Source organism: Pseudomonas sp. JL23, assembly GCF_056933585.1.
This window is the reverse complement of sequence record NZ_CM167795.1, coordinates 3,654,420-3,764,869: the sequence shown is the minus strand read 5'-3', so window position 1 is coordinate 3,764,869 and position 110,450 is coordinate 3,654,420. Positions and strand designations below refer to the sequence as shown.

The following is a 110,450-nucleotide window of genomic DNA, read 5'->3' as shown; positions in this document are numbered from 1 at the left end:
CAGTGCGAAAACTGCGCCCAGGCCCCGGACGCTGAACTGATGGGCGACTTGCGCTGCAAGCTGTGTCGTCAGCCGTCGCAATGGCGCAGTACGAATCGCGCGTTCCTCAAGCTGGAGCTGTTCAAGCCCCACCTGCGCGACACCTTGCTCAATCGCAAATGGCGCAAGCCCCTGGACAACTGGCTGCACGAGACCCTCGAACACCTGCATGACTGGGGCGTGACCCGACCGGGCGATGCCGGGCTGGACCTGGCCGCAGACGGTTCCTGCCGGGTGCATACCTGGTTCATGGGCCTGGCCGGTTATATGGCGGCGTTCCGCGAGCATGCCGACCGTATCGGCCAGCCGGAACTGTTTCGCCAGTACTGGCAGTCGGGGCAGGGCACTCTGGTGCACTTCCTCGGTTTTGACTGCGTGTTCAGTCATGCCGTGGTCTACCCGGCGCAGTTGGCGGTGCTGGATCACTTGAAAGTCGATCAGCGTTTTGTGCCCAACCAGTTCCTCAAGCTCGATGGCCTGAACCTGTCCACCAGCCGCAACCATGCGATCTGGGTCGGTGACCTTGCGCGCCAGGCCTGTGCCGACAGTGCGCGCCTGTACCTGGCCAGCATCGCTCCCGAGGACTGCGAAGGCGATTTTCGCCTGGCACATTTCCTTGAGTGGCGCGAGGAGGTGTTCGGCACCTTCTTTCCGGCGCTGCTGAACAGTGCCGGGCAGCAGGGTGGCGACTGGTGGAGCGGCCTGTGCGGCGCCGATGCCGGGCTGCTGGAAGCGCTGCGCCTGCAATGGATAGCGGCCAGCGACGCGGCGCAGTTCTCCATGAAGGCCATGGCGGCGGTATTGCTTGATGTGATCGCCATTACTCGCATGCGTCTCGCTGAGGGTCGGCCGGTCAGCCATTTCGCGGCGTTCATGGCTATTGCCGGGCAGTCGCTGATTCCGGATATGGCCGCACGGTTGATCGAGGCGTTCGAGCTGCCCGAAGCCCGGGTCACGGCCACCATCATGAGCGGCTCGGCGGCCGAATACTCCATCTGAACGGACTCGGTACATGTATATCGACTATGACGTTGCGGTGATCGGCGCCGGGATTATCGGTGCCAGTATCGCTGCCAGGCTGTGCAGCGCCGGGCTTGCCGTGGCGCTGATCGACAAGGGTGCAGCCGGAGCAAGCGGGGCCAGCGGCTACTCCGGCGGGCTGCTGCGTCTGTATGACGCCGACCCGGCACTGATGGCGCTCACGGCGCTGTCCCTGGGCCAACTGGCCGAGGGGGTGTTGGCCGAGACTTATGGCAAAGCCTTGCGCCGTACCGGAGTGATTTATCGGGCGGCGATGGATCAGGCCGAGGCGATTGACGGGGCAGTCCGCAGTTTCGCCCGGCCTTATTATCCGATGCGTCTGCTATCGGCGCAGGAAGTCGTCGATATGGGCGTGGGTAACAGCTCGGATAGCCAGAGGATCAATCTGTACGAACCCCACGCCAGCATCGGCAATGTGCGTCAGGCCAGCGGCGCCATGGCTAACGTGGTGCGTCAGCAGGGTTTGCTGTTGGAACACTGCGAGATTCAGTCCATCGACTGCGTATCGCGGCACGAGGTGCGGCTGGCATTGGGCCAGGCCACCTTACGCTGCCGCGCCATAGTGGTGGCTACCGGTGCCTGGACGCGACAGCTGTTGCCGGACCTGCCCTTGTATAGCCGCTCGATACCCCTGGCCCGGGTTGGCACGACGGCCCATTGCACGGTGCCGCTGATCGATGCGGTGAGCCAGTCTTATGCCATTCCCTTGACCTCAGCCATTGTCCAGAGCGGCTGCGGCCTGCGCGATGAGGCCCGCTTTCCTGAGCAACTGGCGGCGCCGGATCAGCGTCATGAAGAGGATGCCCGCTGCAGGGTGCAAGGCTTGCTGGGCGCTGCGGCCAAGCCAGCGGTACTGGATGTGCTGCCGGGTTTCGACAGCTACAGCCCGGATGGTCGGCCGCTGATCGGCTTCTGCAGCCAAGACAGCCCGGTATTCCTCGCCAGTGGCATGTGCGGCCTGGGTTTCAAGTTCGCGCCCGGCGTGGCGCAGATTGCCCTGGAGCAGGTGCAACAGCATCTGGCCGGTGCCTGGCCCCGGAGCGGCAGCTGGTCAATGTTTTCGCCGCAGCGTGTCGGCGTCACGGCCCCTGCATTCGCGGCGGTGCAGCCATGAGCGGCGTACGTCTCAAGGTCGGCATATCGGCGCTGTTCGATCCGGCCGACACGCCCCATGCCCGCACATTCATGCGCGCCCTGGCTACGGCCCGCAACAGCATCCCGGCGCTGGCTCAGGTGCAGTGGCACTTTCTCGACGATGGCGCTCACCGCGAGCGCGGCGTCGAGGTGGCTCGGAAACTGGTGCAGTGGGGCGCGGATATCATCGTCGGGCATTTTTCCTCTGATGCGGCCTTGGGTGCAGTGCCGATTTATCGGGCGGCGGGTATTGCCTTGCTGACTCCGGCGGCGACTCTGGATCGCCTGACCCTGGATCATCACAACGTCTTCCGTTTCTGCCCGTCAGATCGGCAATTGGCCAAGGATCTGCTGCGTTTTATCGGTCAGCGCGGCTGGCAGTCGCTGCATATCGATGCTGACGAAAGCGCCCATGGTCAGGCGTTGGCCCAGGCAATTGCCGCTGCCGCCAGTCAGGCGGGTTTAGCGCAGCTTGCCACGCGCGATCAGGCCGAGATCGAGATCTTTGCCGGACGCCTGCGCAGCAGCCGCGAGCATTGGCAGGCGCGCCGGGTCGCAGGCAGTCGGCGGCCGCTGATCCTTACCGATGACGCTGCTTCTCCCTATCTCGGCGTTGCCGCTGCTGACGATCAGTCCACTTGGGTGATTGGCTTTGGCGTGGCCGGGCAGGGCGCCGCTGCCTGCCCGGCAACGCTCTGCCATCAGGCCCTATTCGATGGCCTGCCGCAGACCTATTACCGCGAAAGCCTGTTGCTGTTTCACGTACTCGGACAGTTGGCCGGGCGCGGGCTGCGCCGTACTCGCCTGCTTGACGCCCTGAATCACTCGACCTGGCGCACACCCCTGGGCGATGTCGGTTTCGACCAGGGCGAATGCCGGGGCGCCTGCAATCGGGTCTGGCACCTGACCCCTGACGGGCTGCTGCCTGTGGCCGATTGAACCTGTTGTTTTGCCAATTACTTCACGATGGATGACCTTTGTATGGAACACTTATCAGCGCAACACTCTGATGCAATCTGTATTGGCTTCGGCCCGGCCGGCATTGCCCTTTCGTGCGCGTTCGAGGACGCCCAGGACGACAACACGCCGTTGGCACGCCTGTCCCTGCGCTACCTGGAGCGCGCGGCCGAGACCCAATGGCACCCCGAGCTGCTGTTGGCAGGCACGGATATCAATCACCACGTCTTTCGCGACCTGGTCACGCCACGCAACCCGCGCAGCCGCTTTTCCTTCGCCATGTACCTGAAGAGCCAGGGTCGCCTGTTCGACTTTGGCCTGCTGGGGCGTCCGGCCAGCCGTCATGAGTGGTCGGATTACGTCGCCTGGGTCTCCCGCCAGGTTGACGCCCACACCCATTTCGCGGCGCCGGTCAGTGAAGTATTGCCGATCATTCGTAACGGCCGCCTGAGCCAGGTGCGCGTCGATACCGCCCAGGGCAGCTTCACCACGCGCAATCTGGTGCTGTCCACTGGCAGCGCGCCTCGGGTGCCGGAGGCTTTTAAGGGCCTGCTCGGACCGCGTTTGTTTCATACCTCGCAGTTCCTGAGCCGGGTACAGGCATTTGGCGAACAACTGCCCAAGCGCTGGCTGGTAGTGGGTTCGGGGCAGAGTGCCAGCGAGTCGGTACTGGAATTGCTCAGTCGTCGCAGCGATATCGAAGTGCATTCGGTGCACCGTTCTGCGGGCTTCAAACTCACCCAGCTGGGCCAGTTTCCCAATCGCGTGTTCGCGCCGGATCATGTCGATTACTTCCATAGCCTCAGCCACGCCGAACGCCACACCTTCCTCGATTGGAGCCGTTCGACCAACTACGCGGGCATCGATCCGGACGAAAGCAGCAAGCTGTTTTCCCTGATTTACGAGGACCGCATCGCCGGGCGCGAGCGTCTGCGCACCTATGCCTATCGGGCGATCAGCGCCATCGAGCAAATTGCCGAGGGTTACCGCGTGACCCTCACCGACAGCTTCAGCCAGCGCAGTGAAGTGGTGGAAGTGGATGGGGTGGTGCTGGGCACCGGCTTTGAGCAGCACCTGATTCCGCCGCTGTTGAGCAACCTGCAACCCTGGCTAAAGGTCGATATCGACGGCGGTCTGGTCATCGACCGCGACTACCACGTAGCGACCCAGGGCGAGTGCGATGTGCAGGTGTGGGTCAATGGTTTGTCCGAACGCAGCCATGGCATCAGCGATAGCCAGTCGTTCTCCCTGATGGCCCTGCGCGCCGAGCGTATCGCCAATGCCCTTGGCCGTGCGGTGCAGGTCGCCCAGCCACAGCCGGCCCTGGCCGAGTGAGGCGCTGATCATGTACGACAAGCTTTCCGATATCGTTCACGATCAGGCGTTCCTGAAAGTCGCCGGGTTGGGCCATGAGTTTTATCTCAAGCTGGAATCCCTCAACCCGGCCGGTTCCATCAAGCTGAAGACTGCCGTGGGCCTGGTCGACGATCTGCAAGGCCGTGGCCTGATCAAGCCCGATACCGTGCTGATCGAGTCGTCGTCCGGCAACCTCGGTGTGGCCCTGGCGATGATCTGCGCCGAGCGCGGCATTCGCTTTACCTGTGTGGTCGACCCCAATAGCTCGGCCCATAACATCCGCATGATGCACAGCTATGGCGCCGACGTAATCAAGGTTGAAACCGCCGATGCCAACGGCGGATTCCTCGGCACACGAATCGCGTTGATTCGCGACAAGATCATGGCCGATCCGCGCTATGTCTGGCTCAATCAGTACGAAAACGCCGCGAATCCCCGCGCCCATGCCCGCACCACGGCGCGCTCCATCGGCCAGCGTTTCGGTCATGTCGATTACCTGTTCGTTGGCGCCGGTACCACCGGCACGCTGATGGGCTGCGTACAGTATTTCCAGCGTCATCATCCCCAGACCAGGATCATTGCCGTGGACAGCATCGGCTCGGTCACCTTCGGCACCCCGGCGGGCAAGCGCTTCATTCCCGGCCTGGGCACCAGCCAGCGGCCGCCGATCTTCAATGTCGAAGGCATTCATGCTCTGGAAATGGTCCCGGAAGCCCATACCGTGGCCATGTCCCGACTGCTGGCGAGGAACAAGGGCCTGTTGGTCGGAGGCTCCACGGCCACGGTGATTTCGGCGGTGCATGCCTGGCGCGAGCGCATCGCGCCGGGTTCGGTGGTGGTGGCGTTGTCGCCGGACTGGGGCGATCGCTACCTCGATACGCTGTACGACGATGACTGGGTCGAGCAGCGTTTTGGGCGAGGCGTACTGGGCATGACCCTGGACGATATGCCCATCGACGAAACCCGCACCACCTGGCTGCACGCCGAACAACAGCAGGCGCCTTTTCATGTGGTCGATGGCCAGACCGTGGCAAGGCTGCTGGTGGCCGACCCCAATGCCTGTATCGAGGACGTGCGCCACGCCTATCTGGAGCACCATGCCGGACGCTCGATCAACCCCGACAGTTACTTCCTGCGCTTTCCCGAAGCCCCGGCCAACCGGATTATCGCGCTGCCTGCCAGCCTGTCCGGCACGCCTGCGGTGAGCGGGATCAAATGGATTTCCAGCTTCCCCGGCAATATCCAGTCGGGGCTGCAGCGAGCATCGGCGGTGCTGATCCTCAACGATGCTGACACCGGTTATGCCTATGCCTGTCTGGAAGCGTCACGGATCAGCGCCTTGCGTACGGCGGCCTCGGCGGTGCTGGCGGCGCGCTGGATTCTCAATCAGCGCAGGCAGGTTCGGCGCCTGGCAGTGATTGGCGCCGGGTTTATCGCCCGCAGCATTGTCGATCTGTTTGTCAGTGATGGCTGGGAACTGGGCGAGGTGATGATCCATGACCAGCACTTGGAGTCCGCCCAGGCGCTTATGGCCCACGGCGCGCGGCAGGGGCGCCTGCAAACCCGCCTGGTCGAGCTGGACGAGGCGCTGGACGCCGATGTCGTGTTGTTCGCCACCACCGCGCCCAGCCCCTATGTGCTGGACCGGCGTTTCCGTGCCGATCAGTTGCTGCTGAATATTTCCCTGCGCGACCTGGGCCCGGAAATCATCGCCAGCGCCAATAACCTGCTGGATGACGTCGAGCACTGCCTCAAGGCCAATACCTCGCCGGACCTGGCGGTGCAGCGCTATCAGAGCCGCGCCTTTATCACCGGCACTCTGGCGCAACTGATGCTCGGTGAGGTGACCCTCGACCCGGACCTGCCAACGATCTTCTCGCCCTTCGGCCTCGGCGTGCTCGACCTCGCCGTGGGGCAGCGCCTGTATCGCCAGGCTCTGGCCGAAGGCAGCGCATTGCCGGTGCCGCAGTTCTTTTTTGAATCGAACCGATGGTGAGGACGCCCATGGACAAGGAACACGTCATGCACACAATCGCCATCGTCGGCATGGGCTCCAGAGGCCTTAGCGTGCTGGAACAACTGCTGGGCCTGGCTCGGGAATGGCCCGGCCAGCGTCTGCTGATCGAGGTGTTCGACCCGCAGGAGCCGGGCGGCGGCCTGCACTGGGCCGAGCAGCCGGACTACCTGATGCTCAATACCATGGCCGGGCAGTTGACTGCATTTTCCACGGCTTTTCCCGCCAGTACCACGCCGATGCCGGGGTTTCTCCAGTGGTGTCATGCCCAGGGCATTGTGCTGGATGAGCGTGGCCATCTGGGCAGTGCGGGGCGGCCTGTGGCCTACGGCGATTTTGTCCCGCGCAAGCTGTTGGGGCGTTATCTGCAGGACAGCTATCGGCTGCTATTGGAGCTGTGCCCGGCGCACATAGAGATTCGCCATCACGCTGAACGTATCGTCGCCTGTCGTCCCCGTGGCGAGGGGTATGTGCTGCGTGATGAGCATGGCGATTCCTACGAAGCGGACGGGATGTTTCTTACGACAGGCCATGACACTGCCGGACAGGACGCGCTGATGGCCGCAGGGGGGCCGGTCACCGGTCAACGCGTGGCCATTGAGGGTTTGGGCCTGACTGCCATGGATACTCTGGCCGCCCTGACTCAGGGGCGGGGCGGGCGTTATGTGCGTGATGGCCATCGTTGGCGTTATCAGGCGTCGGGGAGTGAGCCGCAGCTGTTTCTGTTTTCTCGCAGTGGCCTGCCGTTTCATGCCCGGCCGCAGTGGCAGGAAGGCAAGAGCCCGGGCCTCCCGCGCCTGTATTTCACTGCGGCAGCCATCGACACCTTGCGCAAGGCTTGCGGCGATCGGCGTCTGGACTTCCGTCACGACCTGCTGCCCCTGATCGCCGATGAAATGCGCGCGCAGTTTTATCAGGTCAAGGCCCGACAATTCGGCACACCGCACATGGCGCAGTTGCAGGTTCGTTTATGCGGCGCCATGGAGAAACCGGTACGCGATGCGCTATTCGCACAATTGGCCGAGACCTATGGCGACTTTGACCCGTACCAATGGATGAGCAGCGAAGGCTGGCAGGGTGATGCCCGGGATTACGCCGACTGGTTTCGTCAGTGGATCGACAGCGATCTGGCCCTCAGTCGCCTGGGCACCCGGCAAAGCCCGCTCAAGCAGGCTCTGGAAGTCTGGCGCGATTACCGCGATCTGCTGCGCCTGGCGGTGGATCACGACGGCCTCGATGAAGCCTCGACTCTGGACTTCTACGGCTGCTGGGCCGGGGTGTCCAACCGCCTGGTGGGTGGACCGCAAAAGGAACGCTACGAGGACCTGCTGGCCTTGATCGACGCCGGGGTAGTGCAGGTGCTGCCACCGATGCGGGTGAGCGAGCAGGCCACGGGCTATCGGTTGCAGCCCATGTCCGGCCCTGCGGTCATGAGCGTGGACGTGGACGCCCTGATCCAGGCGCGCAATGCCCATAGCGGTCTGTTCCGCCAGCGCCACCCGCTGCTCGATGACCTGCTGCGTCAGGGCCAGTTGCGTGCTGCCCATGACTATCCCGCCGATGGTATCGACATCGACCGACATCACCGCGCCCGGCGCAGCGACGGCTCCCGGCATGAGCGCCTGTGGGTGCTGGGGCCGGCGGTGGAAGGCTGCCTTTTCTACAACCACTACGTGCCCACCCTCGACCCGACATGCCGCGCGCCCCTGCAGGCGCGCGAAGCCGCGCAGTCGTGCCTTGAGGCGCTGGGCGTTGCCAGGGTGCTGCCCGCCCTGGCCGGTTAATTCGTTTCACCAACACTCAATTTCATACCTGAAAGGAAACTACTTATGTCCGAGATCACTTTGCTCACGGCCCTGGCCGGCGCCTTTATCGTGCTGATCATCAGCCCTGGTCCGAACTTTCTGGTCATCACCCAACTGTCGTACAGTCAGTCCCGGCAACAGGGAATCTGCGCGGGTCTGGGAGTCGCATCGGGCAGCATCATCTGGGCCTTGCTGGCCGCCACCGGTCTGGGCCTGGTGTTCCAGCAACTGCCATGGGTGCAACCGGGCCTGCAATTGCTTGGCGGCGCCTACCTGACCTGGCTGGGCACTAAAAGCCTGCGCAATGCCGGCAGCCAGCCCAAGCCTCGGGATATCGCTGCCCTGGGGATTCAAAACCTCGGTCGCGCCTACCGCTTTGGCCTGCTGACCAACATGACCAATCCCAAGGCCCTGGCGTTCTACACCAGCGTGTTCACCACCGTGACCACGCCAGGCATGCCGATGTGGGTGCGCACCGCCGGGGTCTCGATCATTGCCGTGTTGGCGATTTCCTGGTTCGTCCTGCTGGCCACGCTGTTCTCCATTCCTTCGGTGCAGCAGCGCTATGCGCGGATGAAAAAGACCATCGACATCGTCACCGGGCTGTTCATGGTCGCCTTCGGTATTCGCCTGTTGATCGGTCTGCTGCCGGTCGGCCTGATCACCTGGAGCTGAGCCCATGAAAAACGCTAACTGGAACTACCCGACCGCCATTCGCGTGGGCGCTGGCCGCGTTCGCGAACTGGCTGACGCCTGCCGTGTGGCGGGTATTACGCGGCCCTTGCTGATTACCGATCAGTTTCTTGGCGGCACGGCGATGATTCGTTCAGCCGTTGCCGATTGTACTGACGCGCTTGGCAGCTGCGGGCTGTTCGACCAGGTCAAGGGCAACCCCACCGGCCATAACGTCGCCCAGGGGCTGCAGGTCTATCAGCACGGCGAGCATGACGGTGTAATCGCCTTTGGCGGCGGCTCGGCTCTGGATGCTGCCAAGGCTGTGGCGCTGATGTCGGGGCAAAGCCGTCCGCTGTGGGATTTCGAGGATATCGGCGATAACCACCTGCGCGTCGACCCTTTGGGCATCGCGCCGGTCGTGGCCTTGCCGACCACCGCCGGGACCGGCTCGGAAGTCGGGCGCGCTTCGGTCATCACTGACGAAGAAGCGCGGGTCAAACGCACCATCCTGCATGCGCGGATGATGCCGCGAGTGGCGATTCTCGACCCGACCCTGACCCTGGAATTGCCCGCACATTTGACCGCTGCCACCGGTGTGGATGCCTTGACCCACTGCATGGAGGCCTATTGCTCGCCGATGTACCACCCCATGGCCGAGGCCGTGGCGGTCAAGGGCATGCAGTTGATCAAACACTACTTGCCCCTGGCCGTAGCCGATGGCAGCGATCTCGACGCGCGACAGCAGATGCTGGTGGCTTCGAGCCTCGGCGCGGCGGCGTTCCAGCGCGGTCTGGGCGGCGTCCATGCCATCGCCCAGACCCTCGGTGCCCTGTACGACCACCATCACGGCTTGCTTAACGCCATCCTGCTGCCTTATGTGCTGGAGGCCAACGCCGCCGTGCTGGGGCCGCAGATGAACGATCTGGCACGCTTGCTCGACCTTCCTCGCGCTGGTTTCAGCGGGGTGATGGACTGGCTGCTGGGCCTGCGCGAACAGATCGGCATTCCCCATCGCTTGAGCGCCCTGGGCATCGACGATCGGGATGCCGAGCTGGTGGGTCGCATGGCGTTTGCCGATGGTTGCTCCCATACCAATCCGATTCGGCATTCGGCGCAGGTGTATAGCGAGATATTTTTGCGTGCCTTATAAGCGCACCCATCCCGTGGGAGCGAGGCTTGCCCGCGAAGAGGCCGGTACATCCGCTGTATCTCTTGCGTCTGAAACATTGCTTTCGCGGGCAAGCCTCGCTCCCACGGGGCTGGGGTCTGTCACGATTGCGCGTGTTGCTGACTATTGGCGCGATGTGACTGCTCGCGGGCAGATCGTCGGTGGCGTGTTATTGCTGGCCCAGCAGGGCGAGCTGCGCTATGCCGGGGCCCTGGGCTGGGCCGATCGCGAGGCCGGATTGCGGGTTACCCGGCAGACGCGCTTTCGCCTGGCTTCCCTGAGCAAACTGCTGACTTCTGTCTGCGTGCTGCGCCTGTGCGAGCTGGGGTTATTGCAGCTCGATGGGGCGGTGAGTGACTGGCTTCCGGGGTTTCGGCCCCGGCTTGCCGATGGGCGTGAGCCAGTCATTCGCCTGCGCCATCTGCTGTCCCATACAGCAGGCCTGGGCTACGGCTTCGAGATGCCGCCGGGCAATGCCTATGAGCGGACAGGGGTGTCGGATGGGCTGGATCAGGTGGCGTTCGGAATGGACGAGAATCTACGACGTCTGGCCGATGCGCCCCTGCTGTTCGAACCCGGTAGCGCCTGGTGTTACTCACTGGCCACTGATGTGCTTGGCGCGGTGATCGAAGTCGCCAGTGGCCTGGCATTGCCGGACGCCATTGCGCGCTGGGTCACCGGGCCGCTGGGTATGAGCGCGACCTCGTTCGAACGGGAAACCGGTCAAATCCTGCCACAGGCCTACAAGGACGGCGGGCTGCCCATGGTGGTCGATGAGGTGCTGGAAATCGACGGGTGTCAGGCCCGGCTGGCGCCTGACCGTCAGGGCTATCCCTCGGCTGGTGCGGGTTTGCTGGGTACGGCGGATGAGTACCTGCGAGTGCTCGAATGCCTGCGTCTGGGTGGTGCGCCCTTGCTGCAACCGGCCAGTACCGCGCTTTTGTTGGGTAACGGCATTGGCGACATCGAAATCAGTCATCGCGGGCCGGGCTGGAAATTCGGCCTGGGGCCGCTGTTATTGACCGATCCGGTAGTGGCCGGGCAACGGCAGGGCGCCGGGACCTGGTCCTGGTGCGGCTTGTATGGCTGTCATTACTGGGTCGATCCAGAGGCGCGGATCAGCCTGGTATGCCTGACCAACACCGCGGTCGCCGGGGCCTGGGGGGAGGTGGCGGAGGGGTTGGTAGCCGCGATTTATGGGTAACCTGATTATCTGAATTGGAATGACATCTGTGGGACCGGCTTTAGCCGGGAAGGCCTATTCCCGGCTAAAGCCGGTCCCACAGTCAAAACTCACGCCCGCGCAAACTGCTTGCGATAGCTGCTCGGGCTGATCCCCACCAAATTGCGGAAGTGGCGGCGGAAGGACTCTTCCGAGCCGAAACCCGCCGCTTCGACAATCTCCGTCAGACGCCGATGCGAGGACTCCAGCAGCTCCTTGGCATAGGCGATTCGCTCGCCCAGCAGCCAGTCATAAGGCGTCAGCCCCGTGCTGTCCATGAAGCTGCGGTGCAGGGTGCGGGTGCTGACGGCGGCACGGTCGGCCATTTCCTTGATGGTGTGGGGGTGTTGCAGGTCGCTGCGGATCCAGTCCATCAGCTTGGATACCTGACCATCACCGCTCGACACCAGTTGGCGTGACGCGTACTGCGACTGGCCGCCGTCGCGATGGGGCGGGATAACCATGCGCTGAGCGACCATGTTCGCCACCTTGGCGCCGTGATCGTTGCGCACCAGATGCAGCATCATGTCCAGGCCCGCCGCCGAGCCGGCTGCGGTGACGATATTGCCTTCATCGACATACAACTCGTTGGGTTGCACGGTCAGGCCTGGGTACATGCTGGCCAGCAGATCGGTGTAGCGCCAGTGGGTGGTCACGCGCTGACCTTCGAGCAGCCCGGCGGCCGCGAGGACAAAGGCGCCGGTGCAGATCGAACAGATCCGCGCGCCTCGGGCATGGGCCGCCTGCAGCTGTTCGATCAGCTTCTGCGGCACCTCTGATTCAACCCCGCGCCAGCCCGGCACGATGATGGTGTCGGCGTTTTCCAGCAGTACTTCGCCCGTCGGCACAATGGTAATGCCCCCGGCGGCGGTGATCGGACCCTCATCCACCGGGTAGGTGGCGAACTCGTACCAGGGCACGCCGAGTTCCTTCCTTTTCAGGGCAAAGACTTCAACCGTGCAGCCAAATTCGAAGGTGCAAAGCTGGTTGTAGATCAACGCAACGACGAGATGATTTTTCATGGCGCGATGTTACCGGATATTGGCATTTGGGACAGTGGTTGGCCGTAGTTGTACTCGTTAACCTGAGGTCTGTCAGCAACAGATCCAGTTATTTCAAATTATCTATGAATGGCGGCCGCGCAAGCAGGCCGAGGAGTGCACTCGTGTCGATCAACATTGGTATCTACGTTTTTGATGACGTTGAAGTTCTCGACTTTGCCGGGCCTTATGAAGTCTTCACGACGGCGACGCGTATGCATGCCCGTAACAGCCGCGATGACCGCGCGTTGTTCAATGTCTTTACCGTAGGGCGCAGCACCGCGCCGGTACGTGCCCGCGCCGGGCTGAAAGTGGACCCGGATTTCTCCATCTCCGATCACCCGCACATCGATTGCCTGATCGTGCCCGGTGGCGTAGTCAATGCCGAGCTGGAAAAGCCGGATGTGATTCGCTGGATCAGTGATCAATCGGTGCCCGAGCGTGTCGTGGCGGCGGTCTGCACCGGGGCCTTCCTGGTAGCCAAGACCGGCAAGCTGGCGGGTAAGCAGGTCACCACTCACTGGGAAGATATCAACGACCTCAAGGAGATGTTTCCGTCAGTGGACGTGCTCAGCACCCTGCGCTGGGTCGATGAGGGCGCCTTCGTGACGTCGGCGGGTATTTCCGCCGGTATCGATATGAGCCTGCATATGGTCGAGCGTCTGCACAGCCGCGAGTTGGCCGAGCGTACCGCGCTGCAAATGGATTTTGACTGGACCGAGAACGACTGAGCCATGCAGGCTGCACGGTTTCGGGGTTGCGGAACCAGAACACTGTAATGGTTGGCACGGATTGCCATCCGTGACCCTATGCCTGCGGGCATGCCCGGACGCCGGGTGTGCCACCGCTGTTCTGAACAATATCCGGCAACCCGGACAGGTTCGCCTCGCTCCTGTGTATCCGTCGCCATGCGGTTCGGAGTAGGGTGGCCGCTGCGGTTGCCTTCGTGCTCCCGTGAGAGTCGCCCCATGAAAACCCACTTCTTTAAAGTCGTGCAGACCGTCGCGCTGCAAGGTTCGTTTTCCGAAGCCGCCGCCATCCTCGGCGTCAGCCAGTCCAACATCAGCTACGCCATCAAGGAAGTCGAAGACTTCTTCAACAAGCGCCTGTTCGTGCGCAGCCGCAGTGGTTGCACCCTGACCCCCGAAGGCCAGGTGATCAACCAGACCCTGGGGCAGATCATGGCGACCCTGGAACAACTAAAAAAAATGCCGTAGGCGGCAGTGTCAGCATCCACTATTTCACCCATATCCAGGAAACCACACTGGAGGCGGCGATCGAGTCGTTGTCGCAACGCTATCCGGAAGTGCATCTGAGCGTTGTGCACAGCAGCGAGCAGAACCCTTCGCTTGAGGTCCTGCGCAAGGACTCGGCCGATATCCTGATCATGCCCAGCACTGCGCTGGACGATCATCACCTCGAACACCATCACTGGCGCGATGACTACGTACTGGTCACGGCGCGCAGCAAATGGCCGCAAACCCGCAACTTCCATGAATTGGTCCAGGCGATCCGCTATGTGTCCTGGCGTCACCCCGGCGTCGAGCGCCTGCACAGCCAGTTGGCCTCGGTGCCGTTGCGCCTGATTCATCGCGGTGAGCTGAGCAATGTCGATACCTTGCTCGATCTGGTCGCCAAGGGCCATTGCCTGAGCATTTTGCCCAGGGCGCTGTTGCCCGAGGCTGGTGGCGCTTTTGACTATGTGCAACTGCCGATCCCGGTCGAGCGACGCATCAGTGTCATCGCCCGACCGACTTCGTTGCTGTCCAACGCCGCCAATGCGGTACTGGAAATCCTCAAGAACAAGACCGGTCAGTTATAGCTATGGAAGCCGCGCCCGGTCTTGCGCCCCAGATAACCCGCCGCGACCATTTCCTTGAGCAGTGGCGCGGGGCGGTATTTGCTGTCGTTGAAGCCCTCATGGAAGGCCTGCATGATCGCCAGCAGGGTGTCCAGGCCGATCAGGTCGGCCAGGGCCAGGGGGCCGATAGGCTGGTTGCAGCCCAGGCGCATGCCGTCGTCGATATCCTGGGCGCTGGCCAGGCCTTCCTGGAAAACCAGGATGGCTTCGTTGATCATCGGCACCAGAATGCGATTGACCACAAAGCCTGGGCGGTTGCCGGCGGTGATCGCGGTCTTGTTCAGGCGTGCGGCCATTTCCAGGGCCTGGAAGTGCGTCAGGTCGCTGGTTTGCAGGCCACGAATGACCTCGATCAGGCCCATCATCGGCACCGGATTGAAGAAGTGCAGACCGATGAAGCGCTCCGGATTGGCCACGCTTGCGGCCAATTGAGTGATCGACAGCGACGAAGTGTTGGAGGCAATCACACAGTCGGCGCTGACGTGCTCGGCGATCTGCTTGAGCAGGCGCAGTTTGAGTTCGAGGTTTTCCGTGGCGGCCTCGATCACCCAGTCGGCGTCGTTCAGTGAGGCGTAGTCGGTGGTGCAGTGGATGCGATGCAGCGCACTGGCCGCTTCATCTTCAGTGATCACCTGCTTATTGACCTGACGCTCCAGGTTCTTGCGAATCGTCGCCATGCCACGCTCGAGGGCAGCATCGGAGATATCCAGCAGGGTGACCGGCAGGCCGGACGTGGCGCAGACCTGGGCAATGCCGTTGCCCATGGTACCGGCGCCGATCACGGCAATATTGTGCAGACTCATGATGATTTCTCCGTTCAGACCCGTTCAAACAGCACGGCAATACCTTGGCCACCGCCAATGCACATGGTCGCCAGAGCATAGCGGCCCTGGATCCGGTGCAGTTCGTGGATGGCCTTGGTGGCGATGATTGCGCCGGTTGCGCCGACCGGGTGACCGAGGGAAATACCCGAGCCGTTGGGGTTGACCTTGTCCGGGTCGAAGCCCAGTTCGCGGGCGACGCTGCAGGCCTGGGCGGCAAAGGCCTCGTTGGATTCGATGACATCCAGATCGGCGACAGTCAGCCCGGCTTTTTCCAGGACCTTGCGCGTCGCCGGGATCGGCCCCAGGCCCATCATCGACGGCTCGACGCCGGCATGGGCGTAGGCGACCAGGCGGGCCAGGGGCTTGAGGCCCTGTTCACGAACCAGCGCGCCAGTGGCCATGACCAATGCCGCTGCACCGTCGTTCAACCCCGAGGCGTTGCCTGCGGTGACCGTGCCGTCCTTCTTGAACGCCGGTTTCATTTTCGCCAATTGTTCTTCGCTGACATCGCTGCGCACATGCTCGTCCACCGAGAACTGCACGGTGCCTTTACGGGTAGCGATTTCCACTGGCACGATCTGACCGGTGAAACGGCCTTCGGCAATGGCGCGGGCGGCACGTTGTTGGCTGACCAGTGCCAGGGCGTCCTGATCCTGCCGGGTGATGCCGTAGTGTTCGGCGATATTTTCCGCAGTGATACCCATATGGATATTGGCAAACGGGTCATGCAGGGCGCCGAGCATGTAGTCCAGCGCCTGGATATTGCCCATGCGCGCACCCCAGCGGGCTTGCGGCATGATGTAGGCACCACGGCTCATGGATTCGCTGCCGCCGGCCAGCACCGCCTGGGCATCGCCGAGCATCAGCGCCTGGGCTCCGGAAACGATGGCCTGCAGGCCCGAGCCGCACAGGCGATTGACGTTGAACGCTGGAGTGTCCTTGCTCAGCCCGGCCTCAATGGCCACCACCCGCGACAGGTAGGCGTCACGCACTTCGGTGGGGATGACATGGCCCATGACCACATGGCCGATGTGCCCGGCTTCAAGCCCGGACTGTTGCAGGGCGGCGCGGCTGACCTGGGTACCCAGTTCGATGGGCGAGACGTCCTTGAGCGAGCCGCCGAAACCGCCGATGGCGGTGCGCAGCGCACTGACGATATAAACCTCGTTATTGCTCATGTCGACTCCCTGGAACTGTTGTTGAAAATAAAAAGTAAAGACGCTTTCACGGCAGGCGGCGCAGTCTAGGGCGCGCATCCTGTCGGGGCCTATGTCGAAACTGTCCAGATGCGTTGGCGTTCTTTACCATTGGCACCCTCAGAGGTCGGCTCTGATCAAATAAGAAGGAAAAACCGGGCATGCAGGAAAAGGATTCAGTCGCGGTCTATTACGTGCAGACCGTGACCTACGCCTTGCGCGAACAGCCGTTGCGCCGCCAGGCCGTGCTGGCCGAGGCCGGCATTGACGAAGCCGTGCTGCAGCAGCCGGACGGTCGGGTGTCGGTCAGCGCCTTTGCGCAGCTGTGGCTGATTCTGCTGCGCGAGCTGGACGACGAGTTTTTCTGCCTTGATTCCCACGGCATGCCCAGGGGCGGCTTTGCCCTGATCTGTCGCGGGCTGATTCAGGAACCCAATCTGGAAAAGGCCTTGCGCCAATGCCTGGGCAACTTCTCTCTGTTCCTGCGCGACTTTCGCGGCAGCCTGGTGATTCGCGGCCAGCGCGCAATCATTTGTGTCGAAAGCCGGGGCGAGGGCGATGAACGCCTGCGTTTTGGCGTGGAAACCTTCCTGCAACTGATCGTCAGCCTGCTGTGCTGGCTCAGCGGTCGGCGCATCGCCCTGGACCGGGTGCAATTGCAGCACGGCCGCCCGCGCATGGCCGATGACTCTCTGCTTTGGGGGTTTAACCTGACTTTTGGCGGCAACCGCACCGAAGTGGAGTTCTCCAGCCAGTACCTGCGCCTGCCGGTGGTGCAGAGCCTGGCCAACCTGAAAACCTTCCTGCGCACCGCGCCGCACTGGTTGATTATCCGCTTCCGCAACCAGCAGGGCCTGGCCGCCCAGGTCTATCAGCGTCTGCGCAACAGCCATTACGGGCAATGGCCGACCCTGGTGGAAATGGCCCGGGAGCTGCACCTTAGCCAGACCACCTTCCGCCGTCGACTGGAGCGCGAAGGCTGTGCCTTCCAGGAGATCAAGGACGAAGTACGCCGCGGCATCGCCCAGCAGAAATTGCGCCAGACGCGGCTGAGCATTGGCGATATCGCTGTGATGGTGGGCTTTCAGGAACCCAGTGCATTTCACCGGGCGTTCAAGAAGTGGACCGGAGAGAACCCGGGGAGTTACCGGGCGAGCCGGCCGGTGGAGGATGATGCGGGGTTGTGAATGGCCAATGTGGGACCGGCTTCAGCCGGGAAAGCATTTTGATGGCCAGAAAATGCGGTGGATATACCGGCCTCTTCCCGGCTAAAGCCGGTCCCACAGATATCTCACCGCAGCGCTGTTAAAGACCCTGCAGACTCCGCTCCATCCGCGCCAGACCTTCTTCCAGCAATGGCCGTGGGCAGCCGAAGTTCAGGCGCACGTACTGTTTGCAGTCCTCACCGAACTCAGGCCCGGCGCTCAGGGCGACTTTGGCTTTTTCCAGAAAGAACTTCTGCGGATTGACCAGACCCAGACCCGAGCAATCCAGCCAGGCCAAATAGGTGCTTTGCGGCAAATGCATCTGGATCCCCGGAAAGCGGGTTTTCAGGGCGTCCGCCAGATAATCACGGTTGGCTTGCAGATAGGCCTGCACCTGGGCCAGCCATTCGCGGCCCTGAGCGTAGGCTACTTGAGTGGCTTCCAGACCCATGGCGTTGACGCTGTCGACCATGTCCAGACGACCGCTGTTGAAGCGATGACGCAACTCCGGGTCCTGGACGATGGCGAAGGCGGTCTTCAGGCCTGCAATGTTATAGGCCTTGCTGGCCGACATCAGGGTGATGGTGCGTCGCGCCAGTTCCGGGCTCAGTGAGGCGATCGGCGTGTGTTTGCGCCCGTCGAACAGTACGTCGGCGTGGATTTCATCGCTGATGATCAGCGTGTCGTTGGCTAGGCAGGCGTCGCCGATCTGTTGCAGCTCCTCGCGGCTGAACACCTTGCCCAGAGGGTTGTGCGGGTTGCTCATGACGAAGGCACCGGCGCCGGGCAGAGCTTTCTTCAGGGCGGCGATATCGGTGTGGTACTCGCCATTGGCATCGGCGCTGAACGGCAGGTCAACCCGAGGCAGACTCCAGTTGGCGGCACACAGCAGCAGGGGCGAGTAGTTGGGGGTCTGCACGATCACCGGCTTGCCGGGACGTACCAGGGCGTTGAGGGCCATATTGACGCCGGGCATGACGCCGGGCAGGAAGATCAACTCCTGAGGCTCGACCCGCCAGCCATAAGCGCTCCACAGATGCTCGACCAAGGTCTGACGCAGGCTGTCCTGGGCCACGCAATAGCCGAGCATGGGGTGCTCAAGGCGTTTTTGCAGGGCGTCGATGATGACCGGGGCAACCGGAAAATCCATGTCTGCGACCCACATCGGCAATACGTCGGCGGGGTACTGGCTCCACTTCTTGCTGCCGGTGGCGTGGCGGTCGATGACGGTGTCCAGATTCAGGGGCATAGCGGTCTCGATGGGCAGGGGCAGATGATTAAATGAAAAGCAGCAGGTTAACGCCGTGTTCTACCATGGTCCACCTGCAAATGGACTTGTCGCAGGTGTATAAACGCAGCCGCTGTATCCAAGGGATAGGGGCTGCACGGGACTGTCAACAGATGACCTGTAGGACCGGCTTTAGCCGGGAGAGCGCCCTCGCGGCTGAAGCCGCTCCTGCGAAAGGCGCGCTAATCGATTCAGGAGGCAACCATGACCGGCGTCCACCAATCCGCGCAAAAAGGCTTTTCCACCCAGGCCACGACCTACACCCAGGGCCGTCCTGACTATCCGGAGGGTCTCAAGACCTGGCTGGCTGAAGAGCTTGGCATCCAGGCCGAGTCAACTGTGATCGATCTTGGCGCCGGCACCGGCAAGTTCACCCGCCTGCTCAGCTCGGTCAGCCACGACATCCTCGCCGTCGAGCCGGTGGCCGCCATGCGCGACGAGTTCGTCAAGAGCCTGCCGCAGCTGAGCATCCTCGAAGGCACCGCCGAAAGCATCCCCAGCGACCCACAAACCGCCGACGCGGTGACCTGCGCCCAGGCCTTTCACTGGTTTGCCAGCGAGGCGGCCCTGGCCGAGATCCATCGGGTGCTCAAGCCCGGCGGGCAGTTGGGGCTGATCTGGAACGTGCGTGATGAGTCGGTGGACTGGGTGGCGGCGATCACCGAGATCATCACCCCTTATGAAGGCGACACGCCGCGCTTCCACAATGGCAAATGGCGCGAAGCCTTTACCGGGCGTTACTTCGCCGAGCCGCAGCTGAGCTGTTTCGCTTATAGCCATAGCGGCACGGCCGAAGAAGTGATCATCAAGCGCTTCATGTCGGTGAGCTTTATCGCTGCGTTGCCCGCTGAGCAGAACGAGGATGTGGCCCGACAACTGCGCCAGCTGATCCACAGTCATCCGGCCCTGCGCGAGCAGCAGACCATCGCCTTTCCTTACCAGACCCAGGCCTACCGCTACCGCCGCCTGCCTTGAGACTGATCAGGCCATCCGGGCCAGCGCTTCGGGGGGCTGCTGTTTGATCATGTCGATAAAGGCCGTCAGGTTCGCTGAGCGTGCACCATGGCGCCAGATCAGCCAGATGGTGCGGTAGCGAAAGGCTTCGTTGAGCGGATAGGCATTGACGTTACGGCTGCCCGGCATGCTCTCCAGCATGCTGCGTGGCACGATGGCCACTCCGGCACCGGCAGTCACGCAGGCAAGGATGCCGTGGTAGGACTCCATTTCGAAGATCTTGCCCGGCATGGCTTCGTCGGCCTTGAACCATTCCTCGAAATGCCGGCGATAGGAGCAGTTTGAGCGAAAGCCGTAGACAGTCTTGCCGTTGACGTCCTGCGCGCGACTGACGGGCACATGGCTGGCGGCGGTGATCAGCAGCATTTCTTCGTTGAAGACTTCGATACCGTCCAGGTCCGGATGATGCAACGGACCGTCGACCAGGGCCGTGCTCAAGCGCCCGGAGAGCACGCCGTCGATCATATCCCCGGACGGCCCGGTGGACAGGTCCAGCTCGACTTTCGGGTAACGTTGATGGAAGTCGGCGAGCAGGGCGGGCAGGCGTACCGCCGCCGTGCTTTCCAGCGAACCGAGGGCGAAAATCCCCTGGGGTTCGGTGCCTGAGGTGGCCTGGCGGGCTTCTTCCACCAGATCGAGAATGCGCCGGGTATAGGTGAGGAAGGTCCAGCCGGTAGCGGACAGGCGCAGGCGTAGCTTCTCGCGGATAAACAGATCCACGCCCAGCTCTTGCTCAAGCTGCTTTATGCGGGTGGTGAGGTTGGAGGGCACGCGATGCAGGCGCTGGGCCGCAGCGCTGATGCTGCCTTCTTCGGCAACGGCCTTGAACAGCTCCAGTTGGGTCAGGTCCATGCTTTCTCCGGGGAAGAAAGAATTGAAGGTTATCGTTCATGAAGCGATGGGGTGCCGGAGCCTAGCAAATAATCCGTTGCATCTGAATTGAAATACCATCCTGTGGGACCGGCTTCAGCCGGGAATACGTCTTCCCGGCTGAAGCCGGTCCCACAGGATGGAGACAAAGGCAGCTCTGCAGAACGCACAAAAACCCAGGCACAAAAAAACCTCTGGCCGCCTGCCATGACTGGCAAACGGCTAGAGGCCGGGGTTCACGCGTGCAGCAGGGTCTCAGCCATTCTTAGAACTTGGCTTCAACGTCCAGCTGCAGGGTGTTGGCGTCAGCATCGCGGCGAGCGGTGTTGGCGAAGTCAGCCTTGGTCAGGAAGTAGGTCGCGCCGACAGCGAAGTTCTTGTCGATGTCGTAGCCCACTTTCAGCTTGTGACCGCGCGAACCTGTGGTGCCGTTGGCGAAGTCGGAGTCGGTGAAGGCGCCAACCACTGCGTTACGCTGAGTATCGCGGTAGTTGTAGTCCAGGTTGAAACCGAACACCTTGGTTTTCACGCCGGTCAGCCAGCCAGTGTCTTCGTCGCTGTCGGTGGCGTTGTTGACCACGTACTGGCCATACAGGGCCAGGGGAACGGCCAGGCCATTGATGTCCATTTGCGCGAAGCCTTCCAGAAGGCGGAAGCGGTTGGTGTTGTTGCCGTTGACCGACAAGGCGGCTGCGTCCTTGTCGTTCTGGTACTGATAAACACTGCCGCCGGCGGTGAATTTCAGCATGTCGATCGGTGCGAACTTGACGCCCAACTGACCGGCGTTCAGGCGCAGGTCGTTCTTGAACTGGGTGCCGTCGCCGTCGATGTTGTCCTTGAGGGTGTAGTTACCGGCGCTGCCGAACAACTCGAAGCCTTTGCTGATTGGCAGGCTATAGGTAACGGCCAGACCTTCCGGGTTGATGTCGCTATCCCAGATGATATCGCCCATGCTCACCCACGGCTGGTTCATCTTGCCGCCGATGATGTGCAGGTTCTTGATCGCGTCCGGGTGGTAGTCGATGTAACCCTGGTCCAGCCACAGGTCTTTCTTGACGAAGTAGCCGTCCAGGTCCTGGTTGGTGGAGCGGGCATCGTTGCTGCCGCCGGTGGCGATACGGATACCGGTGCTCACCTGCGGGTTGATTTCGGTGTAGGCACCCAGACGGGCACGGATACGCTGGCGATCCTTGTCCTGGGAGTTGTTCTGGCCATCAATCTTGATGGTTTCCTGACGAACGCGTACGTCACCCTTGAACTGAGTCTTGGCGGCCCAGGCCACTTTTTGCTCGAAAGCGCTCAGGTCCGAAGCCTTGCTGCTGGCAGCGGCGATGGCTTGCTGTTGCTGCGCTTGAGCGGCCTGGTCTTTGCTCAGTTCAGCTTGCAGTTCCGCATATTGAGCTTGCGAGATCGAGCCGTTGGCCTTGAGCATTTCAAGAAGTTTTGCATCAACTGCAGCGTTGGCCGGAACACTCGCGGCCATTAACAAACCACCGCACAGGGCAGCCACAGTCATTTGGGTAACACGTTGCATATTAATCTCCATAGCCGAGAAAGCTCGATAATCGTCCCGATAACTACTGCGGCAAAAGAGCGCGGTAGATAGCAACTCTTGGGATGTTGAAAGCAGCGGCAGTATTGCGAGTCATTGTGATAGGTTGATTGCTCTGACATGACAAACTGATGACGATTTCTCGTCTGAAAGCCTTGTTCTAGAGCTGTTTTGAAAATGTTAAAACTGATTTTCATGCAAGTTATTCTTGTTTTTTGCGCTGGGGTTATATAGGTGATGCCTGTAACTGTCCCCAGTTCGGGTGAAGCGGGTTATTGCTTGCATAACGGAAAATAAATAGGGAAGGGCACAAAATAAAAAACCCGCCGGAGCGGGAATAACTCTGCAAGGGAGCGCAATAAGCATGAAGGCTTAATTATTAAAATTTGATGATGGTGCCGTTAACGTGTTTTTCATTTGACCAGATAATTCACCGTGCGTTATGTGCGCGCAAAGCAGATTTATGCATTAAAGCGACGGCTGTCATGGAAGCTTCATATTTCAGGGATAGCCTTTTGCCTTCATCCCAGCCCGGCTGATCCAGCATGCACGCCGAACATTTCCCCTTCATGCGTCCAAAACTGCCACGCGATCACCGCTGCGCCGGTGACCTTTGCAAGGAAGTGCCGTCGATCGATTCCGACAGCACCAACAGCCTGGTCATGGAGTTCTTCACTTCCCAGAAAGACATGGTGTGTCTGGCGGTGGTCGAGAAGGGTCGGCCCATCGGCCTGATCAACCGCAATATCTTTCTGTCGCAGATGAGCAAACCCTTTCATCGCGAACTGTACGACCGCAAGAGCTGCATTGCCTTCATGGACAAGGAACCCCTGGTCGTCGATGCCCAGATGAGCATCGAAGAACTGACCTTCAAGACCGTTGAATACGGTGAGAAGGCCCTGGCGGACGGCTTTATCGTGACCCGCGACGGCGTCTTCGTCGGTCTGGGCAATGGTCTGCAGCTGATGGCGGTAGTAGCCGCCATGCAGGCCGAGAAAAATCGCCAGATGATGCAGAGCATCGAATACGCCAGTGTGATTCAGCGCGCCATGCTGCGCGCTTCCCGGGATGCGCTGAAGTCGACCCTGGATGATGCGGCCCTGGTCTGGGAGCCGCGGGACGTGGTCGGCGGCGACTTCTATCATTTCTGCGCCTATCCCGATGGCTGGTTCGGTGCCATTGCCGACTGTACCGGCCACGGTGTGCCGGGTGCCTTTATGACCCTGATCGCTTCGTCCTCCCTGACTCAGGCTCTGGTCCAGTTGGGGCCACGGGACCCTGCGCAGTTGCTGTCGGCGGTAAACCGCAGCGTCAAGGAGCTGCTGGGGCAGGTCAAGGGCGTGGACGAAACTCCTGAGTCCGACGACGGCCTGGACGCCGCGTTCTTTTGGGTCGATAACCGCGATCACGTCCTCAACTTCGCCGGCGCGCGAATGTCGCTGTATGTGCTGCAACCCGATGCCGACGAAATGGACACCATTGCCGGGCAGCGCATGGGCGTGGGCTATGTCGACAGCGATCATGACTATCGCTGGGCCGTCAGTACCGTACAGATGCGTACCGGCAGCCTGGTGTTCATCGCCACCGATGGCATGACCGACCAGATCGGCGGGCCGAAGAAAATCGCTTTCGGGCGGCGCAAGGCTTTTGAAACCATCGTGCAGCACCGCAACAAACCGGCGATCGACATTGGCAAGGAGCTTCAGCGCACGCTGGCTGAATGGCAGGGAGACCAGGCTCGACGCGACGACCTCACCCTATTTTGTGCCCGTCTTAGGAACAAGAATGATTAAGATCAATCCGGCCAGTCAGGAAAACAGTTTTTTCGATCTGGCCCAACAACGAAACGTGATTTTCTATCACATGGGGTATTTCTCTCATCACATCGTCACGGCCATGGCCGAAGTGGTGAAGTTGCAGCTGGAAATCTCCGGGGTCAATGGGCCTACCCGGCGCAAACTGTTCTCGTCCTTCGTCGAGCTGTCGCAGAACATTATTCATTACTCGTCGGATTTGCTGCAGCAGGCCCCGGACCTGCGCCAGGGCGCGGTGTGCATCAGCGCCGAAGGCGAGCGTCACGCGATGCTTTGCGCCAACCCGATCGCCACCCGTGATGTCGAACGCCTGCGCGAGAAACTGGAACCGCTGTGTCACATGTCTCTGGATGAAATAAAACAGGCTTACAAAGTGTCTTTGCGTGCCGAAACACCGGCGGACAGCAAAGGAGCAGGCCTGGGTTTCCTGACCATGGCCCGGGACGCCAGTGCGCCGCTGGAATTCAGCTTCCACCCGCGCGCGGATGATCCGGATACGACGCTGTTCTGCCTCAAAGCCACCATCTAAGACGCCACGCCTGATAAGAGTGACCTGTGAGCCATGGAAAATTTTTACATTGAAGCAACCACTACATCGCCGGAAGTTGACTTTCGCTTCGACCAGAACCTACTGGCCATGAAAGGTGAGTCCTACCCGGAAAACGCCGCAGCGTTCTACGCACCCATCGTCCAGCAATTGCGCGAGTACCTGGGCAGCCGCGAAGACGCACGGATCACTGCCAATATCGCTCTGGCTTACTTCAACAGCTCCAGCACCAAGATGCTCTTCAGTATTTTCGATGCCCTGGATCAGGCCGCCCAGATGGGTAACCGGGTTGAAGTGAACTGGTATCACGATGAAGAAGACGAGACGATTTTTGAGTTCGGCGAAGAGCTGAAAGCCGACTTCACCGCCATTATCTTCAACGATCACGCTATCGCCAGCTAAGAAGGAAAACGGTCATGCCTGTTCCGGCAACTTCTGTCAGCATCCTGGGTGAGCCCGTTCCGGACTTGTTCAAGAGCGAAACCGACGCCATCGCGCACGCCCGCTCGATCCTGGCCTTGCCCCAGGCTGATGCGTCGCTGTACAGGCAGTCCCTGGCCGACATGACTGCGCATTTCGAGCGCTTGATGCGTGAAACCCGGCGTCTGATCGGCCGCAGCGACCGTGCCGAGCGCGAGATGAACATGCTGAACGCCCAGTTGCAGACCCTGGCCCGGCAACTGGAATACCGCGCCACCCACGATGCCCTCACCGGCGTACTGAATCGCGGCGCGATCATCGAGCTGGCGGTGGGCGCCCTGAAGAAAAGTGGCGCGGCGCTGATCGTTCTGGATATCGACCACTTCAAGCAGGTCAACGATGAGTTCGGCCACCCGGCGGGTGATGCGGTGATCCAGGGCATCGTCGGCTGCCTGCATCGGACCATGGGCGAAGGCAGCCTGATCGGTCGGGTCGGCGGCGAAGAGTTCACTGTCCTGATGCCGGGCGGCACGCTGGAGGAGGGCTATCGCCTGGCCGAAGAGCTGCGCGCGGCGATAGCCGGGCACGTCTACGAGCACCCGGTAAACCGTGCGATCACCGCGAGCTTCGGCGTCAGCGCCAGCCCGGCCGGGACCAGCTTCGATCATGCCTATGGCGCGGCGGATACGGCGCTGTACCAGGCCAAACGTTCCGGACGCAATCGCGTCGATGTGGCTGTTGATGCGGCGGGCTGAAATCGGCTGGTTATTCATATACTTAAAATGAATATATAAATCGTTATAAATTCCTTTCAGTCATATTCGTTTTTCCGGATCATTCGCTTTCTGACGAGAGTTGAGCCTCTCCATCGATTGCCGGATACCTGGATATGAATGAACGACCTGGGAACGCCGCGACGTTACTGACCCTGCCACAAGGCGAGAAAAACCCCCTGTCCGTAAGGGCCAAGGCGCTGGTCTTTGCCGATCCGCGCTCACAAGCCCTGCTGGACTACCTAAAGCGCATCGCGCCGAGTGAAGCTCCCGTGCTGATCAACGGTGAAACCGGCACCGGCAAGGAACTGGTGGCGCGCTTCATCCATACCGCCAGCGGACGCAAGGGTGCCTTTGTCGCCGTCAATTGTGGCGCCATCAGCGAAAGCCTGGCCGAAAGCGAACTGTTCGGGCATGAAGCCGGGTCCTTCTCCGGTGCGACAGGTCGGCGTGTCGGCTGGTTCGAGGAAGCGGATGGCGGCACCCTGTTTCTCGATGAAATCGGCGACTTGCCGCTGCCCTTGCAAGTCAAGATGCTCCGCGCCCTGCAAGAGCAGGAGATCGTTCGGGTCGGTTCGCGCAAGCCGATCAAGATCGATATTCGTCTGGTCACGGCGACCAATATCGACCTGCAACAGGCGGTGGAAGCCGCGACCTTCCGGCTTGATCTGTTCTACCGTATCAACGTCGCGCAAGTGCAGTTGCTGCCGCTGCGGGAGCGCCCGCTGGACGTCATTCCTCTGGTTGAACACTTTCGCAGCGTCTACAGCCAACGCTTGAAGATCGCCGAGCCGATGCTCAGCGAAGCGGCGGTCAGCGCGCTATTGGCCTACCCATGGCCGGGGAATATCCGCGAGTTGGAGAACGTTGTGCATCTGGCACTGCTGGTGGCAGGGGACAAGATCCTGCGCCCCGAACACCTGAAATTTTCTGGCGGGCTATCGTCGACGGCCACCAGCGCCGAGCGGATGTCTCGTGTGCCTCAGGAGGTTATCCGCGAGCAGTTGCAGCGGCTGTTCGAGGTGCCGGGGGATACGCTGCTATTCGATCTGGAAGACCTGATCGTGCGCGAATCCTTTGCCCATTGCAGTTTCAATCAACTGCGTACCGCCGAGCTGCTGGGCATCACCCGCAATGCCATGCGCACCTTGCTGGTCAATCACGGGATGCTCAAGGGCCGGGCTAAAACGGCAGAGGGTGAGCCGTAAGGCATTCATGTGGGACCGGCTTTAGCCGGGAAGGGGCCGGTACAATCGCCAGATTCTCTTTGGTCATGGGCGACGCCTTCCCGGCTAAAGCCGGTCCCACAGAATATCGCTGACTCTATACTGGTTAGCGCCGCAACAACGGCAATAACTCCGCCCCCAGATGAATCGCCTCTTCCAGATGCGGATAGCCCGACAGGATAAAACTGTCGACCCCCAGTCCGCGGTATTGCTCTATGCGTTCGGCCACCTGCTGATAACTGCCTACCAATGCCGTGCCTGCGCCACCCCTGACCAGGCCGACCCCGGCCCACAGGTTGGGTGAAACCTCCAGTTCCCGCACCCCGTGGCCGCGCCCGCTGAGCAGCTCGCTTTGCCGGGTCTGTCCTACGGACTGGTAGTTGGCCAATTGTTGCTGGGCGCGGTCGATGGCGTCCCGTGGCAGTTCCTGCAACAGCCCGGCCACGTGGGCCCAGGCGGCTTCGTCAGTGGCTTGGGCGAAGACATGCAGGCGCAGGCCGAAGCGCAGGGTCCGGCCCTGGGCGGCGGCTTTGTCTTTCATCAGGCGGATACGCTCAGCGACCATCGCTGGTGGCTCGCCCCACATCAGATAGGTTTCCGCGTGACTGGCAGCGACATTTTCCGCGGCTGCCGAGGCGCCGCCGAAATAGATCGGTGGCAGTTGCGCGTGTTGCTGGGCCGGGACTGGCTGGCCGCCGCGATAAAATCGCCCGTGATGCAAATGACCCTCGCCGCGCCAAGTGGCCCGCAGTACGTCAAGGAACTCACCGCTGCGCTGATAACGGTCATCGTGTTCGAGAAAATCCCCCAGGGAGCGTTGCTCGAAGCGACTGGAACCGCTGACCACATGCAGGGCCAGACGATTGTCACTGAGCAGTTGCAGGGTCGCCGCGCGCTGGGCGGTGTAGGCGGGCAGCTCCAGGCCGGGGCGTACGGTGAGGAGGAATTTCAGGCGGCGCACTTCCTGAGCCAGCACCGCCGTGATCAGCCAGGGATCTTCGAAACCGCTGGCCGTGGGCAACATGATCGCATCGAAGCGCGCCTGTTCGGCCGCGCGCACCACCTGGCGCAGGTAATCCAGGGTCGGTGAACGTTCGCCTTCCTGGAACAGGCCGATTTTCGGCAGGCCGCTGCTGGTCAGGTGGCGGCCGTCGCCATTGGTGGGCAGGAACCAGTTCAGTTCCAGAGCAGATTGATCAGGCACGGTTTCGCGACTCCTTGCGCAGGCCACGGGTTTCCAGCAGCGGTATGACGTGTTCGGCAAAGCGCAGCACTTCCCTCACCGGATGTTCGGCAGTCATCACGACATGGCGGATACCCAGTTCATGCAAGGTTTGCAGGCGCGCCGCGCATTGTTGTGCCGTGCCCACGAGAAACACCGCGCCACCTGCTTCAGGCTGCCAGAGGTTGGGGTGGATCTCCAGGCGCCGGGTCTCGGCAAAGGGGCGGGCCAGATCGCTGACTCGAGGATCGGCCTCGGGAGCCATCACGCCCAGGCTTGCCAGATGCCGCTCGGCTTGTTGCCAGGCCTGATCCTCGCTGTCGCCAAGGATCAAGCCAAGCTGACAGGCCAGGCTCAGCTCACGCTCATGGGCCTTGGCCGAATCTCGCAGGCGCTGGATGTGCTGAGCCAGCGCAGGCAGGGGGGCCAGGCTCAGCAGGCACTGATCGGCATGCCGTCCCGTCAGCTCAGGGTCCTGGCTGGCGTCGAGCAGCATCGGCGGGGCGGCCAGGTTGCGACGGGCAATACCAGCGCTTTCCAGCTGGAAATAGCGCCCGGCATGATCGAACGGCGCGTCGAGGGGCGCCAGCAGACGAGTGAGCAGGTCGAGGTATTCACCGATACGTTCATTGCGCTGGTCGCGATTGAGAAACTCGCCAAAGGCGCGATAAGCGCTGTTACGGCCGCTGTCCGGTAGATGCAGGCGTATGCGCTGCTCACTGATGGATTGCAGGCTTTGCAGGGTGCTGGCCAAGGCCGCCGGGAGCATCACCTCCGGGGCGACGCTGACGGTCAGGGCCAGCTTGCGGGTGTGGGCGCACAAGGCCGCAGCGACGCCAAGGCTGTCCGGCTGGCCGAGGCCGTTGCCGATCCACAGGCCGTCAAGGCCGGCGTATTCCACGGCCAGGGCGAGCTGAATCCAGTCGCCTGGCCGGGCCTGCCACTGGCTGAGGGTGTCGTCCTGCATGGGCGGTAATTGCCAGCTGAATTCAAGGGGCATCGTGGATTCGTCTATAGAGATTATGAAAACTGTCTGATGGCCTGTGGGACCGGCTTTAGCCGGGAAATCGTCTTCCCGGCTAAAGCCGGTCCCACAGGTATCGATGAGCCCGCGTCATGGATGAAAGGGTAACGCCAACAAGTGTTTCAGCGCAGTACTCACCTCGGGCGCAGGCACGGTGGCATCGAACGGGCTGATGGTCACAAACCCCTGACCCAGCCACACCGCTTCATCGTCCTGCTGCGCCGAAGTCGCCGCCGGGGTGTACTGAAAGGTGATTCCCGGCTTGCCCGCTGCGGCGGGAAACAGCTTGCCGATATCGTCAGCGTAGGTGGCTTCGAAGGGCACATAGCTGCCGATCCGGGTCAGGCGTGCGCCTTTGATTGCTGCCAGGGGCGGAAAATTGATATTCAGGCCCACGCCCTTGGGCAACAGAGCGCCATCGGCCTGGCGATGGCTGTCGAGGCTGTGGACGATCTGCCCGACCAGCCGGGCCACCTGCTGCGGATTGTTTTCTTTCAGGTCGGTGCTGACCGCCAGGCTTGGTACGCCGTTGAGCAGTGCCACGCTGGCGGCATTGAAGGTGCCGGAGGCGCTGTTGATTGCGCCCAGGTTATTGCCGGGGTTGGGACCGATGATCACCAGGTCCGGATGGGGCATGACCTTCTTCAGGCCCATCAGGATCGCCATGACCGGCGTGCCGCTGATGCGGATATCCACATTCTTGCCATTGCACTCGGCGCTGGTGCAGACGCCTCGCTCGGTGGTGGTCAGGTAGTAGCTGTCCGGGAAAACCGGGTCGCTGTCCTGGCCGACTTCCACGGCGCGGCCAAAAAAGAACGCGCCGCCCCGTGCGCTTTGATCGGTAAAGGGCGCGGCGATCTTGACCGTATGCCCCTGGGCCTTGAGCGCCTGGTACAGCGCGCGGATGTTCGCATGTTCGTAGCCATCGTCATTACCCAACAGGATATTCAGGGCAAAGGCCGGGGTGCTGCCCAGGCCCCCGGCGACGATCAGGGCCAGTGGCAATGCCTTCATGAAGCCACCGCATCGGCGACTTTCCTTCGCTTCGACAGGGTGTTGGCCGGGCGTGGCAGGCCGAGGTTTTCCCGCAGGGTGGTGCCTTCGTATTCAGTGCGGAACAGTCCACGGCGTTGCAGCTCGGGGATGACCTGATCGACGAACAGCTCAATGGCGCCGGGGAAATACGGGAAGAACACGTTGAAGCCATCACAGGCGCGGGCTTCGAACCAGGCTTCAAGGGTATCGGCTACATCGGTGGCGGTGCCGATCACCGGGTTGCCTGCTGCCAGGTGCAGGTAGAGTTGGCGAATGCTCAGGTTCTTGCTGCGCGCCAGTTCCAGCACCTTGTCCCGGCGGCTGCCGCGTTGTCCCGGCTCGGTGGGCGGCAGCGGGCCGTCGAGGTCATGGCCGGACAAGTCGATATCGTCACCCAGGGTGTCGGCCAGCAGGCGCAGGCCCAATACCGGATCGATCAGCGCCTGGAATTCCTCGAACAAGGCCTGGGACTGCTCGCGGGTTTCGCCAATGAACGGGGTGATGCCGGGCAGGATCTTGATGCCATCCGGATCACGGCCCAGGGCGGCGGCGCGGGCCTTGATATCGTTGTAGAAGGCCTGGGCAGCGGGGATTTCATGGCTGACGGCAAAGATCACTTCGGCGACCCTGGCCGCCAGTTGCTTGCCCGGCTCCGAGGCTCCGGCCTGCACCAGCACCGGATGACCCTGGGGCGGGCGCGCCACATTCAGTGGGCCGCGTACGGAAAAGTGCGTGCCCTTGTGGTTGAGCACATGGAGCTTCTGTTCATCGAAATACAGGCCGCTTTCCTTGTCGCGAATGAAGGCGTCGTCTTCCCAGCTGTCCCACAGGCCTTGCACGACGTCGTGGAACTCCTCGGCACGCTGATAGCGGTCGCCGTGGTCGATATGCTCCTCGCGACCGAAATTCCACGCTTCGTCGCTGACCACCGAGGTCACCAGGTTCCACGCCGCGCGGCCCTTGGACAGGTGATCCAGGGAGGCGAACTTGCGGGCGATATGGTACGGCTCGTTATAACTGGTGGTGGCCGTGGCGATCAGGCCGATATGGCTGGTGACCGAGGTCAGGGCCGACATCAGCGTCAGCGGCTCGAAATGCTCGGCCCGGGCGGTGCGGCTCAGGGCATCGAGGTGATGGCCCCAGACCGCGACAACGTCAGCGATGAACAGCGCATCGAACTTGCCGCGCTCGGCGGTCTGGGCGATGTGCTTGAAGTGCTCGAAATCCTGACTGGCATCGGCCTGGGCCAGGGGATGGCGCCAGGCGGCGACGTGATGGCCGCTATTGGCCAGGAATGCGCCCAGTTTGATCTGGTCGGTACGACGACTCATGACAGGTCTCCCTCGAAAAAAAGGCCCTTGCCACCGCGCGGTGGCAAGGGTGGGCAGGGTTAGAAGTTGTAGGTCACGCCGGTGTACCAGTAGCCGCCAGTGGTGCCGTACGGCGAGAAGGTGCCGTAGGGGAAGCCGCCGGAGGCGCTGGCCAGGTTGGTGCGCTCGGGGTACTTGTTGAACAGGTTGTTGGCCCCGGCATTGAGGGTGATGTTGCTGGTCAGGTGGTAGTCGACGTTAAGGTCGGTGATCCAGGCGGCGCCATGGGTGATGTCGTACTGCTCGGCGGTGCCGTATTCGGTGTACTCGCCGTAGCGGGTCAGGTTCAGGCCCACGGTGTACTTGTCGATATCCCAGGTAGCGCCCAACAAGGTGCGGGACTCCGGCGTGCCGTGCTTGAGGTTGCCCTGGCGCTGGCGGTCGTAGCCACCGGTCGGGCCGAGGGCCGCCTGGGCCACGCTGGAGGCATGGATGCTGTCGATCTCGGTGGTGTTCCAGTTAAAGCCCAGGGTGTAGCGCAGGCGGCCGTAGGCGCCGAGGTCCTGGCGGTAGTCGCCGACGATATCGACGCCGCGGGTGGTGGTGTCCAGGGCGTTGGTGAAGTAGGTCACCGCCTGGTTCGGGTTCAGCCCGGCATTGGCGAGGATCTGCTGGATCGCCGGGGTGCCGCCCAGGTAGCCGGTCTGAGCGATGCGGTCGCGAACCTTGATTTGGTAGGCATCGAGCGTAAGGCTGGTGACATCACTGGGTTGCAGGGTGAGGCCGAGGCTGTAGTTGGTGGATTTCTCCGGTTTCAGGGTCGAGGCGCCCAGGGCCTTGGCGACGTCGGAGTCGACGGCGACGTTACGATAGTCGAACAGGTTGCCGTTGACCGAGGTCTGCGAGGTCGAGCTGTAGATCTGCTGGGCCAGGGACGGCGCGCGGAAGCCGGTGCTGGCGGTGCCGCGAATCGCCAGGATCGGCGTCAGCTGGTAGCGGGTCGACAGCTTGCCATTGGTGGTAACGCCGGAACCGTCGTTGTAGTGCTCGTAGCGCCCGGCCAGGTCCACATGCCATTTGTCGGTCAGGTCCTGGCCGATCTCGCCATAACCGGCGTAGCTGGTGCGCCCGCGTTCGGCGGCGTCGGCCGGGGTGGTACCGGCGCCGGAGATGGTCCCCGGTGCGATCAGCGCGCCATTGGTGCCCGTGGTGAACGGGCCGCTGGCGTAGGACTCGTAGTCACCCTTGCCGATCTTGTAGCTTTCGTAGCGTTGTTCCAGGCCCCATGAAATCTGCGTCGGCTTGGCCAGGCCGAGGTCGAAGGCGCGGGTCAGGTCGATGTTGTTGGTCCACTGGCTGAAGGTTTTCACCCCGGTGTCCACCGAGGTTGGCGAGTTGATGCCGTAGCTCAGGTTATAGGTATCGCGCAGGGTGGCTTCGGCGTGGTCCTGGCCGTAGGTGGTCGACAGGTCGTAGTCCCAGCCCGCCGCCTGGCCCTTGTCCCCGAAGGTGAACTGGAAGTCGTTTTCGATGAAGCGCAGGGTGTCTTCCTTGCCTTGCGGGTAGGGCGTGGCAATGCCGTTAAAGCTCGATGGCTGGTGGAAGGCCAGGGGTTTTTCCGAGTTGCGCCGGGTATAGGTGGCGTTGGAGTACAGGGTCTGGTCGCCAACGGGCAGCTCGGCGTTGTAGCCCAGGCTGAAGTTGCGCGCCTCCGGCAGGCCGGTGCCGTAGTAAGTGTGCTGGCTGCTGGTGTTGCCGGCGGCGTCGGTATAGGGCGCCGCGTCGGAGCGGTCGGAGACGCGCTGCTTCTTCACGTCCAGGCCCAGGTTGATGAAACCGTCGTTGGGCAGGGCGAGGCCGACGTTGCCGGTCTGGCGCACGGTTTCGCCGTCGCCGTTCTCGTAGTTCTGGCCGTAGGTGGTGGACAGGCTGCCGCCATGATCCTGTTGCTTGAGCACCACGTTGATCACGCCGCCGATGGCATCGGAGCCGTACTGCGCCGACGCGCCATCACGCAGGACTTCGACATGGTCCACCAGGGCGGTGGGGATCATGTCCAGGTCCACCGGTTGCGAGCCGGAGTTCAGCGAAGTGGCGTTGTTGAGCAGCGCGCTGTTGTGACGGCGCTTGCCGTTGACCAGAACCAGCACCTGATCGCCATTGAGTCCGCGCAAGGTGATCGGTCGTACCACCGAGGTCGAGCCGAAACCGGAGGAGGCGGGCAGGTTCAGCGATGGCAACACCCGGCTGAGGGCGCGGGTCAGGTCGCCTTGCCCGGTGGCCTGCAGCTGGCTGCCGGAAATCACATCCACCGGCGACGGGCTTTCAGCCAGGGTGCGGGCCTGGCCGCGGTTACCGACCACGACCACGGTGTCCAGGGGGTTGTCGCTCTTGTCGGCGGCCAGGGCCAGGGCGCTGTAGCCGGACGCTTCGCAGACGGCCAGGAACAGCAGTGAATGGGTGAACAGTTTGCGGGAAGACCGGGCGGAACCGGCAGCGATGTTGCTCATGTAGATGAAACTCCAATGGGTCTGCGGTCGGTACCCTGTTGGGTTGCCGAGCCACCTCGATGGCTGACTCACGTTGCTCTGGAGCAAGGCGTAAGAGTCGTGCGTTAAGTGGGGTAACGGCTTGTTGCCGGGCTGTCGCGTCGATCGGACAGCCTTGCGGTCTCAAGCTCTGGTACTGCACTAGAGCAAGCGCTGTGCCATTCGAGAAAATCCTTATTTATTAGTCGGTTGCGTTATATGGCTGGCGTGCATTGGTGTTTTTTTAACAGTCGCGGATCAGGCTGTTGGTTTTTGGCCAGTGCATTGCTGGATAAACACAAGCGCCAACCCATGGATACGCCGCATCGGCGCATGGCACAGCGCTTGCTCTGGCCCAGGCATCGCATTCAGTTGATGGAGATGTCCATGCCGCTTCCCGGCCCCCGTAATTCCCTTACCGATATTCCCGGCCTGTTGGTCGGCCATGCCGAGGATCCTGCCGCCCAGACCGGGGTGACGGTGATCCGCACCGCTGGCGCCTGGACCGCCGGGGTTGATATTCGCGGCGGTGGTCCCGGCGGCCGCGAGACGGCGGCCCTGGAACCGCAGAATATGGTCGGCCAGTTGCACGCCCTGGTGTTTTCCGGCGGCTCGGTCTTTGGCCTGGGCGCGGCGGATGCGGTGGCGGCGGCGTTATCGGCCGAAGGCGTCGGCCTGCGATTGCACGCCGGGGCTCCGGCGATCCCCATCGTGCCGGCGGCGGTGCTGCATGACCTGGCCAATGCCGGTAACAAGCACTGGGGATTGGAGCCACCTTATCGGCGCTTGGGTTTTAGCGCCTTGAATGCTGCTGGCGAGGAATTTGCCGAAGGTCGGGTGGGTGCCGGGGTAGGGGCCATGGCGGGGATCCTGCCGGGCGGCCTGGGGTCGGCATCCCTGGATCTGGGCGACGGCCTGATCGTCGCCGCTTTGGCCGTGGCCAACCCCATCGGCTCGGTCTATATGCCTGACGGCGAAACCTTCTGGGCCTGGCCTTGGGAGGTGGACGGTGAATTCGGCGGCCATCGCCCGGACTTTCAGCAGCAGGTCGCCGAGCCGATTCCCGAACTGTCGCGCCTGGACGCCATGGGCCGTTTGCAGACCGGGGCCAATACCACGCTGGTGGTGGTGGCCTGCAATGCCCGGCTGACCACTGCCGAATGCACCCGCCTGGCGATCATGGCCCAGGACGGCATCGCCCGCGCCGTACGCCCGGCCCATCTGCCGTTTGACGGCGACACGGTGTTTGCCCTGGCCTGCGGCGCGCAAGAGATTGCCAGCGGGCCAACGCGCCAGGTGGATGTGGGGCGGTTGGGCTCGGCAGCGGCGGATTGCGTGGCCAGGGCGATTGCGCGTGGGGTTTATCGCGGGAGGCTTTGAAATGCGGTGCGTTCCTGCATAATCAACTCAGTTTATGTGATTTTTTGTGGGACCGGCTTTAGCCGGGAAGAGGCCGGGATAGCAAACCCATTTGCTTGATCAGGCATGTGTAGCCTTGCCGGCTAAAGCCGGTCCCACATTGGTTATATGTTTGCTGAGCGATAGTGCGATGCCAGGGATATCGCAGCGGCCCTCTACAGAATCTCATTTCAGTTCATAAAATTTGTCGTCAAGCCGGAATCACCCCCGACAACGCCTGTACCACCCGCCCCGCAGCCCGTCGCGCTTCCCCCGGCAACTGCAACGCCGTATAGACCCGCTCAAGGCTCTGATTGGTCGGCACATCCCACGGGTCATAGCGACGGCGCAGTTCCAGGGTCTGCTGCGCTGCCTGCCAATCCCCGGCATTGAGCCGGGCGTCCAGTTCGATCAGGGCAAACAGGTCGCGCTGGGCGTGGCTGCCACCAATGGCGTTCAAGGCAGGCAGGGTGTCGCCCAGCAAGCGGGCCGCGGTCGAGTCGTCTTGATAGGCATGGGCCAGCAGGCCGTGGGCGACGGGCAGGGTGATATCGCGCCAGACATCACGGCTGTAGGCGGGCGCCGCTTCAGCCTGGGCGTCGAGGGCCTGGAGCAGCTGCGCCGCGGCATCCTTGTGTCCGGCCCGGGCCAGGCCATAGAGGTATTGCAGGCTGAGAAACGGCTGCACGGTATCCGCGACCCGGGCCAACAGGTAGTGGCCGACGGCCTGCCAGCGTTCGCCAACGTCGATGCCCGACAGCTCCATGCGGGTCAGCAGCGATACGGCGCCGATCTGGTCCTGGGAATACTCGGGGAAGATGCCCCAGACATGCCGGTCGTAAATCTCCAGCACCCGGGCGTGGCGACCACGAGCCAGATGAAACAGCGCCAGATGCCACCAGTTATGGGTGTACATAAAGGAATTCAGGCCGTCCCAGCCTGCGCTGACCTCTTCGAAAAACGCCGTGCCTTCTTCGATGCGCCCCTGGGTCAGCATCACATGAGCCAGGGCATGTTGGGCCCAGGGTTCGCTGGGCAGCAAATGCAGGGCCTGGCGGGCGGCGGTTTCGGCCTGGTCGAGCAGATGGCATTGTTCGTAGGCGAAGGCCAGCATGCCATGGGTATGGGCGATATCGGCCGCGTGCTGCACCGCCTGCACGGCCACTCGCAACATCGCCGGCCAGTTACCGCTATTGAAGTGGAAATACTGGGCGAGCTTCACCGCCAGCAGGTCGCGGGTAAAGGTGGTTACCAGGTTTTCGCTGATGGCGATTGCCCGAGGCAGATCATCCAGGCGCCAGGCGCGCAGCAATTGCAGATACCGCCCGGCGCGGCTGGCTTCAGAGGGCTCGGCCGCTTCGGCGCGTTGTTGATAGACCGCCGCCAGTTGCGGTCCTTCGGGAGACTCGCTGAACATCATCAGCAGACCGGCGAAGGCATTGGCCAGTGCTGAACCGGCATCGGCGTCAGCGGCCGCGATGATATTCAGGGCGCGGGGCTCATAGGCAAGGAAGCCGCCGACGAAGTCATCGATGGCGGCGACAGTGGCGGGGTGTTCGCTGTCGAGGGGGTTGCCCAGGTAATCGTAGGTCATGTGCGTGCTCTCAATCTTGATGAGGGCGTTGTCGCAAGGGTTGTGCCAGTGTTCAAAGGTTGGCAGGAATCCCTGTGGGACCGGCTTTAGCCGGGAATGCGCCTTCCCGGCTAAAGCCGGTCCCACAGAAATCACCCCATGCCACTGCTGCTTTTCCCACAACATGGAAAAACAGCTGTGCAAATTCCTACACTTGCCCGTCCGCAAACAGCCATAAAACCAGGCGCAGCAAGGGCTGCAGCCCGTGGCACAGGCCTTGCTATCTCCAGGTATTGCCTAATGCCCTGGAGTTCCCATGCCGACTTTGTTTCCCCGCACCGCGCCATCCGGTTCATCAGGCTGGCGCAAGACCGTGCGCGCCCTGAGTGCCGCATTGTTGACCGGCGTTTGCCTGACCACCAGCCCCGCCTGGGCTGACCCGCAGGCCGGTGGCGTGTTGAACCTGGTGTCGCAACCCGAGCCGCCGTCGCTGATGCACGGCCTGGTCACCCACGTGGCGACCCAGTACGTCAGCGGCAAGGTCCTGCAAGGGCTGTTGACCTTCGACACTGATCTCAAACCGCAGCCGGTGCTGGCGCGCAGTTGGACTATTGCCCCGGACGGTCTGACCTACACCTTCGATCTGCAAGACGGCGTGCACTGGCATGACGGTCAGCCGTTCAGCGCCGATGACGTGCTGTTCAGCTTCAAGGAGTTCTACCCGCAGTCCGACAAGCGCCTGGCCGATATCTTCAATGACTATGTGGCGTCCATCGACAAGACCGGACCGCTGCAAGTGGTGTTTCATCTGAAGAAACCCTTCGCGCCATTGCTCTCGGCACTGGGCAGCGGCTTGCGGCCCATAGCGCCCAAGCACCTCTACGAGGGCACGGACTACCGCAGTAACCCCTACAACCTCAAGCCGGTGGGCACCGGGCCGTTCGTGTTCAAGGAGTGGAAGCGCGGTTCCTATATCAAGCTGGCGAAGAACCCGGATTACTGGAAGAAAGGCCTGCCGTACCTGGACGAAATCGTCTTCCATGTGCTGCCCGATGCCTCGTCACGGGCGGCAGCCTTCGAGCGTAACGACGTGCAGGTGCTGCGCAGCGGTGACGCCGACTACGCCGACCTGGCCCGGCTGAGCGCCTTGCCCGGCGTGGCCAGCAGCGACAAAGGCTATGAGCTGTACGCTGGCCTGGCCTTTTTGCAGATCAACCTGCGCAAGCCACCTCTGGATAACGCCAAGGTGCGCCAGGCGATCCTCTATGCGCTGAATCGCCCCTTTATCGTCGACAACATTTTCTTCGGCGCCGGCAAAGTCGCCCAAGGGCCTTTCGCTTCCGGCACGCCGTACCATGATGCCCAGCTGCCGCAATACACCTACGACCTGGCCAAGGCCAAGGCGCTGATCGCCGAATCCGGGGTGGATGTCGGCAAGACCCATATTCGCCTGCTCAATGGCGAGAAGGGCGGCGCCTGGGAGCGTCTGGCCGAGTACACCAAGCAGTCCCTGCAACCCCTGGGTTTCAAGGTCGATGTAGTGACCTCCGACGCGGCGACCTGGTACCAGCGCGTCAGCAGCTGGGATTTCGACCTGAGCTACAACTTCGTCTTCCAGATTGGCGACCCGTACCTGACCACGTCCTACCTCTATCGCTCGGACAATATCGTCAAGGGTACACCCTTCAATAACGTCGGCGGCTACAGCAACCCGCAGGTCGATGCCCTGTGGAATAAAGTCGCCGATATCGCCCCGGGGCCGGAGCGCAACGCGCTGTATAGCGAGCTGGAACACCACTTGAACGATGACCTGCCGCTGGCGCCGATCTTCGAGATGCGCTTCCCGACGCTCTATCACACCCAGGTCAAGAACCTGCTGCAAACCGCCACCAGCCTTAACGAAAGCTACGACACCGTGTACCTGGAGCGCAGTGCGCCATGAGCGGATTCTTCGCCTACCTGGGCGGTCGCCTGGGGCGCGGGCTGGGGGTGATTGTCGGGGTGCTGGTGCTGAGTTTTCTGTTGGTGCGCCTGGCCCCCGGCGATCCGGCCATGCTCATGGCCGGGGAGGCGGGCGTCGATGATGCGGGCTACGTTGCCCAGTTGCGCCATGACATGGGCCTGGACCAGCCTCTGGCTCATCAGCTGTTGACCTATCTGGGCCATGCGGCTCGCCTGGATCTGGGCTATTCCTATCGCAATCAGGCCAGCGTCTGGTCGCTGATCGCCGAACGCCTGCCCGCGACCTTGTTGCTGATGGGCACCGGGTTTGTTCTGTCGTCACTGATCGGCGTCGGCCTGGGCGTGCTCGCAGCCCGCAGCCAGCGTCGTCGTGGCTATCTGGACCGGCTGATCTCGCATACCGCCATGGTGCTGTATGCGACGCCGTCGTTCTGGCTGGCGTTGCTGCTGATTCTGCTGTTTTCGGTGCTGCTGGACTGGTTGCCGGCCTTCGGCATGGCGTCGGTGGACGGCGATCTGCACGGTTGGGCGCTGTTTAGCGACTATGCCGGCCACTTGTTGCTGCCGGCGCTGTCCTTGAGTTTCATGTTCCTGGCGCTGTACGTGCAGCTGACCCGGGCGGCGGTGCTGGAATCCATGAGCCAGGAATACGTGCGCACCGCCCATGCCAAGGGCCTCAAACCTGCGCGCATCCTCTGCGACCATGTGTTGCGCAACGCTCTGCTGCCGGTGGTGACCTATGCCGGTCTGCAACTGGGCCAACTGGCCAGCGGCTCGCTGCTGATCGAGGTGGTCTACGCCTGGCCCGGCATCGGCCGCCTGCTCTATGACGCCCTCAGCCAGCGTGATTATCCCTTGCTGCTCGGGGTGTTTCTGGTCATTTCCGTGCTGGTGGTGGCGTTCAACATACTGACTGACCTGATTTGCCGCTGGCTCGACCCGCGCACCGGCAGTGGGAGCTGAACTGATGAGCCAAGCTGAATTCTTTGCGCAGCCATCGGTACTGCGCCGCTTCGTGGGTCAGCGCAGCGCCGTGCTCGGCGGCCTGTTTTTATTGTTGCTGACTGTACTGGCGGTGGCGGCGCCCTGGCTGGGTATCGACTCGCCGTGGTCCATGACCGCCAAGCCATTGCTGCCGCCGTTTGCCGACAGCAGCCACTGGCTGGGCAGCGACATGCTCGGCCGCGATATCGTCAGCGGGCTGGTCTACGGCGCGCGCATGTCCCTGGCCGTGGGTGCGCTGTCGACGCTGGCGACCCTGCTGGTGGGCCTGATCATCGGCGGTCTGGCCGGTTATGCCGGTGGCTGGGTCGACGAAGCGCTTATGCGCCTGGCCGAGTTTTTCCAGATCATTCCACAACTGGTGCTGGCGGTGATTCTGGTGGCGGTGCTGGAACCGTCCCTGACTTCCGTGGTAATCGGCATCGCCCTGGTGGCCTGGCCGCCGGTGGCGCGACTGGTGCGCAGCGAGTTCCTGACCCTGCGTCAGCGCGAGTTCGTCCAGGCCGCCCAGGTATTGGGGCAGAAACCCCTGGCGATCATTTTCAGGCAGATCCTGCCCAACGCCTTGTCGCCCTTGTTGGTGACCATGTCGTTCATCATGGGTACGGCGATCCTGACCGAAGCGGCCCTGGCCTTTCTCGGCCTGGGCGACCCTGATGCCATGAGCTGGGGCTACATGATCAATGCCTCACGCAATATGCTGCGCCAGGCCTGGTGGATGAGCCTGCTGCCGGGGCTGGCGATCATGTTCTGCGTGCTGGCGGTCAATCGAATCGGCGAGGGGCTGCGTATCGCTTTCGAGCCATTGGGCAGACAAGGAGGGCGCCCATGACTATCGCCAATGCGCCGTTGTTGCAGGTCAGCGACCTGCGTATCCCGTTGCCCCAAGGGGCTGATCGCAGCCATGCGCTGCACGGCCTGTCGCTGCATATCGATGCCGGGGAGTGCCTGTGCGTGGTGGGGGAGTCCGGTTCGGGCAAGTCCATGCTCGCCAGTGCGATCCTGCGCCTGTTGCCCGCAGGCATGGCGCCGCAGGCAGGGCAGATCCACTTCCAGCAGCAGGACCTGGCCAGCCTCAGCGAAGATCAGATGCGCCAGCATCGCGGGCGGCAGATCAGCATGGTCTTCCAGGAACCCATGAGCGCGCTTAATCCTTTGTTGAGCATCGGTCGGCAGATCGAGGAAGTGTTGTTGGACCACGGCGTGACCAGCAAACAGCAGCGGCGCCTGCGGGTGGTCGAGCTGCTGGACTATGTGGGCCTGCCGGATCCTGCGCGTTTGCAGCAGGTCTACCCGTTCCAATTGTCCGGCGGCCAGCGCCAGCGGGTGGTGATCGCCATGGCCCTGGCCTTCGACCCCCTTTTGCTGATTGCCGATGAGCCGACTTCGGCCCTGGACGTTACCACCCAGGTGCAGATCATTGCCTTGCTCAAACGCATCCAGCGCGAGAAGGGCATGGCCATGCTGTTTATCACCCATGACTTCGCGGTGGTGCGGGCTGTGGCCGACCGGGTGATGGTCCTGGAAAAGGGCCATCTGGTGGAGCAGGGCAGTTCTGAAGAGGTGCTGCGCCGCCCGCGTGAGGCTTATACGCGCAGGCTGGTCGAGGCGTCGGCACCGGTCCAGGGCCACTCGCGTACGCTGCCCACCGATGCGCCGGTATTGCTGCATGCCGAGGCCTTGAACAAGTCTTTCCGCGCATCATTGGGCTGGGGGCGCAAGCGCACGACCCAGGCATTGGCCGACGTCAGTCTGAGCCTGCGCGAAGGCGAGACCCTGGGTATTGTCGGCGAATCCGGCTCCGGCAAATCGACCCTGGGGCGGCATCTGATTCGCCTGCTGCGACCCGATAGCGGCCGGGTCGAGTGGTTCGGTGACGACGTCGCACGCCTGCCTGAAGCCCGCCTGCGCGAACGGCGCAGCGACGTGCAGATGATCTTCCAGGACCCATTCGCCTCGCTCAATCCGCGCCAGCGGGTCGGCCAGATCATCATGACCGGGCCGCTGGTCCACGGCGCTTCGCCTGAGCAGGCACGCACCATTGCCCTGGACATGCTGCAACTGACCGGCCTGCCTGCCACCGCCTTCGACCGCTATCCCCAGGCGTTTTCCGGCGGCCAGCGCCAGCGTATCGGCATTGCCCGGGCCCTGGCCCTGCAACCGCGCGTGCTGATCGCCGACGAATGCGTTTCCGCCCTGGATGCGCTGATTCAGGTGCAGATCCTCGAGCTGCTGGAGGACCTGCAACAGCGCCTGAAACTCAGCCTGGTGTTCATTACCCATGACCTGCATGTGGCGGCACGCCTGAGCGACCGCATTGCCGTGATGCAACACGGCCGTATTGTCGAAACCGGGCCTACCGCCCAGGTCTTTGGCCAGCCACAACATGCCTATACCCGGGCACTGCTCGCTGCGCTGCCGGTCAACCCGGTGGTCAGCGACGCCGAGACCTTATTGCGAGTACCCGTATGACGCGTCAGATGAGCCTCAACGCCTTTCTCATGGCGACCGGACATCACATAGCCGGTTGGCGCCACCCCCAGGCCCATGCGGCGGGCGGCCTCGACCTGGCCCACTACCAACAGCTTGCCGCTACCGCCGAACGCGGCTGTTTCGATGCGATTTTCCTGTCAGACACGCTGGCCATGCTGCCGGGCCAGACCCAGGCCTTGCAGCGCATGGCTCGCACCGAACATTTCGAGCCCTTGACCCTGCTCGCCGCCCTGGCCGCAGTAACCCGGCGCATTGGCCTGATCGCCACGGCCACCTCGTCCTATAACAGCGTGCGCACCCTGGTCGACAGCTTTGCCTCTTTGGAACGCTTGAGCGGCGGGCGCAGTGGCTGGAATCTGGTGACCTCGAGCAATGCCCGGGAATCCCTGAATTTCGGCCGTGAGCAGCATTACGGCCATGGCGATCGCTATGAGTCGGCCCGCCGCTTTCTGCGCGACGTGCGCCAGCAATGGCAGACCGCAGGTCTGGCGCCGGTGCAGGTATTGGCCGGGGCTTCCGCTGAAGGCCGCGAGCTGGCGGCAGCCCACGCCGAGGTGCTGTTTACCGCCCAGCCCGAACTGGTCGGTGCCCAGGCCTTCTATGCCGACGTGAAAAGCCGTATGGCAGGGTTTGGCCGCCATCCCGATAGCCTGAAGATCATGCCCGGTGTCATGCCCATTGTCGGTCGCACCGAACAACAGGCCGAGGACCTGTATCAGCAGCTGCAAGAGCTGGTCGAGCCGGTGGTGGGGGTGTCGCTGCTCTCCGATATCGCCGGCGGCCTGGACCTGGGCGCCTGCCCGGTGGATGGCCCTTTGCCCGAATTGCCACCGACCAACTCCGGGGTCAGCCGCCAGCACCTGTTGCTGGAAGTCGCGCGCAAGGAAGGCTTGAGCATTCGTCAGCTGTACCTGCGCATGTCCGCCGCCAGAGGGCATCATGTGGTGGTGGGCACGGCAAAGACCATCGCCGACCGCCTGGAACAATGGTTTACCCAGGGCGCTGCCGATGGCTTCAATATCATGCCGCCGTACCTTGCCGGGGGACTGGAGGATTTTGTCGAACAGGTGGTGCCGCAGTTGCAGACGCGCGGGTTGTTTCGACGGCAGTACGCCGGGCGTACGCTGCGTGAGCATCTGAATATAACCGTTGGAGCGAGCGAGTCGCATCATTGAAGTCTTTATTGGAAGGAACTACCACATGGCTGACCCACTAATCCCCGATTCCGGCCCCGTCGTGGTCGGCCAGGCGATTGAAATACGCCCCGGCCGCATCCTCGATATCGCCTACCACCCGGGCAACCGCCCCGATGCGCCGGTGCTGTTCTTCTGCCATGGCGCCGGTGGCAACAAGGACCAGTGGCGCGCGCAGTGGCAGGCCCTGGCTGCCGCCGGTTACTCGCTGGTCGCCTTGGACCTGCTGGGCCATGGCGCCAGTGAAAAGCCCGATATCGAGTCGGCCTATGCCTGGCAGGAACTGGTGGAGGACTATCTGCAAGTGCTGCGACGTTATCGCGGTGAACATAACCTGCTGATCGCCCATTCCTTTGGCACCGGCCTGACCCTCAGCGCCCTGGTGCAATTGACCCGGCAAGGGCAGGCAGACGGTATTGACGGGCTGGTGCTGCTCGGCACGGTACTGAACCGGCCTCAATTCAAGCCCGGCGTGCTGTCCTTGCCGGTGTGGATCCTGCGCCTGCTGCGGCCCTGGCTGGCCAAGGGTTTCCGTGAGCGGGCCTGGCACCCGGCGGCTGATGCGGCATTGATCGACTACGAAGAAAAACTCACCGAGAACAACCCGCTCTACGTGTTCAAGGCCCTGAGCCGCCAGGCGCTCTGGCCGACCCGCGGGCAACTGGACAGCCTGCAACTGCCGGTCTCGGTGCTGTCCGGCGATCAGGACGGCCTGACCCCGGCCCATGGCGGCGAGGCGTTGGCCCGGCATCTGGCCAACGCCGAGTTCCAGGTTCTGGCGCAATGTGGCCATCAATTGATGCTGGAACGTCCGGAGCAGGTACTCAACGCCATCACCCAATTGCTGGAAACCACCGCTCCAGCGCATCGGGCGATAGAAAATGCCTAGCCGGTTAGACCGTTTATGCATGAATCAAAGGTCAATAGATCGCAAAGAGATATCCATCGCAGGCATATCGATGTGTCTGTCTCTGATAGGGATGTGATTACACCCATTCAGATGCAATGACAGCTTTTTAGGTCGTGAACCTGAGCTTTACTGCGTCACGGGTGGCTTTTTACGGCGCAATGCCAGCGTCTTGTAGCCCCTGCGCAAACTCCTAGAATCGGCGCCAAGCAACACCACAGCCTATTCGATAACGGAGTTTCGAACATGATGAATGCAATGCAGATGCCAATGAATCAGACCATGCCGATGATGCCAATGATGGGCATGCCGATGATGATGGCGACCATGGAATGCGAAATGATGGCCGACGCCATGATGTGCACCATGAAGCCTGCGGCCGGTATGGACATGGCCATGTTCAAGAACAACGCCGAGATGATGGCGATGATGATGAACTGCGGCATGCCGATGATGATGCATTGCGCCAACATGTCGATGATGTGCATGACCGCCGACGGCATGGCCATGATGAACATGATGGGCGCCACGAACATGCCGATGATGATGGGTATGCCGATGCCGATGATGAAATGCGTCATGGAATGCATGGTTGAAGCCGACTGCATGAAGTGCAAAATGATGCCAATGCCCGGCATGACCATGGACATGATGAACAACTGCTGCATGCTGATGATGAAAATGATGAACGACTGCAGCATGCCGATGATGATGAGCTGCAATGGCATGCCGATGATGTGCTGCACCTGCTGATAGCTGACTGTTCCGGGCCTTGGCCAGGCCTGCGGGTTTCAACGAAAAAGCCCCTGATCGCGAGATCAGGGGCTTTTTTGCATTACATTGTGGGACCGGCTTTAGCCGGGAAAGCATTATTTATGAGTAAGGAAATGTAGAGGGTGTACTGGCCCTTTCCCGGCTAAAGCCGGTCCCACAGTGCAAAATCACTCATCAATCCAACTGCTCCGGATGGGTAATCACCAGGTAGGCAATCGCTTCACTGTCCGCCGGGTTGCGGTAGCGGTGGGGCTGGTCGGCGTAGAACAGGATCGAGTCGCCGGGTGACAGCAGGTAGCGTTCGTCGTTGACGCTGATTTCCAGTACCCCTTGGGCCACCACCAGGTTTTCCTGCACGCCGGCGGCGTGGCCTTCGGAGATTTCCTCGCCCAGGGCGCCGAGGCGGATTTCGTAGAATTCGGTCTGCCGTGAGCGATCGAAGGGGAACAGCGCGCGGCTGACAAAGGCGCCGTTGGCGCTGACCAGGCGTTTGCTCTGCTGCGCGGGCAGCAGCTCGACGCCTTCAAAGGTGCGGGTATCGAGAAACGCCGCCACCGACACTTTCAAGCCTTTGGCGATCTTGCACAGCACCTTGATCGACGGCACGCTGCGCCCGGACTCGATTTGCGCCAGCATCGCCCGGCTCACGCCGCACAGGCGGGCCAGGGCGTCCAGGGACAGGTAGCGCTTGCTGCGCAGGCGTTGCAGGTTCTGTGAGACGCGATCACCAATCAGGTCGTCATCGGTGAGGCTCTGTTCGTTGGAGGGAGGCGCGGTTTCATCGAGCACGATAGCGCTACGCAGCAGGGTCATGGCTTGACCTGGCGTAGCTCAAGCGCCTTGTTGACCTGGGCCACGGTCCACTCGGCCAGCCCGGCGCGAGCGACGTACATTTCCCACATCAGCTCGGCATTGCGGCGCGCCTGACGGCGTTGGCGATAGCGGGTGAGGTCGATGATATGGGCGGTCGCTTGCATGATGCGCTCTCGATGGCGTTGTGAGTGGAGCCAAGGTAGCGCGTTCGTGTTAGACCCAGAAATACTGAGTTGGCATTTGGTAATTCCATTTCGAGCTTAAAAGTCGTTTTCTGCTTATGACTTTGCTTATTCCATATAGATATTTAAATAATTTTACATATCTCGTTATCGTATATGGCATCGGGCCACCGACTTATTCATGAAACAAGGATGACCGCCACCGTTCGCCATACGGATCGTTCGTTGACTGCCGCACCAGTCGACCTGGGTCCGTATAGAGAGAAAGGAACGCGGGAATGAGGAGCTTCACACGACATCGCCTGGCGACGGCGATTATCTCGGCACAGCTATTGAGCAGTAGCCTGGCCATCGCAGCAACGGCTAGCGACGACAGCGCTGAGGCGCCGACGACCGCAAGCCTTGATACGGTGATCGTCACCGGTACCCGGGTGCAGGAACGCACCGCCAGTGGCTCGCTGTCGCCCGTCGACGTGATCAGTGGCGACAGCCTGCGCAGTTCCGGCTCCAATGAGCTGGGCACGGTATTGGCGCGGCTGATTCCATCAATCAACTTTCCCCGGCCCAGCCTGGTCGACGGCGCCGAACTGACCCGGCCCGCGCAGCTGCGTGGCCTGTCGCCCGATCAGGTGCTGGTGCTGGTCAACGGCAAGCGCCGCCACACCTCGGCCTTCGTCAACCTCGGTGGCGCCGTGGGGCGCGGTTCGGCGCCGGCGGACCTGAATGCCATCCCGTTGTCGTCCATCGACCATATCGAAGTGCTGCGCGACGGCGCCTCGGCCCGCTACGGCTCCGATGCTATTGCCGGGGTGATCAATATCATCCTAAAACACGCCGACCATGGCGGCTCGATCTCGACCCAGTTCGGTGAGTACAAGAAAGGCGACGGCATCCAGCGCCAGGTCGCTGGCAATAGCGGCTTTGCCATTGGCTCCAACGGTTTCTTCGATATTGCCGGGGAGGGCGCCAACAACGACTACACCGACCGTGCCGGCGATGATTACCGCACGGCCAGCATCGGCTCCACCACCTATGGCCAGCACGTATTCCGCCAGGGCGAGCCAGAAACCCATGAAGGCAAGGTGCAGTTCAACTCGGCCTACAGCTTCAACGACGGAGCCGAGCTGTACGGCTTTGGCGGTTACAGCAAGCGCCGGGGCGAGACAGCGGCCTTCTACCGGGCCAGCAATGCCTCGAACAATAATCCGACGATCTTCCCCAATGGCTACCTGCCGCTGATCGATGGCGTGCTGGAAGACACTTCCCTGGTGGTCGGCCTGCGCGGCGAGCTGGCGGACAGTTGGCATTACGATCTATCGGCCAACTACGGGCGCAACTCCTACGAGCTGGGCACCAAGACCATCAATACCTCCCTGGGCCTGGCCACGCCGCACTCCTTTGATAACGGCACCCTGGTCAACGATCAGAAGCAACTGAGCCTGGACCTGTCCCGGGAGTTCGACACTGGCGTATTGCCGTATCCGGTCTCGGTGGCCTTTGGTGCCGAGTATCTGCGCCAGGGCTATCAGATCCAGGCCGGACAGCCGGAGTCCTACTATCAGAGCGGCAGCTCGGGCCTTGGCGGTTTCCGCGCTGAGGATGCCGGCAGCAGTTCGCGACACAACTTCGCCCAGTACCTGGACGTCGAGACCAATCTGACCGAGAAGCTCGGGGTATCCGCCGCGGTACGCCACGAGGACTACAGCGACTTCGGCTCCAATGTCAGCGGCTCATTCTCGGCGCGCTATGACTTCACCCCACAGGTGGCCTTGCGTGGCAGCGTCTCTACGGGCTTCCGTGCGCCGTCCCTGGCCCAGCAGAATTTCACCTATACCTCGTCGCAGTTGATCGGCAACACCATTCAGGAGGCGGGGACTTTCCCGGCCGATAGCAAGGTGGCCCAGTTGCTGGGCGCCGATGACCTGAAAGCGGAAAAGTCGCACAACTACAGCGTCGGCCTGGTATTGGAGCCGCTGGATAATCTGACGGTGACCGCCGATGTCTACCGCATCGATATCAAGGACCGCATCTCGCTGTCGTCGAACCTGGCGTTGAACCCCGCCGCAGTGAGCTACCTGCAAGCCAATGGCGTGGGCAATATCAACTACACCACGGCGCGCTACTTCACCAACGCCACCGACACGAGCACCGACGGCATCGACCTGGTGGCCAACTACCGCTACCAACTGGATAACGGTATTCGCTGGAGCAGCACGGTTGGCTACAACTACAACCACACCAAAGTCACCGACGTGAAGGCCAACCCGGCCATCCTCGATCAGTTGGGCGTCAACCTGCTGCGGGTCGACCGTCGCGAGCGCATCGGCTTGCTGGGCGACACCACGCCGCAGCACAAGCTGAGCCTGGCCAACGACTTGGAATACGGCCGCTGGGCCCTGCATTCGAATCTGGTGCGCTATGGCGAATTCACCAGTTACCAGGCCGACAAGATCAACGACCAGACCTTCAGCGCCGCCTGGCTGCTGGACCTGGCCCTGGATTACAAGCTGAAGAACTGGGTATTCACCGTAGGCGGCGACAACGTCACCGACAAGTATCCGGAGAAACTCAATGCCTATGCGTCGAGCGGCGGCAACCTGGCCTACAGCACCTTTTCGCCGTACGGGTATAGCGGGGCGTTTTATTACGGGCGGGTGACGTACAACTGGTAGTTCTCGGCAGGCCCGGACCGTTGGAGCGAGGCTTGCCCGCGAAGCAATTGTTCATGCCCGGAAGGGGTGTCGGATATGACGACCTCTTCGCGGGCAAGCCTCGCTCCAACGGCGCTCATCACTGAAAAGAAACCGTATCCAATGACCCTTGATTACCCCTTTATTATCAGCACCTTGCCAGCCTTTGTTAAAGCAGTAGGTGTCACCCTGCAGGTCGGCCTGATCGCTATCTGCACCTCGCTGCTGGTGGCGCTGATCAACACCGCCATCGTCATGTTCCGCACGCCGGTGCTGCATCGCCTGGTCGGTCTGTATGTGGAACTGGCGCGCAATACACCGCTCTTGATCCAGCTGTTTTTCATCTACTTCGCCTTGCCGACTTTGGGGGTGAAAGTCTCGGGTTTTGCTGCGGCGATCATCACCATGACCTTCCTCGGCGGCGCTTACCTCACAGAAGTGCTGCGCGCCGGAGTCGAGGCGGTGCCTGTGGCGCAGCTGGAGTCCGGGCGCTCCATCGGCCTGTCGGACTGGCAACTGCTGCGCCATGTGATCCTGCCCCAGGCCGGGATCCTCAGCCTGCCGGCGCTGTTCGCCAATTTCATTTTCCTACTCAAGGAGACCACCGTGGTGTCTGCCGTGGCGGTGCCGGAGATTCTCTACACCACCAAGAGTTATATCGCCCTGTACTACAAGACCTACGAAATGCTCACGGTGCTGACGCTGATCTGTGTGCTGCTGTTCCTGCCGCTGTCGCTGCTGCTCAGCCGCCTGGAAAGGAGGCTGCAACATGGCCAGTTCGGGTCTTGATCTGCTGTGGGTGTCGTTGCCGATGCTGGCTGACGGCGCTGCACAGACCCTGTCGATTTCTCTGCTGAGCATCGTTTTCAGCACCCTGGGCGGCGTGTTGTATGGTTCGCTGCGTACCCTGGGCATTGGCTGGCTGAACCTGTTGCTGCGGGTCTATCTGGAATTGTTCAGAGCCATTCCGGTGCTGGTGTGGCTGTACCTGATGTTCTTCGGCCTGCCGATCTTCTTCGCCCTGAGCATTCCCAGCTTCTGGTGCGCGGTACTGGTGCTGTCACTGTGGGGCGCCAGTGAAGTGGGGGAAGTGGTGCGCGGCGCCTTGCTGTCCTTGCCCCGTGGGCAGCGTGAGGCCGGGCTGTCCATCGGCCTGTCCGGACCGCAGCTGTTCGGCTATGTCCTGCTGCCCCAGGCCCTCAAACGCATGACCCCGCCGACCATCAATATCTACACGCGGATCATCAAGACCAGCTCCCTGGCGGTGCTGATCGGCGTAGTGGATGTGATCAAGGTCGGCCAGCAGATCATCGAGCGCACCTACGAGTCGGTATTGATCTACGGCGCGCTGTTTCTGTTCTTCTTTTTTATCTGCTATCCGCTGTCGGCCGCCTCCCGCGTGCTTGAGCGGCGCTGGAGCCAGGCACGAGCGCGTTGATCGAATTCCAGGGGCTGGACAAGTTTTTCGGCAGCAACCAGGTGCTCAAGGCGGTTGATCTCAGTGTCGCGCCCGGGGAAGTGATTGTGGTGCTGGGCCCCAGCGGCTGCGGCAAGAGTACTTTGCTGCGCTGCCTCAATGGCCTGGAGCAGGCCCATGGCGGCCATCTGCGCTTTGCCGGGCGCGAGCTGCTGGACAGCAAGACCGACTGGCGCCAGGTGCGCCAGGACATCGGCATGGTGTTCCAGAGCTACCACCTGTTTCCCCATATGAACGTGCTCGACAATATCCTCCTCGGCCCGCTGAAAGTGCAGCGCCGGGCGCGGGCCGAAGCCCTGGCCCAGGCCGAGCAGCTGCTGGCCCGGGTCGGCCTGGCGGACAAGCGCGATGCCTTCCCGCGCCAGCTCTCTGGCGGCCAGCAGCAACGCATCGCCATCGTCCGCTCGCTGTGCATGAACCCCAAGGTCATGTTGTTCGACGAAGTCACCGCCGCCCTTGATCCAGAAATGGTCAAGGAGGTGCTGGAGGTGATCCTCGACCTGGCCCAGGGCGGCATGACCATGTTGATCGTCACCCACGAAATGGCCTTCGCCAAGGCGGTGGCCGACCGCATCGTGTTCATGGACGCTGGCAGCATCCTCGAACAAAGCCATCCCGAGTCTTTCTTCAACCATCCGGCGAGCGCACGGGCGCAGCAGTTTCTGGAGAAGTTCTCTTATGTAGAAACCATGCCTAAAAAGACCGTAAACAAGGAAACCTTATGAACACTGCCTCGTTGAAATCCGCGAAATCGCTATTACTGATACCGCTGCTGGGAATCGGCCTGCTGGCCGGTTGCGGCAAGGGCGATCAACCCGCCAAACCGGCGGCAACGGCCAGCGCCGCTGCGCCTGCTGCCAGTTACCTGGACAAGATCAAGGCCCGTGGCAAGCTGGTGGTCGGCGTGTTTACCGACAAGCCGCCATTCGGCTTTGTCGACGAGAAGGGCAAGTACGTCGGCTTCGATACCGATATCGGTCGGCAATTCGCCAAGGATCTGCTGGGCGATGAAAGCAAAGTCGAGTTCGTCGCCGTGGAACCGGCCAGCCGTATCCCGTTCCTGCAGAGCGACAAGGTCGACATCATCCTCGCCAACATGACCGTGACCCCGGAGCGCAAGGAAGCGGTGGAATTCACCAATCCGAACCTGAAAGTGGCGGTCCAGGCCCTGGTGCCGGACGCCAGTGCGGTGAAGAAGCTCGATGACCTGGCCGACAAGACCATCATCGTCACCACCGGCACCACGGCGGACGTGTGGCTGACCAAGACACACCCGGACTGGAAACTGCTCAAGTTCGAGAAAAACTCCGAGTCCCTGCAGGCACTGGCCAACGGCCGTGGCGATGCCTATGCCCAGGACAACCTGGTGCTGTTCAGTTGGTCCAAGCAAAACCCCGGCTATCGCGTCCTGCCGGAAAAGCTCGGCGGCGAAGCACCGATTGCCCCGGCGGTGAAGAAGGGCAATATCGAACTGCGTGACTGGGTCAACGCTGAACTGGCCAGGCTGGGTCAGGACAAATACCTGCTCAAGCTGTATGACCAGTATGTGCGCAAGTCCCTGAGCGATGACACCAAGCCTGAAGATGTGATCGTTGAAGGTGGCAACTGGAAGGGCTGATTGAAGGCACTGCGGTCTTATAACCCGAGTGGGACCGGCTTTAGCCGGGAAGACTTAGGGAGGATTGATACATCTCTATAGTCTGCTCTTCCCGGCTGAAGCCGGTCCCACAAACGGCAATTGAACTCAGCTCGCCTTGGCCAACATCGCCAACAACAGCACATTCGCCCCGGCCTCGGCCCAGTGCGGGTGAATATGCTCGGCCTCGTTATGGCTCAACCCCTCGACACAGGGCACGAAGATCATCGAGGTCGGCGCCACTTTGCTCAGGTAACAGGCATCGTGACCGGCGCCGGAGATCATCGGCTTGTGGCTGTAACCAAGGGTGATGGCGGCCTGTTCTACCTGGGCAATGCAGTCCGGGTCGAAACCGATGGGCGCGTACTGGAAGATCTGCTTGAGGCTGTGTTGCAGGCCGATGGTCTCGGCAATTTCGCTGACGGCGTTGCGCAGTTGGCCATCAAGGGTTTCCAGCACGGCTTCATCGGGGTGGCGGAATTCGACGCTGAACAGCACCCGGCCCGGCACCACATTGCGCGAGTTGGGAAAGACGTTGACCCAACCCACTGTGGCGCGGCCTTCCTCACCCTGGGCCAGGCCCAGTTCATTGACGGCTTCGACCACCCGGGACAAACCGAGCAGGGCGTCGAGGCGATGTTTCATCGGCGTAGTGCCGGCGTGGGCGCTGCGGCCGAACAGTTCGATCTCGTACCAGCGCTGGCCTTGGGCGCCGGTCACCACACCAATGGTGATGTCTTCGGCTTCAAGGATCGGCCCCTGCTCGATATGCAATTCGAAGGCAGCATGGATTGGCTGGCCGCCCATGGGCTGGTCCCCGGCGTAGCCAATGTCTTGCAATGCCTAGCCCAACGTAATGCCTTCGGCATCGGTGCGCGACAGGCCGTATTCCAGGTCAAACACCCCGGTGTAGACCCCCGAAGCGATCATCGCTGGAGCAAAGCGCGAGCCTTCTTCGTTGGTCCAGTTGATCACTTCGATGGGGCGTTCGGTCTGGATATCCAGGTCATTGAGGGTACGCAGCACCTCGATACCGGCCAGCACCCCATAGATGCCGTCGAACTTGCCGCCCATGGGTTGCGAGTCGCCATGGGAGCCGGTCACCACCGGCGCCAGGCTGTTATCGCGACCGGGGCGGCGGGCAAAGATATTGCCCATGGCGTCGATGCGGATGCTGCAACCGGCTTCGCGCGCCCAGCGTACGAACAGGTCACGTCCCTGGCGGTCCTCTTCGGTCAGGGCCAGGCGCGACACACCGCCCTTGGCCGTGGCGCCGATCCGGGCCATGTCCATCAGCGAGTCCCACAGGCGGGCCGAATTGATGCGGGCAGGGTGGGTCATGGCTTCGGCGCCTCATCCTTGACCTGATAGCGGAAGTTGCAGTGGCTGGCGCCTTCCATCAGGGTGTGAGTGCGGGTCAGTTGCACGCGCGGGTCGTAACCGACAATAAACAGCTCATCGCGGTTGCATGACAGCAGATGACCGATCTCACCCAGGCCCATCTCACGGTACATTTCCGCGTAGCGGCAGCGGTGTACGTCGTAGTCGAAGTGGGTGGCGTCACTGGCGATGACCTCGACTTTCAGGGCGTCGTCCTTTTCCCATAGCTCCTGCAGGGCAACAAAGCCCGCCAGGTCCGGGCCATTGGGCTCGCGGGCGGCGAAATACTCACCGGCCTTGACCGCTGCTCCGGCGACCGCTTCGCCGATCACCGCCTGGGCCTTGTCCTTGCCGTAGTCGCGCACCAGTATTTCGTAGATCGGCTTGATAATCTCGGCTTCGATCCGCCGCCGGGCCAGGATGCCCAGTTCGCCTTCGACTGCGCTCATCTCGATATTCCTCTCATTCACGGTTATGTGCAGGGCTTGCCGCCGATGAGTCCGGGGTCTGCCGCTTGTTTGTTCTGTATTTATCAATAATCGCCAGTGGATATCAACAAGTCGATGGCGCTCTCTGCGATAAATGAGCTAAATGCCTACTTTTCAAGTTTTTGGCCAGCGGTTAAGCTCAATACATGAATAAAACAGAACAGTTTGACAGCGATCCGCCACTGCGCGCGGTTCGCACCTTTGAGTCTTTCGCTCGCCATGGTGGTGTTAACGCGGCTGCCCGGGAACTGGATATTTCAGCCTCGGCCATCAGCCATCAATTGCGCTTGCTGGAAGAGTTTCTCGGCCAGGCCCTGACCGCGCGCCAGGGGCGCAATCTGATCCTTACCGAGGACGGTCGCGAGTATTACCGGGCCATTCGCTCAGCCTTTGCCGTCCTGCGCAGCGCCACCGAGCATGTGCGGGAAAAGACTGCAACGCGCCAGGTCACCATCAGCCTGATCCCCATGTTCGGCATTAACCTGTTTATTCCGCGCCTGGGCGAGTTCCTCGGCGAGAATCCGGGAGTGGACGTCAACGTTACCTACGCCAACCACCGCAGTTATCCCAGCGATGCGGCGGATATTTCCATCCGCTTCGGCACCGGACATTGGCCGGGCTATCACAGCGAGCTGTTGATTTCAGGGGCGGTCACTGCGTGGTGCAGCCATGAGTTTCTTCAGCGCCACGGCCCCATCGATTCGCCGCACAGTCTGATGGGCCTGCCCTTGCTCCACGATGAGGAACGCGGCACCTGGAGCCAGTGGCTGCAAAGCCTAGGGGTCAACCATCCGGGGGCACTTCAGGGGTTGCTGTTCGAGGATGGCCAGCTTGCGTTGACGGCCGCCCTGAACGGTCTGGGTTGCGTGCTGATGCGCGAACCCTTGATCACTGGCCTGCAAAAACGCGGGGAACTGGTTCGGTTGTTCGAGCATGAACTGGATGACGGCCGCGCCTATTACCTGTGTCGGCGCGCGGATGGCGAGTTATCGCGGGAGGGGGCGAGTCTGTTCGGCTGGCTCAAGCGAGCGTTATTGGCTGGGTAATGAAATGCCTGCGTACCCACATACTGTAGGAGCATCTTTAGCCGGGAGAGCGCTCTCGCGGCTGAAGCTCCTACGGGGCGGTCGTGTGAATCTTTGCGCGGGATGGCTTCAAGCGCGTGTAAGTAGTTCCTGCAACACCGTCTCCAACGACGTCGTGCCCTTCACTGGCTCACCTTCAAAGCAGATCCAGCCCTCATTGAAGCCAACGAGCATCTGCATCCGTGGCAGCGGGTTGTTCATGCCTTGAGCCAGGAAGGCGCCTTCCCAGGTTTCCCGTGGTACCACCTGGGCGTGAACCGTACGGCCAAGCAAGCGGCTGAAGGCGAACGCGGCATGGTTGGGGCTGCAATGTTCGGGGCCTTCCAGTTCGACGACGCGATTGGCCGTTACCGTCTGTTGCAGCAAGTCGGCGGCGAGCGCGCCGATATCCGCCGTGGCAACCATGGGCACAGGGCGATCCAGCGGTTGCAGGTGGCTATAGAGCACCCCGGCATCCCGGGCGTTGGCCACGTCCCAGAGGAAGTTCTCCATGAACCATGCAGCGCGCAGGAAGGTCACCGGCATCGGCAGTTCGGCCAGGCGCTGTTCCATCAGACCCAGGGCACTGAGCAGGTTGGGCTGGCTGGCCTGGGCGCCTATGGTCGACAGGCACACCACCCGTTGCGGTCGGCTGGCGTGCAGGGCTTGATACAGGGCTTCGATAGTGGCGCGGGCTTCGGCCATGTCCGGCGACGGATCGAAATCCGGTGGCAGCAGGACGAAGACCGCTTCGGCGTCAGCAAAGGCGCGGGTCAGGGCGGCGGCATCGTTCATATCGGCCAACGCAACTTCACAACCCAGGGCAGCCCATGTCCGGCCTTTCTGCACGTCCCGCACCACGGCCCGAACATTCAGCTGCTGCGCCAGCAGATTACGGGCGACGATACCGCCCACCTGACCTGTGATACCGGTAATGACATACATGGAGACTCTCCTCGAGTAACGCTGGGATATCGCGTGGAGGCCAGTATGTTGTGATGGTATTGATCCATCGATAGCATGGGTGTCACTTCATAAGTTACAAAAGAGCACTAATCATGGCGTTCGACGAGCGAGTCCTCAATGGCATGGGCGTTTTCACTGCTATCGTCGATACCGGTACCTTTGCCGCCGCCGCCCAGGTTCTGGACATGTCACCACCGGGCGTCAGCCGCTCAGTCGCTCGACTTGAAACGCGATTGGGAATTCGTCTGTTTGATCGCACCACGCGATCGGTCACCCTGACGGATGAAGGACGACGCTTTCACCAACAGATCGTACCGTTGCTGTCGGCACTGGAAGAGGTGTCCAGCTCGGCATCCCAAGGGGCGAAGGCGGTGCGCGGGCGCTTGCGGGTGAACGTCGATCCGCTGTTTTCCAACCTGATGCTGGGGCCGCAATTGGGTGCGTTCATGGCCGAACACCCGGAACTTGAGCTTGAGCTGATCAGCCGCGATCGCCTTGGCGATATGGTTGCCGACGGCTTCGACCTGGCCGTGCGTTTCGGTGAGCCGCGCAGTTCCAGCCTGATTGCCCGGCCACTGTTCGACACGCGGATTCTGACGGTGGCGTCACCGGCTTATCTGCACAAACACGGCCGACCGCAAACCCCGCAGGACTTGCTGCAACACGCCTGCATTCAGTTTCGTGATCCGCAGACGGGTAAACCCTTCGACTGGGAGTTTCATCGCGGCGACAGCGTAGTGCGAGTGCCGATTGCAGGTCAGATAACCCTTAACGATGTGCGCACCATGCACGAGCTGTGCGTCAGTGGCTACGGTATCGCCCAGATCATGGCCTTTGGCTCTGAGGCGCTGTTAACGCAACGGCAAGTAGTGGATCTGTTTCCAGACTGGCCGGATGAGCGCTTCACGTTATATGCGTTGTATCCATCGCGTATTCATCCACCGGCCAAGACCCGCCGCTTCCTGGAGTTTATCCAGGGCCTGGCCAGGTAATTCCGGGCCTTACTCTACTGCGCATACCCAGCGATGGTTATGGCGGTACGGTGCGCGGGTGAAGTGCACGTCTGCCATCAGATAAAGACCACGCTTCTGGAGCGCTTCGGTCAGTTGTGCAAGTGTATCTGCGTGGATAGTCATGACTTTTACCTCATCAGATTTATTGCCCACATAGTTGTCGACTGGATACCCAATCGGGAAATTCATTTTTTCTACGGTAGATATCGATCAAAAGAATGATTGAAACCCGGATCATGATTTAGTATCCGCCACCCCCAATAAGGAGTCGGGCTGTGAAACGCACCTATGCAGTGGTGATGAGTTGTTTTCTGGCGCTGATGAGCGCGCAGCAGGCGGGCGCCGCAGAGGCTGATGCCAACGCAGATGAGTCGCAGAACAATGCTGTGTTATTGACGCAGATACTGGAAAGTGAGGGCGACCTGGCCCATCCGCCTGAGTATTCAGTCAAAGAACGCATGGTGTATGCAGTGGTTGACGGCACGCCGGATGAAGCCAGGGAACGCTGTCTGCTCATTGAGTCTCTGGTCGAGCGTTACGGCCTGGTCTTTGCCAAAGGCTGGACGGCGCAGGTGTTGACTGAGGACAGCGACGGTCAGGTAATGGCGTCCTGCCCGTTGTAAGTTTTCGCCCTAAGCGTTCTGCCGTACGGCAAGGGCATCCTTGACCGGCGGCAGGCCGAACATGCGGCTGTATTCGCGGGTGAACTGGGAGACGCTCTCGTAACCCACGGCATAGGCCGCAGCGCTGGCCGAGGTGCTTTGCGACAGCAGCAGGCGTCGTGCTTCGATCAGGCGCAGCTGCTTTTGAAATTGCAGCGGTGACAGCGACGTCACGGCGCGAAAGTGCTGATGAAACGACGACGGGCTCATCCCGGCCAGTGAGGCCAGGCGATTGACCGGCAATGGCTGGTTGCAGCTCGCGCACCAGTTGCGCATGCAACAGCGGCACGGATTTCGGCCGTTCGACCAGGCGCATCAGGCGTAGCGCCGCGTCGGCCACTTCGCTGTCGGTGGGCTCCGAGCGCACGGCGACGCCGCCGACATCGGACAGCGCATTCATTTCCACGGTCAGATCGGCGATCACATGAGGGTCCAGGTCCAGCACCAGGGACAGATAAGGCCGCTCGACACTGGCCTCGGTGATCTGGCTGACCGTCGGCACATCCGCCGTAATGATCAGCGAGTCCCCGGCGGCAAAATGAAACGACTGATCGCCCATGGCAACCCGCTTGCCGCCCTGCAGGACCAGGCACACCAGCGGCCGGGAAATGGCATGCACCAGGCCGCTCGGCGTCGTCGAGCAGATGGTGGTCAGGCCAGGGATAGGCGTGCGGGCCAGGCCGGTGGAGTCGACGAAGGCTTCGACGTAGCGACGTACGCTATTGAGCAGGGAGTCAGTCATGGGGCCATCCTAATGGATCCCCGGCGGACCCGCCTACGGGGTTTGGAGGATCAGGCAAACAACGTCGCGGTTTCGGCAAAGGCTCAGGGGCGGCGCTCCGGTAACTTGGATTGCACCCAAACAGGAGATCCCCCATGAGCACTATTTCCCTCGTAACTGGCGCCAGCCGTGGCCTTGGCCGCAACACCGCAGTGAGCATCGCCCGCCATGGCGGCGACGTAATCGTTACCTGGCAGAGCCGCAGCGATGAAGCCGAAGCGGTAGTCGCCGAGATCAAGGCCCTTGGCCGTAACGCTGCGGCCTTGCAGCTTGATATCGGCAAGGTCAGCGATTTTGGCCAGTTCGCCGAGCGCCTGGGCAAGGCATTGCGCGACACCTGGCAGCGTGACAGTTTCGACCACCTGATCAATAACGCCGGTCACGGTGACTACGCCTTGATCGCTGACAACCCTGACGTCAACAAAATCTTCGCCGACATGACTGCCCTCGGCCGCGCCGGTGTACCGGACGATATCGGGCCGATGATTGCCAGCCTGCTGTCCGCAGACAATCGATGGGTCAATGCCCAACGGATCGAAGTGTCGGGTGGGCAGAGGATTTGATCTATCCCGATTGAAATGAGGCTGTAGGCTTTGGTGGGTGCATAGTTTGTGGCGCAACAGCGCGGCGCCAGGCGCGCCGCTGTCATTCAAACTGAAGATAACGGTGAATCTGCAACCTGGTAAGTGGCAAACCGCAGGCCGGTCGCCAGCCGGTCCGCCGTCAGTTCGAACAACTCGCCCAGGCACGGCATCGTCAAATGTTCGGCCAGGCTTTCGGCCGAATACCAGTAGCCGGTGATGATCCAGGCATTGTCGTCCGTATGGCTGCGGGTCAGACCGTAGGTGGCGCAGCCGGAGTGGCGTTGCAGTGTGTTCAGCAACCGTTGCAGGCGGGCGAGCAGAGGGGCGGATTGTCCCTGAGTGCCGTGGATGGCGACGGTATTGATGGCAGTGATTGGCATGGCATAACCTGCTGCGAGTGATTTCGATTAGCAATACCAAGATAATCGCCACCCGACTAGACGTCATTGCATAATCTGGCCACACTATTTCGCAATTCAGCCAAATATTGAGTGCGCGATCTTGTCAATGCCAACTTCCCTGGAGCTGTCGGACTCCCGCGATGTCGACAGCATTCCCCGCGCCGTTTCAGCCCTCAGCGCGTCCATGGTGTCCCGAGACTGGGAATACGCTCAGCATCGGCACCGCAAGGCGCAACTGCTCTATTCGGTGCGTGGCGTGCTCAATTGCGAGACCGAAGAAGGCGTCTGGATTGTGCCGCCGCAGTGTGCGGTCTGGATTCCCGGCGGCTTGGCGCATTCATCCCGGGGTTCCGGGCGGACCGAGTGCTATTGCTTGTTCGTCGAGCCCGGCGCTACGCCGGGCCTGCCGCAAAGCTGCTGCACCCTGGCCGTATCGCCGTTGCTGCGGGAGTTGCTGCTCAAGGCGGCGGAATTTCCCGAGCTCTACCCATCGGGCGGCCGGGAAGAGCGGTTGATCGCGACGCTGCTCGATGAACTGGTAGTGGCCCCCGTGCAAGACTTGCATCTGCCCATGCCTCGGGACCCGCGCCTGCGGCGCTTGGCCGAGCAACTGCTGGCTGAACCCAGTGACAAGACCAGCATGGCCGACTGGGCCAGTCGTATCGGCATGAGCGAGCGCAATATGAGCCGCCTGTTGTTGCAGGAAATCGGCCTGAGCTTTGGCCGCTGGCGCCGCCAGTTGCATGTGATCCTCTCCCTGCAACGCCTGACCAGAGGCGACAGCGTGCAGACCGTGGCTCTGGACCTGGGCTACGAGAACGCCAGCGGTTTTGTCACCATGTTCCGCAAGGCAGTGGGTAAGCCACCGGCACGTTACCTGGCAGAACGCTCTGTGCATGCCGAGCCCAAGGCCATGGTGCCGACCATTACGCTGGCCGAGTGTCTTGGCTGAATTGAATAAGTCCTATGATCGGGCTTACAACTTACGCCACTTCGATCCGCGAACCGGTGCTCTGGCGCTCGACTTTGTACCGCATCTGGGTGGCGGCGGAATCGGCCCAGGTAATTGCCATTCGCAGGCTATTGCGCGAGCGCGGTATTGATAAAGGTCGTGTGCATGCCAGTGGCTACTGGAAGCGCGGGGAGGCGGATCAAAATGATGAGAGTTTGAATTAAAGTATTTATATAACTATTTGTATTTAAACATTTTTATATTTTGTGATGGTCCTGTAGGAGCTGCCGAAGGCTGCGAAAGCGGCGTGTCAGATAAACCCAATCGCATCCTTCGGAAGACCCTGCATAAGTTATTTAAATTCAAAGGCTTGTGTAATTTTATTCAAGCCAGTTGTTGCTCAATCGCCGCCTTGTCAATCACCGACCACACCGCACAAATCCTGCCTTCGCTGAACTCATAGAACACATTCTCGCCAAACTGCACCCGCCGCCCATTCACGGGCAAACCAAACAGCTCGCCTGCCGGCGTGCAGTCAAAACTGAGCCGCGCAGCGATATGGGGTGGGTCGGTAATCAGTTGGGTGATGACGAAGCGCAGATCGGGAATGGCTTGGAAATCGCCTTCGAGCATGTGCCGGTAACCGTCCAGGCCGATCAGTTTGCCGTTGTAGTGCACCTGCTCGCCGACGAACCGGCCGAGGGCCGGCCAGTCCTGACGGTTAAGGCAATCGATATAACCCTGATAGGCGTCGCGCAGTGCTTGTTTGTCCATGGCGGTGTCTCCTGTGCAAGGGCAAACAGCTTGGGCCGCCGCGACGCCGGTTTGGTTCAGCTCAAGGCCGGGTCAGGTACGCCAATACGTCGCGCATCAAGGGTTCGACCGTGATATAGCGCTCGTCGGCGGTGGCGCGCAGATTTTCTTCGGTCTGCACATAGGGACCGGCCACCAGTTCATCGGCACAGTGCTGCAGAATCGCCTCGACGCTGGCACGGGTCATTTCCATATGAAATTGCAGACCGATCGCCCGCGGGCCGAGCTGAAACGCCTGATTTGGGCACGCCGCGCTGCTGGCCAGGCGTACGGCGCCTTCAGGCAGGTCAAAGGTTTCGCCGTGCCAATGCAGCACCTCGACACTGGTCGGGAAACTGAAGCGTTCCGGCGCAGGGGCGGGCGCAGTGATGGGGAACCAGCCGATTTCTTTCTCTGGCCCCGGATAGACCTGCGCCCCGTGTGCCGAGGCGATCAACTGCGCTCCGAGGCAAATGCCCAGTACCGGGATGCCTTGCGCAATGGCCCGTGCGATAAAACGTTTTTCTGCGACCAGCCAGGGCAACTCGACTTCATCGTTGACGCTCATCGGCCCTCCCAGGGCGATCAACAGGTCAATGGACTCCAGCTCAGGCAGCTCGGCGGCCTGATGGAAGCGGCTGTAACTGATGCGGGCATTGCGTTCGTCGAGCCAGGGCTGGATATTGCCCAGGCCTTCAAAAGGTACGTGTTGCAGGACGTGGACGCGCATGGTGACTCCAAAAAGTGGGTTAGCGGCTGCTCGCCATCAACAAGTGTTCAAAATCCTTCAGGGCCGCGGCAGCGGTGGCAAGGGGGCTGGTGACGCCAATGGCCATGATTTCGCCCATGATGTCGGTGCGGACCCGAATGGCCTTCATTTTGGCGCTGACCTGGGCAAATGGATGGTCAAGAGCGTAGGTGCGCAATTCCACCGAGGCCCGCAGGCTATCGCCAAGGTTGTCGATGCGCCCCACCAGCTTGGGTACCACGCGCTCTGACTTCCAGCGGGCGATATCGGCTGTTGAAATCTGCTCGATGCCCGCGCGCGGGATATCGTGCAGCTTGAGGTTCGCTCCGAAACCGGCGTTGGCCAGAATATTGATCTTGCAGGCAGTGTCCCAGCCTTCGACGTCGAAGCGCGGGTTGGGCTCGGCCATGCCCAGGCGTTGAGCTTCGGCCACGGCGTCGTCGAAGCTGTGGCCGTCCATCATCGAGCTGAGAACGAAGTTGCTGGTAGCGGTGACGATGCCTTCGACCTCGAGAATCCGGCATCCGGCCAGGTTGTATTGCAGCAGGTCGATGGTCGGTAATGCGGCCGAAGTGGCACCGCTGATCTTCAATTGCACGCCGTTATTGCGCGCCAGCTCTGCAAGGCCGGGGTAATCGAAGACCAGGGCACCCTTGGAGATGCTGATGGCGTGCATGCCCCGGCCCAGCGCCTCGCGGATGTAACGGTAACCGGCGCCGCCGGTTTCGTAGTCGGTGAGGCCGGCTTCGATCAACACATGGGCGCCTGCGTTTTGCAGAAAGCCGTCACCGGTCACGCCTGTCTGCAACGTCACAGGCGCCTCGTCATCCAGGGCCAGCCCCTGCGGGTCGATCAGCCCGGCGCGGGAGCCGCATACTGCCACTACCCGTACGTCTGCGCCGTAGCGCGTCTGATAGTGCGACTGACGCTGTGCAACGATCTGCGCCACGGCTTTACCAATCGAGCCAAAGCCGGTTATCGCGATATTCCAACGTTTCATTTCAATCTCGCTCTATTTTGCGAACAGCATGCTCAGGTCGGCAAAGGCTTTGAATTCCAGGGCTTGCCATTGGTCCAGATGCAGCAGGGTACCGAAGTGTCATACGTGAATGCCATGGCCATCAACCCTGGCTTTGCGGCGGGTGATTCTTGAGCGTTGAGCGGCCCCACGAATCAAGTGGGTTCAGATGACGATGCGGCTGAAGCCGACATGCTAGATTGCGGACTCAAGTATTTTTTTCCAAGGAATCAGCATGCACACCCCCCTGGTCAGTGCCGTGGCCGTGCCCGAGCACAGCCTGGTTCATTCTGCCTTCAAGACGACTCATCTGGCCGATGCCTTTGCCACGCCGCTGCCCGCGCATTTCAACGGCAATGCCGAGGATCTGGCGCGGCTGATCCTCAGCAGCCCGGCGCCGTGGTTCCATGGGCTGATGCGCGCCAGGGACCGGATCATGAGTGTTTTCGGGGTCAAGACCTCCGTGCAGTTGCGCGATGCTTCGGTGGCCCAGGGCTTGGAACATATCGATTTCTTCCGCATCCTTCAGCGCACGCCGGACGAGATCGTTCTGGGCGAGCGGGACACGCATCTGGATTTCCAGCTGTCGGTGCTGATCCGGCAGCAGTCGTCAGGGCAGGGGCGGGAAGTGGTGGTTTCCACGGTGGTGCATTGCCATAACGCCTTGGGCCGGGCCTATATCGCAGTAATCAGCCCGATTCACAAGCGGGTGGTACGCTCGTTTCTGCTGGGGGCGGCCAAGGTTCTGTAGATCGACCGCCGCCATAGCCTTAGTGAAAAAGCTGACCGATTCCATTCGAAGATGACAAACAAGAAAGATTGTCATTAGCGAATGTTATGGCATACCATTCGCGTCCGTTTTTTGGCACGAATGCCATTCGCCCTGCTTCTTTCAACAAGGCAACTCCACGATGCGTCGTACTCTGCTTTCCCTCTGCGTGCTGCAAGCGTTTTCTCCGTTTTCCCTGGCTGAAGAAGTCGCTGCGGGCAAATCCCGCCTTGAGCTGCAAGCCATTGATATTGTCGGCACGCAGGACTATGAAACCGCCCAGGGCCCGGTGAAGGGCTACCGCGCCACTCGTTCGGTCAGTGCGACGCGCACCGATACTTCAATTCATGAAACCCCGCAGTCCATCAGCGTGGTGACCAAGGATGTGGTGCAAGACCTTGGCGCGACCCGCTTGCAGGATGCCCTGGATTACGCCGGTGGTGTCGGCCGTGCCAATAATTTCGGCGGTCAGGGTCTGACCACCTTTACCGTGCGCGGCTTCACCACTGGTGAGTTCTATCGCAACGGCTTCCCGATCAACCGTGGCTACCCGAACATGCCCGATGCCAACACCATCGAGCGCCTGGAGGTGCTGCGCGGCCCGGCCACCATGCTCTACGGCCGTGGCGATCCTGGCGGCACCTTCAACGTGGTGTCCAAGCAACCCCTGGCAGAACGTACCGTCACCCTGGGCAGTCAACTGGATGATCAGGGCATGCGCCGTGGCACCCTGGATGCTTCCGGGCCTCTGGATGAGCAAGGCAGCCTGGGTTATCGCCTCAATGTGGTGGGTGAGGGCGGCGACACCTTCCGCGATCATGTGGAGACCGAACGCTACGGTGTGACCCCGGTGCTCAGTTGGCAGGTCGACGACGCCACCAAGGTGGTTTTCGAAGGCGACTTCATGCGCAACAATCACCCGTTGGACCGGGGCCTGACTCGCTATCCGGCCCAGACCGGCACCGCCTCGCGCTCGACGTTCTTCGGCGACAAGAATGCAGGCAAGCTGCATAACGACAACAACATGGCGCAATTGCGCTTCGAGCACATGCTCAATGAAAACTGGACCCTGGGCGGCGGTTTCCAGTGGCTGGACGGCACCTTGCAGGGCAATGCCATCGAAGCCAACGGCCTGGCTGCTGACGGTCGGACCCTGGGGCGCAACTTCAACTACCGCAAGCTTGAATGGACCGACAAGGACACCCAGTTCAATCTCACCGGGCACTTCACTACGGGCGGTCTGGAGCACACCCTGCTGACCGGCGTGGAATACGAGAATTATGACTACACCTCGATCATTCAGCGCTCCAGCGGTGCGGTCACGGCCTATACCACCGATATCTATAACCCGAGCTATGGCCTGGCTCGCCCTGCCTTGACTCGAACACCGACCGATGACCGGGAAAACCTCAAGACCTATGCCGCGTTCGTGCAGGATCAGGTCGCCCTGACCGAGCGCCTGAAAGTATTGGCCGGTGCACGTTTCGAGCGCTTCGAGCACGACTATCAGACCTACGTGGCGGGCGGTCGCAACTGGAGCGCCAGCGATAACGCCGTGACCCCGCGGGTCGGTATCACCTATGACCTGACCGATACCGTCGCCATCTATGCCGATGCTGCCCGTTCGTTCAAGCCCAATACCGGTGCCAGCCGCCTGGGTGGCGGGTTCGAGCCGGAGAAGGGCAAGTCCGTGGAAATGGGCGTCAAGTGGGAGGCACTGGACCGCCAGTTGAGCGTTGATGCGGCGATCTACCAGATCGAGAAGCGTAATGTGCTGACCACCGACCCCGTGGACAACACCTTCAGCATCGCCGCCGGGCAGGTGCGCAGCCGTGGCCTGGATCTCAACATCACCGGCAACCTCTCCCCGCAGTGGCGCCTGATCGGGGGTTACGCCTATGTAGACGCCGAAGTCACCAAGGACAACGTGATCCAGTCCGGCACTCGCCTGCTGAACATCCCGCGCAACAGCTTTAGCCTGCTCAACGTCTACGAGTTCCAGGACGGCGCCCTGCGAGGTCTCGGCCTGGGCGCTGGCGGCCGTTATGTCGACGAGCGTGCCGGACAGACTGCCAATACCGCTTTCTCCATGGGCAGCTACACCGTGGTCGACCTGCTCAGCTTCTATAAGGTCAACGACAAGGTTCGGCTCAATCTTGATGTGAAGAATCTGTTCAATCGTGACTATGAGGAAGGCGCGTTCGGCAATATCTACGCTTACCCAGGTGCGCCACGTACGGTGCAGGTGGGGATTTCCTACACCCTCTAACAAGTGCATAGCTACAGGGGTATGAGCGAACTTGTTGGCGAGACGGTGCTTCAGGCTCTGCATATGTGCCTGGATGTGCCGGTCTTTCGCGAACGAGTTCGCTGCTACCAGACAGCGTCAGGTGTTAGTTGTCACATGGCGCCATTGGCCCACAGGCGCTTCTCGATCAGCCGGTTTACATCGCAGGCTTGCAGCATCAGGGCATGGGCCGTGTCGGCGATGGCGGTCAGGTCGTGTTCGTCCGCGTCGAGGTCTTTGAGTTTGACCAGGGTGTCGAGGCAGCGGGTCGCCTGGGTGACGCGAAGATCGGCGAGGGCGTGCAGGTCTTGCAGGGAGGCCTGGCTGTCGAGCAACAGGATCGGGTTTTCCAGGCCAGGGTGGGTGAGAGGGATGTAGCGATCATCTGTATTACCAAAGCTCATGAGAACTCCTATATCGAATGAAAGCCGCCCTCGTATCGTCAAGTGAAGGGCGGCAGTTGTGTGCGGGTTGACGAACCGGGATATAGGAACCGGCAGATCCGAAGATCTCCCGCACACAACTGCCATGACTGCATGGCTCCTAATCCTGGATCGTCAAATCCGGTCGTTGAACCCTCAACGACGGCGCGCAGATTAGAGGTTTGGCAGGGCGTGCAGGCGGTATATATAGCTAGATTTTCAAGAAGTTGAAGCATCCATGTGTTGCCGCAGGTTCCGTCAGGAAATAGTTGAAGGCTTGATCGTGTATCTGCCGGGAAACCGCCTATACCTATTAGTGAACATGCTGGCGCATCGTAAGTGGCTGTGGAGGATTGTCGGGCGTGCGCGAGCCTGTCACATCAACCAGGAGGTTCACATAATGACTGTCAAATCCCTACCGAAACGGCCCCACGGTATTACGGCCTACCTTGCCTGTGACAACGCCAGTGAAGCCATCGATTTCTATGTGAGGGCGTTTTGTGCCGAACAGACCTTTAGCGTGTTTACCGCTCAAGGCAAGGTCGGCCACGCTGAACTGCGCATTGGCGATTCGTCACTGATGGTTGCCGATCGCCTGCCGGGCTCGCCGATGAGCGCAGGGGCGGGTGCCATAGCGCTGCATTTGTATGTCGATAATGTCGACGCACGATTCGCCAGGGTGATCCAGGCAGGGGCCGTGCAGATCAGTGCACCAACCGATCATTTCTACGGGGATCGCAGCGGAGTCTTGCGTGATCCCTACGGTATCGTCTGGTTCATGGCCACTCACAAGGAAGATCTGACGGCCGAGCAAATCAGTCAGCGCGTGGATCTGGAGTTTGGCGGTATCGGCGCTCATAGCTGAGCCAAACCGGCAGGCGCTGCGACGGCAACAATGTGAATAAGACGTCAGGCCATCGCAGCGCCTGCCCGGTCAACCCTTGGCTGTGCTGACTGCCGCGCCCTTGGGCTGGCGCATCCAAACGCGAGTTTTACCCATGCGCTAACCGTCGCAAAATAGGCACCATCGAAAATCGAGCAAGAGAGCGACTTTTCATGGTCAGCCATCAGATAGTTGTGCAGATGCGGCCAGATCAGGGCATCGCCCTGGCCGAGGCACTACAAGAAACCCTCAAGGTCCTCGCCGCAATTCCTGACTGTATGGGCTATGGCCTGTGCCCTGATCCGCAGCGGGCCAATACCTGGCTGATCCAGGGTGATTGGGCCTGTGCCCGGTCAATGACCGAGCACTTCGACTCGGCCGCCTTGCAGCAATTGCTCGGCGACCTGTCGGTATTACGGCCTTACTGCCTGACGTTCGGCTGTCAGATCGCTAGCAGTCACTAACGGGCAAAACTGTATTCGCCGCCGCGCTCAATGGCCTGTTTGTAGGCCGGGCGTGCCTGGAAGCGTTCTACCCAGGCGGCCACATTGGGATAACTGCCCAGCTTGCCAAACGCCTTGGCGATTTCGCCGATAAAGCTCATCTGGATATCCGCAGCGGTGAATGCTTCACCGACCAGATAGGGGCTGCGGCCAAGTGTGCTGTCCAGATAGCCCAGGTAATTGGCGACTTCCGCATCGATGCGTGGCCGTAGCGGCGCACCGGCCTCGCCCAGGCGACTGACATAGAGGTTGAGCATCAGCGGCAGCATGGCCGAGCCTTCGGCAAAGTGCAGCCATTGCACGTACTCGTCATAGGTGGCGGTGGCCGGATCAGGCTGCAGGCGGCCGTCGCCGTGGCGGCGGATCAGATAATCGAGGATGGCTCCCGATTCCAGCAGGGTATGTGGGCCGTCCTGAATCACCGGGGATTTGCCCAACGGCGTGATGGCCTTGAGCTCCGGTGGCGCCAGATTGGTCTTCGGATCACGCTCGTAGCGCTTGATCTCGTAGGGCAGGCCAAGTTCTTCCAACAGCCAGAGCACGCGCTGGGAACGGGAGTTATTGAGGTGGTGGACGATAATCATGGCAGTCTCCATAGGGCGTGTGGGCAGTGTAGAGACAGACTACGAAGGCGTCGCGGAGTGCCGATGGATATTCGGATTGAGTCAGCCTGGCACACCTTCTTCTCTGAAATATATTTTTTAATCAGATAGTTACGTGTTTTTCCTCAGCCAATTCCTTCAAATAATCACCAAACCCACCCCGTGCCCGGCTGTCACTGCGGCTGTCGGTAGCCACGCTATGCCCGGCTGTCCAGGCGATGTGGGCGCCACTGGCTTGCAGGTCGCTGATCAGTTGCACGTCTTCATGAACGGCCAATGGCTGAAAGCCGCCGACACGCTGGTAAGCGATGGCGCAGACGCCGAGGTTGGCGCCGTGGATATGCCGATGCTCATCCCGAGCCTGGTAACGGCTGCGGTACAGGCGCCTTAGTCGGGAGTTTTGCCAAGGCTGCCAGCGCTGCACATGGACGATACCGCACACCGCATCGGCGCCGAAGGCGATCTGCCAGAGCAGCCAGTGCGCTGGTACGCGACTGTCGGCGTCGGTGCAGGCCAGCCAGTTGGCGCCGCGTTCAAGCATCCGCGCGGCTCCGGCCCGACGCGCCTGGCCAACATTTTGCGCGTCGATTTCCAAGGTCTGCACGCCGTGGCGCCTGGCAATGGCAGCGCTGCTGTCGCGGCAGCGATCAAGGACCACGAGGATTTCCACCTGATGCCCGGCTGCTTCGGCCTCACGGGCGGCGATCTTGACGGCGGCCAGGCAGCGCCCCAGGCGCCGTGCTTCGTTATGGGCGGGAATGATGACAGCGATCATGGGCAGGTCTCGTCCAGGTCGATGGAGTCGGGCTTGCGGCACCAGTATTCCAGCAGGAAGTCGGTTTCTTCGTGGCGCAGGATGGGGAACAGCGGCAAATGCTCGTCCAGCAAGGCATGCACCTGATCGCCGCTCTGCGGGCAACCTTCGATGGGATGGCGCCAATGACAGGCGACAATGGCGCCGTCGTTGGTGAGGCTGGCCGTAGCCCGTTCGATGACCTTGCGCCATTGCACCGGCTCAAGGTAATAGCCGAACTCGCTCAGCACGATCAGATCGAACAGCCCCGATGGCCAGTCATCCGGCACGCTGCCGGCCACCACATGAGCGTGGGGTGCATCAGACAGACGGCCACGGGCCAGCGCCAGAGCGGTTGGGTCGAGGTCCTGGGAGAGCAGGTTGGCACAGCGTCGGGCCAGGGCGGCGCTGAGTTCGCCGTTGGCACAGCCGGGCTCGAATACCCGTTGGTAGTGTTGGCGCGGCAGGCAGGCCAGGGTCAGTTCGCGCTTGCGTCGCTCATACCAGCGGCTGCGAAAGGCCCAGGGGTCGTCACTGGTGGCATAGAGTTGGGCGAAGTATTGCGGGTCGACACTCATACGAATACCAATTCAAAGGGTTGCAGCAGACATTCCAGGGTGGCGGCGGACAGGACCGGGGCCCGCCCGCCATCCTCGTTGACCTGACTGGCATGGGCGGCGATGGCCTGGCGTTTACGCGCCTGGGCGTCTTCGTCCAGAGCCAGACGGCGTGCCCGATGCCAGGGCAGTCGTTCATCTTCGGGCGTCGCCCAGTGCCAAGCCCAGACCGGCACTTCCAGCAACTGGATATTGCTGGCCAGGGCGGCCTGAGCGCAGGCACGGCCCACCGCTTCGTGATCGCCGTGGCCATCGACTTGCCAGGTGGTCATCAGCACGTCGTTGCTGTGCAGCAACTGGCAGAGGTTATTGACCAGATGGTGTTCGTCCTTGGCCACATCCGTGTCACGCAGGCCCAGGCGCAGCCATTCAATGGCTTCGACGTTAAGCCCCAGGCGTTGCAGGGCGACGCGGCTTTCCTGTGGGCGATGTTCGCGCAGGCGCTGTTCGCTCCAGTCGCTGGAATGGGGGTGGCTGCACTCGCCATCGGTGACCGAGACGATCAGCAGTTCGTGCTCGCGGCCATGAAAGCCGTTTAACAGGCCGCCCGCCATAAGGATTTCATCGTCCGGGTGAGGCGCTACCAGCACCAGGCGCTGGCCCGGTGGACAGAGTTCATCGACGCTGATACCTGGAGCACTGGCCAGACGGCTGGAGCGCTGCCACTCGCTCAAGGTGGTACCGCGGCTGTCCTGAATCAGATCGGCTTTCATAGCGACCAGTCTCCCAGTGGCGCCTGGGCCAGTTGCTGGCCGAGGCTGGCGAGGTCACGTTCGGCGTGACTCTGGCGCAGGAACACCGGCAGGTCGGCGCTAAGGCGAGCGAAGTGGCTATTGCGGCAAAACGGAGCAGCGCCGAGTGCCCGGCCGACATGTTCCAGTACGGTATTGGCGGCCGCTTCGGTATGGGCGCGCAGGCGACGCACGGGTAGGCTGGCATCAGCATCCGGCTGGCAGTCGATCCACGCGGCGCATTCGCGCAGGGCCGCGCGGGCGCCGTAGAGGGCGGCGTCCACTGCGCCGAGATGGGCGTCGGCGTGGGGGTCCTGACGCGGTTGTCGGCGCTGTTGGTGCAGGTAGTCCGCCAATGCCTGAGCGGCGCCATACCAGCACGCGGCGATGCCGCCACCGCCTTGCCAGAAGCCGGGGCGCGACAGATATTGCCCCGGCTGGCCGACTCGCAGGGCCGGGGTGTCATGGAAGTGGATTTCCACGCTCTGGGTCGCGGCCATGCCGACGGCCTGCCAGTTATCGCCGTGGACCTGTTGGCTGGGGTGACGCAGTTCGATAGCCACCAGTTGCGGCTGATCCCGGCTGTCCCAGGCGGTGAGCAGGGCGCGGTCGATTTGCAAGGCGCCGGAGCACCACGCCTTGCTGCCGCTCAGGCGAACCTGTGCGCCGTCGCCATGAATCAGCGTGCGGGCACCGGGCATTTCTGCGGCCCAGACGCCCCAGATTCCTTTGTCTTCGGCCAAGTGGGCTGCGCCGCATTCGGCAAGAATCGCCAAAGCGTCGGTATGGCCCTCATAGAGCTTGGCCAGAGCCAGGTCACAGCCGGCAACCCGCGCCAGAGTCTGCCAGCGCCGCAGGGTCTGCTGGCCGGGCAGGGGCAGGCGATCGAGCTTTGCCGCTTGCAGGTTGTGCATGAGCGGCCCGAGGCGTTCATCGGCTTGGTCCACTTGGGGGCGTTGGGCGAAGTCGTGCAGCAGCCTGTGCAGATTGCCCGGGTCCGGATCCTGGATGATGCTCATGGGGTGCTCCTTGGGGCGCTGTGGCTCTTTCGCTGACTGCCCGCCGCAGTGGCGGCGGGCAGGGCGTTCATGCGGCGTGGTGCAGGGCTTCGATCAATTGCGCTTTGCGCATGGTTGAGCGCCCGGCGATGTGCTGCTTGCGCGCCTTGTCCATCAGTTCGGTCTTGGTCAGTTCTTCCAGGGGCTGATCGGGGCGAGGCACGCCCTTGCGGGTCAGCGCAGCGCGGCGTGCCGAAGACTGTGTGGCTTTGTGCTTGCTGTCGCTGCTGGTGTGCTGCCCGGAGCCGCCGCTGCGTTCGCCGCCGCCGGACTGCTTGTTCACCGTGGCCCATGCGCGAGCTTGGGCTTCACCCGTGGGCACCCCTTTGGCTTCGTAGCTTTGCTCGATGTGTTCGGCTTTGGTTTTCTGCTTGTCGGTGTACTTGGCTTTGCTTCCTCTGGGCATGGTCGTTTCTCCTCAATCAACGTCAGTCAGTCACCATCAGCGCAATTGCGCTTGCCTGAAATTGAGAGCCGTATTTCGTGCAAAAGGGTTCAGGCGCGCGGATAAACGGTCATCCGTGACCGTCATCGCGCTCAGGGCTTGCTCGGAGTGGCCTTGCCGTGTTCGCGCATGGCCTTGGCGCGGTTTTCCAGGACCAGGTAGGTCGCTACCGCCAGCAGCAGGGGAATCAGAAAGTACAGAGTGCGGTAGCCGAGCAGGGCGGCGACCAGGGTGCCCTGGCCGAGTTGACCGTGGAGCAGGGCAAGGAATACCGCTTCCAGTACACCGAGGCCCGCAGGGATATGAGCAATGACCCCGGCCATGCAGCTGATCAGCAGAATGCCGAGGATCGACGGGTAGAACAGCTCTCGGGGCAGCAGCCAGAAAATCAGCGCCGCCATCAGCGCCCAGTTAGTCGCGCCCAGACCGACCTGGATCAGGGCCAGGCGCAGGGTCGGCAATTCCACTTCGTGCTCGCGCCAGTGCCAGGTGCGTTTCTTGGCGAAGCCGCAGGCGTACAGATAGCACGCCGCCAGGGCAATCAGCAGAAAGCCGATCAATTGCAGCCCTGTGACTCCCAGCACCCAGCCCTCAGGCAGCTTGACCAGACGCATGGCGAACACCGCCCCGGCCAGGGCCATGTAGCCAACCCAGTTGGTGATGATGCCCAGAGTAATGATGCGGGTGACGGTGGCGGTGTCCAGGCCGAGACGCTTGTACAGGCGATAGCGCAGGGCGACACCGCCGACCCAGGTGGTGAAGTTGAGATTGAAGGCATAACAGACGAAGGCCACCGGCAGCACTTGGCGGGCGGGCAAATGGTGACCGGTATAGGCGCGACCGACCAGGTCGTAGGCGCTGAATACGCCATAGCTGCACAGTGCCAGGACCAAGCCCAGGGTCAGGGTGCCCGGGCTGTAGGCATGCAGCGATTGCTTGACCTCGTTCCAGTCCAGATTACGCGCCATCATGTACAGCAGCGCCGGGATCAACAGCAGGAAAAACAGGGTAAGGGCAGGCTTGAGCCACTTGCGCCAGGGTCGGGTAGTCATCAGGTCTTGCCCTCCTGATAGTCGGCAGTTGTTTCGACGTGAACAGCGGTGGGTTCGGCAGGAATCGGCGCCGATTTGAGCGTCGGCCGGTGAGCGGGAAACCAGCCGGCGATGGTCGGGAAGTGCCGGATAAAGTGGTAACACAGGAAAATCAGCGGCGCTCGCCACCAGTAGCCGCGAATCATCCGTTCCAGACTGATGCGCTTGCAGTGCCGTTCACCCAACTCGGTCAGATGCGCATGCAGTTGCTGGTTGAAGGCGCGGTCGCGAATGAACAGATTGGCTTCCAGATTGAGAGCCAGGCTCAGCGGGTCGAGATTGCTCGAACCGACCGTCGCCCACTCGTCATCCACCAGCGCCACTTTGCCGTGCAGAGGGCGCTGGGTGTATTCGAGGATGGTCACGCCATCGCGCAGCAGGCGGTTGTACAGCAGGCGGGAAAAGGCTCTAACCCAGCGTTGGTCCGGTTGCCCCTGCAGAATCAGCGTCACTTCGACGCCACGTCGGGCGGCGTTGCGCATTTCCTTGACCAGACGGTAACCGGGGAAGAAATAGGCGTTGGCCACCACCAGGCGTGTGCGCGCGGCGCGGATGGCTTCAAGGTACTGGTCTTCGATATCGTTGGTGTGCTGCTGATTGTCCCGTTCCAGCAGAATTGCCCTGGCCTGGCCGACGGGCTGTATCGTCGGCCGGACCTGGCTTGGCGGATCCAGTACCTGGGCCAGCAGGCGGCGGCTTGAAGCATGAATCTGCGCCACCACCGGGCCGGTGACCTCCACCGCATAGTCCTGCTTGGCCATGATGCCGAAATCGGTCAGATGATCAGCGCCGTAGTTGATCCCGCCAATAAACGCGCGCTGGCCATCGATCACCACGATCTTGCGATGCAGGCGGCGGAACAGGTTGGTGCGCACACCAACCCGCCGCGGCGCCGGGTCAAAGAAGTGAATCCTGATCCCGACGTTGGTCATGGCGCCAAGGAAACTCTCGGACAGGTCGGCCGTGCCGTAACCGTCCACTGCCACCTCGACCCGCACGCCACGCTGGGCCGCTTCGATCAAGGCCAGTTGCAGGGCTTGGCCGACCTTGTCATCAAAAATGATGAACGTTTCCAGCAGCACTTCCTCCCGTGCCTGACGAATACTGTCGAAGACCCGCGGGTAGTAATCCTCGCCATTGATCAGCAACTGCACGCTGTTACCGGCGATCCAGCTGTTGTAGGTAGAGGCGTTGCTCATATTTGCACCTGCGCAGTCAGGGGCGCATGGTCGGAGAGATGTGACCAGGGCCGGGTGGAGAGCACTTGTGCTGAAAGCGGCGTGGCGTTGCGCAGGTAGATTCGGTCCAGGCGCAGCAACGGCAGGCGCGCCGGGAAGCTGCGCGCCGGTGCGCCGCCGTCGTGACTGAACACCTCGATCAGGGATTCCCGGGTCAGCACCGCATCGGCACGCAGGCGCCAGTCGTTGAAGTCCCCGGCGACGATCACCGGCGCCCCGGCGGGGATCTGCTCCAGACAATCGAGCAGCAGACGCACCTGTTGCTGCCGGTGATCTTCACGCAAGCCCAGGTGCACGCAGATGGCATGCACGCCGTCATGACCCGGCACGTCGAGGCGACAATGCAACAGGCCGCGCTGCTCGTTGCCGTGGATCGACACGTCGAGATTGTTGAAGGCCAGGATCGGAAATTTCGACAGCAGGGCATTGCCGTGGTCACCGTGGGGATAGACCGCGTTACGGCCATAGGCAAACTGTGGCCACATGCTGTCGGCGAGGAATTCGTACTGCGACATGGCCGGCCACTCAGGATGACGCTGGGCGTGGTGCTGATGGCTGCCATGGATTTCCTGCAGGAACACCAGATCGGCACCGATGGTGCGCACCGCATCGCGCAGTTCCGGGAGGATGAAGCGCCGGTTCAGCGCGGTGAAGCCTTTGTGCACGTTGATAGTCAGCACGGTCAGGCGATGTACCGCCACAGCGGCCTCGATTCGGTCAGCGGGTTCGGTCAATGTCATGTTTACAGCTCCATTGCTGGCGCTACCCCTGGCTCGGTTTGCAGGCCCTTGTCCAGGCCAAGGCTCTCGAGCAGACGACGGGCATCGTAAGGTGCACGCACTTTCAGATCGTTATCGAAGTAGCAGTAGATATCCCGGGATTTGCGCGGTGTGGGCGCGCGTTTGATCACGCGATGGGCATCGGCGGGCTGGCCGCCGTGGCTCCATTTTTCGATACGCTTGGCCCAGCGCTGCAGCGCCGCCGGGGTGTAGCCGCTGCTGTACAGCTCGGCATCGCCGTGCAGGCGCAGGTAGAGAAAATCACTGGTCAGCTCCTCGATATAGGGCCATTTACCGGCCGTGTCGGCGACCACCAGCGCCACCTTGTGCTTGCGCAAGAGGTTGATAAAGGCGTCACAGAGAAAGCTGTCGTGGCGGATTTCCACCGCATGACGCAGCCTCGACCGGCCATTGGGCCGGGGAATGCGGTTGTGCTTGAGGCGTTCGGCACACTGCCGTGCACAGCGTGCGGCGGCGGTCCAGGAGGCAGGCAGCAATTGCAGAAAATGAGCAAAGCGCTCTTCGTCAAACTTCATGCTCGGCGGAAACTGCCAGAGAATCGGCCCCAGTTTGTCGCCCAGGTCGAGCAGCCCGGAAGCGAAGAAGTTGGCCATCGGCTCTTCGATCTCCTTGAGCCGCCGCACATGGGTGATATAGCGCGGGGCCTTCACCGAAAACACGAAGCCCTCCGGCGTATCATCGCGCCAGTTGGCGTAACGCTCCGGGGTTTGCAGGCTGTAGAACGAGCCGTTGATCTCGATGCTGTTGACCGCCCGAGAGGCGAATGCCAGTTCCCGGGCCTGGGGCAAGCCTTTCGGGTAGAAATCCTTGCGCCAGGGCGTGTAACGCCAGCCGGAGATACCGATACGGATCTGGCTCATGGCAGCTTGCCGCGTGATGGATGAGCCTTGTAAATGTCTGCATGCTCCATTGCCTGGCTCCTCGGAATTGCGAACGCGCGAAGACGGTCGCCGTCGTGACGACCTATCAATTGCGACTCGTCCTGACAGGCAAGGTTTCGGCAGAATGGACGAACGGCCGGGTAACAGAAACGGCCGGAACCTGCGAATTAGCCGACTGTCCTCTGGAAAACACGATGAGGAATGCGTCATGAAGTTCTCACAGTTCGCCCAGAAACTCGCCAACTGGACCGGCCACCCGCTGAGCTTTTCCCTGGCGCTGATCGTGATTGTGGGGTGGGCGGTCAGCGGGCCGCTATTTCACTTCAACGACACCTGGCAACTGGTGATCAACACCTCGACCACCATCATCACCTTCCTGATGGTGTTCCTGATCCAGAACACCCAGAACCGGGACAACGACGCGCTGCACATCAAGATCGACGAACTGCTGCGCACGACAAAGCGCGCGCACCTGGCCTTGCTTGATCTGGAAGACATGGACCCGGCGCAATTGCATGCCCTGCGCAAGCAATATCAGGCGCTGGGCGAAGAGGGGGACAAGGGCGGCGATGATCTGGCCGGGGCGCAACTGAAGGGAAAACAGTAGTTATCACCCAGCCTGCTACGGTTGCTTGTTTGCTGCGACGCTGCGCGGTGCCGGGGATATGACGGATCTCATTGCAATCCTTACGATCCCTGACTTCTTCCCGGCATGTCGATCTGGTGCAAATGCACCCGGCGATACAGGGTCGCCCGGGAGATGCCCAGGGCCTTGGCCGCCGCAGTGGGTTTCCAGCGGTGGCGGACCAGGGCGTCGATCAGGGCCTGGCGTTCCGGGCTGGCGCTGTGGTCGGTTCGTTCAGACGCTTGCTCGATGCTGCCATGCAGGGCCTCGGGCAAGTCGGCGAGCTGGATGAAGTTGTCTTCGCACACCGCGCAGGCGTAGCGCAGGACCTGGCGCAGTTGCCGGACATTACCCGGCCAGCGATAGCCAAGCAGGCATTCCAGGGCCGCGCTGCCCAGTTGCACGCTGGTGCCGCAGTGCCTGGCTTCCTCGTCGAGAATCCGGTTGAGCAGGCTCAGGCGGTCGCTGCGTTCGCGTAGCGGCGGCAGGCGAAAGCGCGCGCCATTCAGGCGAAAGAACAGGTCTTCGCGAAATTCCCCGGTAGCCACCAGGCTTTCCAGATCACGGTGACTGGCGCAGATCACCTGGATATCCACGGTCTTGCGTCTGGAGGCCCCCAGTGGTGCCACCTCGCCCTCGGACAGTACCCGCAGCAAGCGGGTTTGCAGGGCCAGGGGCATGTCGCCGATTTCATCGAGAAACAGGGTGCCGCCATGGGCCTGTTCCAGCAGGCCCTGCATGCCTTTGTTTGAGGCACCGGTAAAGGCCCCGGCGACATAGCCGAACAATTCGCTTTCGATCAGGCTTTCCGGAATCGCCGCGCAATTCACCGCCACAAAGGGCTGAGTACCACGACGACTGGCCTGATGCAGCTGACGGGCAAAGACTTCCTTGCCGCAGCCGGTTTCGCCCTGTATCAGCACGGGCAGGTTGCGATCCTTGACCCGCACGGCCAGGCGCAGGCTTTCTTCCACACGTGGGTCGATTTCGCTGGGCGCCAAGGCTGGCCGGGGTGCGGCGGCCTTGACTCGTCGCGGCGCGCTGAGGCGGCCGTGCAGGGGCGGGCTGCCGTCCAGGCCTTGCAGCAGGCACAGCGACTGGTCGGCGGCGCGATGGAGTATTTGCTGATCGAACACCTGGCCGATGTGTTGCGGCAGTTGGCCGAAGCGTTGCAGCAACCATTGCCGGGCCGCCGGGTTGAGCGCTTGCAGGCAGCCATCATCGTCCCAGGCCAGCAGGTAGTCGGGGCGGCTGTCGACGTAGCTCTGGCTGCTGTGGGCGCGCAGGACCCAATGGCCCTGGGCGCTGCTCATGAAGAACGCCTGCTCGATCTCCCGGGCGCTCTGGACCACGATCTGCCGGATCAGGTGCTGCGAGCGGCGCTCGTCCGGAGAACGCACGGCCGAGACATCGAGCACACCGAGCAATTCGCCCTGAGGGTCGAATACCGGCGCGGCCGAGCAGGTCAGACCGATAAAGGCGGCGCGAAAGTGGTCACGCTTATGCACGGTGATCGGGGTCTTGGCGGTGAGCACGGCGGCGACACCGCAAGTGCCTTCTTCGCCCTCGGACCAGCAAGTGCCCAGGTACAGCCCGGCCTTGCGACAGTCGTTGCGGATGCTGGTTTCCACCCGATAGTCGATGGTCCGGCCCTGGGCGTCGGTGAGCAGCACGCAGTAGTCAGCATCACGGACCCGGCCATGCAGGCGGGCCACTTCTTCACTGGCGATGCGCAGGAACAGCTCGGAACGCTCGCGGCACTCCTGCAGCACGTTCTGCGAAAGGATCCGCGGGCCTTGCAGCGAGCCGGGATCGAGGTGGTGTTGCTCCATGGAACGCCGCCAGGAATCGAGAATCACGTCTGAGACGGGCAACTGCGGCAGGTGTTCAGCATTTTTCAGGACACGGCTGACGCAGTCGATATGCGCCTTTGAATGTGCGGAAAGCATTTTTGCAGGCCTCCGTTCCGATCTTCTTATTAGTTGTAAGGCTATTAAGCGCCGTTCACTGAAGGCAAACAAGCGGTGGCTGTCGGTGAGACGGGATGTCTCAGGGTCTCGCCCGGAGTCGTTGTCGGATGATATCAACTGTCTCAACCAGCACTTTTTTCAGGCCCTCGCTGGCGCTCAGGAAGCGCTCTGGACCGGCACTTTGCGCGATATTCACCGGCGTTGGCACCGGCTTTGCTCTGCACCTGGCAATCGAAGAATAAAAAGGTTGCCCCATGCACACCCATCGCCAGCCTCTGACTGTCGGCATCATTGCCAACCCTGCCTCCGGTCGGGACGTGCGCCGCCTGACTGCCAATGCCGGGCTGTTTTCCAGTACCGACAAGGTCTCGGTGATTCAGCGTCTGTTGGCAGCCTTTGGTGCCACCGGTATCGAGCGGGTGCTGATGCCCACCGACATGACCGGTATCGCGGCAGCGGTGCTGAAAAACGGCCAGGCTCGCCAGGGCCGCCACTGGCCGCAGCTGGAATTTCTTGATCAGCCTCTGAGCCAGACCGTCGAAGACACCCGCCGCACGGCACGCTGGATGGCCGAGCGCGGGGTGAGTCTGATTGCCGTGCTGGGCGGCGATGGCACGCACAAGGCGGTGGCCGCCGAAGTCGGCGATATCCCGTTGCTGACCCTGTCCACCGGCACCAATAACGCCTTCCCGCAATTGCGCGAAGCCACCAGTGTCGGCCTGGCCGGTGGCCTGTTCGCCAGCCAGAGAGTGCCGGCTGAGCTGGCCCTGCGCCGCAACAAGCGGTTGGTAGTACGGGAGGCCAGCCGTGGTCTTTGCGAGATGGCATTGGTGGATGTGGCGGTCTCACCGCTGGCCTTTATCGGCGCCCGGGCCATCAGCAGCGGGGCGGACCTGGCCGAGGTCTTCGTGACCTTTGCCGAACCCCAGTCCATCGGCATTTCGGCCCTGTGCGGGTTGTGGTTCCCGGTGCCGCGCCAGGCACCGGGCGGGGCGTGGATGCGCCTTGACCCTGAAGCCCCGCAGGCCTTGCTGGTGCCCCTGGCGCCGGGCCTGTTGCAAGGCTGCGGCGTACTGGGCGCCGGCAGCCTGGAGCCGGGCGTCGCCCATCGGTTGTGCCTGGAACGGGGCACCCTGGCCCTGGATGGCGAACGCGAAATCGAATTCAACCCCCATGACCGTCCCACGGTCACCCTCGATGGCGACGGCCCCCTGACCATCGACGTCGAAACGGTCCTGGCCTATGCCGCGCAGCAGCATTTGCTGGCCATCGACCGCGAACATCCGCTGCACCCTCTCAACGTCTGATCTTTGCAATCAAGACAACATCGGAGAATAAAAATGTCGACATCGCTGACCACTGATCAACTGCTGCACGCCTATCAGGTGATGCGCACTATCCGCGTCTTCGAAGAGCGCCTGCATGTGGAGTTCGCCACCGGCGAGATCCCCGGTTTCGTCCACCTCTATGCCGGGGAAGAAGCCTCGGCGGCCGGGGTCATGGCGCACTTGAGCGCCAGTGACTGCATCGCTTCCAACCACCGCGGCCACGGCCACTGCATCGCCAAGGGCGTGGACGTGTACGGAATGATGGCCGAGATCTACGGCAAGAAAACCGGGGTCTGCCAGGGCAAGGGCGGCTCCATGCATATCGCCGATATCGAGAAAGGCATGCTCGGCGCCAACGGCATCGTCGGCGCCGGCGCGCCCCTGGTGGTTGGTGCAGCCCTGGCGGCCAAGCTCAAGGGCACCGACAACGTGGCGGTGGCGTTCTTTGGTGACGGCGGCTCCAACGAGGGCGCGGTGTTCGAGTCGATGAACATGGCCTCGGTGTGGAATCTGCCGTGCATCTTCGTCGCCGAGAACAACGGCTATGCCGAGGCCACGGCGTCCAACTGGTCGGTGGCCTGCGACCATATCGCCGACCGCGCCGCCGGGTTCGGCATGCCCGGTGTCACGGTGGATGGTTTCGATTTCTTCGCCGTGTATGAAGCGGCGGCCGCCGCCATCGCCCGGGCCCGTGCCGGGGAAGGGCCGTCGCTGATTGAGGTCAAGCTGACTCGCTATTACGGCCACTTCGAAGGCGACGCCCAGACCTATCGGGCCCCGGACGAAGTGAAGAACTTCCGCGAACGCAGCGACTGCCTGATGCAGTTCCGTGAGCGCAGCACCCGCTCGGGGCTGGTCCAGGCCAGCCAACTGGACCTGATCGACAGCGAAGTCGAGCAACTGATCGAAAACGCCGTGCGCAAGGCCAAGGAAGACCCCAAACCGACGGCGGCGGATCTGCTGACGGATGTGTATGTGTCGTATCCCTGAACAGGCATAGCCCCTGAATCAAGTGCAACGGGCAGGAGCGAATTGTGCGAATTCATTCGCGAAAGCGGTCGAAAGGACGCCACATTTCTGGTGAATGTAACGGCCTCATTCGCGAATGAATTCGCTCCCACCCCTGGATCCCGCGGATTACTACAACAAAAATCGAGACCTTAATCATGGCGAGAAAAATCAGTTATCAGCAGGCAATCAACGAAGCCCTGGCCCAGGAAATGCGCCGCGATCCGAGCGTTTTCATCATGGGTGAAGACGTCGCCGGCGGCGAAGGCTCCCCCGGTGACAACGATGCCTGGGGCGGTGTGTTGGGGGTGACCAAGGGCCTGTATCACCAGTTCCCCGGGCGGGTGCTGGATACGCCCTTGTCTGAACTGGGCTATGTCGGCGCCGCCGTGGGTGCGGCCACCTGTGGCGTGCGCCCGGTGTGCGAGTTGATGTTCGTCGATTTCGCCGGTTGCTGTCTGGACCAGATCCTCAATCAGGCCGCCAAGTTTCGCTATATGTTCGGCGGCAAGGCTTCTACGCCTCTGGTGATCCGCACCATGGTCGGCGCCGGTCTGCGCGCGGCGGCACAGCACTCGCAGATGCTTACGTCACTATGGACCCACATTCCGGGGCTGAAAGTGGTCTGCCCGTCATCGCCCTATGATGCCAAGGGCCTGCTGATCCAGGCGATTCGCGACAACGATCCGGTGATCTTCTGCGAACACAAACTGCTCTACAGCATACAGGGCGAGGTGCCGGAAGAGCTGTATACCGTGCCCTTTGGCGAGGCCAATTTTTTGCGCGATGGCAAGGACGTGACCCTGGTGTCCTACGGGCGCACGGTCAACACCGCCATGGACGCCGCCCGCAGCCTGGCCGGGCGTGGTATTGACTGTGAAGTCATCGACCTGCGCACTACCAGCCCGCTGGACGAAGACAGCATCCTGGAAAGCGTCGAGAAAACCGGGCGCCTGGTGGTGATCGATGAAGCCAACCCACGTTGTTCCATGGCCACCGATATCTCGGCCCTGGTCGCGCAGAAAGCCTTCGGCGCATTGAAGGCACCCATTGAAATGGTCACCGCACCGCATACCCCGGTGCCGTTTTCCGATGCCCTGGAGGACCTGTATATCCCGGATGCAGCGAAGATCGAGCAGGCCGTACTCAAGGTCATCGAGTGGGGAGGCCGCGCATGAGCCAGATCCATACGCTGACCATGCCCAAGTGGGGCCTGTCCATGACCGAAGGCCGGGTCGATGTCTGGCTCAAGGAAGAGGGGCAAATGGTCACCAAGGGCGACGACCTGCTGGATGTGGAAACCGACAAGATCTCCAGCAGCGTCGAAGCGCCGTTTTCCGGGGTATTGCGCCGACAGATCGCTCGCCCGGACGAGACCCTGGAGGTCGGTGCCTTGCTTGGCATCGTGGTCGAGGGCGAGGCCAGCGAGGCGGAAATCGATGCGGTGGTCGAGCAGTTCCAGGCCGGTTTCGTGCCCGGCGAAGGCGCTGAAGAAGACAGCGGGCCCAAGCCGCAGAAGGTCGAACTGGATGGCCGGCTGATCCGTTATTTCGAGCGTGGCGAAGGCGGAGTGCCGTTGCTGTTGATTCATGGCTTTGGCGGTGACCTGAATAACTGGATGTTCAACCATGAAGCCCTGGCGACCGGGCGGCGGGTAATTGCCGTGGATCTGCCCGGCCATGGCGAGTCGGCCAAGCAACTGCAACGCGGCGATTTGGCGGAGTTGAGCGAAGTGGTACTGGCGCTGCTCGGTCATCTGGATATAGCCGAGGCTCACCTGGTCGGCCACTCCATGGGCGGTGCGGTGTCCCTCAACACTGCACGCCTGGCACCGCAGCGGGTGCGTTCCCTGACGCTGATCGGCAGCGCCGGGTTGGGCCGCGAGATCAATGGCGAGTACCTGCAAGGTTTTGTGGATGCCGCCAACCGCAATGCGCTCAAGCCACAACTGATCAAGCTGTTTTCCAATCCCGAGCTGGTCAACCGGCAGATGCTCGAAGACATGCTCAAGTACAAACGTCTGGAAGGTGTGGATGCGGCATTGCAGCAACTGGTCTCGACGGTATTTGCCGAAGGCCGACAGCAACACGATTTGCGCGACGTGGTGGCCGGGAAACCGACGCTACTGATCTGGGGCGCCGGCGACGCCATTATCCCCGCCCACCACAGCAGCGGGCTCGCCGCCCAGGTCGAGATACTGCCGGGCCAGGGGCATATGGTGCAGATGGAAGCGGCGGAGCAGGTCAATGGCCTGATAGCCGGGTTTGTCAGCAAAAATTGAGGTACAGCTCGCTCCAACGAAAAGAAATTCCACTAACAAAAAAGAGAATCCAATATGAACACTCCAGTGACCCCAACCAAAAGCATGCGCGCCGCCGTGTGGCACGCCCGTAACGATATCCGCGTCGAAGACGTGCCGCTGCCAGGCGCCCCGCCTGCCGGTTGGGTGCAGATCCGCGTGCAGTGGTGCGGTATCTGCGGTTCCGACCTGCATGAATACGTGGCCGGGCCGGTATTCATTCCGGTGGACGCGCCGCACCCCCTCACCGGGATCAAGGGCCAGTGCATTCTCGGCCATGAGTTCTGCGGCGAAATCGTCGAGCTGGGCGAGGGCGTCGAAGGCTATACCATTGGCGAGCCGGTGGCGGCTGATGCGTGCCAGCATTGCGGCACCTGCTACTACTGCACCCATGGCCTGTACAACATCTGCGAAAATCTGGCGTTTACCGGACTGATGAACAACGGCGCCTTTGCCGAGCTGGTCAATGTCCCGGCCAACCTGCTGTACAAGCTGCCTGCGGGCTTTCCTGCCGAAGCCGGTGCCTTGATCGAACCCCTCGCCGTGGGCATGCACGCGGTGAAAAAGGCCGGCAACCTGCTCGGTCAGAATGTCGTGGTGGTGGGCGCAGGTACTATCGGCCTGTGCACCATCATGTGCGCCAAGGCGGCCGGCGCGGCGCAAGTGATTGCCCTGGAAATGTCCGGCGCGCGCAAGGCCAAGGCCAAGGAAGTGGGCGCCACTCACGTGCTTGACCCGAACGAGTGCGACGCCTTGGCCGAAGTCAAACGCCTGACCGGTGGCCTCGGCGCCGACGTCAGTTTCGAATGCATCGGCAACAAACGCACCGCCAAATTCGCCATCGACCTGATCCGCAAGGCCGGCAAATGCGTGCTGGTGGGGATTTTCGAAGAGCCCAGCGAGTTCAACTTCTTCGAACTGGTGGCCACCGAGAAGCAGGTGCTGGGATCCCTGGCTTATAACGGCGAGTTTGCCGACGTTATTGCCTTTATCGCCGACGGCCGCCTGGATATCACGCCGTTGGTAACCGGACGGATTCAGCTGGAGCAGATTGTCGGGAAGGGCTTCGAGGAACTGGTCAATAACAAGGAGCACAACGTGAAAATCATCGTGTCGCCTGCGCGGCTCTGACCGCGCGTACATGGCGGCACTGCGCTTTGGTTACGCGCTGGTGATTTTCAAGGCTGATAAACCCTGTGGGAGCCGGCTTGCTGGCGATCGAGCGTGTAGCGCTCGCAATGACGTCGGGGACAGACCTGACGCCATCGCGAGCAAGCCTGCGCCTGCGGGAATCTCATTCCAGTTCAGGCAACTGAGCGGGTGTCAGTCACTCCACTGCCTGACCACTGCCGCCATGAGCTTGTCCGCCAACTCGGGATCACTGCTGGCCTTGGCGATGATCATGGCGCCGGAAATCGAGGCAAGGATTTGCAAGGCGCGCTCTTCGGAGGTGCCGTCGGCCAGGTCGCCCTGTTTCTCCATCAGCGTTGCCAGCAGGCGGCGCACGCCTTTGGTGTAGGCCTCGCTGGCGCTGCCGCCGATGCGGGCAACGTCGGCGGCGAGGGTGGGGATGGGGCAGCTGTCTTGCTGGTTGTCGCGATGCTCCCGGGTGACATAGTCCTGGACCACCTCGCTGATGCTGTGCTGGTTTTGCCAGCGATCGCGGTATTCATCGAAAGTACGCTCGATGGCTTCGCTGACCAGCTGTTCCTTGCCCTCGGGGAACTGGCGGTAGAAACCGCCATGGGTCAGGCCCACGGACTTGCTCAATTCACCGATGCCGATGCCCTCGATACCGTGCTCGCGATAGAGCCGGGAAGCGGCGGTCAGGATCTTTTCTTTGTTGAGTAAACGCTGTTCTTTGGTGACTTTCATCATGACCTCATGGTGCATCGGCGGCCGAATTATCGGAGCAATGCCAGGCTGCGTATACCGTGAAAATGATTGACAACGATTGTGCAGGACCTAAAGATTATAGTTGTAATCTTTGAAGTCGAGAAAGCGCAATGGTTCATTTTTCCCATGCTTGATGATCTCCATTCCACGGATCTGAATCTGTTGGTGGTGTTTGCCGCGCTAATGCGTGAGCGCAATGTCACCCGCTGCGCCAACAAGTTGCTGGTGGGGCAACCGGCGATCAGCGCCTCACTGCGCCGTTTGCGCACGCTGTTTCAGGATCCGCTGTTCATCCGTTCGGGCCATGGCGTACGGCCCACGGACAAAGCCATCGAAATTGCCCAATTGATCGGTCCGGCCCTGGAGCTGATCGAAGCCGCCGTGAGCAGCAACGAGCCTTTTGCTGCGGTGGAGTGCCAGGCCCGGTTCGGTATTGTCCTCAGTGGCGGGGTAGGGGCGACGCTGGTGACGGGGCTGCTCAAGCCGATCCTGGCGAGTGCCCCGGGTATCAGCATTGCCGTCGAACGCCGCGACCCTGAGTCGATCAACGAACGCCTGGCGGCCGAGTCGGTGTCGCTTGAGCTGGGTTACTTTGCCCTGAAGGCCAAGGGCCGGATGGCCCAGGCAGTGGCGCGTTGCAGCAGTGTGCTGGTGCGGGCAAGCGACAGCGCACAGGTCCTGTCAGCCAATGATCTGAGCCAGCGTGCCCATGTGGTAGTGCCTTATGGCGCCGGGCTTGAGCAGCAGTTGGATGAAAAACTCGCCAGAGAGGGCCTGTCACGCAAGGTGGCGCTACAACTGACCAGTGCCGATGGCCTCGAGCATATCCTCGCCGGGACCGACAGGGTAGCGATCATCCCTGATCTCGAAGCCCGTCATCTGCAAGGACTGGGCGTCGTCATCGACGCCTTGCCGGACGGCCTTGCCGAACGTTTTGACCTGCATATGGCCTGGTCGGAAGGCAAGAACCTGGCCGCTTCTGAGGTCTGGTTCCGTCATCAGTTCATCGAACAGATCAGCGTTTCTACCCCACGTCCGACCTGAATTCTCGTCTTTCGCATCAATTTCGTTGATGAGAGATCAAGCGTTTAGATTATGGTCGACATATTTACACATCCTAATGATGATGGTTAGCATCAATGACAATCGGGGCCTTGGTTGCAGCCGTAACTTTTGCCGAATCTTGGATATGGGGAATGTCAGTGAAACCAGTACTGCGTAAGCGAAGGATGGTCGGGGCGGTGGCAGGTGCGGGGTTGCTCTCGGCGGCCATCGGTGTGGGCCTGTTCATGGTGGCGGGCGAGCGCGAGCAGGCGGTGGCCGCCGATGCTCCGCAACTGCCGGAAGTGGTGGTCAGCCGGCCACTGGTCAAGGACCTGGACAGCCGTCTGGGCTTTCTCGGCCAGTTCTCTGCGGTGGACAAGGTCGAACTGCGCGCACAGGTCGGTGGCACCCTGATCGGCATCAATTTCAAGGACGGCCAGATCGTCAAGAAGGGCGCGCTGCTGTTTTCTATCGACCGGGTGCCCTACGAGATTCGCCTGGCCCAGGCCAAGGCCTTGCTGCAACGTTCGGCGGCGCGTCTGGATTACGCCAAGAGCGAATTCCGCCGCGCCGATGAGCTGGCGCGTAACCAGGCCGGTTCCGTGCAGAACATGGAACAGCGCAAATCCGACTGGCAGGAGGCCGAGGCCGCTGTCGCCGATGCCAATGCGCAGATCCGCGATGCCCAGTTCGACCTGGATCACTGCCAGATCGTCGCACCGTTCTCCGGGCGCATCGGCAATCACCAGGTGTCGGTAGGCAATCTGGTCGCCGGCAGCCGCGCCGCAGGCAGCCCGACCACGCTGCTGGCCACCATCGTTTCCCAGGACCCGGTCTATCTCGACTTCGACATGAGTGAAGCCGATTACCAGCAATACAAAGGCTTCAAGAGCAAGCGTCAGGGCGATGCCGCCGAGAACGTGCAGATCGCTGCCGGTGGCGGCCATGAGTATGCAACAGCGGGCACCCTGGACTTTATCGACAACAGCCTGAACCGCTCCAGCGGCACCATCCATGCCCGCGCCACGGTGAGCAACCCGGACAACAGCCTGACGCCCGGCGAGTTTGCCCGTGTCCGGGTCATTGCCGCTGCACCTGCGCCAACCATGCTGGTGCCCGACGCTGCCGTGCTGCCTGATCAGTCGCACTTCATCGTGCTGACCGTGGGTGAAGACGGCATCGTCGCGCCAAGGCCAGTGAAAGTAGGGGATATGCGTGACGGCCTGCGGGTGATCAAGTCGGGGCTCAAGGCTAGCGATCAAGTGATGATCGGCGGCCTGGTCTACGCGCCGCCCGGTGCGAAAGTGAAGGTCAAGATCGCCGATATCAAACCCGAAAATGATCTGGCGAAGGACTGACCGACATGCGTATCGCGCACTTCTTTATTGATCGACCGCGCTTTGCCGTGGTGGTCAGTTGCTTCATCACCCTGATCGGCCTCGGCGCACTGTTCGTGCTGCCGGTGGCGCAGTATCCGGAAATCGTCCCGCCGACCGTGCAGGTGATTACCTCGTACCCCGGGGCTTCTGCCGAGACTATCGCCAAGACCGTGGCCACGCCGCTTGAGCAGCAGATCAACGGCGTCGAGAACATGATCTACATGACCAGTCAGTCCACCGGTGACGGCAAGCTGACGATCACGGTGACCTTCCGTATCGGCACCGACCTAAACGTCGCCCAGAACCTGACCCAGAACCGCGTACAGAACACCATTTCCCGGCTGCCTGACGATGTTCAGCGGCTTGGCGTGCAGGTGCGCAAGTCGACGCCGAGCATCCTGCTGGCCGTGCATCTGTTCTCCGATGACAGCAGCAAGGACACCCTCTATCTGTCCAACTACGCCACCTTGCATATCAAGGACGTGCTGGCGCGGATTCAAGGTGTAGGCGACGTGCAGTTCCAGGGCGGTCGTGAGTACGCCATGCGCATCTGGCTCGATCCGGACAAAGTCGCCGCCTATGACCTGAGTGCCAGTGAAGTCCTCGCTGTACTGCGTCAGCAGAACCTGCAAGTGTCCGCCGGTGTGCTCAATCAACCGCCGACTAAATCCGCCGAAGCCTATCAGCTCAACGTCGAAGTATTGGGGCGCCTGAGCAAACCTGAAGAATTCGCCCAGATCGTGGTCAAGACTGATTCCACCGGCCGGGTGACCCGTATCGGTGATATCGGCCGGGTCGAAGTCGGCGCGGTGGATTACGGCTCGACTTCGTTCATGGACAAACGCGACGCTGCGGCGCTGCTGATCTATGCGCAGCCAGGGTCCAACTCCCTGGACGTTGAGCATGCGGTGCTCGGCACCATGGAAGAACTGAAGAAGGATTTCCCGGCGGGCGTGGCGTACAGCATCATTTATGACCCGACCATCTTCATCGGCAAGTCCGTGCATGAAGTGATCACCACCATTTTCGAGGCGATTATCCTGGTCGTGCTGGTGGTGTTCCTGTTCCTGCAGAACTGGCGTGCGACGATCATTCCGGTGGTGGCGATCCCGATCTCCCTGGTCGGCTCCTTCACCGTGCTGTACCTGTGCGGTATCTCGCTGAACAACCTGTCTCTGTTCGGTCTGGTACTGGCGGTGGGGATCGTGGTCGATGATGCCATCGTTGTCGTAGAGAACATCGAGCGCAATATTCACGACGGCATGTCGCCGGTCGAGGCGGCACACCACACCATGGACGAAGTGGGCGGAGCGTTGCTGTCCATTGCCCTGACCCTGTGTGCGGTGTTCGTCCCGGCGGCCTTCCTGAGCGGAATTTCCGGGCTGTTCTTCAAGCAGTTCGCGGTGACCATCGCCGCCTCGACGATCATTTCCTGCATCGTCTCCCTGACCTTGAGCCCGGCGCTGTGTGCGGTGCTGTTCAAGTCCAAGTCCGCGCCGGATACCGGGCGTTTCCAGGGCGTTCGTCGGGCCATGGACGCTACCTTCGGCCGCTTCAACCGCGGTTTCGACAAGCTGTCGTTCGGCTACGGCAACCTGACCCGACGTCTGGCCCGTGGCCTGGCCCTGGTGATGCTGGCCTATGTGGGTCTGATCGGCCTGACCGCCGTGGAATTCCACAGCACCCCGACCGGCTTCATTCCTGAGCAGGATCAGGGTTACCTGATCACCATCGTGCAGTTACCGCCGGGCGCGTCCCTGGATCGCACCGAGAAAGTGGTGCGTCAGGTCATGGATATCGCTCTGGAAACCCCCGGTATCGAGCATATCGCGCCGTTCGTGGGCCTGGATGCCACGACTTCCACCGTGGCATCCAACTCCGGCACCGTATTTACCGGTTTGCCATCGCTGTACAGCCACGACATGCCCGGCCTGACCGCGCAGTCGGTGCTGGCGGATCTGCGTCGGCGTCTGTCGGTGATCAAGGATGCCTATGTCTTGAGCATTCCACCGCCGCCGGTACAGGGCCTGGGCAGTTCGGGCGGCTTTAAGCTGATGCTCGAAGACCGCGCCGGGCTGGGGCCAAAAGCCCTGGCTGACGCAGCCAATACTCTGGTTGCGGCAGCACGCAAGGATCCGGATTTCGTTGGCATGTTCACCCTGTTCAACGCGGGCTCGCCGTCGATCTTCGCCAACATCGACCGGGTCAAGGCCGAGAAGGTCGGGCTCAAGCCGTCGGATGTGTTCTCGACCCTGCAGGTCTACCTGGGTTCGCAGTACGTCAACGACTTCAACTACCTGGGCCGGACTTATCAGGTGGTGGCCCAGGCCGACTCGACTTTCCGGGGTACACCACAAGACATTACCCGTCTGAAAGTGCGTAACGACGCTGGCGAGATGGTGCCGGTGGGCAGCGTGGCGAGTATCGAGCACAACACCATTCCGTACCGTGTGCCGCGCTACAACCTGTTCCCGGCGGCAGAAGTGCAGGGCGCTGCGGCCCCAGGCGTGGCCACCGGTACAGCGCTGTTGAAGATGGAAGCCCTGGCCCAGCAAGTCCTGCCTAAAGGCATCGGCTTCGAATGGACGGAACTGGCTTACCAGCAACAACAGAAAGGCACGCCGACCCTGGTGGTATTCGCCGCAGCAGCGTTGTTTGTGTTCCTGGTGCTGGTGGCGCAGTACGAAAGCTGGCGCCTGCCGCTGGCGATCATCCTGATTGTGCCGATGTGTATTTTGGCGGCGATCAGTGGCCTGATTTTCCGCGGTATGCCCATCGATATCCTCGCCCAGATCGGTTTTATCGTGCTGATAGGGCTGGCGGCGAAGAACGCGATTCTGATTGTCGAGTTTGCCAAGCAGAAACAGGACGAGGGTTCGACTGCGGTGGAGGCTGCGGTGCATGCCGCCCGTACTCGTCTGCGGCCGATCCTGATGACCTCCCTGGCGTTCATCCTCGGCGTCGCGCCCCTGACCCTGGCAACCGGTGCCGGTTCGGAAATGCGTCAGTCCCTGGGGACCGCCGTGTTCTTCGGGATGCTCGGTGTGACCGGTTTCGGTCTGCTGTTTACCCCGGCGTTCTACATCTTTATCCGCAAATACTTCCACGGGAGACGTTGATGTCCAGTTCACTCAGTTTCAACGTTGCCGACGCCGTGAAGGTGCCGGGACGCAAGGCCTTGCTGCCACTGCTGATTGCCCTGGCAGTGCTGGCAGGTTGCACGGTCGGCCCCGATTACAAGGCGCCGGACACCCGCCTGGCGCCATTTCATAACCCGGGGCAGGCCAAGGTCACTTCGTCAAACGTCGACCTGGCCACCTGGTGGCAGGGCTTCAATGACCCGCAACTGGCCAGTATCGTCAATCAGGTGTTGGCGCAGAACCTCGATCTGGCGGTGTCCCTGGCTCGGGTGGAACAGGCCCGCGCCGTGGCCCAGGCCGCTGGCGCACAGCTGTATCCCACCGTGGATGCGGTCGGCTCGGCGACCAAGCAACGGCAAAGCCTGCAAAGCCCCCTGGGCTCGACCGGGCGTAACCAACAGGGCTACGAGCGTAACCAGAAAGAACTGACCGCCGGGGCTTTGGCCAGTTGGGAGCTGGACCTGGCCGGTGGCCTGCGTCGCGGCGCTTCGGCGGCTGACGACGAGGTTCAGGTCGCTGAAGCGGCCCATCTGGGCACGCGCATCAGCGTGGTGGCCGAGGCGGCGGATGCTTATGTGCAGATCCGTGGCTATCAGGCGCGACTGGCGGTGGCCGCCGACCAGATCAGCACCGATGAGCATCTGTTGGGGCTGGTGCAGGTGCGCCAGCGCCTGGGCGATGTCAACGAACGGGAAGTCGCTCAGGCTCAGGCCTTGCTCAAACAGGCCCGTGCCAGCGTGCCCTTGCTGCGCATCGCCCTGGAGGCCCAGCTCAATCGACTGGATGTGTTGATGGGTCGCCAACCCGGCAGCTCTGCGCAGGAGCTTGCGCAAACGGCGCTGATCCCGGTACTGCCGTCGATTGCTGGCAGCGTTGCACCGGCGGATGTGCTGCGGCGGCGCCCGGATATCATTGCCGCCGAACGGCGTCTGGCCGCGTCCAACGAGCGGATTGGCGAAGCCATTGCCGATTACTACCCGAAGGTGTCGTTGTCCGGTGCCCTGGGTTTTGACAGCATCACCGGCAATCACATGTTTAGCCAGAGCGCGTTCCAGCCGTCCATTGGCGGGCTGGTGCGCTGGCGCCTGTTCGACTTCGGCAAGATCGACGCCGAGGTCAAACAGGCCAAGGGTGCCAACGCCGAGGCCTTGGCTGGATACCGCCAGACAGTGCTCAAGGCTTGTGAGGATGTGGAGAACGCCCTGGTGGCGTTGTCCCAGACCGAGCAGCGGCGTGACGAACTGGACGGCGAAGTCAGTGCCTTGACCCGCGCCCGGGATCTGTCCGAGACCGCCTATAAGTCCGGGGCCATTGGGCTTACGGATGTGCTGGATGCCAACCGTGAACTGCTGACAGCCAGGGACGCGCTCAACAGCACCCAGGCCGACTCGACCCGGGCGGCGGTGACGCTGTTTCGGGCGATGGGTGGCGGGTGGCAGGGGCCGGAGTTGGCTACCGCCAGAAAATAGCGGCATGTGGGACCGGCTTTAGCCGGGAAGAGGCAGGTATGCCGATATATTCCTATCGTCTGTCATATTGTCTTCCCGGCTAAAGCCGGTCCCACAGTGGGTGTGTATTTGCGCTTTAATGCAAGGCTCATGTCTTTCCCGTGCGAGGCCGTAATGCAGAGCAAACCCCTTGAACGCATCCTCATCACCAACGACGACGGCATTGACGCGCCGGGTCTGGCGACCTTGCTCGATGTCGCCCTTGAACTGGCCGATGAGGTCTGGGTCGTGGCGCCAGACCACGACCAGAGCGGCATCTCCCACGCCCTGAGCATTCACCATCCGTTGCGCATCACGACCCGTGGCGAACGCCGCTATTCGGTGTCCGGCACGCCCGCCGACTGTGTCGCCATCGCCTTGCGCCACTTGATGGAGCAACCGCCGCAGTTACTGCTGTCCGGTATCAACAAAGGCGCCAATCTGGGCGTGGAAACAGTATTTTCCGGCACCGTGGGGGCGGCCATGGCCGGGCTGTTGCTGGGGATTCCGTCGATTGCCTTGAGCCAGGCCCTGACCCGCCGCGATGCCGTGCGCTGGGACACGGCGCGACAACTGGCCCCCGGCGTTATCCGGCAACTGCTGGCGGCGGGTTGGGATGCGTCGGTCTGTTTGAACGTCAACTTCCCTGATGTCCCGGCAGATCAGGCCGGGCCGTTGCAGGTCACCAGCCAGGGAACCGGGCGCATGGACAGCCTGAATATCACCGCCAGAACCGATATGCGCGAGCAGGACTATTACTGGCTGAATATCGAGCGCCATGATCGCGGCGATGCGCCGGGCAGTGAGACCCATGTGGTGATCAATGGCGGGGTGTCGGTAACGCCGTTGCGGTTTGAGCGGTCGGATCAAGCTGCGGCGCAATCCCTCAGAGAGCAGATAGCGTCTATGAGTTGAAATGAGAACTGGTGGGAGCGAGGCTTGCCCGCGAAGGCAATATTCCAGGCGATGAGGATCTGTCGGCTGCACCGGCCTCTTCGCGGGCAAGCCTCGCTCCCACAGGTGGTTAAGCAGCAGATCCCAAGGCCTTGAGCAAGGTCCCGCCGGTGCCGAGAATCTCCGCCGCCAATTCCTCGTCCATTACCGCCCGGGCCAGGCCGATGGCACCTACCAACGCGCACAGGGTCAACAACGCCTGAGCGCGGGGCTGCGGGTGATCCAACAGCCGCGTCAGCATCGCCAACTCGCTGCGTACCTCTTCGGTGTACAACTCGCGGATCGGCTCGCTGCTGCGCGCAACGTCGTTCATCAGCGCGGCAAGGGCGCAGCCGCTGCCAGGGGTGTCCTTGTGGCGTTGGCTCAGGTAGCTGTCCACCAGTTCACCAAGGGAGCGGGTCGTCGCCGACTCCACATAGGTCTTCAGCGCTTCGGTGCGTTTGGCGAATACCGAGGCCAGTACTTCCTCGACCAGTTTCTCCCGTGACTCGAAATGCTTGTAGAAGCCGCCACTGGTGCGGCCGGCCTCTTTCATCAGATCGGCGACGCCAATGCCGTTCAGACCGACCTCGCGCAAACGCGCGGCGGCCAGGTTGACGATTTCTTCGTGAATGGCGGCTTTTTCAGCCTGAGACCGTGACATGCAATCCTCCAGGCAGACGTTTTCGTCTGGTTCGATAATTGGAGTATAGACGTAATACTAAATAAGAGTATGGTTGTAATCCTATTCATTGCATCCGTTAAAGGACACGACCCATGACTGTCAAAGACAAAACCATCCTGATCACCGGCGGCAACAGCGGTATTGGCCTGGCCACCGCACGCCTGCTTCTGGAAAACGGCGCCCGTGTGGCCATTACCGGTCGCGATCAGGCGAAACTGGACGCCGCTGTGCTGGAGTTGGGCGGTGATGTACTGGCAATCAAGGCCGATGTGAATAATCTGGCTGAGATCGATCAGGTGGTCAGCGTCATCAAGGAGCGCTTTGGCAGCCTCGATGTGGTGTTCGCCAATGCCGGCATTTCCGGGCCGACGCCTTTGGGCGGCACCACCCTTGAAGCCTTCGAAGCCATTCTGCGCACTAACCTGACGTCGGTGTTCTTCACCGTGCAGGGTGTGTTGCCGCTGCTCAAAGAGGGCAGTTCGGTGATCCTCAATGGTTCGGTAATGCGCGAACTGGGCTCAGCCGGATCATCGGCCTATTCGGCGAGCAAAGGCGCTATTACCTCCATGGCCAAGGTCTTTGCCTCGGAACTGGCGCCCAAGGGCATCCGCGTCAACACCGTGATCCCCGGTGCCACCCGTACGCCGATCTGGACCCGGGGTGCCCGCGCCGGGGCTACAGTCGACGCCACGGAAAAAGCCATTGCCCCGCGCATCCCCATGGGCCGTTTCGCCGAAGCGGATGAGCTGGCTCAGGCAGTGATGTTCCTGGCATCCAATGCATCGTCGGGCATGACGGCCGCGGAGATAGTGGTGGACGGCGGCAATACCGGCGCGCCGTGGGGCATTCCTTTGTTTCGCGGGTGATATTGGCTCTACACATGGCTCGTAGGACCGGCTTCAGCCGCGAGCGCGGGCGTCCCACGCAAACAGATCCGCCAGAGGCAGGGCAATGCCATAGCGGTCGGTGAACTGGTCGAACAACGGGGCAATGCCCGCTGGCGCCTGAATGGTTGCGTAGTACCCGGTACCTGCGCCTCAAGGTCTATTCTTTTTATCCCTTCAAGAATAAAAGGAACCTAAGCCATGCAAATCAGTGTTGAAGTCACAGTGTCTGCGCCTGTCGCCAAGGTATGGCAGGCCTATACATCGCCCGAGGCCATCAAACAATGGAATGCCGCCTCGGATGACTGGCACACCACCGCCGCGACCGTCGATCTGCGAGTGGGCGGCAGTTTTTCATCACGCATGGAGGCCAAAGACGGCAGCATGGGCTTCGATTTCGCCGGGACCTATACCCAAGTGGAAGAGAACCGCCTCATCGAATATGCCTTTGGCGACCGCCGGGCACGGGTGGAGTTCACCCAGACGCCTGCGGGCGTGACGGTGCGGGTGACCTTCGATGCCGAGTCGCAGCACTCGGTCGAACAGCAGCGCCAGGGTTGGCAGAGTATTTTGGAGAACTTCAGGAAGTATGTAGAAGAGAGCTAAGCGCCTGCATATGAGCCACGGCGCAACCGCGCTTATTAAGACTATTACGCAGTAGACCGGGCGTTTCTCTCTGTCTTCAGAGTGCGGCCCAGTTCTGCTTCATAGTGCCTGAGGAAGTATTGCCACTGCGCGTCGCTCCAGGGTGAGTGACGGCGCAGCTGGAAAATATCGTGGCGTGCCGCCCTCATTGAACTGAAGCGTCTACGGGATTTTTCAAGATCAAGTAAGGCAAGCTGGAATTGCGGACCGTCATCGGTCGATTGCACTTTTACAAAGATATGTTTGGAGCGCATGCAACCGTGTTGTCAGCGACTCAAATGCATACGTGACAGGAGAAAGGCCAACTGTTCGAACAGACGCATGTATTCTTCGGGGCTGTAGCGATCCTGACCGCCAGCGTGATACCAACTGTCCAGATCCTGAAACTCACCCAGATCCTTGGTCACCAACAGGCCCTGCCAGACGCCGTCGACCTTCCTGGCACCATAGAAAACCGGGTTGGGTGCGGTGACATTGAGAGAGTGCAGGCTGGCCAGGGCATGACCTTCCCTGAGTACGGTGGGGCGGCCAAAGGGATGTCGGACGCTGCGATATAAATGGCCGGTCTGGCGTTTTACATAGACGACGGAGCCTTCATGCATCACCCGCTGTACGCCATTAGTACCGCTACGACGTACATTCGGCTTTTCTACCCAAGGGCCCTCTGTGTTCCACCAATAGGCAAAATCGTATTGCAGGGAATGATCCTTCATTACAGGCTCCTGATTATAGTTTTCAATGCTTGGCGACGGTTTTCACACCGCGCCAGTCATGCCGACTTCCACTCCACATCGGTAAGCCCCAACTGTTCAGCCTGACGCTGGCTGAGCCGGGGAATCCTGTCGGCCCTTGGCTTGGGAATCTGGCACAAGCCCGCGTCGATGGTCGCCCAATGCAGTGCTTCGTCCTGATTCATTGCGTCGGAATGGATGTAGAAAGTCTTGTAGCTACCGTGGATCAGATAATCGATCTTGAAGTGGGTGGTCTGTGTCATTGCTCATGGCCTCCAGGCAGTGCTGAAAGAACAGAGCGTTGCACGGGGAAAAAATTCCGGTTCTTTACGGGCGAGTGAATGACGAAACACTTTTTCAATAGATTGGATGTAACAAGAAATTTCAGTCGCACGCCGTGGTCCATCAATTTACATCCCTTTTCACGGAGTACGCGTCATGAGATTTTCCAGGTTCTCCCATGCCTTATCGAGATGGGCCGGCAGCCCGAGAACGTTTATCGCTGCCATCTGCCTGATCGTCCTGTGGGGCCTGACGGGGCCGCTGTTTCACTATAACGACACCTGGCAACTGCTGATCAATACCTCGACCACCATCATTACTTTCCTGATGGTCTTTCTGGTGCAGAACACCCAGAACCGCGACACCGATGAGTTGCATATCAAAATCAACGAATTGCTGCGTGTAACCACCGAAGCACAGAATGCCCTGCTGAATCTGGACAAGCTTGACCAGAAAGAACTGCGGCTTCTGCGCAAGAAATATCAGGCTATGGGCGATTGCGGCGACATCGACGATGAGCAGTTGGCCTCCCGGGAAGGTAACGAATCGGCTAGTTCCACCGGGGCCAGTAGCACTACCGTGTGAATGATTGGCCTTAGCCCCGTGACTTAACCGTGCTGGTTCAAAGGTGAGCCAGCATGGGCAACTCATCGAAAAACTCTGAACGTTCGCGAAAACCCCTCGGTCGTACCTGACAGACGCAGCCTACTGCGCGCAATTCATTTCTACCGTGAGGTTTCCCAATGAGCGCGACATTCCTCAAGGATGTTGAGGCGCAGACGATTCGTCTGACCCTCAACGGTCAGGCCCGAGAGCTTGACGTCCACCCCTGGACCACCCTGATCGACCTGCTGCGTGATCAGTTGGACCTGATCGGCACCAAGAAGGGCTGTGATCACGGCCAGTGTGGCGCCTGCACGGTGCTGCGCGACGGCAAGCGCATCAATGCCTGCCTGACCCTGGCGATCATGTGCGATGGCGCAGAACTGACCACCATCGAAGGCCTGGCCAAAGGCGAGCAACTGCATCCGATGCAGCAGGCGTTCATCCGCCACGATGCCTTTCAGTGCGGCTATTGCACACCGGGGCAGATTTGCTCGGCGGTGGGCCTGGTACGTGAAGGGCGGGCGCAGAATCGTGAGCAGATTCAGGAGTTGATGAGCGGCAACCTGTGTCGCTGCGGCGCCTACAGCAATATCATCGCCGCCGTGGAAGAAGCGATGCCGCAGATGCAGGCCGAACAGGGAGGGGCGCGCACATGATGCCTTTCAGCTACAGCAAACCCGTTGAAGTGAGCCAGGCGATCAATCTGGCCGGACCGACCACGCGCTTCATTGCCGGGGGCACCAATCTGGTCGACCTGATGAAGGAAAATGTCGTCCGCGCCGAAGCCCTGATCGACATCACCGGGTTGCCGTTGCGTGATATCGAAGAAACTCCGGGCGGCGGCCTGCTGATCGGTGCGCTGGTCAGTAACGCCGACCTGGCCTGGCACCCGTTGATCGAATCGCGTTACCCGCTGCTGTCCCAGGCGATTCTTGCTGGCGCCTCGGCGCAATTGCGCAACATGGCCAGCACCGGAGGCAACCTCCTGCAACGCACCCGCTGCTATTACTATTACGATGCTGGCACCCCCTGTAACAAGCGTGTGCCGGGCAGTGGCTGTCCGGCCCGGGATGGCCTGAACCGGATTCACGCGATCCTCGGTGCCAGCGATGCCTGTGTCGCCACCCATCCTTCGGATATGTGTGTAGCCTTGGCCGCGCTGGAGGCGGTGGTGCATGTCCAGGGCCGGGCGGGCAAGCGCCGCATCGAGTTCGCTGATTTCCACCGCTTGCCCGGCGACGCGCCGCAGCGGGATAACCAGTTGGCCGACGACGAGTTGGTCACCGCCATCGAACTGCCGGCCAGCGGCTTTGCCAGACACTCCCATTACCTGAAAATCCGTGATCGGGCTTCCTACGCCTTTGCCCTGGTGTCAGTGGCGGCGGCGCTGGAACTGGACGGCGATGTGATTCGCGATGTGCGCCTGGCCTTGGGCGGCGTGGCCCATAAACCCTGGCGCGACAAGGCTGTGGAGCAGGCACTGAAGGGCCGCTCCGTGTCCCATGAAGCCTTTACCGAGGCTGCCGAAGCGATGCTGCGTGACGCGCAACCCCTGGCCCACAACGGCTTCAAGATCAAGCTGGCGCGACGGGCCATTGTCCGCGCCTTGAGCGATGCCGCCGTTGGAGGGAATGCCTGATGAAGACCTTTAACCAGGCCTCGGGCCAACCCATGGATCGCGTTGACGGTCCATTGAAAGTCACCGGCCAGGCACGTTATGCCGCCGAGTACCCCCAGGACGGCCTGCTTTATGGCAGCGTGGTGTCCAGCACCATCGCCCGCGGACGGGTCATCAATATCGACAGCAGCGCAGCATTGGCGGTGCCCGGTGTGCTGTTGGTGCTCGATCACCGCAACCGGCCGCGACTGGCCAGCGATGACGAAAACTACGCCGATGCCGACTCGGCCGACGGCTCGCCGTTCCGCCCGCTGTACAACGACCGGGTGCTCTATAGTGGTCAGCCATTGGCACTGGTGGTTGCCGAAAGCCTTGAGCTGGCCCGTTACGCCGGTTCTCTGCTGCGTATCGACTACCAGCAGGAGGACCACCAGACCGATTTGCTTGCCGTGCTCGATCCGGCACACCCTGCGCCCGCCGAAACACCCAAGCCACGGGGTGATTTCAACGGGCAATTCGCCAGGGCAGCGGTCAGCATTGATGCTACCTACAGCACCGCCAATGAGCACCACAACCCCATGGAACCCCATGCTTCCACGGTTTTCTACAAGGACGATGGCAGCCTTGAAATCCATGACAAGAACCAGGGGCCACAGAACTGCCAGGACTACTTGCACAAAGTCTTCGCCATGCCCAAGGACAAAATCCGCATTCTGACTGCCTATGTCGGTGGTGCCTTTGGTTCCGGGTTGCGCCCGCAGTACCAGTTGCCATTGGCCGTGATGGCGGCGCTGCAACTCAAGCGCTCGGTGCGGGTCACCCTGACCCGGCAACAGATGTTTACCTTCGGTTACCGCCCGCGCACCGTGCAGCGCCTGCGTCTGGGAACCGACGCGGCTGGCTGGCTGGTCGCCGTCGGGCATGACGCCATCGGGCAGACCTCGCGTTTCGAGGACTTCACCGAACATCTGGTGGAGTGGAGCGGCATGCTGTATCAGTGCGACAACGTTGCCCTGAGCTACAAGCTGGCGCCACTGGATGTCTACACGCCGCTGGATATGCGCGCACCGGGTGCGGCGTCGGGGATGACAGCTCTGGAATGCGCCATGGACGAGCTGGCCTGCGCGGCGAAGCTGGACCCTGTGCAACTGCGGCGCATCAACTTTGCCCAGAGTAATGGCAATGAAGGAAAACCCTATTCCAGCAAGGAACTGCTCGCCTGTTATGACCAGGGCGCTGAGCGTTTTGGTTGGCACAAACGCAATGCGGAACCGCGCAGCATGCGCAAGGACCATCAATTGATTGGCTGGGGCATGGCCGGTGGCGTCTGGGAGGCCATGCAGATGAAAGCCAGTGCCAAGGCGCGCCTGGATGCCGAAGGCCGGCTGACCGTGAGCAGCGCGACCACCGATATCGGCACCGGCACCTATACCGTCATGACCCAGATCGCCGCCGATGCCGCCGGTATCATGCCGCGTGACGTTACCTTCGTGCTGGGGGATTCATCGTTACCCACGGCGCCCTTGCAAGGCGGCTCTTTCACCGTGTCCTCAGTAGGATCAGCGGTGCGCGAGGCCTGCCTGGTGATACGGGCCAAGGTGCTGCAGGCTGCGCGGGATCATTATCCTGAGCTGGCGGATATTCCCGCTGAAGAGGCGGGGTTCGGCGATGGGTATGTGCATTTGGGTGATCAGCGCCTGGCCATCGCCGACATCGTCGCCCACTGCCCTGGCGGCGCGCTTGAGGTGCAGATCGATGCCGAACCGAACAAACAGCGCGAGAGTTATGCCACCGCGACTCATTCGGCGGTGTTTGTCGAAGTGCAGGTGGATGAGGACCTGGGCTCTATCAAAGTCAGCCGGGTCGTCAGTGCGGTGGCGGCAGGGCGGGTAATCAATCCGAAGACCGCCCGCAGTCAGATTCTCGGCGGCGTGGTCTGGGGTCTGGGCATGGCCTTGCAGGAAGAGGCACAGACCGACCACCGACTCGGGCGCGTGCTCAACCACAGCCTAGCTGAATACCATATCCCGGTGAACGCGGACATTGGCGATATCGAAGTGATATTTGTCGAAGAAAACGACGACATCGTCAACGAACTGGGCTCCAAGGGTGTCGGGGAAATCGGCATCGTCGGCGTGGCTTCAGCGGTAGCCAATGCCATTTACCACGCCACAGGCAAGCGGGTCAGGGAGTTTCCGATTACCCTGGATAAGGTGTTGTAAAGTACATTTTCTGAGGTAAGACCTCTACAAATTGAATGATGGAGCTTCTCTGTGGGACCGGCTTTAGCCGGGAAGGCGATGTGAAAGCGATAGAGATTTATCGGCCACAGCTATGTATTCCCGGCTAAAGCCGGCCCCACATCCGTATTTCGTTCATTGACGTGCAATAAAACCTGTAACCGCAAGGCATTACCCAATGCCGCCCCGGCAGCCGTATTATCAAAAATACACCAGACCTCCGCGCCTTCACTGCGAGCCGCCATCAGCTGTTGCGCAATGTTCTGCAGCAGCTCTTCACCGTAGGGACTGTAATAAACCCGTGGCGACCCATGCAGCCGCCAGTACCTGAAGCCCGGCCAGCCTGCAGGGCGCAAGTCGGTACTGATACGCGACGGGTCGGCCGCGACCTGAGCAATTTTAAGTTGCTGCAACAGTGGTGCGGCATGGGCCCATGACTCGTGCCGAGGCTCAAGGGCTACATGCCCGTTGAAGCGCTGGCGCATCTCATCGAAAAAGCCCTCAGCCAGCCTTTCATCAAATGCCAGCGAAGGCGGCAGTTGCACCAGCAGGCAACCCAGCTTGTCCGTCAGCCCAGAACATTGCCCGATAAACTCGTCCAGCAGAGGCTCGCACTGTTTCAAGCGCTGTATATGGGTGATCTGTTTGGGCATTTTCACGCTGAAGCGAAAACCATCTGGCACCGAGTTGGCCCAGCGCTCATAGGTCTGGCGCCGATGGGGGCGATAGAACGAGCTGTTGATTTCAACGCCATTCAAGCGCGCGGCATAGCGCTGCAAATGCGTGCCTTGCGCTGTGAAGTCGGGCCAATATTCCCGGCCCAGACTCCATCCGGCGCAGCCGACGACGAGGGTCTGCCTGTCCAATCAGCGCCCTCACTCAGAGAATCGGCTTGCCGCCAGTTACGCCATAGCGCGACCCGGAAATATAGCTGCCTTCATCCGATGCCAGCAGCACATAGATCGGCGCGACTTCCACCGGTTGGCCGGGGCGGCCCAGAGGCGTGGCCGAGCCGAAGTTTTTCACGTCCTCGTCGGTCATTGTCGCGACAATCAATGGTGTCCAGATCGGCCCTGGCGCCACGCTATTGACCCGGATGCCGCGCTTGCCCAGCATCTGCGCTAGGCCCGCGGTGAAGTTGGCGATGGCGCCCTTGGTCGTGGCGTAGGCCAGCAGGCTCGGGCTGGGCATGTCCGAGTTGACCGAACTGGTATTGATGATCGAACTGCCTGCGGCCATAGAGGGCAGGGCGGCCTTGCAGATACGAAACATCGCCGTGATGTTGATATCGAAGGTCTTTACCCATTCTTCGTCGGCAATCTCTTCCAGGGTTTCGTGGGTCATCTGGAAGGCGGCGTTATTGACCAGCACATCGATGCGGCCAAACTGTTCCACGGTCTTGTTGACGATGGCGGCGCAGTGGGCCTTTTGCGCCAGATCCCCCGGCAACAGCAGGCATTGGCGCCCGGCTTCCTTGACCCAGCGTGCGGTCTCCTCGGCATCTTCGTGCTCGTCCAGATATGAAATCGCAACGTCTGCACCTTCACGGGCAAAGGCGATGGCCACGGCCCGACCAATACCACTGTCGGCACCGGTGATCAGGGCGATCTTGTTGGCCAGGCGGCCAGAACCCTTGTAGCTGGTTTCGCCGCAATCGGGGTAAGGCTGCATTTTCCCCTGACTGCCCGGAACGTTCTGGGATTGCGCTTCAAAAGGTGGTTTTGGATAGTCGGTCATGGGCTTCTCCGAAGATCAGTTTTTGAGGCTTACCCGATATCAGTCAGATGGCCGGCGCCCAGCGTTCAAACAATTCAACGGTCGCGCTGACGAATGGCGCCCAAGGCTCCATTGATCAGTGCCAGGCGAACTATCGGGGTCCGCAAGGGGTCGGCTATTGAGTACTGCCACAAGAAGGAAGCCAGGCATGTCAGCACGATTGAACCGGAAATGCGTAGTGGTCCACGCCGATAGCGGCGGCACCGGACACGATTTGCAGACCACCCAGGCCTTGGCCCGGTGGCTGGCAGAAATTCTCGGATGGCCCTTCAAGGAGGCCTTGCAGGAGGATGATCGACAGCAGTCGCTGTACTGGGTCCCCACCCAAACTCTGATCGGTAAACAGCTCGACGAACTTCAGGTCAGCGGTGCCGATGATCTGCTCGGCGGCTATGTGCAGCATCCCTTCGTTGCCACCAAGGCCATTTCTCACCCGTTGATTGCCCAGGCACGCAGCCAGCCCGATGGCTGGAACCCGCAGTTCTGTGAGCGGGTGCGCGATGTAGTCCTGCCAGGGGTAACGGTCTTTGACCCCGAAGATGCCCGGCAGGCGGCGATGGCGGGCTTGCGCAAGGGCGCACTGCGGGTCAAGCAGGTCGAGGCCAGTGGTGGTTCAGGTCAGGCCGTGCTGCATAACCAGAATGATGTGGAGAAATGGCTGAACAAGCTGGATGCCGCCACCTGCGGCCATGGCATTGTCCTCGAAGAAAACCTCAAGGAAAGCGTGACCTACAGCGTCGGCCAGACCCTGATTGACGGGCTGCTGATGACCTATTTCGGTCAACAGGAACAGAAGCAGAACAGCCGCGGCGAAAGCGTCTATGGCGGCTCCGAGCTGTTGATTGTGCGCGGCGATTATATCGAGCTGCTGGCCCGTGAGTTGAAGCCCGATGTGCGCCGCGCCATCGAATATGCCCGCACCTATGACACGGCGGCGGCGCTGAGCTTCCCCGGCTTTTTCGCCTCCCGGCGCAACTACGATGTGGTGCAGGGGCAGGGCAGCGACGGCTCATTGAAAGTCGGCGTGCTGGAGCAGTCCTGGCGGGTGGGTGGTGCAACCGGGGCCGAGCTCGCCGCGTTGCAGGCCTTGCGCGAGCGTCCACAGACCAACGCCGTGCGCGCCAGCACCCATGAGAAGCACGAAGAGCAAGCCGCACCGGAAGGCGCCCGCGTGCTCTATAGCGGCCCCGACGGCAACGGCGATTTCCTTCTTAAATTTGCACGGATCGATGCTTATGACTGCTAATGCCGAACCGGTCTCGATCAGCGTCGACGAGGACGCGATTGCCGGTAACTTTCTCAGCCCCAGGGCCAAGGTGCCGGGTGTGCTGTTCGTCCATGGCTGGGGCGGCAGCCAGGAGCGCGACCTGATTCGCGCCCGGGGCATTGCCGGACTGGGCTGCGTCTGCCTGACCTTCGACCTGCGCGGTCATGGCGCTTTCAACGATCGCCAGGCCAGCGTCAACCGTGAGGACAACCTGCGCGACCTGCTGGCGGCCTATGATCATCTGTTGTCCCATCCGGCCATCGACACTTCGTCTGTAGCGGTGGTAGGCACCAGCTACGGTGGCTACCTGGCGACCATCCTCAGCCAGATGCGCAAAGTGCGCTGGCTGGCCCTGCGGGTGCCGGCCATGTACCGCGATGCCAACTGGCTGATGCCCAAGCGTGAACTCGACCGCCGCGATCTGATGCAATATCGCTCCAGCCATATCGACGCCGCTGACAACCGCGCCCTGCGGGCCTGCGCGGCGTTTCGCGGGGATGTGCTGATCGTCGAATCCGAGCACGACGAGCATGTCCCCCACGCAACGATCATGAGCTACCGCGCTGCGTTCCAGCAGACGCATTCGCTGACCCATCGGATCATCGATCATGCGGACCATAGCCTGAGTAGCGAGGTGTCCCAGGAGGCCTATACCTCGATACTGGTGGACTGGATCACCGAGATGGTGGTGGGTGAGCGACTGAGCATTAATCAGATGTCCCGCTAAGCCAGGCCGGTTTTCTGTGGGGCTGGCTTTAGCCGGTCACGCGCATAGCGGCGACAGCTCGGCGAGCATCACCTCCCGCGCACATTGCGCGAAGCTGCTGACCAGTCGCGATTGCGGGTGGTGGGACGGAAACAGCAAGCCAATCACCACCGGAATACTGGCGGTGAAGGGGCGTGACTCGATGCTGTGAATCGTTGCCTCTTCGGAGGCCGCGACCGGGTTGATCAGGCTGACGCCCATGCCCGCGCCGACCAATGCACAGATTGACGCGCCCAGACTCGCTTCGGCAACGATCCGGCGCTTGACTCCGGCCTGTTCGAAGATGTCATCGATGCGCTCGCGCACCGGGCTTGCGCTGGGGAAGGAGATATAGCGTTCGTTGGCGAAATCTTCGGGCGTGACCCGTTCCAGTTGCGCGAATCGATGGCCCTTGGGAAACACCGCGACGCAGTTGGAAGTGATCACCGGGTCGACATGGATGCCGGGGGTCTGGTTATAGAGCATTGCCAGGCCGGTGCTGCACATGCCTGAGCGAATCCATTCGTTGACCGTGCTTTCGTTGCCCGACTGGATAGTCACCAGCACATCCGGGAACTCCAGCTTGAACCGGGCGACTATTCGCGCCAGCAAACCACCCGCCAGCCGGGGCATGGCTGCCAATACCAGGCGATCGCGACCGAACGAGCGGATCACCGCAGCCGCCGATTCGAGGCTGGTCAGACCGGAAAATGTCTTCTCTACCTCACTATAAAAACGCTCGCCGTCCACGGTCGGCTTGAGCTTGCTGCCGTGGCGTTCGAACAGGGGGAATTGGGTGAGGGCTTCCAGCTGACTGATCAGGCGGCTGACTTGCGGCTGCGAAGTGTGCAGCTTACGAGCGGCGATAGTCATCGATCCGGTCATCATAATGGCGCGAAACGCTTCGATCTGACGAAGCTTCATATACCCTTCGCTCATATCAATCCTGTATCCAGCAATACGTAAGAGGTATTGGGCTTAAATATATTCTTCATGGATACTTTTTGCCACTACCGATCTCCTGCTCTCGGTCAGTTCGCGACACCAGATGATGTTCTCTGTTTCGATTACCGAGGAAGGATTATGAAAGTGATCAGCGCTGTAACAGCGATTGCGGCCTTTGTGCTCAGTGCACAGGCGTTTGCGGATGGGCGAATCGACAGGATTCGCGAGTCGGGCTCTATCACCCTTGGTTACCCGGAAAGCTCGGTGCCGTTCGGTTACCTGGACGCCCAGCAGAAACCCGTGGGCTACACCGTCGAGATTTGCGAAGCCATTACCCAGAAGATCAAGACGGCACTGAATCTCCCGTCCCTGGCCGTGCACTACAACCCGACGGCGTCGGCAACCCGTATCCCGTTGCTGGCCAATGGCACGATCGATCTGGAATGCGGCAATACCACCAATAAAGCCGATCGTCATTCGCTGGTGTCTTTCGCCCCGACCACGTTCGTCGCCCAGGTCGTACTCGTGGCCCGCAAGGATGCCGGGGTCGACGTCAACGACCTGTCGTCCTTTCGCGGCAAGACCATCGCCGCCCAGGCGGGGGGCCAGACCTTCAAGCTGATCTCGATGCTCAACGCCAAGTATGGCTACGGTATTTCCGTGGCGGCAGCCAAGGACACCGCAGAGACCTTCCTGATGGTTTCCAGTGGCCGTGCTGCCGGTTCCGCCAACGATGACGGGCTGGCGTACGGTGCCGTGGCGTCGTCGAAGAATCCCGAAGACTTCGTCGTTGGCAGCAAAGGCCTGGAGCTTGCCCCCTACGGCATTCTCGAGCCCAAGGACGATCCGCAGTTCAAGACCCTGGTCGATACCGCCGTTGTCGAGCTGATCAAGGACGGCACGGTGAACAAGCTGTACGACAAGTACTTCACCTCGCCGATTCCGCCCCACGGCATCAACCTGAATTTCCCCATGAGCGCTGCCCTCAAGAAAGCCTTGGCCAACCCTACCGACTCGGCTGATCCGGCCCTTTACGAGTAGGCGGCCTCATGAACTATGACTGGAGCTGGAGGATCTTTCTTGAGCTGTCCTCCAACGGCGTCGACACCTATCTGTACAACTTGCTGATCGGTGTCGGCTGGACCCTGGCCCTGTCGTTGTCGGCAGGGGCGGTGTCGCTGATCATGGGGTCCATGGTGGCGGTATTGCGCACGGCACCCTCGGTGTTGCTGCACTTTATCGGCACCCTGTATGTCGAGATATTTCGCAATATCCCACTGCTGGTGCAGATGTTTCTCTGGTACTTCGTCCTGCCGGAGCTGCTGCCCAAGGACTGGGGCGATGCCTTGAAACAGATGGGCCAGCCCTGGGGGCAGTTCATTCCGGCGGTGCTGTGCCTGAGTTTCTACGGCACCGCGCGCCTGGCGGAAACCCTCCGTGCGGGCATCCAGTCACTGCCGCGAGGGCAGGGCCAGGCGGGCATCGCCATGGGCCTGACGCCGGTGCAGGTGTATCGCTACGTGATCATGCCCCAGGCTTATCGCATCGTGATCCCGCCGCTGACCTCGGAGTTCATGGGGATCGTCAAATACTCCTCCGTGGCCCTGACCATCGGCCTGCTGGAATTGACCGGGCAGGCGCGGGCCATGCAGGAATTCAGCTTCCATATCTTCGAGGCGTTTTCGGCGGCGACGGTGGGGTATCTGGTGATCAATGGCTGCGTCGTACTGGCCATGCACTATCTGGAGCGGCATTTTGCCTTGCCGGGCAGGATTGGCTGGAAAACCCGAGTCAAGTTGAGCGGGAGCGCATCATGAATTTTGATTTTGCTGTCGTCATCAACGCCATTCCGTACCTGTTCGGCACGGGCATGACCTTCACCCTGACCCTGACCGCCGCAGCGGCGAGCATGGGCCTGCTGCTGGGGACTTTATTGGCGGTGATGCGCCTGTCGCCGTATCGGCTGATATCGATACCCGCCGGGTTCTACGTCAACGCCATGCGATCGGTGCCGCTGCTGCTGGTGATTTTCTGGTTCTATTTTCTGATGCCCTACATCGGCGCCTGGGTAACCGGGGCTTCGCGGCCAATGAATGTGGGGGCGTACAAGTCGGCGATCATCACCTTCACCCTGTTCGAAGCGGCGTATTTCTGCGAAATCATGCGGGCCGGCATTCAATCGGTATCGCGCGGGCAAATGTCGGCGGGGCTGGCGATCGGCCTGACGTATCGCCAGTCGATGCAGAGCATCATTTTGCCCCAGGCGTTTCGCAACATGCTGCCGTCATTGGTGACGCGGGTGATCATCCTGTTCCAGGACACCTCACTGGTGTACGTGCTGTCCCTGACCGACTTCCTCGGCGCGGGCGCGAAGATCGGCCAGCGTGATGGTCGGCTGGTCGAGCTGTATCTGTTCGTTGCCCTGGTCTACCTGGTGATCTGCTTCAGCGCCTCGCGGATCGTCAAGTTGCTTGAAAGAAGAGCGCTGGTCGCTCGTTGAGCCGCCATTGGTGAGTGTCAATCCAGTTACGGGTTATCCAAGATGATTGAGTTCAATAACGTCAGCAAATGGTACGGCGAGTTTCAGGTACTGGACAGCTGCACCACCCAGGTCAGCAAGGGCGAAGTGGTGGTGGTTTGCGGGCCGTCGGGCTCGGGCAAATCCACCCTGATCAAGACCGTCAACGCCCTTGAGACGTTTGAAAAGGGCACGGTGTCGGTGAACGGTATCAGTGTCGGCGATCCCAAGACCGACCTGCCCAAGCTACGTTCCCAGGCGGGCATGGTGTTTCAGCATTTCGAGCTGTTTCCCCATTTGTCGGTCACGGAAAACTTGTGCATGGGCCAGATCAAGGTGCTCAAGCGCAACCCGCAAGAGGCCAGGATCAAAGCCCACGCGCTGCTGGACCGGGTCGGTCTTCTGGCGCACAAGGACAAGCATCCCGGCATGCTCTCGGGTGGCCAGCAACAGCGCGTGGCCATCGCCCGGGCCTTATCCATGGACCCTGGGGTGATGCTGTTCGATGAGCCGACCTCGGCCCTGGATCCGGAAATGGTCAACGAAGTGCTGGATGTCATGACCGACCTGGCCCGTGACGGCATGACCATGATGGTGGTCACCCATGAGATGGGCTTTGCCCGGCGCGTGGCTGATCGGGTCATCTTCATGGATGGCGGCAAGATCATTGAAGATTGCGTCACCTCTGAATTCTTCGACAACGTCGAGGCGCGCAGCGAGCGCACTCGCCAGTTTCTCTCCAAAATCCTCCAGCACTGACAGGGGTTTCTCATGTCTGCTTTGAATTCCCACGACAGCGGGGCGGGCATCGCCTTGCCGGTCGATTTGCGCAGCGACACGGTGACGCGGCCTACCGAGCAAATGTACGAGGTCATGCGCACCGCACCGATCGGTGATGACGGCCTGGATTTCGACCCTTCGGTACGCCTGCTGGAGGAGGGCGTTGCCACGCTGCTCGGCAAGGAAGAGGGTTTGTTCGTGCCCAGTTGCACCATGGCCAACCTGTTGGCGGTACTGGCGCAAACCGGACGTGGCGAGCAGGTGGTACTGGAGTCCAGCGCGCACATGTACACCTCCGAGCGCGGGGCGGCGACCTTTACCGGGCTGTTTTATCTCGGCGTTCCCGGCCTGCGCGGCGAGATGGACCTGAATCACACCGAGGAGTCCCTCAAGGGCGGCAAGCACAAGCTGCACACCGGCGTACTGGCCATGGAGACGTCTCACAACAACGCAGGCGGCGCCGTGCCGGGGCTGGCCCACATGCAGGCGGTGTATCAGTTGGCCGAAGCGCAAGGCGTACCGGTGCATCTGGACGGCGCGCGACTGTTCAACGCAGCGGTGGCGCTGGGCGTGAGTGCGCAGGCGGTGGCGCAGCATGCCGATACGGTTTCCGTGTGCCTGTCCAAGGGCCTCAGCGCACCGGTCGGGGCGGTGCTGGTCGGGCCGTCGGCCATCATGCACCAGGCCCGCCGACTGCGACGCATGCTCGGCGGCACCCAGCGTCAGGCCGGCATCATGGCCGCCGCCGGGCTTTATGGGGTGCAGAACATGGTCAGCCGTCTCAGCGAAGACCATCAGCGTGCGCAACACCTCAGCCGCCTGATCAATCAACTGGGTCTGCCGATCAGCGCCTCGCAGCCGCAAACCAATATCGTCCAGATCGACATCGCACAGACCGGCCTGGACAGCAGCGCCTGGGCAAATAACCTTGAGTCCCTGGGATTATTGGTGCGGCCGTGGGGCAAAGATCGCCTTCGCTGCGTGACCCACCGGCATATTGGTGACGAGGATATTGAGCGTGCGGTGGCTTGTTTCAAGCAGGGAATGAGATTGGTGGCTGGATAAGCAGTTGTGTGGTTTGTAGGACCGGCTTTAGCCGGGAGCGCGCTCTCGCGGCTGAAACCGGTCCTACAAAAACGCATTTAATCAGCCGGTTGTTTTGTGAGGACGGCCGCACGGCGCTCATTGATCCGTTCAACCGTCGCCATGTGCTCGGTGCCCCAGGCACACAATGCGCCCAATGCTGTGGCCAGGGACTGCCCGAAAGGGGTGAGGGAGTACTCGACCTTCGGCGGTATCTCCTGAAAGTCCACTCGGGCAATGATTTCATCCCGCTCCAGCTCTTTGAGCTGCTGAATCAATACCTTGTCGGTCACGCCACCAATGGCCC

Annotated in this window: 106 protein-coding genes and 4 pseudogenes (2 of these 110 cut by a window edge); 65 read left to right on the top strand and 45 right to left on the bottom strand. The window is 61.4% G+C overall.

Annotated features, from left to right (window positions below; all coding sequences use genetic code 11):
• From AC1Z24_RS17490 to AC1Z24_RS17450, 9 genes are all read left to right on the top strand, one after another.
• Positions 1 to 1,038, top strand: the 3' portion of a protein-coding gene (locus AC1Z24_RS17490; RefSeq protein WP_483741941.1) for a methionine--tRNA ligase. It extends 462 nt beyond the left edge of the window; 1,038 of the gene's 1,500 nt are visible here — the last part of the coding sequence; its start codon lies beyond the left edge, outside the window; its stop codon occupies positions 1,036 to 1,038.
• Positions 1,039 to 1,051: 13 nt separating this feature from the next.
• The gene (locus tag AC1Z24_RS17485; RefSeq protein WP_483741940.1) at positions 1,052 to 2,194 is read left to right on the top strand and encodes an NAD(P)/FAD-dependent oxidoreductase; all 1,143 of its coding nucleotides are present in this window, start codon (positions 1,052 to 1,054) and stop codon (positions 2,192 to 2,194) included.
• Positions 2,191 to 3,153 carry an ABC transporter substrate-binding protein gene (locus AC1Z24_RS17480; RefSeq protein WP_483741939.1) on the top strand — a complete coding sequence of 321 codons (963 nt, stop codon included), beginning with the start codon at positions 2,191 to 2,193 and terminating at the stop codon, positions 3,151 to 3,153. The genes AC1Z24_RS17485 and AC1Z24_RS17480 overlap by 4 nt, the downstream gene beginning before the upstream one ends.
• 42 nt (positions 3,154 to 3,195) lie before the next feature.
• On the top strand, positions 3,196 to 4,506 hold the full coding sequence (locus AC1Z24_RS17475) for a lysine N(6)-hydroxylase/L-ornithine N(5)-oxygenase family protein (protein ID WP_483741938.1): 1,311 nt from the start codon (positions 3,196 to 3,198) through the stop codon (positions 4,504 to 4,506).
• 10 nt (positions 4,507 to 4,516) lie between these two features.
• Complete coding sequence (gene sbnB, locus AC1Z24_RS17470) at positions 4,517 to 6,523, top strand: 2,3-diaminopropionate biosynthesis protein SbnB (RefSeq protein ID WP_483741937.1); 2,007 nt, start codon at positions 4,517 to 4,519, stop codon at positions 6,521 to 6,523.
• A gap of 26 nt (positions 6,524 to 6,549) precedes the next feature.
• On the top strand, positions 6,550 to 8,325 hold the full coding sequence (locus tag AC1Z24_RS17465) for an FAD/NAD(P)-binding protein (protein ID WP_483741936.1): 1,776 nt from the start codon (positions 6,550 to 6,552) through the stop codon (positions 8,323 to 8,325).
• 45 nt (positions 8,326 to 8,370) lie between these two features.
• Positions 8,371 to 9,021, top strand: coding sequence for a LysE family transporter (locus tag AC1Z24_RS17460; RefSeq protein ID WP_483741935.1), 651 nt, complete (start codon positions 8,371 to 8,373; stop codon positions 9,019 to 9,021).
• A gap of 4 nt (positions 9,022 to 9,025) precedes the next feature.
• A complete protein-coding gene (locus tag AC1Z24_RS17455; RefSeq protein WP_483741934.1) occupies positions 9,026 to 10,171 on the top strand; it encodes an iron-containing alcohol dehydrogenase in 1,146 nt (381 codons plus the stop codon).
• Between the two features lie 124 nt (positions 10,172 to 10,295).
• Positions 10,296 to 11,393, top strand: coding sequence for a serine hydrolase domain-containing protein (locus AC1Z24_RS17450; RefSeq protein ID WP_483746651.1), 1,098 nt, complete (start codon positions 10,296 to 10,298; stop codon positions 11,391 to 11,393).
• Between the two features lie 89 nt (positions 11,394 to 11,482).
• On the opposite strand, the gene ftrA is transcribed toward AC1Z24_RS17450, so the two are convergent.
• Positions 11,483 to 12,433, bottom strand: coding sequence for a transcriptional regulator FtrA (ftrA, locus tag AC1Z24_RS17445; RefSeq protein ID WP_259102909.1), 951 nt, complete (start codon positions 12,431 to 12,433; stop codon positions 11,483 to 11,485).
• Positions 12,434 to 12,576: 143 nt separating this feature from the next.
• On the opposite strand from ftrA, the gene AC1Z24_RS17440 reads away from it, so the two are divergent.
• The 3 genes from AC1Z24_RS17440 (at position 12,577) to AC1Z24_RS17430 (ending at position 14,273) form a co-directional block, all read left to right on the top strand.
• Positions 12,577 to 13,182 carry a DJ-1/PfpI family protein gene (locus AC1Z24_RS17440; protein WP_483741933.1) on the top strand — a complete coding sequence of 202 codons (606 nt, stop codon included), beginning with the start codon at positions 12,577 to 12,579 and terminating at the stop codon, positions 13,180 to 13,182.
• 237 nt (positions 13,183 to 13,419) lie between these two features.
• Positions 13,420 to 13,668 (top strand): helix-turn-helix domain-containing protein, encoded by a 249-nt coding sequence (locus AC1Z24_RS17435; RefSeq protein WP_259102906.1) that lies wholly within the window; start codon positions 13,420 to 13,422, stop codon positions 13,666 to 13,668.
• A gap of 47 nt (positions 13,669 to 13,715) precedes the next feature.
• Positions 13,716 to 14,273, top strand: a complete 558-nt coding sequence (locus AC1Z24_RS17430) for a LysR substrate-binding domain-containing protein (RefSeq protein ID WP_483746650.1) — start codon at positions 13,716 to 13,718, stop codon at positions 14,271 to 14,273.
• On the opposite strand, the gene AC1Z24_RS17425 is transcribed toward AC1Z24_RS17430, so the two are convergent.
• Entirely contained in the window at positions 14,264 to 15,115 is an 852-nt protein-coding gene (locus AC1Z24_RS17425; protein WP_483741932.1) for a 3-hydroxybutyryl-CoA dehydrogenase, read from the bottom strand. The two genes, AC1Z24_RS17430 and AC1Z24_RS17425, sit on opposite strands and share 10 nt — an antisense overlap.
• Before the next feature lie 14 nt (positions 15,116 to 15,129).
• Positions 15,130 to 16,314, bottom strand: coding sequence for an acetyl-CoA C-acyltransferase family protein (locus tag AC1Z24_RS17420; protein WP_483741931.1), 1,185 nt, complete (start codon positions 16,312 to 16,314; stop codon positions 15,130 to 15,132).
• 179 nt (positions 16,315 to 16,493) lie between these two features.
• Between AC1Z24_RS17420 and AC1Z24_RS17415 the strand changes: the two genes are divergently transcribed.
• Positions 16,494 to 17,519 carry an AraC family transcriptional regulator gene (locus AC1Z24_RS17415; protein WP_483741930.1) on the top strand — a complete coding sequence of 342 codons (1,026 nt, stop codon included), beginning with the start codon at positions 16,494 to 16,496 and terminating at the stop codon, positions 17,517 to 17,519.
• 118 nt (positions 17,520 to 17,637) lie between these two features.
• Here the strand turns inward: AC1Z24_RS17415 and AC1Z24_RS17410 are convergent, their stop codons facing one another.
• Positions 17,638 to 18,786, bottom strand: coding sequence for a MalY/PatB family protein (locus tag AC1Z24_RS17410; RefSeq protein WP_483741929.1), 1,149 nt, complete (start codon positions 18,784 to 18,786; stop codon positions 17,638 to 17,640).
• 243 nt (positions 18,787 to 19,029) lie between these two features.
• On the opposite strand from AC1Z24_RS17410, the gene AC1Z24_RS17405 reads away from it, so the two are divergent.
• Positions 19,030 to 19,800 carry a class I SAM-dependent methyltransferase gene (locus AC1Z24_RS17405; RefSeq protein ID WP_483741928.1) on the top strand — a complete coding sequence of 257 codons (771 nt, stop codon included), beginning with the start codon at positions 19,030 to 19,032 and terminating at the stop codon, positions 19,798 to 19,800.
• A gap of 6 nt (positions 19,801 to 19,806) precedes the next feature.
• On the opposite strand, the gene ptrR is transcribed toward AC1Z24_RS17405, so the two are convergent.
• Both ptrR and AC1Z24_RS17395 read right to left on the bottom strand, forming a co-directional pair.
• Positions 19,807 to 20,691, bottom strand: a complete 885-nt coding sequence (ptrR, locus tag AC1Z24_RS17400) for a putrescine utilization regulator PtrR (RefSeq protein ID WP_483741927.1) — start codon at positions 20,689 to 20,691, stop codon at positions 19,807 to 19,809.
• Between the two features lie 283 nt (positions 20,692 to 20,974).
• A complete protein-coding gene (locus tag AC1Z24_RS17395; protein WP_259102895.1) occupies positions 20,975 to 22,243 on the bottom strand; it encodes a putative porin in 1,269 nt (422 codons plus the stop codon).
• A 563-nt stretch (positions 22,244 to 22,806) separates the two neighbouring features.
• Between AC1Z24_RS17395 and AC1Z24_RS17390 the strand changes: the two genes are divergently transcribed.
• The 5 genes from AC1Z24_RS17390 to AC1Z24_RS17370 all read left to right on the top strand — a co-directional run bounded on the left by AC1Z24_RS17390 (position 22,807) and on the right by AC1Z24_RS17370 (position 27,023).
• On the top strand, positions 22,807 to 24,054 hold the full coding sequence (locus AC1Z24_RS17390) for a SpoIIE family protein phosphatase (protein ID WP_483741926.1): 1,248 nt from the start codon (positions 22,807 to 22,809) through the stop codon (positions 24,052 to 24,054).
• Positions 24,047 to 24,604 carry a SiaB family protein kinase gene (locus AC1Z24_RS17385; protein WP_483741925.1) on the top strand — a complete coding sequence of 186 codons (558 nt, stop codon included), beginning with the start codon at positions 24,047 to 24,049 and terminating at the stop codon, positions 24,602 to 24,604. The genes AC1Z24_RS17390 and AC1Z24_RS17385 overlap by 8 nt, the downstream gene beginning before the upstream one ends.
• Before the next feature lie 33 nt (positions 24,605 to 24,637).
• Positions 24,638 to 25,024: a DUF1987 domain-containing protein gene (locus tag AC1Z24_RS17380; protein WP_483741924.1), complete on the top strand. Its 387-nt coding sequence runs from the start codon at positions 24,638 to 24,640 to the stop codon at positions 25,022 to 25,024.
• Positions 25,025 to 25,038: 14 nt separating this feature from the next.
• Positions 25,039 to 25,797 (top strand): GGDEF domain-containing protein, encoded by a 759-nt coding sequence (locus tag AC1Z24_RS17375; RefSeq protein ID WP_483741923.1) that lies wholly within the window; start codon positions 25,039 to 25,041, stop codon positions 25,795 to 25,797.
• A 134-nt stretch (positions 25,798 to 25,931) separates the two neighbouring features.
• A complete protein-coding gene (locus AC1Z24_RS17370; protein WP_483741922.1) occupies positions 25,932 to 27,023 on the top strand; it encodes a sigma-54 interaction domain-containing protein in 1,092 nt (363 codons plus the stop codon).
• 124 nt (positions 27,024 to 27,147) lie between these two features.
• On the opposite strand, the gene AC1Z24_RS17365 is transcribed toward AC1Z24_RS17370, so the two are convergent.
• From AC1Z24_RS17365 to AC1Z24_RS17345, 5 genes are all read right to left on the bottom strand, one after another.
• Positions 27,148 to 28,245, bottom strand: a complete 1,098-nt coding sequence (locus AC1Z24_RS17365) for an LLM class flavin-dependent oxidoreductase (protein ID WP_483741921.1) — start codon at positions 28,243 to 28,245, stop codon at positions 27,148 to 27,150.
• Positions 28,238 to 29,263, bottom strand: coding sequence for an LLM class flavin-dependent oxidoreductase (locus tag AC1Z24_RS17360; RefSeq protein WP_483741920.1), 1,026 nt, complete (start codon positions 29,261 to 29,263; stop codon positions 28,238 to 28,240). The genes AC1Z24_RS17365 and AC1Z24_RS17360 overlap by 8 nt, the downstream gene beginning before the upstream one ends.
• Positions 29,264 to 29,377: 114 nt before the next feature.
• Positions 29,378 to 30,301: a 5'/3'-nucleotidase SurE gene (locus AC1Z24_RS17355; protein WP_483741919.1), complete on the bottom strand. Its 924-nt coding sequence runs from the start codon at positions 30,299 to 30,301 to the stop codon at positions 29,378 to 29,380.
• On the bottom strand, positions 30,298 to 31,653 hold the full coding sequence (locus AC1Z24_RS17350; RefSeq protein ID WP_483741918.1) for an LLM class flavin-dependent oxidoreductase: 1,356 nt from the start codon (positions 31,651 to 31,653) through the stop codon (positions 30,298 to 30,300). Before AC1Z24_RS17350 ends, AC1Z24_RS17355 begins: the two co-directional genes overlap by 4 nt.
• A 59-nt stretch (positions 31,654 to 31,712) precedes the next feature.
• The gene (locus AC1Z24_RS17345) at positions 31,713 to 34,142 is read right to left on the bottom strand and encodes a TonB-dependent receptor plug domain-containing protein (protein WP_483741917.1); all 2,430 of its coding nucleotides are present in this window, start codon (positions 34,140 to 34,142) and stop codon (positions 31,713 to 31,715) included.
• A 291-nt stretch (positions 34,143 to 34,433) separates the two neighbouring features.
• Here AC1Z24_RS17345 and AC1Z24_RS17340 point away from each other — a divergent pair, with 291 nt between their 5' ends.
• A complete protein-coding gene (locus AC1Z24_RS17340; RefSeq protein WP_483741916.1) occupies positions 34,434 to 35,540 on the top strand; it encodes a P1 family peptidase in 1,107 nt (368 codons plus the stop codon).
• Positions 35,541 to 35,769: 229 nt separating this feature from the next.
• On the opposite strand, the gene AC1Z24_RS17335 is transcribed toward AC1Z24_RS17340, so the two are convergent.
• Positions 35,770 to 37,152, bottom strand: a complete 1,383-nt coding sequence (locus AC1Z24_RS17335; RefSeq protein WP_483741915.1) for a tetratricopeptide repeat protein — start codon at positions 37,150 to 37,152, stop codon at positions 35,770 to 35,772.
• A gap of 295 nt (positions 37,153 to 37,447) precedes the next feature.
• On the opposite strand from AC1Z24_RS17335, the gene AC1Z24_RS17330 reads away from it, so the two are divergent.
• From AC1Z24_RS17330 to AC1Z24_RS17305, 6 genes are read left to right on the top strand one after another with little or no spacing between them, the layout of a single operon-like run.
• Complete coding sequence (locus AC1Z24_RS17330; protein ID WP_483741914.1) at positions 37,448 to 39,073, top strand: ABC transporter substrate-binding protein; 1,626 nt, start codon at positions 37,448 to 37,450, stop codon at positions 39,071 to 39,073.
• Entirely contained in the window at positions 39,070 to 40,056 is a 987-nt protein-coding gene (locus tag AC1Z24_RS17325) for an ABC transporter permease (protein ID WP_483741913.1), read from the top strand. The genes AC1Z24_RS17330 and AC1Z24_RS17325 overlap by 4 nt, the downstream gene beginning before the upstream one ends.
• 4 nt (positions 40,057 to 40,060) lie before the next feature.
• Positions 40,061 to 40,927: an ABC transporter permease gene (locus AC1Z24_RS17320; protein ID WP_483741912.1), complete on the top strand. Its 867-nt coding sequence runs from the start codon at positions 40,061 to 40,063 to the stop codon at positions 40,925 to 40,927.
• Positions 40,924 to 42,567 carry a dipeptide ABC transporter ATP-binding protein gene (locus AC1Z24_RS17315; RefSeq protein WP_483741911.1) on the top strand — a complete coding sequence of 548 codons (1,644 nt, stop codon included), beginning with the start codon at positions 40,924 to 40,926 and terminating at the stop codon, positions 42,565 to 42,567. Before AC1Z24_RS17320 ends, AC1Z24_RS17315 begins: the two co-directional genes overlap by 4 nt.
• A complete protein-coding gene (locus tag AC1Z24_RS17310) occupies positions 42,564 to 43,763 on the top strand; it encodes an LLM class flavin-dependent oxidoreductase (protein ID WP_483741910.1) in 1,200 nt (399 codons plus the stop codon). The genes AC1Z24_RS17315 and AC1Z24_RS17310 overlap by 4 nt, the downstream gene beginning before the upstream one ends.
• Before the next feature lie 25 nt (positions 43,764 to 43,788).
• On the top strand, positions 43,789 to 44,670 hold the full coding sequence (locus AC1Z24_RS17305) for an alpha/beta fold hydrolase (protein WP_483741909.1): 882 nt from the start codon (positions 43,789 to 43,791) through the stop codon (positions 44,668 to 44,670).
• Positions 44,671 to 44,966: 296 nt separating this feature from the next.
• Here AC1Z24_RS17305 and AC1Z24_RS17300 read toward each other — a convergent pair.
• The 3 genes and pseudogenes from AC1Z24_RS17300 to AC1Z24_RS17290 form a co-directional block, all read right to left on the bottom strand.
• Positions 44,967 to 45,434, bottom strand: a pseudogene (locus tag AC1Z24_RS17300) (hypothetical protein); the annotation flags it as partial.
• A 202-nt stretch (positions 45,435 to 45,636) separates the two neighbouring features.
• Positions 45,637 to 46,275: a helix-turn-helix domain-containing protein gene (locus tag AC1Z24_RS17295; RefSeq protein ID WP_259102865.1), complete on the bottom strand. Its 639-nt coding sequence runs from the start codon at positions 46,273 to 46,275 to the stop codon at positions 45,637 to 45,639.
• Positions 46,272 to 46,439 carry a hypothetical protein gene (locus AC1Z24_RS17290; protein ID WP_483741908.1) on the bottom strand — a complete coding sequence of 56 codons (168 nt, stop codon included), beginning with the start codon at positions 46,437 to 46,439 and terminating at the stop codon, positions 46,272 to 46,274. The genes AC1Z24_RS17295 and AC1Z24_RS17290 overlap by 4 nt, the downstream gene beginning before the upstream one ends.
• A gap of 296 nt (positions 46,440 to 46,735) precedes the next feature.
• On the opposite strand from AC1Z24_RS17290, the gene AC1Z24_RS17285 reads away from it, so the two are divergent.
• From AC1Z24_RS17285 to AC1Z24_RS17265, 5 genes are all read left to right on the top strand, one after another.
• Positions 46,736 to 49,129, top strand: a complete 2,394-nt coding sequence (locus AC1Z24_RS17285) for a TonB-dependent receptor plug domain-containing protein (RefSeq protein WP_483741907.1) — start codon at positions 46,736 to 46,738, stop codon at positions 49,127 to 49,129.
• Positions 49,130 to 49,270: 141 nt separating this feature from the next.
• Entirely contained in the window at positions 49,271 to 49,936 is a 666-nt protein-coding gene (locus AC1Z24_RS17280) for an amino acid ABC transporter permease (RefSeq protein ID WP_483741906.1), read from the top strand.
• Complete coding sequence (locus AC1Z24_RS17275) at positions 49,917 to 50,585, top strand: amino acid ABC transporter permease (protein WP_483741905.1); 669 nt, start codon at positions 49,917 to 49,919, stop codon at positions 50,583 to 50,585. The genes AC1Z24_RS17280 and AC1Z24_RS17275 overlap by 20 nt, the downstream gene beginning before the upstream one ends.
• Positions 50,561 to 51,349: an amino acid ABC transporter ATP-binding protein gene (locus AC1Z24_RS17270; RefSeq protein WP_483746649.1), complete on the top strand. Its 789-nt coding sequence runs from the start codon at positions 50,561 to 50,563 to the stop codon at positions 51,347 to 51,349. The genes AC1Z24_RS17275 and AC1Z24_RS17270 overlap by 25 nt, the downstream gene beginning before the upstream one ends.
• Positions 51,350 to 51,360: 11 nt before the next feature.
• Positions 51,361 to 52,242, top strand: a complete 882-nt coding sequence (locus tag AC1Z24_RS17265; protein WP_483746648.1) for a transporter substrate-binding domain-containing protein — start codon at positions 51,361 to 51,363, stop codon at positions 52,240 to 52,242.
• A gap of 126 nt (positions 52,243 to 52,368) precedes the next feature.
• Here AC1Z24_RS17265 and AC1Z24_RS17260 read toward each other — a convergent pair.
• A pseudogene (locus AC1Z24_RS17260) lies at positions 52,369 to 53,601 on the bottom strand (allantoate amidohydrolase).
• Positions 53,598 to 54,089 carry an L-2-amino-thiazoline-4-carboxylic acid hydrolase gene (locus AC1Z24_RS17255; RefSeq protein ID WP_483741904.1) on the bottom strand — a complete coding sequence of 164 codons (492 nt, stop codon included), beginning with the start codon at positions 54,087 to 54,089 and terminating at the stop codon, positions 53,598 to 53,600. The pseudogene AC1Z24_RS17260 and the gene AC1Z24_RS17255 overlap by 4 nt, the downstream one beginning before the upstream one ends.
• A 185-nt stretch (positions 54,090 to 54,274) precedes the next feature.
• Between AC1Z24_RS17255 and AC1Z24_RS17250 the strand changes: the two genes are divergently transcribed.
• The gene (locus AC1Z24_RS17250) at positions 54,275 to 55,174 is read left to right on the top strand and encodes a LysR substrate-binding domain-containing protein (protein ID WP_483741903.1); all 900 of its coding nucleotides are present in this window, start codon (positions 54,275 to 54,277) and stop codon (positions 55,172 to 55,174) included.
• Positions 55,175 to 55,282: 108 nt separating this feature from the next.
• On the opposite strand, the gene AC1Z24_RS17245 is transcribed toward AC1Z24_RS17250, so the two are convergent.
• Positions 55,283 to 56,137 (bottom strand): NmrA family NAD(P)-binding protein, encoded by an 855-nt coding sequence (locus tag AC1Z24_RS17245; RefSeq protein ID WP_483741902.1) that lies wholly within the window; start codon positions 56,135 to 56,137, stop codon positions 55,283 to 55,285.
• 113 nt (positions 56,138 to 56,250) lie between these two features.
• Between AC1Z24_RS17245 and AC1Z24_RS17240 the strand changes: the two genes are divergently transcribed.
• Positions 56,251 to 57,150 carry a LysR substrate-binding domain-containing protein gene (locus AC1Z24_RS17240; protein ID WP_483741901.1) on the top strand — a complete coding sequence of 300 codons (900 nt, stop codon included), beginning with the start codon at positions 56,251 to 56,253 and terminating at the stop codon, positions 57,148 to 57,150.
• A 296-nt stretch (positions 57,151 to 57,446) separates the two neighbouring features.
• Positions 57,447 to 57,794: a hypothetical protein gene (locus tag AC1Z24_RS17235; protein WP_483741900.1), complete on the top strand. Its 348-nt coding sequence runs from the start codon at positions 57,447 to 57,449 to the stop codon at positions 57,792 to 57,794.
• Between the two features lie 9 nt (positions 57,795 to 57,803).
• Here AC1Z24_RS17235 and AC1Z24_RS17230 read toward each other — a convergent pair whose 3' ends face one another.
• Both AC1Z24_RS17230 and AC1Z24_RS17225 read right to left on the bottom strand, forming a co-directional pair.
• A complete protein-coding gene (locus AC1Z24_RS17230; RefSeq protein ID WP_483741899.1) occupies positions 57,804 to 58,109 on the bottom strand; it encodes a helix-turn-helix transcriptional regulator in 306 nt (101 codons plus the stop codon).
• Between the two features lie 37 nt (positions 58,110 to 58,146).
• Positions 58,147 to 58,575, bottom strand: a pseudogene (locus AC1Z24_RS17225) (AraC family transcriptional regulator); the annotation flags it as partial.
• Positions 58,576 to 58,709: 134 nt separating this feature from the next.
• Between AC1Z24_RS17225 and AC1Z24_RS17220 the strand changes: the two are divergent.
• Positions 58,710 to 59,177 (top strand): SDR family NAD(P)-dependent oxidoreductase, encoded by a 468-nt coding sequence (locus tag AC1Z24_RS17220; RefSeq protein WP_483741898.1) that lies wholly within the window; start codon positions 58,710 to 58,712, stop codon positions 59,175 to 59,177.
• Positions 59,178 to 59,263: 86 nt separating this feature from the next.
• Here AC1Z24_RS17220 and AC1Z24_RS17215 read toward each other — a convergent pair whose 3' ends face one another.
• Positions 59,264 to 59,578, bottom strand: a complete 315-nt coding sequence (locus AC1Z24_RS17215) for an antibiotic biosynthesis monooxygenase family protein (protein ID WP_483741897.1) — start codon at positions 59,576 to 59,578, stop codon at positions 59,264 to 59,266.
• A 127-nt stretch (positions 59,579 to 59,705) separates the two neighbouring features.
• Between AC1Z24_RS17215 and AC1Z24_RS17210 the strand changes: the two genes are divergently transcribed.
• Together AC1Z24_RS17210 and AC1Z24_RS17205 are read left to right on the top strand one after the other, a co-directional pair.
• Positions 59,706 to 60,551, top strand: coding sequence for an AraC family transcriptional regulator (locus AC1Z24_RS17210; RefSeq protein ID WP_483741896.1), 846 nt, complete (start codon positions 59,706 to 59,708; stop codon positions 60,549 to 60,551).
• A gap of 14 nt (positions 60,552 to 60,565) precedes the next feature.
• A complete protein-coding gene (locus AC1Z24_RS17205) occupies positions 60,566 to 60,775 on the top strand; it encodes an SIP domain-containing protein (protein ID WP_483741895.1) in 210 nt (69 codons plus the stop codon).
• Between the two features lie 160 nt (positions 60,776 to 60,935).
• Here the strand turns inward: AC1Z24_RS17205 and AC1Z24_RS17200 are convergent, their stop codons facing one another.
• The 3 genes from AC1Z24_RS17200 to AC1Z24_RS17190 form a co-directional block, all read right to left on the bottom strand.
• Positions 60,936 to 61,325 (bottom strand): ester cyclase, encoded by a 390-nt coding sequence (locus AC1Z24_RS17200; RefSeq protein ID WP_483741894.1) that lies wholly within the window; start codon positions 61,323 to 61,325, stop codon positions 60,936 to 60,938.
• Between the two features lie 61 nt (positions 61,326 to 61,386).
• Positions 61,387 to 62,073, bottom strand: coding sequence for a type 1 glutamine amidotransferase (locus AC1Z24_RS17195; RefSeq protein WP_483741893.1), 687 nt, complete (start codon positions 62,071 to 62,073; stop codon positions 61,387 to 61,389).
• Positions 62,074 to 62,092: 19 nt separating this feature from the next.
• Entirely contained in the window at positions 62,093 to 63,091 is a 999-nt protein-coding gene (locus tag AC1Z24_RS17190) for a homoserine dehydrogenase (protein WP_483741892.1), read from the bottom strand.
• A gap of 253 nt (positions 63,092 to 63,344) precedes the next feature.
• On the opposite strand from AC1Z24_RS17190, the gene AC1Z24_RS17185 reads away from it, so the two are divergent.
• Both AC1Z24_RS17185 and AC1Z24_RS17180 read left to right on the top strand, forming a co-directional pair.
• Positions 63,345 to 63,860 (top strand): DUF2867 domain-containing protein, encoded by a 516-nt coding sequence (locus AC1Z24_RS17185; RefSeq protein WP_483741891.1) that lies wholly within the window; start codon positions 63,345 to 63,347, stop codon positions 63,858 to 63,860.
• A gap of 160 nt (positions 63,861 to 64,020) precedes the next feature.
• Entirely contained in the window at positions 64,021 to 66,147 is a 2,127-nt protein-coding gene (locus AC1Z24_RS17180; RefSeq protein WP_483741890.1) for a TonB-dependent siderophore receptor, read from the top strand.
• Positions 66,148 to 66,278: 131 nt separating this feature from the next.
• Here AC1Z24_RS17180 and AC1Z24_RS17175 read toward each other — a convergent pair whose 3' ends face one another.
• Positions 66,279 to 66,569: a hypothetical protein gene (locus tag AC1Z24_RS17175; RefSeq protein ID WP_483741889.1), complete on the bottom strand. Its 291-nt coding sequence runs from the start codon at positions 66,567 to 66,569 to the stop codon at positions 66,279 to 66,281.
• A gap of 418 nt (positions 66,570 to 66,987) precedes the next feature.
• Between AC1Z24_RS17175 and AC1Z24_RS17170 the strand changes: the two genes are divergently transcribed.
• Entirely contained in the window at positions 66,988 to 67,452 is a 465-nt protein-coding gene (locus tag AC1Z24_RS17170; protein ID WP_483741888.1) for a VOC family protein, read from the top strand.
• 191 nt (positions 67,453 to 67,643) lie between these two features.
• Positions 67,644 to 67,934: an antibiotic biosynthesis monooxygenase gene (locus AC1Z24_RS17165; protein ID WP_483741887.1), complete on the top strand. Its 291-nt coding sequence runs from the start codon at positions 67,644 to 67,646 to the stop codon at positions 67,932 to 67,934.
• Here AC1Z24_RS17165 and AC1Z24_RS17160 read toward each other — a convergent pair.
• The 10 genes from AC1Z24_RS17160 to AC1Z24_RS17115 form a co-directional block, all read right to left on the bottom strand.
• Positions 67,931 to 68,557 (bottom strand): glutathione S-transferase family protein, encoded by a 627-nt coding sequence (locus tag AC1Z24_RS17160; RefSeq protein WP_483741886.1) that lies wholly within the window; start codon positions 68,555 to 68,557, stop codon positions 67,931 to 67,933. The genes AC1Z24_RS17165 and AC1Z24_RS17160 overlap by 4 nt on opposite strands.
• Positions 68,558 to 68,678: 121 nt before the next feature.
• The gene (locus AC1Z24_RS17155) at positions 68,679 to 69,350 is read right to left on the bottom strand and encodes a glycosyltransferase family 2 protein (RefSeq protein WP_483741885.1); all 672 of its coding nucleotides are present in this window, start codon (positions 69,348 to 69,350) and stop codon (positions 68,679 to 68,681) included.
• Positions 69,347 to 69,946, bottom strand: coding sequence for a class I SAM-dependent methyltransferase (locus AC1Z24_RS17150; protein ID WP_483741884.1), 600 nt, complete (start codon positions 69,944 to 69,946; stop codon positions 69,347 to 69,349). Before AC1Z24_RS17150 ends, AC1Z24_RS17155 begins: the two co-directional genes overlap by 4 nt.
• Positions 69,943 to 70,698: a PIG-L deacetylase family protein gene (locus tag AC1Z24_RS17145; RefSeq protein ID WP_483741883.1), complete on the bottom strand. Its 756-nt coding sequence runs from the start codon at positions 70,696 to 70,698 to the stop codon at positions 69,943 to 69,945. Before AC1Z24_RS17145 ends, AC1Z24_RS17150 begins: the two co-directional genes overlap by 4 nt.
• On the bottom strand, positions 70,695 to 71,735 hold the full coding sequence (locus tag AC1Z24_RS17140) for an acyl-CoA dehydrogenase (RefSeq protein ID WP_483741882.1): 1,041 nt from the start codon (positions 71,733 to 71,735) through the stop codon (positions 70,695 to 70,697). The genes AC1Z24_RS17145 and AC1Z24_RS17140 overlap by 4 nt, the downstream gene beginning before the upstream one ends.
• 67 nt (positions 71,736 to 71,802) lie before the next feature.
• A complete protein-coding gene (locus AC1Z24_RS17135; protein WP_483741881.1) occupies positions 71,803 to 72,180 on the bottom strand; it encodes a Rho termination factor N-terminal domain-containing protein in 378 nt (125 codons plus the stop codon).
• 131 nt (positions 72,181 to 72,311) lie between these two features.
• Entirely contained in the window at positions 72,312 to 73,271 is a 960-nt protein-coding gene (locus AC1Z24_RS17130) for a lysylphosphatidylglycerol synthase domain-containing protein (protein WP_483741880.1), read from the bottom strand.
• The gene (gene clsB, locus AC1Z24_RS17125; protein WP_483741879.1) at positions 73,271 to 74,509 is read right to left on the bottom strand and encodes a cardiolipin synthase ClsB; all 1,239 of its coding nucleotides are present in this window, start codon (positions 74,507 to 74,509) and stop codon (positions 73,271 to 73,273) included. The genes AC1Z24_RS17130 and clsB overlap by 1 nt, the downstream gene beginning before the upstream one ends.
• Positions 74,506 to 75,288, bottom strand: a complete 783-nt coding sequence (locus AC1Z24_RS17120) for an endonuclease/exonuclease/phosphatase family protein (RefSeq protein WP_483741878.1) — start codon at positions 75,286 to 75,288, stop codon at positions 74,506 to 74,508. The genes clsB and AC1Z24_RS17120 overlap by 4 nt, the downstream gene beginning before the upstream one ends.
• A 2-nt stretch (positions 75,289 to 75,290) precedes the next feature.
• Positions 75,291 to 76,208, bottom strand: a complete 918-nt coding sequence (locus tag AC1Z24_RS17115) for a DUF72 domain-containing protein (protein ID WP_483741877.1) — start codon at positions 76,206 to 76,208, stop codon at positions 75,291 to 75,293.
• Between the two features lie 229 nt (positions 76,209 to 76,437).
• On the opposite strand from AC1Z24_RS17115, the gene AC1Z24_RS17110 reads away from it, so the two are divergent.
• Complete coding sequence (locus tag AC1Z24_RS17110) at positions 76,438 to 76,836, top strand: low affinity iron permease family protein (protein ID WP_483741876.1); 399 nt, start codon at positions 76,438 to 76,440, stop codon at positions 76,834 to 76,836.
• A gap of 80 nt (positions 76,837 to 76,916) precedes the next feature.
• Here AC1Z24_RS17110 and AC1Z24_RS17105 read toward each other — a convergent pair whose 3' ends face one another.
• Positions 76,917 to 78,803 (bottom strand): sigma-54-dependent Fis family transcriptional regulator, encoded by a 1,887-nt coding sequence (locus AC1Z24_RS17105; RefSeq protein WP_483741875.1) that lies wholly within the window; start codon positions 78,801 to 78,803, stop codon positions 76,917 to 76,919.
• A gap of 275 nt (positions 78,804 to 79,078) precedes the next feature.
• On the opposite strand from AC1Z24_RS17105, the gene AC1Z24_RS17100 reads away from it, so the two are divergent.
• The 5 genes from AC1Z24_RS17100 (at position 79,079) to AC1Z24_RS17080 (ending at position 84,590) form a co-directional block, all read left to right on the top strand.
• Entirely contained in the window at positions 79,079 to 80,131 is a 1,053-nt protein-coding gene (locus tag AC1Z24_RS17100) for an ATP-NAD kinase family protein (RefSeq protein ID WP_483741874.1), read from the top strand.
• Positions 80,132 to 80,164: 33 nt separating this feature from the next.
• Positions 80,165 to 81,142, top strand: a complete 978-nt coding sequence (locus AC1Z24_RS17095; RefSeq protein ID WP_259102807.1) for a thiamine pyrophosphate-dependent dehydrogenase E1 component subunit alpha — start codon at positions 80,165 to 80,167, stop codon at positions 81,140 to 81,142.
• A 176-nt stretch (positions 81,143 to 81,318) separates the two neighbouring features.
• Entirely contained in the window at positions 81,319 to 82,338 is a 1,020-nt protein-coding gene (locus tag AC1Z24_RS17090; RefSeq protein WP_483741873.1) for an alpha-ketoacid dehydrogenase subunit beta, read from the top strand.
• Positions 82,335 to 83,441, top strand: a complete 1,107-nt coding sequence (locus AC1Z24_RS17085; protein ID WP_483741872.1) for an acetoin dehydrogenase dihydrolipoyllysine-residue acetyltransferase subunit — start codon at positions 82,335 to 82,337, stop codon at positions 83,439 to 83,441. The genes AC1Z24_RS17090 and AC1Z24_RS17085 overlap by 4 nt, the downstream gene beginning before the upstream one ends.
• Before the next feature lie 84 nt (positions 83,442 to 83,525).
• Positions 83,526 to 84,590, top strand: coding sequence for a 2,3-butanediol dehydrogenase (locus AC1Z24_RS17080; RefSeq protein ID WP_483746647.1), 1,065 nt, complete (start codon positions 83,526 to 83,528; stop codon positions 84,588 to 84,590).
• 192 nt (positions 84,591 to 84,782) lie between these two features.
• Here the strand turns inward: AC1Z24_RS17080 and AC1Z24_RS17075 are convergent, their stop codons facing one another.
• A complete protein-coding gene (locus AC1Z24_RS17075; protein ID WP_483741871.1) occupies positions 84,783 to 85,334 on the bottom strand; it encodes a TetR/AcrR family transcriptional regulator in 552 nt (183 codons plus the stop codon).
• A 147-nt stretch (positions 85,335 to 85,481) separates the two neighbouring features.
• Here AC1Z24_RS17075 and AC1Z24_RS17070 point away from each other — a divergent pair, with 147 nt between their 5' ends.
• The 5 genes from AC1Z24_RS17070 to surE all read left to right on the top strand — a co-directional run bounded on the left by AC1Z24_RS17070 (position 85,482) and on the right by surE (position 93,320).
• A complete protein-coding gene (locus AC1Z24_RS17070; protein WP_483741870.1) occupies positions 85,482 to 86,399 on the top strand; it encodes a LysR family transcriptional regulator in 918 nt (305 codons plus the stop codon).
• A gap of 152 nt (positions 86,400 to 86,551) precedes the next feature.
• Entirely contained in the window at positions 86,552 to 87,757 is a 1,206-nt protein-coding gene (locus AC1Z24_RS17065) for an efflux RND transporter periplasmic adaptor subunit (protein ID WP_483741869.1), read from the top strand.
• A gap of 5 nt (positions 87,758 to 87,762) precedes the next feature.
• Positions 87,763 to 90,897 carry an efflux RND transporter permease subunit gene (locus AC1Z24_RS17060; RefSeq protein WP_483741868.1) on the top strand — a complete coding sequence of 1,045 codons (3,135 nt, stop codon included), beginning with the start codon at positions 87,763 to 87,765 and terminating at the stop codon, positions 90,895 to 90,897.
• Positions 90,897 to 92,387, top strand: a complete 1,491-nt coding sequence (locus tag AC1Z24_RS17055; RefSeq protein ID WP_483741867.1) for an efflux transporter outer membrane subunit — start codon at positions 90,897 to 90,899, stop codon at positions 92,385 to 92,387. The genes AC1Z24_RS17060 and AC1Z24_RS17055 overlap by 1 nt, the downstream gene beginning before the upstream one ends.
• Positions 92,388 to 92,540: 153 nt before the next feature.
• The gene (surE, locus tag AC1Z24_RS17050; protein WP_483741866.1) at positions 92,541 to 93,320 is read left to right on the top strand and encodes a 5'/3'-nucleotidase SurE; all 780 of its coding nucleotides are present in this window, start codon (positions 92,541 to 92,543) and stop codon (positions 93,318 to 93,320) included.
• 109 nt (positions 93,321 to 93,429) lie between these two features.
• On the opposite strand, the gene AC1Z24_RS17045 is transcribed toward surE, so the two are convergent.
• Positions 93,430 to 94,002 carry a TetR/AcrR family transcriptional regulator gene (locus tag AC1Z24_RS17045; protein WP_483741865.1) on the bottom strand — a complete coding sequence of 191 codons (573 nt, stop codon included), beginning with the start codon at positions 94,000 to 94,002 and terminating at the stop codon, positions 93,430 to 93,432.
• 113 nt (positions 94,003 to 94,115) lie between these two features.
• On the opposite strand from AC1Z24_RS17045, the gene AC1Z24_RS17040 reads away from it, so the two are divergent.
• Positions 94,116 to 94,889: an SDR family NAD(P)-dependent oxidoreductase gene (locus tag AC1Z24_RS17040; RefSeq protein ID WP_483741864.1), complete on the top strand. Its 774-nt coding sequence runs from the start codon at positions 94,116 to 94,118 to the stop codon at positions 94,887 to 94,889.
• 33 nt (positions 94,890 to 94,922) lie between these two features.
• Here the strand turns inward: AC1Z24_RS17040 and AC1Z24_RS17035 are convergent, their stop codons facing one another.
• On the bottom strand, positions 94,923 to 95,006 hold the full coding sequence (locus tag AC1Z24_RS17035; protein ID WP_483746646.1) for a hypothetical protein: 84 nt from the start codon (positions 95,004 to 95,006) through the stop codon (positions 94,923 to 94,925).
• A 102-nt stretch (positions 95,007 to 95,108) separates the two neighbouring features.
• Here AC1Z24_RS17035 and AC1Z24_RS17030 point away from each other — a divergent pair, with 102 nt between their 5' ends.
• The gene (locus tag AC1Z24_RS17030) at positions 95,109 to 95,513 is read left to right on the top strand and encodes an SRPBCC family protein (RefSeq protein ID WP_483741863.1); all 405 of its coding nucleotides are present in this window, start codon (positions 95,109 to 95,111) and stop codon (positions 95,511 to 95,513) included.
• Positions 95,514 to 95,557: 44 nt separating this feature from the next.
• Here the strand turns inward: AC1Z24_RS17030 and AC1Z24_RS17025 are convergent.
• Both AC1Z24_RS17025 and AC1Z24_RS17020 read right to left on the bottom strand, forming a co-directional pair.
• Positions 95,558 to 96,265: pseudogene (locus tag AC1Z24_RS17025) on the bottom strand (lipopolysaccharide kinase InaA family protein).
• A gap of 56 nt (positions 96,266 to 96,321) precedes the next feature.
• Positions 96,322 to 96,546 (bottom strand): DUF6555 family protein, encoded by a 225-nt coding sequence (locus tag AC1Z24_RS17020; protein ID WP_259102789.1) that lies wholly within the window; start codon positions 96,544 to 96,546, stop codon positions 96,322 to 96,324.
• A 175-nt stretch (positions 96,547 to 96,721) separates the two neighbouring features.
• Here AC1Z24_RS17020 and AC1Z24_RS17015 point away from each other — a divergent pair, with 175 nt between their 5' ends.
• From AC1Z24_RS17015 to AC1Z24_RS17000, 4 genes are all read left to right on the top strand, one after another.
• Positions 96,722 to 97,150, top strand: coding sequence for a low affinity iron permease family protein (locus tag AC1Z24_RS17015; RefSeq protein WP_483741862.1), 429 nt, complete (start codon positions 96,722 to 96,724; stop codon positions 97,148 to 97,150).
• A 158-nt stretch (positions 97,151 to 97,308) separates the two neighbouring features.
• The gene (locus AC1Z24_RS17010; protein ID WP_483741861.1) at positions 97,309 to 97,827 is read left to right on the top strand and encodes a (2Fe-2S)-binding protein; all 519 of its coding nucleotides are present in this window, start codon (positions 97,309 to 97,311) and stop codon (positions 97,825 to 97,827) included.
• On the top strand, positions 97,824 to 98,810 hold the full coding sequence (locus AC1Z24_RS17005) for an FAD binding domain-containing protein (protein ID WP_483741860.1): 987 nt from the start codon (positions 97,824 to 97,826) through the stop codon (positions 98,808 to 98,810). Before AC1Z24_RS17010 ends, AC1Z24_RS17005 begins: the two co-directional genes overlap by 4 nt.
• Positions 98,810 to 101,011, top strand: coding sequence for a xanthine dehydrogenase family protein molybdopterin-binding subunit (locus tag AC1Z24_RS17000; RefSeq protein ID WP_483741859.1), 2,202 nt, complete (start codon positions 98,810 to 98,812; stop codon positions 101,009 to 101,011). The genes AC1Z24_RS17005 and AC1Z24_RS17000 overlap by 1 nt, the downstream gene beginning before the upstream one ends.
• Positions 101,012 to 101,121: 110 nt before the next feature.
• On the opposite strand, the gene AC1Z24_RS16995 is transcribed toward AC1Z24_RS17000, so the two are convergent.
• Together AC1Z24_RS16995 and AC1Z24_RS16990 are read right to left on the bottom strand one after the other, a co-directional pair.
• Positions 101,122 to 101,895 (bottom strand): DUF72 domain-containing protein, encoded by a 774-nt coding sequence (locus AC1Z24_RS16995; protein ID WP_483741858.1) that lies wholly within the window; start codon positions 101,893 to 101,895, stop codon positions 101,122 to 101,124.
• Between the two features lie 13 nt (positions 101,896 to 101,908).
• Positions 101,909 to 102,766, bottom strand: coding sequence for an SDR family oxidoreductase (locus AC1Z24_RS16990; protein ID WP_483741857.1), 858 nt, complete (start codon positions 102,764 to 102,766; stop codon positions 101,909 to 101,911).
• A 187-nt stretch (positions 102,767 to 102,953) separates the two neighbouring features.
• On the opposite strand from AC1Z24_RS16990, the gene AC1Z24_RS16985 reads away from it, so the two are divergent.
• Complete coding sequence (locus tag AC1Z24_RS16985) at positions 102,954 to 104,051, top strand: DUF3182 family protein (protein ID WP_483741856.1); 1,098 nt, start codon at positions 102,954 to 102,956, stop codon at positions 104,049 to 104,051.
• Positions 104,041 to 104,799 carry an alpha/beta hydrolase family protein gene (locus AC1Z24_RS16980; protein ID WP_483741855.1) on the top strand — a complete coding sequence of 253 codons (759 nt, stop codon included), beginning with the start codon at positions 104,041 to 104,043 and terminating at the stop codon, positions 104,797 to 104,799. Before AC1Z24_RS16985 ends, AC1Z24_RS16980 begins: the two co-directional genes overlap by 11 nt.
• 36 nt (positions 104,800 to 104,835) lie before the next feature.
• Here AC1Z24_RS16980 and AC1Z24_RS16975 read toward each other — a convergent pair whose 3' ends face one another.
• Entirely contained in the window at positions 104,836 to 105,756 is a 921-nt protein-coding gene (locus AC1Z24_RS16975; protein WP_259102754.1) for a LysR substrate-binding domain-containing protein, read from the bottom strand.
• Positions 105,757 to 105,900: 144 nt separating this feature from the next.
• On the opposite strand from AC1Z24_RS16975, the gene AC1Z24_RS16970 reads away from it, so the two are divergent.
• The 5 genes from AC1Z24_RS16970 to AC1Z24_RS16950 are packed head-to-tail and all read left to right on the top strand — an operon-like array spanning position 105,901 to position 110,125.
• The gene (locus AC1Z24_RS16970) at positions 105,901 to 106,803 is read left to right on the top strand and encodes an amino acid ABC transporter substrate-binding protein (RefSeq protein ID WP_483741854.1); all 903 of its coding nucleotides are present in this window, start codon (positions 105,901 to 105,903) and stop codon (positions 106,801 to 106,803) included.
• 8 nt (positions 106,804 to 106,811) lie between these two features.
• Entirely contained in the window at positions 106,812 to 107,579 is a 768-nt protein-coding gene (locus AC1Z24_RS16965) for an amino acid ABC transporter permease (RefSeq protein ID WP_483741853.1), read from the top strand.
• Positions 107,576 to 108,262, top strand: a complete 687-nt coding sequence (locus AC1Z24_RS16960) for an amino acid ABC transporter permease (RefSeq protein WP_483741852.1) — start codon at positions 107,576 to 107,578, stop codon at positions 108,260 to 108,262. The genes AC1Z24_RS16965 and AC1Z24_RS16960 overlap by 4 nt, the downstream gene beginning before the upstream one ends.
• Before the next feature lie 42 nt (positions 108,263 to 108,304).
• Entirely contained in the window at positions 108,305 to 109,039 is a 735-nt protein-coding gene (locus tag AC1Z24_RS16955) for an amino acid ABC transporter ATP-binding protein (RefSeq protein ID WP_483741851.1), read from the top strand.
• Positions 109,040 to 109,051: 12 nt separating this feature from the next.
• Entirely contained in the window at positions 109,052 to 110,125 is a 1,074-nt protein-coding gene (locus AC1Z24_RS16950; protein WP_483741850.1) for a threonine aldolase family protein, read from the top strand.
• A gap of 77 nt (positions 110,126 to 110,202) precedes the next feature.
• Here AC1Z24_RS16950 and AC1Z24_RS16945 read toward each other — a convergent pair whose 3' ends face one another.
• Positions 110,203 to 110,450 carry the 3' portion of a winged helix-turn-helix transcriptional regulator gene (locus AC1Z24_RS16945; protein WP_483741849.1) on the bottom strand. 121 nt of this gene lie beyond the right edge of the window, so the window shows 248 of its 369 coding nt (coding positions 122-369); its start codon lies beyond the right edge, outside the window; the stop codon is at positions 110,203 to 110,205.

What these genes read in the sequence shown, in the direction of transcription:
- AC1Z24_RS17415 (WP_483741930.1), top strand. Translation starts at nt 16,494, where the DNA reads ATGCAGGAAAAGGATTCAGTCGCGGTCTATTACGTGCAGACCGTGACC.
- AC1Z24_RS17295 (WP_259102865.1), bottom strand. Translation starts at nt 46,275, where the DNA reads ATGACCCTGCTGCGTAGCGCTATCGTGCTCGATGAAACCGCGCCTCCC.
- AC1Z24_RS17315 (WP_483741911.1), top strand. Translation starts at nt 40,924, where the DNA reads ATGACTATCGCCAATGCGCCGTTGTTGCAGGTCAGCGACCTGCGTATC.
- AC1Z24_RS17480 (WP_483741939.1), top strand. Translation starts at nt 2,191, where the DNA reads ATGAGCGGCGTACGTCTCAAGGTCGGCATATCGGCGCTGTTCGATCCG.
- AC1Z24_RS17130 (WP_483741880.1), bottom strand. Translation starts at nt 73,271, where the DNA reads ATGACTACCCGACCCTGGCGCAAGTGGCTCAAGCCTGCCCTTACCCTG.
- AC1Z24_RS17250 (WP_483741903.1), top strand. Translation starts at nt 54,275, where the DNA reads ATGAATAAAACAGAACAGTTTGACAGCGATCCGCCACTGCGCGCGGTT.
- AC1Z24_RS17095 (WP_259102807.1), top strand. Translation starts at nt 80,165, where the DNA reads ATGTCGACATCGCTGACCACTGATCAACTGCTGCACGCCTATCAGGTG.
- AC1Z24_RS17455 (WP_483741934.1), top strand. Translation starts at nt 9,026, where the DNA reads ATGAAAAACGCTAACTGGAACTACCCGACCGCCATTCGCGTGGGCGCT.
- AC1Z24_RS16990 (WP_483741857.1), bottom strand. Translation starts at nt 102,766, where the DNA reads ATGACCGACTATCCAAAACCACCTTTTGAAGCGCAATCCCAGAACGTT.
- AC1Z24_RS17040 (WP_483741864.1), top strand. Translation starts at nt 94,116, where the DNA reads ATGACTGTCAAAGACAAAACCATCCTGATCACCGGCGGCAACAGCGGT.
- AC1Z24_RS16980 (WP_483741855.1), top strand. Translation starts at nt 104,041, where the DNA reads ATGACTGCTAATGCCGAACCGGTCTCGATCAGCGTCGACGAGGACGCG.
- AC1Z24_RS17335 (WP_483741915.1), bottom strand. Translation starts at nt 37,152, where the DNA reads ATGACCTACGATTACCTGGGCAACCCCCTCGACAGCGAACACCCCGCC.
- surE (WP_483741866.1), top strand. Translation starts at nt 92,541, where the DNA reads ATGCAGAGCAAACCCCTTGAACGCATCCTCATCACCAACGACGACGGC.
- ftrA (WP_259102909.1), bottom strand. Translation starts at nt 12,433, where the DNA reads ATGAAAAATCATCTCGTCGTTGCGTTGATCTACAACCAGCTTTGCACC.
- AC1Z24_RS17020 (WP_259102789.1), bottom strand. Translation starts at nt 96,546, where the DNA reads ATGACACAGACCACCCACTTCAAGATCGATTATCTGATCCACGGTAGC.
- AC1Z24_RS17045 (WP_483741865.1), bottom strand. Translation starts at nt 94,002, where the DNA reads ATGTCACGGTCTCAGGCTGAAAAAGCCGCCATTCACGAAGAAATCGTC.
- AC1Z24_RS17325 (WP_483741913.1), top strand. Translation starts at nt 39,070, where the DNA reads ATGAGCGGATTCTTCGCCTACCTGGGCGGTCGCCTGGGGCGCGGGCTG.
- AC1Z24_RS16975 (WP_259102754.1), bottom strand. Translation starts at nt 105,756, where the DNA reads ATGAGCGAAGGGTATATGAAGCTTCGTCAGATCGAAGCGTTTCGCGCC.
- AC1Z24_RS17085 (WP_483741872.1), top strand. Translation starts at nt 82,335, where the DNA reads ATGAGCCAGATCCATACGCTGACCATGCCCAAGTGGGGCCTGTCCATG.
- AC1Z24_RS17215 (WP_483741897.1), bottom strand. Translation starts at nt 59,578, where the DNA reads ATGCCAATCACTGCCATCAATACCGTCGCCATCCACGGCACTCAGGGA.
- AC1Z24_RS17210 (WP_483741896.1), top strand. Translation starts at nt 59,706, where the DNA reads ATGCCAACTTCCCTGGAGCTGTCGGACTCCCGCGATGTCGACAGCATT.
- AC1Z24_RS17120 (WP_483741878.1), bottom strand. Translation starts at nt 75,288, where the DNA reads ATGACATTGACCGAACCCGCTGACCGAATCGAGGCCGCTGTGGCGGTA.
- AC1Z24_RS17435 (WP_259102906.1), top strand. Translation starts at nt 13,420, where the DNA reads ATGAAAACCCACTTCTTTAAAGTCGTGCAGACCGTCGCGCTGCAAGGT.
- sbnB (WP_483741937.1), top strand. Translation starts at nt 4,517, where the DNA reads ATGTACGACAAGCTTTCCGATATCGTTCACGATCAGGCGTTCCTGAAA.
- AC1Z24_RS17385 (WP_483741925.1), top strand. Translation starts at nt 24,047, where the DNA reads ATGATTAAGATCAATCCGGCCAGTCAGGAAAACAGTTTTTTCGATCTG.
- AC1Z24_RS16970 (WP_483741854.1), top strand. Translation starts at nt 105,901, where the DNA reads ATGAAAGTGATCAGCGCTGTAACAGCGATTGCGGCCTTTGTGCTCAGT.
- AC1Z24_RS17135 (WP_483741881.1), bottom strand. Translation starts at nt 72,180, where the DNA reads ATGCCCAGAGGAAGCAAAGCCAAGTACACCGACAAGCAGAAAACCAAA.
- AC1Z24_RS17170 (WP_483741888.1), top strand. Translation starts at nt 66,988, where the DNA reads ATGACTGTCAAATCCCTACCGAAACGGCCCCACGGTATTACGGCCTAC.
- AC1Z24_RS17460 (WP_483741935.1), top strand. Translation starts at nt 8,371, where the DNA reads ATGTCCGAGATCACTTTGCTCACGGCCCTGGCCGGCGCCTTTATCGTG.
- AC1Z24_RS17200 (WP_483741894.1), bottom strand. Translation starts at nt 61,325, where the DNA reads ATGGACAAACAAGCACTGCGCGACGCCTATCAGGGTTATATCGATTGC.
- AC1Z24_RS17465 (WP_483741936.1), top strand. Translation starts at nt 6,550, where the DNA reads ATGCACACAATCGCCATCGTCGGCATGGGCTCCAGAGGCCTTAGCGTG.
- clsB (WP_483741879.1), bottom strand. Translation starts at nt 74,509, where the DNA reads ATGAGCAACGCCTCTACCTACAACAGCTGGATCGCCGGTAACAGCGTG.
- AC1Z24_RS17030 (WP_483741863.1), top strand. Translation starts at nt 95,109, where the DNA reads ATGCAAATCAGTGTTGAAGTCACAGTGTCTGCGCCTGTCGCCAAGGTA.
- AC1Z24_RS17360 (WP_483741920.1), bottom strand. Translation starts at nt 29,263, where the DNA reads ATGCCCCTTGAATTCAGCTGGCAATTACCGCCCATGCAGGACGACACC.
- AC1Z24_RS17330 (WP_483741914.1), top strand. Translation starts at nt 37,448, where the DNA reads ATGCCGACTTTGTTTCCCCGCACCGCGCCATCCGGTTCATCAGGCTGG.
- AC1Z24_RS17405 (WP_483741928.1), top strand. Translation starts at nt 19,030, where the DNA reads ATGACCGGCGTCCACCAATCCGCGCAAAAAGGCTTTTCCACCCAGGCC.
- AC1Z24_RS17240 (WP_483741901.1), top strand. Translation starts at nt 56,251, where the DNA reads ATGGCGTTCGACGAGCGAGTCCTCAATGGCATGGGCGTTTTCACTGCT.
- AC1Z24_RS17390 (WP_483741926.1), top strand. Translation starts at nt 22,807, where the DNA reads ATGCACGCCGAACATTTCCCCTTCATGCGTCCAAAACTGCCACGCGAT.
- AC1Z24_RS17150 (WP_483741884.1), bottom strand. Translation starts at nt 69,946, where the DNA reads ATGAGTGTCGACCCGCAATACTTCGCCCAACTCTATGCCACCAGTGAC.
- AC1Z24_RS17350 (WP_483741918.1), bottom strand. Translation starts at nt 31,653, where the DNA reads ATGAGTCGTCGTACCGACCAGATCAAACTGGGCGCATTCCTGGCCAAT.
- AC1Z24_RS17285 (WP_483741907.1), top strand. Translation starts at nt 46,736, where the DNA reads ATGAGGAGCTTCACACGACATCGCCTGGCGACGGCGATTATCTCGGCA.
- AC1Z24_RS17180 (WP_483741890.1), top strand. Translation starts at nt 64,021, where the DNA reads ATGCGTCGTACTCTGCTTTCCCTCTGCGTGCTGCAAGCGTTTTCTCCG.
- AC1Z24_RS17065 (WP_483741869.1), top strand. Translation starts at nt 86,552, where the DNA reads ATGTCAGTGAAACCAGTACTGCGTAAGCGAAGGATGGTCGGGGCGGTG.
- ptrR (WP_483741927.1), bottom strand. Translation starts at nt 20,691, where the DNA reads ATGGACCTGACCCAACTGGAGCTGTTCAAGGCCGTTGCCGAAGAAGGC.
- AC1Z24_RS17380 (WP_483741924.1), top strand. Translation starts at nt 24,638, where the DNA reads ATGGAAAATTTTTACATTGAAGCAACCACTACATCGCCGGAAGTTGAC.
- AC1Z24_RS16955 (WP_483741851.1), top strand. Translation starts at nt 108,305, where the DNA reads ATGATTGAGTTCAATAACGTCAGCAAATGGTACGGCGAGTTTCAGGTA.
- AC1Z24_RS17345 (WP_483741917.1), bottom strand. Translation starts at nt 34,142, where the DNA reads ATGAGCAACATCGCTGCCGGTTCCGCCCGGTCTTCCCGCAAACTGTTC.
- AC1Z24_RS17420 (WP_483741931.1), bottom strand. Translation starts at nt 16,314, where the DNA reads ATGAGCAATAACGAGGTTTATATCGTCAGTGCGCTGCGCACCGCCATC.
- AC1Z24_RS17280 (WP_483741906.1), top strand. Translation starts at nt 49,271, where the DNA reads ATGACCCTTGATTACCCCTTTATTATCAGCACCTTGCCAGCCTTTGTT.
- AC1Z24_RS17015 (WP_483741862.1), top strand. Translation starts at nt 96,722, where the DNA reads ATGAGATTTTCCAGGTTCTCCCATGCCTTATCGAGATGGGCCGGCAGC.
- AC1Z24_RS17110 (WP_483741876.1), top strand. Translation starts at nt 76,438, where the DNA reads ATGAAGTTCTCACAGTTCGCCCAGAAACTCGCCAACTGGACCGGCCAC.
- AC1Z24_RS17395 (WP_259102895.1), bottom strand. Translation starts at nt 22,243, where the DNA reads ATGCAACGTGTTACCCAAATGACTGTGGCTGCCCTGTGCGGTGGTTTG.
- AC1Z24_RS17275 (WP_483741905.1), top strand. Translation starts at nt 49,917, where the DNA reads ATGGCCAGTTCGGGTCTTGATCTGCTGTGGGTGTCGTTGCCGATGCTG.
- AC1Z24_RS16965 (WP_483741853.1), top strand. Translation starts at nt 106,812, where the DNA reads ATGAACTATGACTGGAGCTGGAGGATCTTTCTTGAGCTGTCCTCCAAC.
- AC1Z24_RS17195 (WP_483741893.1), bottom strand. Translation starts at nt 62,073, where the DNA reads ATGCGCGTCCACGTCCTGCAACACGTACCTTTTGAAGGCCTGGGCAAT.
- AC1Z24_RS17310 (WP_483741910.1), top strand. Translation starts at nt 42,564, where the DNA reads ATGACGCGTCAGATGAGCCTCAACGCCTTTCTCATGGCGACCGGACAT.
- AC1Z24_RS17320 (WP_483741912.1), top strand. Translation starts at nt 40,061, where the DNA reads ATGAGCCAAGCTGAATTCTTTGCGCAGCCATCGGTACTGCGCCGCTTC.
- AC1Z24_RS17370 (WP_483741922.1), top strand. Translation starts at nt 25,932, where the DNA reads ATGAATGAACGACCTGGGAACGCCGCGACGTTACTGACCCTGCCACAA.
- AC1Z24_RS17305 (WP_483741909.1), top strand. Translation starts at nt 43,789, where the DNA reads ATGGCTGACCCACTAATCCCCGATTCCGGCCCCGTCGTGGTCGGCCAG.
- AC1Z24_RS17010 (WP_483741861.1), top strand. Translation starts at nt 97,309, where the DNA reads ATGAGCGCGACATTCCTCAAGGATGTTGAGGCGCAGACGATTCGTCTG.
- AC1Z24_RS17165 (WP_483741887.1), top strand. Translation starts at nt 67,644, where the DNA reads ATGGTCAGCCATCAGATAGTTGTGCAGATGCGGCCAGATCAGGGCATC.
- AC1Z24_RS17155 (WP_483741885.1), bottom strand. Translation starts at nt 69,350, where the DNA reads ATGATCGCTGTCATCATTCCCGCCCATAACGAAGCACGGCGCCTGGGG.
- AC1Z24_RS16950 (WP_483741850.1), top strand. Translation starts at nt 109,052, where the DNA reads ATGTCTGCTTTGAATTCCCACGACAGCGGGGCGGGCATCGCCTTGCCG.
- AC1Z24_RS17245 (WP_483741902.1), bottom strand. Translation starts at nt 56,137, where the DNA reads ATGTATGTCATTACCGGTATCACAGGTCAGGTGGGCGGTATCGTCGCC.
- AC1Z24_RS17070 (WP_483741870.1), top strand. Translation starts at nt 85,482, where the DNA reads ATGCTTGATGATCTCCATTCCACGGATCTGAATCTGTTGGTGGTGTTT.
- AC1Z24_RS17105 (WP_483741875.1), bottom strand. Translation starts at nt 78,803, where the DNA reads ATGCTTTCCGCACATTCAAAGGCGCATATCGACTGCGTCAGCCGTGTC.
- AC1Z24_RS17220 (WP_483741898.1), top strand. Translation starts at nt 58,710, where the DNA reads ATGAGCACTATTTCCCTCGTAACTGGCGCCAGCCGTGGCCTTGGCCGC.
- AC1Z24_RS17145 (WP_483741883.1), bottom strand. Translation starts at nt 70,698, where the DNA reads ATGAAAGCCGATCTGATTCAGGACAGCCGCGGTACCACCTTGAGCGAG.
- AC1Z24_RS17290 (WP_483741908.1), bottom strand. Translation starts at nt 46,439, where the DNA reads ATGCAAGCGACCGCCCATATCATCGACCTCACCCGCTATCGCCAACGC.
- AC1Z24_RS17055 (WP_483741867.1), top strand. Translation starts at nt 90,897, where the DNA reads ATGTCCAGTTCACTCAGTTTCAACGTTGCCGACGCCGTGAAGGTGCCG.
- AC1Z24_RS16985 (WP_483741856.1), top strand. Translation starts at nt 102,954, where the DNA reads ATGTCAGCACGATTGAACCGGAAATGCGTAGTGGTCCACGCCGATAGC.
- AC1Z24_RS17185 (WP_483741891.1), top strand. Translation starts at nt 63,345, where the DNA reads ATGCACACCCCCCTGGTCAGTGCCGTGGCCGTGCCCGAGCACAGCCTG.
- AC1Z24_RS17485 (WP_483741940.1), top strand. Translation starts at nt 1,052, where the DNA reads ATGTATATCGACTATGACGTTGCGGTGATCGGCGCCGGGATTATCGGT.
- AC1Z24_RS17075 (WP_483741871.1), bottom strand. Translation starts at nt 85,334, where the DNA reads ATGAAAGTCACCAAAGAACAGCGTTTACTCAACAAAGAAAAGATCCTG.
- AC1Z24_RS17375 (WP_483741923.1), top strand. Translation starts at nt 25,039, where the DNA reads ATGCCTGTTCCGGCAACTTCTGTCAGCATCCTGGGTGAGCCCGTTCCG.
- AC1Z24_RS17160 (WP_483741886.1), bottom strand. Translation starts at nt 68,557, where the DNA reads ATGATTATCGTCCACCACCTCAATAACTCCCGTTCCCAGCGCGTGCTC.
- AC1Z24_RS17080 (WP_483746647.1), top strand. Translation starts at nt 83,526, where the DNA reads ATGCGCGCCGCCGTGTGGCACGCCCGTAACGATATCCGCGTCGAAGAC.
- AC1Z24_RS17090 (WP_483741873.1), top strand. Translation starts at nt 81,319, where the DNA reads ATGGCGAGAAAAATCAGTTATCAGCAGGCAATCAACGAAGCCCTGGCC.
- AC1Z24_RS16960 (WP_483741852.1), top strand. Translation starts at nt 107,576, where the DNA reads ATGAATTTTGATTTTGCTGTCGTCATCAACGCCATTCCGTACCTGTTC.
- AC1Z24_RS17100 (WP_483741874.1), top strand. Translation starts at nt 79,079, where the DNA reads ATGCACACCCATCGCCAGCCTCTGACTGTCGGCATCATTGCCAACCCT.
- AC1Z24_RS17115 (WP_483741877.1), bottom strand. Translation starts at nt 76,208, where the DNA reads ATGAGCCAGATCCGTATCGGTATCTCCGGCTGGCGTTACACGCCCTGG.
- AC1Z24_RS17355 (WP_483741919.1), bottom strand. Translation starts at nt 30,301, where the DNA reads ATGAAGGCATTGCCACTGGCCCTGATCGTCGCCGGGGGCCTGGGCAGC.
- AC1Z24_RS17410 (WP_483741929.1), bottom strand. Translation starts at nt 18,786, where the DNA reads ATGCCCCTGAATCTGGACACCGTCATCGACCGCCACGCCACCGGCAGC.
- AC1Z24_RS17230 (WP_483741899.1), bottom strand. Translation starts at nt 58,109, where the DNA reads ATGCGCAACTGGTGCGCGAGCTGCAACCAGCCATTGCCGGTCAATCGC.
- AC1Z24_RS17475 (WP_483741938.1), top strand. Translation starts at nt 3,196, where the DNA reads ATGGAACACTTATCAGCGCAACACTCTGATGCAATCTGTATTGGCTTC.
- AC1Z24_RS17000 (WP_483741859.1), top strand. Translation starts at nt 98,810, where the DNA reads ATGAAGACCTTTAACCAGGCCTCGGGCCAACCCATGGATCGCGTTGAC.
- AC1Z24_RS17205 (WP_483741895.1), top strand. Translation starts at nt 60,566, where the DNA reads ATGATCGGGCTTACAACTTACGCCACTTCGATCCGCGAACCGGTGCTC.
- AC1Z24_RS17190 (WP_483741892.1), bottom strand. Translation starts at nt 63,091, where the DNA reads ATGAAACGTTGGAATATCGCGATAACCGGCTTTGGCTCGATTGGTAAA.
- AC1Z24_RS17425 (WP_483741932.1), bottom strand. Translation starts at nt 15,115, where the DNA reads ATGAGTCTGCACAATATTGCCGTGATCGGCGCCGGTACCATGGGCAAC.
- AC1Z24_RS17140 (WP_483741882.1), bottom strand. Translation starts at nt 71,735, where the DNA reads ATGAGCATCATCCAGGATCCGGACCCGGGCAATCTGCACAGGCTGCTG.
- AC1Z24_RS17060 (WP_483741868.1), top strand. Translation starts at nt 87,763, where the DNA reads ATGCGTATCGCGCACTTCTTTATTGATCGACCGCGCTTTGCCGTGGTG.
- AC1Z24_RS17175 (WP_483741889.1), bottom strand. Translation starts at nt 66,569, where the DNA reads ATGAGCTTTGGTAATACAGATGATCGCTACATCCCTCTCACCCACCCT.
- AC1Z24_RS17255 (WP_483741904.1), bottom strand. Translation starts at nt 54,089, where the DNA reads ATGAGCGCAGTCGAAGGCGAACTGGGCATCCTGGCCCGGCGGCGGATC.
- AC1Z24_RS17005 (WP_483741860.1), top strand. Translation starts at nt 97,824, where the DNA reads ATGATGCCTTTCAGCTACAGCAAACCCGTTGAAGTGAGCCAGGCGATC.